The sequence below is a fragment of the Pseudomonas sp. Irchel 3H7 genome, from assembly GCF_900187605.1.
In the GTDB taxonomy this organism is placed as follows: Bacteria; Pseudomonadota; Gammaproteobacteria; order Pseudomonadales; family Pseudomonadaceae; genus Aquipseudomonas.
This window is the reverse complement of record NZ_FYEA01000004.1, coordinates 169,925-255,577: the sequence shown is the minus strand read 5'-3', so window position 1 is coordinate 255,577 and position 85,653 is coordinate 169,925. Positions and strand designations below refer to the sequence as shown.

The window sequence follows — 85,653 nt, the reverse complement described above, 5'->3', positions numbered from 1 at the left end:
AAATCCTGATCGACGAATGCCAGAACCTCACGCCGCACCAGATGAAAACCATCATCACCCGTGCCGGCGCCGGTTCCAAAGTGGTGTGCCTGGGCAACCTCGCACAGATCGACACCCCTTACCTGTCCGCGACCAGCTCCGGGCTGACCTACCTGACTGAACGCTTCAAGGATTTCCCCAACGGTGTGCACATCACCCTGCAAGGGGTGCCTCGCTCGATTCTGGCTGAATACGCCGAATCGCATCTGTAACCTTTCACCCAGAACCGGGCGGCCCAACAGCCGCCCGGTTTTTACCCGCTGCCTTTATCTAGTATTAAACTTGCTTGTACTCCTAACGGCCCTTTGGAAGTATATTATCTGTATATTTTAAAAATCTAAATTTACAATCCTCCACGTTTCCAAAACCAAGGCAATAGAGTTTAGGGGGGATTATTTTCGGAACTATTTATTCGTTGATGATGCGACTTGTCTCTGCGGAAAAAATGTCGCGGTATTTTATGTGTAAAAACGCACCTAGCAATATGGCACTAGCACCTGAAGAAACAAGAACACCTCCGATTGACAAGAACGTTGAAAGCCATGCCCCAAAAATTGGTCCTGTAATCATAAATATCAACATCAAACTGCGGCTGGAAGCTGAAACTGTTCCCAGATTAGATAGAGGGCAGTATTTCTGAAGGGTTACGCCAAACCCCAAAGATGTCAATCCATAGGCATATCCAGCAATGGAAAATACTAGTATTAGTATTGCTAGTGTTGTCAGGTTGCCAGGTTCCTTTAATGATCCCGCTATTACTACCATCACACCGAATGTAAATAGGGAGAACGTTGAACAGAAGAAAATTTTATGGGGGTAAACTAATTTAAAGCTCAAGCCTGCAATAATTCCACCTAGTGCGGTAGAGCTAACGACAACTCCAAATACGTATTCGTCGAGCCCCAAGTTTTTTATATGCAGGCTCAGTAGCGAGTCATAGCATCCCAGTACAGCAGATTGGATTAAGGCACAGGTAAAAAATAGTCGTGTGGATGGGCCGGAGCTTAGTAATACCTTTAAGGCCTTTAAACTCCCAAAGGACCGCTTATCAGATGTGTGTATGTTTTTTTGCCGGTTACTCATAGAAAGAAGAATCACGCAGAATATCCCTAGCAGTGAGAAAAGCGCGGAAATTAAAAAGCCATACGCTTTATCTGACATGCTTGCAATAACACCTGCAGCTAAAGGTGAGCAGACCTTGATAAATTGATCCATTACCGTGATTAGTGAAATGTTACTGATCAGGTCTTTGTTTGTGAGAAGCTTCCTCGTCAAGATAATTTCTGCCGCACCAGATCCAAGGTTCGATACACCCTTAAGGAAGACTAATGTTAAGAAAACAGATTCAGAGTTCGCTCCAAATAAAAGACAGGCTACGATAAATCTAAAGGTGAAACTTATTAGTAAAAATTTTATAGGACTAGTATGGTCTGCTAACGTACCTATTAATGGCCCCAGGAAAAGTGCTGGTAAGCCGTACAGCGCCGCTGCATATCCCAAAGTTTGTGGGGAAGCGTCATATACGAATGTAAGTACAGTAAAAATTAAAATGAAGTCTACCCAGAGTGTTACAGAGCTACTAAATCTCACTCCACATAAATAACCGTACCCTTTCACGTGAGGAACGCTCACTGCGCTATCTCCTTGGTGTGGTACATTACGTCATCTACAACAAATGTGGATATATTGTTGGTTGAGCAAAATAGCTCAAGATCTGAGAGTTTGTTTATAAAACCTTTCCCTTTGAAATTCAGCGAGGTATTGCAAAGGACGCTGACGCCCGACTGTTTTTTGAACTCCAGTAGCAGCTTGTACATTTTAATGTTGTCTTGAGGGCTGACGGTCTGAACTCTTGCTGTTCCATCGATATGAGTAATTGCTTTAAGTCGTTTGTCAATTACATGATGAAATGACAGCATGAATTTGCTTTGAGTGCAGTTTTCAAAGTAAAGCTTGGCATCTTCCTCTATGCAGATAGGTGCTACTGGGCGATAGTGTTCTCTTTTTTTTATGGAGTTAAGCTTTTCAGTTGTTTTCGCAGAAAATGGTGCCGCTATTATTGATCTATTGCCGAGGGCTCTGGGGCCTATTTCACAATTTCCCTGTACCCAACAAATAATCTCTCCAGCAATAAGCGCTTCGCATACATGTTCGAGTACCAATGGACTTGGTGAAAATGAGGAGTTTTTTGTGGGGTTGAAGATAAAAGCTTGTCCTGAATATACGGACCATTCAAGTTTTGCTTTACCAGTTAATAAATTTTGGGCAATGGCGGACGCCCCGATGCCGACACCAGTGTCATTTGTGCAAGGTGGAATAAAAATCCCGTCGAATAATTCGGAGGTTTCCCATTTTTTGTTCCAATCACAGTTCAAGCCACAGCCGCCCGCAATTAAAAGCGGAAGCTTTTCTGTAATGTGTGTACTGATGAAATCATAAAACTCGTTAAAAAGCTTGTCTGATAGCTTTCTTGCCAGGTTGCAAAATTTCGTTGTGTTGACACCTATGTTGTAATAGCCGCTATCTTTCAGGTCAAGTTTGTTGAGTGTGTCTATTGCCGATTCGCAGTTCATTATGTAGTCAATAACCGTTGACTCAAATGCATCTGGTTCACCATTTGTTCCAAATGCAGCTAATGCCATCATTTTTCCCGCGTCACCGAGTCTGCAATATCCTTTTTTCAAATTGAAAGTTGGATCGGCTAAGCCGAAGGTAAATGCATAACGAAGGCCTGGTCCTTGCAGAATATTGCCTATAGTTTGAATCGACATGTCAGGGTTGATTTTATAAAAATTGCCTATGAAGCCTTCCCAAAGTAATACGTAGCACGATGTTTTGTCCGCATATGGGGATAGGGAATAGGAGGCGAATATATGTGATATTTCATGGCTGCAGTTTATCCACGCTATATTTTTTCCACCAAAAGTGCAGATTGATTGTTCGATATCCAAGCCAAGATAACCGCCTTCAGTTGGGTGATTTCTGGGGTCCATACCTTCAGCCCATCCGCTTACAGCGATTGCGTCAAGATCTTCTATGTTTTGAACGGCGTGGGTTATTGCTGAACTCAGGGAAAGCGGAGCGTACCTATTGCCGCCATTCTTTTCCGACTCATAGCTGAAAACTAATTTTCCATTTTCAATGAGACAAATGTGACCATCATGACCCGTGTTTACGCCTAGTATTTTCATTGTTGTTTCCTTATAGGTTTTAACCAAAATAGGTACATTTCACTGAAAAAATTTGGGTTAAGGGTTTCGAATAACTCCCAAGCGCCAAAAAGAGAGTCCATGTTCGAATGCTCGTTGAATTTTCTAAACGCAGGGGATTTGTTTTGTTCTTCCTTTTCAAAGCCTGCAAACTCACAGTTTAAAGTTCTTATAAGTGAGTGAATGTCACGGGTTGTGAACGTTTTCTCTAGGGGGTTGAACAGTAAATCCATGCACCCACTTCTACTAAAGAAATCTTGTGAGTTAACTATTTCTCTTGTTCTCTTGTATTTGTAGTTTTGAATTGATAAATTCCGTATTTTTTTCTAAATTGCTGGGTGCGTAGAGTATTTCGTTTTTAGACGCGAGGTTGGCCAAGTCTGCAATAGGAATTCTAGCATATGTGCTATACAGTCCTATTTTAGCAATGCCACCATTTTCGAGTGCTGCGAGAATTGCTTGGCATCCTTTCAAAGGATCTTGTAAGTGATGCAGAACTCCAATGCACTCAATAAGGCTGAATTTCATATTTAGAGAGGGGATATTACTTATGTCGCCGCAGATGAATTTCAAGTTTTGAATGTTATATTCGTCTCTTTTTTGGGTGGCATATTGCAAACTTGCTTTGCTAACATCCAACCCTAAGATTTGTGTGTGTGGGTAAGTTAAGGCGAGTTGAATTGCGTGACGCCCAGTTCCACATCCTGCGACTAATATGTTGTTGCTTGGTGGTGCTTGCTTTAGGTTTAGCTTTTTGAAAAGCTCATCAAGTGTCGATCCAGAATGTTTTGGTTTGGATGTCCAAGTTGGATATGGATTTGATTCATAGAAACTCTGAATAAGAGTTTTGCTTTCCAGTAGGGCGGGGGTTGTAATTTCTTTGTTTTGTTTTTGAGTGATCCGGTAATCCAAATGGTTTTGGTTTTTTAATGGGTTTTTAGAGTGTTCGCCTGGGTAAGATTCCAGTATTAATTGTGCGGCAATTTTTATTGCTGGCGACTCTTTTAGGCATTTATCTTTTAGTTTTTCAACGTTTGACATCTCTTCTTTGTCAGTCAGGTAGATGAAATCATTTAGTTTGCATTGTTTTTTTAGGGCGCGGAGGAAGATTTGGTGTGTTGGTTTGTAGTTATTGCTGAGTATGGATTCTGTAAGTTTTTTTCTTATGCTTATAATAGTTTCCTCTATGATGTGGTTGGAAATTAGTCTGCTACTTAAAAATTCTAATGCAATTGGATCTGATTTAATTATGTCCAGAGCTATTATGGCGTAGTCTTCTTTTGTACGTGTTATTTTTTCAAGTTTGAGTGCAAGTTGTGAAAAATACACTCGGGCTAGTGCGTCAGTGTCTATTCCTTCTGTGTTAAAAAGTGTCACTAGGCTGGCGAATGTTGCCGCATCAAATGACGTCAGGTGGACCGACTGAAGTAATTCAAGATAGTTAAAAGCAACTCTGCTTTCTGTGAAGCCTTCTATTTTTGCGGCTGATTGGTATGTCCAAAGTGCAGCATTGTTTTTTCCATTTTTTTCTTGTATGGATGCTAAGTTTTGATGAAACTTAAGTTTGTCCGCTGCTGAAGCTCCTGGTAAATCGCAAGCCAGCTTGTAAAGGCGTTCTGATTTATTTTTTTCACCCAGTTCTTCGTATAAAGCCGCAAAATTGTTCAACGCCTTTACGTTTTTTGAATCGTTCTTAATACTCAATTCGTATAACCGCGCAGCTTCTTGAAGCTCGTTGTTTTTAAAATTAAAATCCGCCATTTCTCTGGTTTTTTCGGAGTATTCTTTTTTTCTCAACATATCATCGTGCATGCGAGCACCTAAGGCTAATTTGTTTTATTTTACCGCCTTCAAAAGTTTTGCGACTCCGGGGCTAAGAGGATCTTGCAGGCCATGTCCGCCGGCTAAAACAAATAACGAATGTTCATTGAATCCATCAATCTTTATAAGTTCATTTAGTAGGTTGTCTATAAAGTATCCGGTTAGCCAAGTTTTAAGTTTGTGAGCTGTGGCTACAAGATTGAATGTCTGAGATAAATGTCCAACATCCATTAAAGCTGATCGATAAGCACGTGAATGTGGGTATTTCCACCAAAGCTTATCAAATCGCGAACTCATTACTATTAGAAAGGCCGCTTCCACTGCGAAGTTTTGATGGCATAATATCTGTGTTAGATCGGCGTTTATGCCACTATCCAATTTTGTTAACACGTGCTGATGGGACCTATAGTGATAGATCCCTCTCTCTAGATTACTAACATTTAAAGCTATCAAGTATGCCTCGGTTGCTTGCAAGCACCCGGCACTTGGTGAGGATCTACGATAGCCAACAGTTGAAATACCGCGCTCAGCGAGATTTTTTTTATGTGAGTCGCCGTGAATCTTTCCGAATGTAGTGAATAAAATATTAGATACAATTTCCAGTGGGACAGACTCACCATTGAAATTTCGACTTGTTGTCCTCTCCCATAAGGCTTTCTTTAGGCTATAAGTGTCAATTGCGTTGATGTTCCAAGGCGGGAGTTTGATTAACTCTCCTTCTCGTTCAATGTCGAGGTTTGGGGCGCTTTCTGCGATGCTTTCGCAGAAGTTCACATAGCCTATCTCATTGTCTTCTTCAGTGTTTGTCAGGTCGCTCGGAAAGTTGTGCTTGCTTCCAAGATGAAATATTTTTGAAATAGGGTCCCAACCCCAAGGGCCATTAGCTTTTTGTGTATTTTGATACTGTTCAGCTTTTTCGCCTATTAGTAATATTTCTGCTTCAATCAGTATTCCATCCTCGGGTTTCGATGTATAAGGCATACCAACTAATTCGTTGAGCTCGAAAATTCTGTCAAGATAGCGTCGTTCGAATATTTCGTACTGCTCACCTGTTTCCAAGTTCCATAATCCGAAAACTCCTTCGTTTAAGGTGATTGTCAGGTTTTCATTAACTTTGAACTCACTCATCTTGACATGCTCCGTAAAAGTTATACCGAGGGAGGCTGGTGGCTCCCTCGGCATTGGTCGAAATTAACTAACCAGTTTTGACTCGGATTTTGCCGGTGTAATCAGGATGTTGTAAGCGTTATTGGAAAGAGCTGTTAATCGAGTTTGCAGATTTGCTTTGCGCATAATAAGAACCTCTTGAGTTTTAGTCTGTTTGGATTGAAGTCATATGACTTCATTTGCCAAGCTAGTCGCGTTGTATTTGCTAGTCAATAACTGGGTTTGTAGGATAGTTCGTGGCTGGGTAGTTGATAGGTCTTACACCGAACTCCTACTGGTAACTATTTTATTAAGTTAATCAGGTTATTGCAGATATGCACTTCAACTATATTTGCTTCGATGCGTTCTTAAATAGTCTTGATCGGTAGTATTTAGTTACGTAATGGCTGCTTCGGGGGGGGGGGCGTCAGCCAATACCAAAAAAATATAGGCTAACAGGAGGAAAGTCCTGATCGACGAATGCCAGAACCTCACGCCGCACCAGATGAAAACCATCATCACCCGTGCCGGCGCCGGTTCCAAAGTGGTGTGCCTGGGCAACCTCGCACAGATCGACACCCCTTACCTGTCCGCGACCAGCTCCGGGCTGACCTACCTGACTGAACGCTTCAAGGATTTCCCCAACGGTGTGCACATCACCCTGCAAGGGGTGCCTCGCTCGATTCTGGCTGAATACGCCGAATCGCATTTGTAACCCTTCACCCAAAACCGGGCGGCCCCAAAAGCCGTCCGGTTTTTTATGCCCCTGCACAAATCCCAATGTAGGAGCTGCCGAAGGCTGCGATCTTTTGATCTTGTTTTTAAAAATCAAAGTCAAAAGATCGCAGCCTTCGGCAGCTCCTACACGATGAACACCATATTCGTGCGTGCGGAAATTTGACCCGCAGGTTTACAATCGTCGCTCCTGATCAGGAGTAATCCCGTGCTGACTCATCTCGATTCCCAAGGTCGCGCCAACATGGTCGACGTCACCGAAAAAGCCGTGACGTTCCGTGAAGCGACGGCCCAAGCGCTGGTGCGCATGCTCCCCGCAACGCTGCAGATGATCGTCAGCGGCGGCCACCCAAAGGGTGACGTGTTCGCCGTGGCGCGCATTGCCGGCATTCAAGCGGCGAAGAAAACCAGTGATCTGATTCCCCTCTGCCACCCGCTGATGCTGACGGGTGTCAAAGTCGAACTCAGCGCTGATGGCGAAGACACCGTGCGCATCGTCGCCCGCTGCAAACTGTCCGGGCAGACCGGCGTCGAGATGGAAGCGCTGACCGCCGCCAGTGTCGCCGCCCTGACCATCTACGATATGTGCAAAGCCGTCGATCGTGGCATGACCATAGAAAGCGTGCGCTTGCTGGAGAAGGTCGGCGGCAAGAGCGGCCACTTTCAAGCGGAGCAGCCATGAACCTGACCGTGAAGTTTTTTGCCCGTTACCGTGAAGCGCTGGGTGTGGACTCGCTGAAGGTTGAGGGTGATTTCGCTACCGTCGATGACGTGCGAGCACATGTTCTTCAAATGCAGGCGCAACGTGACGGCGCTGAGGTACTGAGCGAACAAAACCTGATGTGTGCACGCAACGAAGACCTCTGCCAACTTGACGAGCCAGTGACCGATGGCGACGAAGTGGCGTTTTTCCCTACCGTGACCGGAGGCTGAACCATGGCGATTCGCGTGCAGGCCACGCCGTTCGATCCGGGCGCTGAAGTCAACGCGATGCACGCGGCCAATGTCGGCGTCGGCGCAGTGGTGAGTTTTGTCGGCTACGTGCGCGACTTCAACGATGGCCTGGATGTAGCGGGAATGTTCCTCGAGCACTATCCGGGCATGACCGAAAAAGCCCTCGGCAAGATCGCCAGCGAAGCCGAGCAGCGCTGGCCGCTGTTGAAGCTGGAAGTGCTGCATCGCATCGGTGCACTGGAACCGGGCGAACCGATCGTGTTTGTCGGCGCTGCCAGTGCCCATCGCCAGGCCGCCTTCGATGCTTGTGCCTTCGTCATGGACTACCTGAAAACCCGTGCACCGTTCTGGAAGAAAGAAAACACCAGCGACGGGCCGCGATGGGTTGAGGGGCGGGACAGCGATCATGCCGCTGCGGATCGCTGGAAGAAGTAAATCAAAAGATCGCAGCCTTCGGCAGCTCCTACATTGGGTCGGCATACCCCTGTAGGAGCTGCCGAAGGCTGCGATCTTTTTGCTTCTGCCCCGAATTGACGATTTGTACATATAAGTCCAAGATGGATTTACAAGTACAAAATGCTTCAATCTTGCCGCTCGTAGCTCCCCGCTACCAGCCGCTCTTCTTCATCTTGCCAAACCAACAACAACCCGCGAGAGAACGAACATGAAGAAACTCCCCCTCATCACCGGTCTGGCCTTCAGCCTGTTGGCCTCCGCCAGCGTGTTCGCCGCTGAGCAAACCCTGCGCATCGGTATCGAAGCCGCTTACCCGCCATTCGCCTCGAAAACCGATAAAGGTGAAATAGTCGGTTTCGACTACGACATCGGCAACGCCCTGTGCGCGCAGATGAAGGTCAAGTGTGTGTGGGTCGAAGGTGAGTTCGACGGTCTGATTCCTTCGCTGAAAGTGAAGAAAATCGACATGGCGCTGTCATCGATGACCATCAACGAAGACCGCAAGAAGTCGGTGGATTTCACTCACAAGTATTACTTCACTTCGTCACGCCTCGTGATGAAGGAAGGCGCCACCGTCGACGATCAATACGCCAGCCTCAAGGGCAAGAATGTCGGCGTGCAGCGTGCGACCACCACCGATCGTTATGCCACCGAGGTGTTCGAGCCGAAGGGCATCAACGTCAAGCGCTACAGCAACAACGAAGAGATTTACATGGATCTGGCGGCGGGGCGGCTGGATGCGATTTTTGCTGACACCATTCCACTCAATGACTTCCTGTCGATGCCGCGTGGCAAGGGTTATGCGTTTGTCGGGCCTGAGTTGAAGGATCCGAAGTACGTGGGCGAGGGTGCGGGGATTGCGGTGCGCAAGGGCAATGCTGAACTGGTTAGCCAGTTGAATGGTGCGATTGATGGCATTCGTGCGAGTGGCGAGTACCAGAAAATTTCCGAGAAGTACTTCAAGTCCGACATCTACGGCGACTGATAGTCCGCTATCGCTGGCAAGCCAGCTCCCACAAGGATTTGCGGCGTACACAAAACCTGTGAGAGCTGGCTTGCCAGCGATGGCGTCAGAGAACTCACCGCAAATCTCTAGCCTTTCAATTCCTTCAAATGCTTGTACACCGTCGCCCGCCCCATGTTCAGCACATTGGCCACATAGTTCGAGGCACTCTTGCCCTTGAACGCTCCCTCGGCGTGTAGCGCCAGCACCAGTTCACGTTTGTGATCGCGAGTCAGCACATTCAGGCTCAGTTGCCGCTCGCGCAGCCAGGCGTGAAGGAAGGTGTTGATGCGTTCCTGCCAGTCATCGCGAAACAGTGAATCCGGTTGCGGGATCAGTTTGCTCGGTGAGAGGAACAGGTCCAGCGCTGCCTTGGCATTCTCGAACAGCGAAATATTCAGATTGATGCACAGCACCGCCAGCGGCAGACCTTCGCTGTCGCGCAGGACGCTGCTCAGGCTACGGATCTTCTGACCATCCCAGTTAAGCTTTTCGTACGGGCCGATATTGCGGTCGCTGACATCCTCGCTGAGCATGTCTTCCAGTGACGAGTCGTCGCCGATCTCGCGTTTGGACAGGTTGTTGGCGATGTAGTCGACCTTCTGCGTGCGCAGGTCGTGCAGCACCACTTCGGCGTGCGGAAAGAACAGCGTGGCGATGGCATCGGCGATGGCGCGGAAGTTATCCAGCGCCGGGTCGAATTCAGGGGCGGTCATGACAGTGGAGCTCCAGGCAGCGTCAACGCCCCCGTGATCAGGAGGCGGTGCGAGTGTGCCGCAATCCGTTGGGCGCGTCATCCGGGTGGACGATCAGGCGAGGCGGGCAGGGGAGAGCATGGCGCTGCTCAGGCCGAACTGCAGCAAGTGCTCGGGCAGCGGCTGACCACGCACCAACGCCGCGCTGGCCTGGCCCATCGCCGGCGAAGTCTGGATGCCGTAGCCACCTTGCGCGGCGACCCAGAACAAACCTGGCACCTGCGGATCGAAACCGCTGAGCAGATCACCGTCGGCAACGAAACTGCGCAGCCCGGCCCAGGTGCGGGTCGGGCGGCGGATGGTCAGCGTCGTGGCTTCTTCGATCTGGTAGATGCCCATGGCGATGTCCAGTTCTTCCGGCTGCACATCGTGAGGTTCGACCGGGTCGGCGTTGGCCGGCGAGCCGAGGAACATGCCGGCGTCAGGCTTCATATAGAAGGATTCGTCGAGGCTGACCAGCATTGGCCAGTGATGAATATCGACGCCTTCGGGGCCGGCGAAAATAAATGCGGCGCGGCGTTTCGGTTGCAGGCCCAGCGGCTTGGCACCGGCCAAAACGCCGATTTTGTCGGCCCAGGCGCCAGCGGCGTTGATGATCATCGGTGCGCTGAAAGTCTGGCCGTTGGTTTGCACGTGCCAGAGGCCGTCGGCGTCGCGGCTCAGGCCGAGTACTTCGCAATCGGTATGCACTTCACCGTTATTGCGACGGATGCCGCGCAGGTAGCCCTGATGCAAGGCGTCGGTGTCGATGTCGCTGGCGCTCGGATCGTAGATCGCGCCGTGGACTTTTTCCCGACGCAGGATCGGTAGCCGCGCGCAGGCTTCGTCGGCGCTGAGCAGTTGCATCTCCGGCACGGTGGCTTTGGCGCTGAGGTATTGGTTGTTCAGTTCGGCAGCGTCACCGGTGAAATCCACGGTCATTTCGCCGCGCGGGGTCAGCAGCGGGTGTTCGCAGAAACCGGCCGGCGGATGATCGAAAAACTCACGACTGGCCTGGGTCAGCGCGCGTACTTGCGGTGTGCCGTAAGCGGCGGTGAACAGCGCGGCGGAGCGCCCGGTGGAGTGATAGGCCGGGTGGGATTCGCGTTCGAGCACGATCACTTTGCCGTGCGGCGACAGCCAGAAACCGGTGGAAGCGCCGGCAATCCCGCCGCCGATGATGATGAAATCTGCCTGGCTCATGAAAAACTCCAAAACTATCGGGGTTCTCTGGGGATCTGTCATTGGCAACTCCCCAATCGGAATGCGATCCCTGTAGGAACTGCCGAAGGCTGCGATCTTTTGATCTGGTTTTTTAAGATCAAGATCAAAAGATCGCAGCCTTCGGCAGCTCCTACAGTGGTCAGTTGTTCAGGTGGTAAATCGCATTGGCCAGAGCAATGTCTTCCAGGCCCAAGCCGATTGAGCGGAAAAACACGTGGCGGTCGTAATCCGGGCGCTGCACTTTTTCGCTGAGCAGATCGGCGAGGTCGCCGACAATCGAATCCTTGCTCCAGCCATGCTGTTCACTGGCAATCAACATCTCGCCCGCCGAACCCGGCGTGGTCAGACGATAGTCGCAGAATACCTGCATGTCGTTGAGGCTCTGCGGTGGAACTTCGTGGGCGCGTGGGGCGTTGGTGCTGATCGAAGTGATCAGTGCCGGCTTGCTCAATGCAGCAGGATCGATCACCGGTCCGGCAGACGAGGTGCAGAGCATGATCACATCGGCCTCGGCAAGGGCGGCTTCGCGGTTGTCGGCAATGTTCAGATCGGCAACGATGGCTTTCAACCGTGCCTGAGTATCAGCGTCTTCGAGCAGGGACGGTGAATGCACGCTGATGCTCTGCCAGTCACGCAGCGATTTCACATAGTGCAGATGCGCCTGCGCAACCTTGCCACTGCCGATGATTGCCAGTCGTGTGGCATTCAGCGGTGCGAGGGCGTCGACTGCCACTGCGGTAGTCGCTGCAGTGCGCGCGGTGGTCAGTTCACCGGCATCACACAACAGCAACGGCTGCCCGGTTTTCATCGACATCAACAATGTCCACGCGGTTACCAGCGCACCTTGCTCGCGAACGATGTACGGCGAGGTCTTCACGCCGTAAACCCCGTCCTCGGCCAACACGCCCAGATAGTTGATGAAGTCGCCGGCACCCTGCGGGAACTCCACCAGTTGCTGCGCTGGTTGCACGGCGTGTCCGGCAGCGAGATCGCGGAACAGCTTGCGCAGGATCTGCGGCACATCAATGCGCGCCAGCAGCTCGCGGGCCTGATGTTGGTCGATCACGTAGGGCGTACTGGACATATCAGGCTCCGGAGTCTGGATATAAACTAATTTGTCTATTATGGACTTTTAGTTATCTCTCGCAAGCGGCCTGATGAAATGCCGGACGAAAAAAAAGCGCAGTCCGTTGCCGGCTGCGCTTTTCTTTTAAACGTTGCTTACTGCGGACGCTTGCGCTCGACCGCGCGCAACAGATGCGTCGGTGGCGTTTCGCAACTGATCTTGCGACCGAGCTTCTCTTCGATGGACGGCAACTGATAGGAGTCGTCTTCACCGGCGAAGCTGATCGACACGCCATCGGCGCCAGCACGACCGGTCCGGCCAATGCGGTGCACGTAGTCGTCCGGGACTTCCGGCAGGGTGAAGTTGATCACGTGGCTGATGCCGTCGATGTGAATGCCGCGACCGGCCACATCGGTGGCGACGAGCACGCGAATCTTGCCTTCGCGGAAACCTTCGAGGGTCTTGATGCGTTTGTGTTGCGGCACATCGCCGGACAACTGCGCAGCATTCACACCGTCGCGCACCAGACGCTCTTCGATACGGCGCACTTCGTCCTTGCGGTTGGCGAAGACCATCACCCGCTCCCAGCCATTATCGTTGACCAGGTTGTAGAGCAATTTGTACTTGTCGGCACCGGCCACGGCGTAGATGTGTTGCTCGACGTTTTCGCTGGCGACGTTGGTGACTTCGATTTCGACGATGGACGGATCGGTCGTCCATTGCTTGGCCAGGTTCATCACGTCTTCGGTGAAGGTCGCGGAGAACAGCAGGGTCTGGCGCTCGGACTTCGGCGGGGTCTGGCGAATGATCTGGCGTACTTGCGGGATGAAACCCATGTCGAGCATGCGGTCGGCTTCGTCCAGCACCATCACTTCGACCATGTCCAGGTGCACGTCGCCGCGCTGGTTGAAGTCGAGCAGGCGGCCGGGGGTCGCCACGAGAATGTCGCAGTGACGCGCTTCGAGGTGCTTGAGCTGTTTGTCGAAGTCCATGCCGCCAACGAACGTCATGACGTTGAGACCGGTGTACTTGGTCAGGTCAGCGGCATCCTTGGCGATCTGCACCACCAGCTCACGGGTCGGCGCGATGATCAGCGCACGGGGTTCGCCCATGTAGCGTTCTTTCGGCGGCGGCGTTTGCAGCAGTTGGGTGATGATCGAGATCAGGAACGCGGCGGTCTTGCCGGTACCGGTCTGCGCGCGACCAATGGCATCTTTGCCGGCGAGGGTGAAACCCAGCACCTGCGCCTGGATCGGCGTGCAGTACGGGAAGCCCAGATCCTGAATGGCATGCATCAGTTCTGGTGAAAGATTGAAATCGTGGAAGCGGGTTTTGCCTTCCTGTGGCTCGACAACGAAATCTTCGAGTTTCCACGGAATGACCGGGGCCTTGGGCTTTGGTTCGCGACGCGCTCTGGCCGGTTTCGGCTCTTCACTGCGCGCAGGCTCGGCGGCGATTGGCGCGGCCGGAGCGGGTTTCGGGTCTTGCTTCGGTGCTGCTACGGCAGCGGGGCGGTCGGCCTGGGGCGCATCGTTGCGATGACCGGGGGCGTGCGACGGCGCACTGGGAACTGGCGCGAGCTGCTCAGCCTCGCTTTTACCGAACATTTTCTTGAGTGCTTCGAGCACGGTCATCTCATCAATTGGTTAAGGAATGTACGCCGGCCAGTGTAATGCAAGAAACGGGCGCGGCGTAGTAGGAGGGATCAAAGGGTGATTTTAATCTCGACGCTTAGCGCAGGCGCTCACTCAACCAGACACCAATGTCGCGAATTTCCTCGGGTAACACTTCGTGCTCCATTGGGTATTCCTGCCATGTCACGGTGACACCATGCTTCACCAAATGCTCGTAGGCGCTGCGTCCCATCGAGTTCTGTACCACGCCGTCGAACTGACCGTGCAGGCATATCGCGGGAATCCGCTGCTGACTGGCTGAAAGTTGCATGTCATCGCTGAACGTCGGCGCATAGGTCGACAGAGCAAGTACGCCACCGAGTGCGCCTTGCCATTTCACAAAAGCGGTGTGCAAAACGACAGCGCCGCCCTGGGAAAAACCGGCAAGGAAAATCCGCGAGGCGTCTATTCCGCTGGCGCGCTGGTTTTCGATCAATTCGATGATGCGATCCGCCGACGCTTCCAGCTCATCACGGTCGATCGCTCGCGCCGGGCTCATGGCTTTAATGTCGTACCAGCTGGGCATGGCATATCCGCCATTTATGGTCACTGGACGCGTCGGCGCCTGCGGCAGCACGAAGCGTGTGCTCAGCAGGCTTTCCTGCAACGCTTCCGCTACCGGCAAGAAGTCGTAGCGGTCGGCGCCGAGGCCGTGCAGCCAGATCACGCAGGCGTCTGCGGGCTTAACAGGCTGAAGAATCAAGGGCTCGGTCATGTCTGCTCCAAATATGTGCGGGCGCTCTCAATAAGTGCGTGATTCGAGTGCGCGCCCGGTTGATCCGTTAAGAAGATGTCGCAAGGTTACAAGTTTTGCTATTGACCTGTCGCCGAATCGATTCCGTGACAGGTGTGGTACGGGCTTTGCTATGGAAGGTTCTGTACGAAGCATCCTACGCGTGGCGGTAACACTATCAGTGTACGACCCGCGACGGGATGGCAAAGAATCCGGTGATGGATGTTCGCCAATGGCCGCTACGGGCGCAGCGAACGTGAAAGGGCTACAGCCCGTTCGGCCGATTGGTGAGAAGTGAGTTGTCCATGATGTGGATTTTCTCCTACTAGACTCATAGCGAAGGTCTTACGTCGGTTGACCCCAAAAAAAGCCAACACGGGTCAACAACGCCTCAAAAGGGTGCGACTGGACTCAAGCTCCGACACAACAAGAGCAAAACTGGAGGTTTGAATGAAGATGTTGAAATCCACCCTGGCCATCGTGACTGCAGCAACAGTACTCGGTGTCAGCGGGTTCGCTCAGGCGGGTGCAACCCTGGATGCAGTGCAGAAGAAAGGTTTCGTGCAGTGTGGCGTGAGCGACGGTCTGCCGGGCTTCTCGGTACCGGACGCGACCGGCAAGATCCTCGGGATCGACGCTGACGTCTGCCGCGCTGTGGCCGCTGCCGTATTCGGCGACGCGACCAAGGTCAAATTCAGTCAGTTGAACGCCAAGGAGCGCTTCACCGCGCTGCAATCGGGCGAGATCGACATCCTGTCGCGCAACACCACCATGACCAGTTCGCGTGACGCGGGCATGGGCCTGAAATTCCCGGGCTTCATTACCTACTACGACGGCATCGGCTTCCTGGTGAACAACAAGCTGGGCGTGAAAAGTGCCAAAGAGCTGGACGGTGCAACCATCTGCATCCAGGCCGGTACCACCACCGAGCTGAACGTTTCCGACTACTTCCGTGGCAACGGTCTGAAATACACCCCGATCACTTTCGACACCTCCGATGAAAGCGCCAAATCGCTGGAATCCGGTCGTTGCGACGTGCTGACCTCCGACAAGTCCCAACTGTTCGCCCAGCGCTCCAAGCTGGCATCGCCGAAGGACTACGTGGTTCTGCCGGAAACCATTTCCAAAGAACCACTGGGCCCGGTCGTACGTAATGGCGACGACGAGTGGCTGGCCATCGTCCGTTGGGTTGGCTACGCGCTGCTCAACACCGAAGAAGCCGGCATCACTTCGAAGAACGTCGAAGCTGAAGCCAAATCGACCAAGAACCCGGACGTCGCCCGTATGCTCGGCGCTGACGGCGAATACGGCAAAGACCTGAAACTGCCGAAAGACTGGGTTGTGCAGATCGTCAAACAAGTCGGCAACTACGGCGAGATCTTCGAGAAAAACCTCGGCAAGAGCACTCCGCTGGAAATCGACCGCGGCTTGAACGCCCTGTGGAACAACGGCGGCATTCAGTACGCACCACCAGTGCGCTAATGGTTCTATCACCCGGCGGGCCAACCGCCGGGTGATGTTCTTGTTCCATTTTTTCCGGGGCACTTCATGCAAAATTCAATCGGCGCACCAAAGCAGAGGCTCAGCCTCAGCGATCCACGAGTGCGTGCGTGGCTATTCCAGATCATCACCGTTGTGGCGGTGGTCTCGCTGGGCTGGTACTTGTTCGACAACACGCAAACCAACCTTCAGCACCGGGGCATTACCTCCGGTTTCGGCTTTCTGGAGCGCAGTGCCGGATTCGGCATCGCTCAACACCTGATCGACTACACCGAAGCGGACAGCTATGCCCGCGTCTTTGTCATCGGTCTTCTCAATACCCTGTTGGTGACTGTAATCGGCGTGGTTCTGGCGACGATCCTCGGGTTCATCATCGGTGTGGCGCGGCTGTCGCAGAACTGGATCATCAGCAAACTGGCGACCGTGTATGTGGAAGTGTTCCGCAACATTCCGCCGCTGCTGCAAATCCTGTTCTGGTACTTCGCGGTGTTCCTGACCATGCCGGGGCCGCGCAGCAGCCATAACTTCGGCGACACCTTCTTCGTCAGCAGCCGTGGCCTGAACATGCCGGCCGCACTGGCGGCTGATGGTTTCTGGGCGTTCGTGATCAGCATTGTGGTGGCCATTGTCGGCATCGTGCTGATGACCCGCTGGGCCAACAAACGCTTTGAAGAAACCGGCGTGCCGTTTCACAAGTTCTGGGTCGGTCTGGCGATTCTGCTGGTGATCCCGACCTTGTGCGCACTGATCTTCGGCGCTCCGCTGCATTGGGAAATGCCCGAGCTTAAAGGCTTCAACTTTGTTGGCGGCTGGGTGCTGATCCCGGAACTGCTCGCGTTGACCCTGGCCTTGACCGTGTACACCGCGGCGTTCATCGCCGAGATCGTGCGTTCCGGGATCAAGTCGGTCAGCCACGGCCAGACCGAAGCCGCGCGTTCCCTCGGCCTGCGCAACGGCCCGACCCTGCGCAAAGTGATCATTCCGCAAGCTCTGCGCGTGATCATTCCGCCGCTGACCAGCCAATACCTCAACCTGGCGAAGAACTCCTCGCTGGCAGCCGGTATCGGTTACCCGGAAATGGTGTCGCTGTTCGCCGGCACGGTGCTTAACCAGACCGGTCAGGCGATCGAGGTGATTGCCATCACCATGAGCGTGTACCTAGCGATCAGTATCAGCATTTCCCTGCTGATGAACTGGTACAACAAGCGCATTGCGCTGATCGAGCGGTAAGGAAAAGCGCATGAGTACTCATACTTTCAAACCCGACATGCCCCCACCGAACAGCAGCATCGGCGTGGTGGCGTGGATGCGCGCGAACATGTTCTCCAGCTGGCTCAACACCCTGCTGACGCTGTTTGCGTTCTACCTGATTTATCTCGTGGTGCCGCCGATCCTCAGTTGGGCGATTGTCGATGCCAACTGGGTTGGCACCACCCGCGCCGACTGCACCAAGGAGGGCGCCTGCTGGGTGTTCATTCAGCAGCGCTTCGGCCAGTTCATGTACGGCTACTACCCGACGGAACTGCGCTGGCGTGTCGACCTGACCGTGTGGCTGGCGGTGATCGGCGCGGCGCCATTGTTCATCTCGCGCGTACCGCGTAAAGCGATCTACGGGCTGAGCTTTCTGGTGCTTTACCCGATCATTGCCTTCACCCTGCTGCACGGCGGTTTCGGCCTGACCAACGTGGCAACCAGCCAGTGGGGCGGCCTGATGCTGACCCTGGTCATCGCCACTGTCGGTATCGCCGGTGCGTTGCCGCTGGGGATTGTGCTGGCGCTCGGGCGACGTTCGAACATGCCGGCGATTCGTGTGGTCTGCGTGACCTTTATCGAATTCTGGCGCGGCGTGCCGTTGATCACGGTGCTGTTCATGTCGTCGGTGATGCTGCCTCTGTTCCTGCCTGAAGGCATGAACTTCGACAAGCTGCTGCGGGCACTGATCGGCGTGATCCTGTTCCAGTCGGCGTACGTCGCCGAAGTGGTGCGCGGCGGTCTGCAAGCGATCCCCAAAGGCCAGTACGAAGCGGCTGCAGCGATGGGGCTCGGTTACTGGCGTTCGATGGGCCTGGTGATTCTGCCGCAAGCCCTGAAGCTGGTGATTCCCGGCATCGTCAACACCTTCATTGCGCTGTTCAAGGACACCAGTCTGGTGATCATCATCGGCCTCTTTGACCTGCTCAACAGCGTCAAACAAGCCGCTGCCGATCCGAAATGGCTGGGCATGGCCACCGAAGGCTACGTGTTCGCCGCCCTGGTGTTCTGGATTTTCTGTTTTGGTATGTCGCGCTATTCCATGCATCTGGAACGCAAGCTCGACACTGGCCACAAGCGTTAGGAGTTCTGTAAATGAGTGAAGCAATCAAAAAGCCTGCAGGTTCTGAAGGCATTATTCAGATGCAGGGCGTCAACAAGTGGTACGGCCAGTTCCACGTGCTGAAAGACATCAACCTCAACGTCAAACAGGGCGAGCGTATCGTCCTGTGCGGGCCGTCGGGTTCCGGAAAATCGACAACGATTCGCTGCCTCAATCGTCTGGAAGAACACCAGCAGGGCCGCATCGTCGTCGACGGCGTGGAACTGACCAACGACCTCAAGCAGATCGAAGCGATCCGCCGCGAAGTCGGCATGGTGTTCCAGCACTTCAACCTGTTCCCGCACCTGACCATTCTGCAGAACTGCACCCTGGCGCCAATGTGGGTACGCAAGATGCCCAAGCGCAAGGCCGAGGAAATCGCCATGCATTACCTGGAGCGCGTACGCATTCCGGAGCAGGCGCACAAGTTTCCGGGGCAACTGTCCGGTGGTCAGCAACAGCGTGTGGCGATCGCCCGCGCCCTGTGCATGAAACCGAAAATCATGCTGTTCGATGAACCGACTTCAGCGCTCGATCCGGAGATGGTGAAGGAAGTACTCGACACCATGATCGGTCTGGCTGAAGACGGCATGACCATGCTTTGCGTGACTCACGAAATGGGCTTTGCGCGGACTGTGGCCAATCGCGTGATCTTCATGGATAAAGGTGAAATCGTTGAGCAGGCGGCGCCGAATGACTTCTTCGATAACCCGCAGAACGAGCGGACGAAGCTGTTCTTGAGTCAGATTTTGCATTGATGGTTTGTGTGTAAAAACAACCCGGCCTTGTGCCGGGTTTGTTTTTTGGAGTCAGGAAGCGGTGAGGGTTTCGTGTTCCTTGTGCACGGTGTACTTGAACGCACCTCTCAAGTCAGCCCCTTCGGCCAAGACTTTCGCATCGGCAAGCAAGTGCGGGTAACGATCCAGCAGCCGCATCAAAAGCATCAACGCCTTCGGCGGCAGCAATTCGCCTCGTTCGTACCTGGAAAATGCGTTGTGGCCTCCACCTGACAGCAGTTGCACCGTCTCTTTTTGCGTCAGGTGCAATTTGCGCCGGATGCGCTTCATCTCGGAACCGATCATTTGTCTTGCAGCGATAACCAGCTCATCGCCTGCTTCCGTGTAACGATCAGCGCTATCGGTGCCGTCATCCCACTCGATTTCCCCGCACTGCCGGCATTCCCAGCCAGCGAGATCATCTACGCGGCGCTCCATGCCTTTGACACTCAGGGTCTCACCGCGACCCTCGAAATGCCTCATTCCCTCACGGGCACCACAGCTGAAACATTGCCGGGTTTTCATGGGTTTTTCTCCTTGAAGGAGATTACCGGTGCGCCGCCGGCAGGGCGGTATGTCACCTTGATGTAAATCTCCAGGCCTTTTGAGTTGATGTGATACACGTCCTGCCAGACTCGATGATCGTCATAGGTGGTCATCGATTTGTACAACATCCTGTTCTGCAACTCGAAAACGATCTCCTGCATTTCTGCGAAGCTAAAACCGAGATCGAGACCGGTTTTGTCCGCGGTCTTGGTGAAAGCTTGTCTGCCAAGTCGTCTGACTTCCGCCTTGATCACCGCCAAGTCGTAATGGGGTGTGTTCTTTTCCATAAGAAACCAAAACCCTGTCCCTGAAATTACCCTTAAAGGGTAATTTTGACCAATCGAAAATACCGCTTCATGTGTCTCCGATTGACCCTAGGTGGTTGCCGTCCTACACGGGTCTGACTAACATGTCAGAAAATTCATCCTATGATTGGATGAAAGGGCGAATCCTATGTCAGACATTTCTCCACTCATCAAACGATCCCTGGTCGATCAGGCCTTGGATCAACTTCGTCAGCGCATCAACGGCGGTGCCTGGCAGGTTGGCGAGCGTTTGCCGACCGAACCCGAGCTGTGCGCCGAACTGGGCATCAGCCGCAACACCGTGCGCGAAGCCATGCGCGTATTGGCGTTTTCCGGGCTGATCGAGATTCGCCAGGGCGATGGCAGTTACTTGCGCGCAGTGGTCGATCCGATGGATACCTTGAAAGCGCTGTCGCAATGCTCGCTGGAACAGGCGCGGGAAACCCGCCACATCCTCGAAGTCGAAGCGATCGGTTTGGCGGCATTGCGCCGCACCGACGAAGACCTCGTCGCATTGCGTGAAGCGCTCGGCACCAGCGGCAGCCACTACCACGGCGATCTCGACACCTATATCGCCTGCGATCTGGTGTTCCACCGCCGTCTGGTCGACGCCGCGCACAACCCGACCCTCAGCGAGCTGTATCGCTACTTTTCCAGCATCGTCGGCGCGCAATTGCGGCAGACCCTGAACATCGTCCCGCGCCGTCAGGAAGTGTTCGACCTGCACATCGCGTTGCTCGATGCGGTCGAGCAACGCGACCCGGAACGGGCCAAAGCTTTGTCGAGGCAGTTGATCAATGAACCTTGAAACCGAGAAATCCATGTCCCGCACCGAGATATCCACAGCCCCGAAGCGCACGGCAGAACTTGAAGAACTGCTGATCGACGCCGAGGCTGACGACGAGCAAGTCCAACAGAGCCATCCGCTGGTGCGCCGGCCGTGGTTGTTGCTGCTCGGCTTGATTCTGGTGGCGCTGAACTTGCGTCCGGCGCTGTCGAGCATGGCGCCGCTGCTCAGCGATGTGTCGAAAAGTCTTGGCTTGTCGGCGGCTCAGGCCGGTCTGCTGACTACGCTGCCGGTGTTGTGCCTCGGTTTGTTTGCGCCACTGGCACCGATTCTGGCGCGACGTTTTGGTGCTGAGCGGGTGGTGCTGGGGATTTTGCTGACACTGGCGGGCGGGATCATTTTGCGCAGCAACTTCGGTGAGATCGGCCTGTTCGCCGGCAGCGTATTGGGTGGTGCCAGTATTGGCATCATCGGCGTTCTGTTGCCGGGCATCGTCAAACGCGATTTCGCCAAACACGCCGGCACCATGACCGGTGTCTACACCATGGCGCTGTGCCTGGGCGCAGCGATGGCGGCAGGTTCCAGCGTGCCGCTGAGTGAGCATTTCGGTGGTAGCTGGGCGATGGGCCTGGGTTTCTGGGTGATTCCGGCGTTGGTTGCAGCGGTGTTCTGGTTGCCGCAAGTCGGGCAGAAACATGGCGCGCACAATGTTGCATACCGCGTACGCGGTCTGCTGCGTGATCCGCTGGCCTGGCAAGTGACCTTGTACATGGGCCTGCAATCATCGCTGGCCTACATCGTCTTCGGCTGGTTACCGTCGATCCTGATTGGTCGTGGACTGACGCCAACCCAGGCCGGTCTGGTGTTGTCCGGTTCGGTGATCATTCAACTGGCCAGTTCACTGGCTGCGCCGTGGCTGGCCACTCGCGGCAAGGATCAGCGTCTGGCGATTGTGGTGGTGATGGCGCTGACCCTCGGCGGTCTGTTCGGTTGTCTGTATGCGCCGATCGAAGGGCTGTGGGGCTGGGCGATTCTGTTGGGTCTGGGGCAGGGCGGTACGTTCAGTCTGGCGCTGACCTTGATCGTGTTGCGCTCGCGGGATTCACATGTCGCGGCGAACCTGTCGAGCATGTCTCAGGGTTTTGGTTACACGCTGGCGTCGATGGGGCCGTTCGCGGTCGGCGTGGTGCATGACTGGACCGGCGGCTGGAATGCCGTCGGCTGGATCTTTGGCATCATCGGTACAGGTGCGATCATCGCCGGGCTTGGCGCCGGGCGTGCGCTGTACGTGCAAGTGCAAAGCGAGAAGATCTGACGCGGTTCAAACTGTAGGAGTGAGCCTGCTCGCGATAGCTTTATACCAGTCAACGTTGCGCTGACTGACACTCCGCTATCGCGAGCAGGCTCACTCCTACATGGGTTTTGTGTACAGCGGGTATTCGGTTTGCGAATGCCGATAGTGTTTCTGCACATTGCAGACTATCGTGCTGGCAATCTGTACCTATCTTGGAGATTGCCCATGAGCGAAGCCCACGCCGCGTTGATCACCCGCTTCTACCAGGCCTTCCAGCGCCTCGACGCCGAAGCCATGGCCGCCTGCTACACCGACGATGTAGTGTTCAGCGACCCGGCCTTCGGCGAACTGCGTGGCCGCGATGCCGGCGACATGTGGCGCATGCTCACTACCCGCGCCAAAGACTTCTCGCTGACCTTCGACAACGTTCGTGCCGATGAACGCAGCGGCGGTGCACATTGGGTCGCAACCTACCTGTTCAGCCAGACCGGCAACGTCGTGGTCAACGATATCCAGGCCCGCTTCGTGTTCCGTGACGGCAAGATCTGCGAGCACCACGATCATTTTGATCTGTGGCGCTGGTCGCGTCAGGCGCTCGGTTTCAAAGGCCTGCTACTGGGCTGGACGCCGCTGGTGCGCAACGCCGTGCGCGCCCAGGCATTGAAGGGACTGAAGGCATTTCAGGCCGGTCGCTGATAAGATCGCCGCCTGTTTCCTACACGTCTAGATCCCGAAGTGACCAGCCTTAGCGAAAAATCTGTCGATGTCGCCGAACCCGTGAGCAAATCCTGGTTCGTCTACCTCGTTCGCGCCGCCAATGGTTCGTTGTACTGCGGGATCAGTGATGACCCGGTGCGTCGTTTCGCCAAGCATCAAAGCGGCAAAGGTGCACGGTTCTTCCTCTCCAGCCCGGCGATGGCGCTGGTCTACACCGAGCTGTGCCGCGACAAGAGCGATGCGTTGCGTCAGGAACGCTTGATCAAAAAGCTCAAGAAAAGCGCAAAGGAATGCCTAGTTGCGTCTTATCAATCTGACTGATTGGTTCCCATCAGGCAGATCTGTAGGCTGCTAAGCAAATGCGCGCTAAGCTGCTGGCTCACTATCTGAGCGGCGGAGCCGAGCATGTCCGAGTTGATTCTGCACCACTACCCGACCTCCCCATTTGCCGAGAAGGCCCGCCTGCTGCTGGGTTTCAAAGGCTTGTCGTGGCGCTCGGTGCATATTTCGCCGGTGATGCCGAAACCGGATCTGACCGCGCTGACTGGCGGCTACCGCAAGACACCGGTGTTGCAGATTGGCGCTGACATCTATTGCGACACATCGTTAATCGCGCGGCGCCTGGAGCAGGAAAAGGCTTTGCCGGCGTTCTTCCCTGAAGGTCAGGAGTTCACCTCCGCGAGTTTTGCCACTTGGGCTGATTCGGTGGTGTTCCAGCATGCCGTGAGTCTGGTGTTCCAGCCGGAATCGGTTGCCGTGCGTTTCGCCAAGCTGCCACCGGAAGCGATCAAAGCTTTTATCGCCGACCGTGCCGGTCTGTTCAGTGGTGGCAGCGCCACGCGTTTGTCTGCCGAACAAGCCAAGCATCAGTGGCCGACGATCATGGCGCGGCTGGAGCAGCAGTTGCAACGCGAGCAGGGTGACTTTCTGTTTGGCGAGCCGTCGATTGCCGACTTTGCACTGGCGCATCCCATGTGGTTCCTGAAAGCGACTCACGTCACGGCACCGCTGGTGGATGAGTATCCGGCGGTTGCAGCCTGGTTGGGGCGAGTGCTGGGCTTTGGTCATGGCGCAGCCAGTGCGATGACGTCGGAAGAGGCGCTTGAGGTTGCACGCAAGGCGACACCGGCAGCATTGCCGGATGAGCAGTTCGTTGATCCGAACGGTTTCAAGGCTGGTCAGCAGGTGGCGATTGCTGCGACGGATTACGGGGTTGATCCGGTGGTGGGTGAGTTGCTGTTTGCCGGCAGCGAAGAGTTGATCATTCGGCGCGAAGACGAGCGCGGCGGCGTGGTGCATGTGCACTTCCCGCGCTTTGGTTTTCGTATCGAAGCCCGCTGATCTCTCAAGTCTGTAGCAAAACTTTGTAGGAGTGAGCCTGCTCGCGATAGCGGTGTGTCAATCGGCGGATTTATCGACTGACACACCGCTATCGCGAGCAGGCTCACTCCTACAGGTTATTTCAGTGCGGCGAGGATTTCGTCCGGGTCAAACCCGCGAATCAATGTGCCGTTCACATCGATCAACGGAATCCCGCGTCCACCCAATGCCTCATACGCCTTGCGCGCCTCGGCATCCTTCTCGATATCGAACTCCTTGAACGCAATCCCCTTGCTGTCGAGAAAGCGTTTGGTCTGCTTGCAGTAGCCGCACCAGTCAGTGGCGTAGAGCACGACATTGGCCTGCGCCCGTGTCTGCTCCGAGACCATTTGTGACGGGTTGAACACCCGCTCGATCTTGCCCCAGTTCTGATAAACCACGACCACCAGCAGAACCAGTGCAACCTTCTTCAGCACATTGCCGAGCATCAGTTACGCCGCTTCAACTGATCGGTGAGCGACGTTGGCAGGCCTTTGATCACCAGGGTGCCAGCCTCTTCGTCGTATTCGATCTTCGAACCCAGCAGGTGCGCTTCAAAGCTGATCGACAGGCCTTCGGCGCGGCCGGTGAAGCGGCGGAATTGATTCAGGGTGCGTTTGTCCGCCGGAATTTCAGGCGACAGGCCGTAGTCCTTGTTGCGGATGTGATCGTAGAAGGCTTTCGGGCGTTCTTCGTCGATCAGCTCGGACAACTCTTCCAGACCCATCGGTTCGCCGAGTTTGGCCTGGCTGCTGGCGTAATCGACCAGGGTCTTGGTCTTCTCGCGAGCGGATTCTTCCGGCAGGTCTTCGCTCTCGACGAAGTCGCTGAAAGCCTTGAGCAGAGTCCGGGTCTCGCCCGGGCCGTCGACGCCTTCCTGGCAGCCGATAAAGTCGCGGAAGTATTCCGAAACCTTTTTGCCGTTCTTGCCCTTGATGAACGAGATGTATTGCTTGGACTGCTTGTTGTTCTGCCATTCAGAGACGTTGATCCGCGCCGCCAGGTGCAACTGACCTAGGTCAAGGTGGCGCGACGGGGTCACGTCCAGTTCATCGGTCACTGCCACGCCTTCGCTGTGGTGCAGCAGGGCGATGGCCAGGTAATCGGTCATGCCTTGCTGATAGTGGGCGAACAGCACGTGTCCGCCGACCGACAGATTCGACTCTTCCATCAGTTTTTGCAGGTGTTCGACCGCGACTTTGCTGAACGCAGTGAAGTCCTTGCCGCCCTCCATGTATTCCTTCAGCCAGCCGCTGAAGGGGAACGCGCCGGACTCCGGATGGAACAGGCCCCAGGCTTTGCCCTGTTTGGCGTTGTAGCTCTCGTTGAGGTCGGCGAGCATGTTTTCGATGGCTGCAGACTCGGCCAGTTCCGTGTCACGGGCGTGCAGAACTGCGGGTGTGCCGTCGGGTTTTTTGTCGATCAGGTGGACGATGCAATGACGGATCGGCATGGGCTTCTCGGCTGTTGGAAGGGAGGAGGGCAGGCTCCCCCGAAAAAGCGCCCAGTGTACCGCAACCACTGGTTTTGGCGCGGGTTGTAGGGCAAAACCGGGGCGCGCTCTGGCGCTTATGCAGTTTTTTACCGATTTAGCGCAATAAAGCTGACCAAATGGGTAGCTAGAGGCGGATATTTCCCCGGCTCTGTGCTAGTTTTGCCCGGTCTTACGCGAAGTCACTGCGTTAAGCGTGCAATCAGCATTTGTCAGGTCGAACCAAACCCTGATTTCGGTATCTATAACCCGACTCGTCGTGGTTATCGCCGAGGGTGCCAGATCCAGAAGATCGGGCTCGATGGCTGACACTGCACTCTGCAATCCATATGAATTTGATAGGGAAGGAACACTACATGGCTCTTACTAAAGACCAACTGATCGCCGACATCGCTGAAGCTATCGACGCGCCGAAAACCACCGCGCGTAACGCTCTGGACCAACTGGGCCAAATCGTTGCCGATCAGCTGGAAAACGGCGGCGAAATCACCTTGCCAGGTATCGGCAAGCTGAAAGTGACCGAGCGTCCTGCCCGCACTGGCCGTAACCCTTCGACTGGCGCTGCCATCGAAATCCCTGCTAAGAAAGTGATCAAGCTGGTTGTGGCCAAAGGCCTGACCGACGCTGTGAACAAGTAAGACGCAGCGATAAAAAAACCGTGCACCGGAGCGATCCGGGCACGGTTTTTTTGTGTCTGCGATTTGGCGAGGAATGAGACCGCCTTGTAGGAGCTGTCGAGTGAAACGAGGCTGCGATCTTTTGATCTTGTTCTTCAGGATCAAGATCAAAAGATCGCAGCGTGCCGCAGCTCCTACAGGGGCATCTGCGCAGCTATCAGCGAACCCAGCGCTCGCGGCGCCAGATCTGCTGCTCGGACTTGGTCTGGAACGTCCAGGCGACGAAACGGCTTTGCTTCTGGCCCTGAGACATCTCCACGACCTGGCTTTCCAGCACTCCGGCCTTCTTCAGCGCGGTTTCAATGGCCGGCAGGTTCGACGCTTTCGACACCAAGGTGCTGAACCACAGCACTTTATGCTGGAAATTCGCGCTCTCGGCGATCAATTGCGTCACGAAGCGCGCTTCACCGCCTTCACACCACAGCTCAGCCGACTGGCCGCCGAAGTTCAGCACCGGCAGTTTGCGTTTCGGGTCGGCCTTGCCCAGTGCGCGCCATTTGCGCTCGCTGCCCTTGGTCGCTTCATCCATCGAGGCGTGGAACGGCGGGTTGCACATGGTCAGGTCGAAGCGCTCGCCCGGTTCCAACAGACCAATCAGGATGTGCTTGCGGTTCTCCTGCTGGCGCAGCTTGATGACCTTGTTCAGATCGTTGGACTGGACGATGGCCGTTGCAGCGGCAACGGCCGTCGGGTCGATCTCCGAGCCGAGGAAGTGCCAGCGGTATTCACTGTTACCGATCAGCGGATACACGCAGTTGGCGCCCATGCCGATGTCCAGCACGTTGACGATCGCACCGCGCGGGACCTTGCCGTCGTTCATGCTGGCCAGCAAATCCGCAAGGAAGTGCACGTAATCGGCACGGCCCGGAACAGGCGGGCAGAGGTAATCTGCCGGGATGTCCCAATGCTGGATGCCATAGAACGACTTGAGCAGCGCCCGGTTGAACACGCGCACCGCATCGGGGCTGGCAAAGTCGATGCTTTCCTTGCCGTACGGGTTGGTGATCACGAACTTCGCCAGTTCCGGCGTGGTCTTGATTAGCGCCGGGAAGTCGTAACGACCCTGATGGCGATTGCGCGGGTGCAGGCTGGCCTTTTCACGCGGCTCGACGGTCTTGGCCGGGGTCGCGGTGTCAGGCTTCTTGCGCGCAGGTTTGGGTGTGCGGGGGGCGTTCATGGGCGTGGTCGATTCGGGTATGGCTGAAAGTGGCGGGTATTGTCCCACATTGATGAGCCATGCGCCGAACCTGTGACCCATGACCTTGGACTTGGGGATTTTGATTTATGTAGGAGCTGCCGAAGGCTGCGATCTTTTGATCTTGATCCTGAAAAACAAGATCAAAAGATCGCAGCCTTCGGCAGCTCCTACAGGGGAAGGTGGCGGGAACCATAAAAAAGGGAGGCCGCATGGGCCTCCCTTTTTTATTGCGATTTGCCGTTACAGGCTGGCAATCCGCGCATGCTGCTCGGCCAGTTTGCCCAGGGCTTGTTCAGCCTCGGCCAGTTTGGCGCGTTCTTTTTCGATGACTTCGGCCGGGGCCTTGTCGACGAAACCGGCGTTGGACAGTTTGCCGCCAACGCGCTGGACTTCGCCCTGCAGACGCAGGATTTCCTTGTCCAGACGCGCCAGTTCAGCGCCCTTGTCGATCAGGCCGGCCATTGGTACCAGCACTTCCATCTCGCCAACCAGTGCGGTGGCGGACAGCGGCGCTTCTTCGCCGGCCTTCAGGACAGTGATCGATTCCAGTCGCGCCAGTTTCTTCAGCAGCGCTTCGTTCTCGGTCAGACGGCGCTGGTCTTCAGCGCTGACGTTCTTCAGGTAGATTGGCAGCGGTTTGCCCGGGCCGATGTTCATTTCGCCACGGATGTTACGCGTGCCGAGCATCAGTTCCTTGAGCCATTCGATGTCGTCTTCGGCCGCGGGATCGATGCGCTCTTCGTTGGCCACTGGCCACGCTTGCAGCATGATCGTCTTGCCCTGAATACCAGCCAGCGGCGCGATGCGCTGCCAGATTTCTTCAGTGATGAACGGCATGAACGGATGCGCCAGACGCAGCGCCACTTCCAGTACGCGAACCAGCGTGCGGCGGGTGCCGCGCTGACGTTCAACCGGCGCATTCTCGTCCCACAGCACTGGCTTGGACAGTTCCAGGTACCAGTCGCAGTACTGGTTCCAGATGAACTCGTACAGCGCTTGTGCTGCCAGGTCGAAACGGAACTGATCGAGTTGACGGGTCACTTCGGCTTCGGTGCGTTGCAGCTGCGAGATGATCCAGCGATCCGCCAGGGACAGCTCGTAGGCTTCGCCGTTCTGGCCGCAGTCTTCGCCCTTGTCCAGAACATAGCGCGCGGCGTTCCAGATCTTGTTGCAGAAGTTGCGATAGCCTTCGACGCGGCCCATGTCGAACTTGATGTCGCGACCGGTCGAGGCCAGCGAGCAGAAAGTGAAGCGCAGGGCGTCGGTGCCGTAGCTGGCGATGCCGTCGGCGAACTCCTCGCGGGTCTGCTTCTCGATCTTCTTCGCCAGTTTCGGCTGCATCATGCCGGAGGTGCGCTTCTGCACCAGCTCTTCCAGCTCGATACCGTCGATGATGTCCAGCGGATCCAGGACGTTGCCCTTGGACTTGGACATCTTCTGGCCCTGGCCATCGCGCACCAGACCGTGCACATAAACGGTCTTGAACGGCACCTGCGGCGTGCCGTCTTCGTTCTTGATCAGGTGCATGGTCAGCATGATCATCCGGGCAACCCAGAAGAAAATGATGTCGAAACCGGTGACCAGTACGTCGGTGGAGTGGAATTTCTTCAGGAACTCGGTCTGCTCAGGCCAGCCCAGGGTGGAGAAGGTCCACAGGCCGGAACTGAACCAGGTGTCGAGTACGTCGTTGTCCTGTTGCAGCGCAACGTCCGGACCGAGGTTGTGCTTGGCACGTACTTCGGCTTCGTCGCGACCGACGTAGACCTTGCCCGACTCGTCGTACCAGGCCGGAATCCGGTGGCCCCACCACAGCTGACGGCTGATGCACCAGTCCTGGATGTCGCGCATCCACGAGAAGTACATGTTTTCGTACTGCTTCGGCACGAACTGGATGCGGCCGTCTTCAACGGCGGCAATCGCAGGCTCGGCCAAAGGCTTGGTCGACACGTACCACTGGTCGGTCAACCACGGCTCGATGATGGTGCCGGAGCGGTCGCCTTTCGGGACTTTCAGGCCGTGGTCGTTGACGCTGACCAGCAGGCCGGCGGCGTCGAACGCAGCAACGATTTGCTTACGCGCTTCAAAACGCTCAAGACCGGCGTATTCAGCCGGAATCGCGCCGTCGATGCTGTCGTTCAGCGTGCCATCAAGGTTGAACACCTGGGCTGCCGGCAGCACGTTGGCATTCTTGTCGAAGATATTCAGCAGCGGCAGGTTGTGGCGCTTGCCGACTTCGTAGTCGTTGAAGTCGTGGGCCGGGGTGATTTTCACGCAACCGGTGCCGAATTCAGGATCGCAGTAATCGTCGGCGATGATCGGGATGCGGCGGCCAACCAGTGGCAACTCGACAAACTTGCCGATCAGGGCTTGGTAGCGCTCGTCGTTCGGGTTCACCGCAACGGCGGAGTCGCCGAGCATGGTTTCCGGACGGGTGGTCGCGACGATCAGGAAATCGTTGCCATCAGCGGTTTTCGCGCCGTCGGCCAACGGGTACTTGAGGTTCCACAGGAAACCTTTCTCGTCGTGGTTTTCCACTTCGAGGTCGGAAATCGCCGTGTGCAGTTTGGTGTCCCAGTTGACCAGGCGCTTGCCGCGATAGATCAGGCCGTCTTCGTGCAGGCGTACGAACGCTTCTTTAACCGCTTCCGAGAGGCCGTCGTCCATGGTGAAGCGCTCGCGGCTCCAGTCAACGGACGAGCCGAGACGGCGGATCTGACGGCTGATGTTGCCGCCGGACTGATCCTTCCACTCCCAGACTTTCTCGAGGAATTTTTCGCGGCCCAGATCATGGCGATTCTGGCCCTGGGCTTCGAGTTGACGCTCCACCAGCATCTGCGTGGCGATACCGGCGTGGTCGGTACCCGGTTGCCACAGGGTGTTGCGACCCTGCATGCGGCGGAAACGGATCAGGGCGTCCATGATCGCGTTGTTGAAACCGTGACCCATGTGCAGGCTGCCGGTGACGTTCGGCGGCGGAATCATGATGGTGTAGGAGTCGCCCGCGCCTTGCGGGGCGAAGTAGTTCTCGGACTCCCAGGTGTTGTACCAGGAAGTTTCAATGGCGTGCGGCTGGTAGGTCTTATCCATGCGCGGCGGGACCCTATTGGCATTAATTCAGGAAAAGCCGACGAGTATAGCGGGGCATGGGGCCGAGGGCGAGCGGGGCGGGCCGGATGGAGATCTAAATGTAGGAGCTGCCGAAGGCTGCGATCTTTTGATCTTGTCTTTAAAAAACAAAGGCCAAAAGATCGCAGCCTGCGGCAGCTCCTACACGGGACGGGTTATTCGTACTGACTCAGCAGCCGTTCCATCCGCGCATCGAGCCGGCGTTTGATTTCGGTTTCGATGTGCGGCGCGAAGTCGTCGATCACGTCCTGCATGATCAATTGCGCGGCGGCGCGTAGTTCGCTGTCGAGGTGGAGCAGGGCGTCCGGGCCTTTATTCACAGGTGCCACAGGTTGCGCGGCGGTTGTCGGGGCTGGCGCGGGTGATGGTTCGACAGCAGCCGGCTCGGCGCCGACAGAGTCAAACAACATCGGAATCTGTTCCTGTTCGCCGTCGTCGACCGTGTCGGTCAACAGCGGTGGTTGCAGGTTGTCGTCGCCGAGCAACTGGCGAATCGATTCGAGATCGTCCAGCAGGTGTGTTGGCTTTTGCTGCGGTTTCGGAGTGTCCATTGGAATGCTCAGAGTCGCTGTAAACGGTGATCTTGCAGAGGATAGCCCTGTTCGCGGTAGAAACGGAAACTCTCCCGCGCGGCCGCCCGAATCGTCGGATCTTCGACCACCACTTCCGCCACCCGGGCGAATTTGCTGGCGAAGGCCGGGACTTTCAGATCGAGATTGACCAGTAAATCCTGATGCTGACCGCAGTCGTCACCCAACCCCAGCACAATCAAACCGTCCGGTTCACTGTCAGCCGGGCCGTGAGGCACGAACGTTTCGCCCTTGAATGCCCACAGGCGCGCATCGAGATCGTCACGCTGAGCCGCATCGCTGCAATGCAGATAGATGCGATGGCCCATGCGCCAGGCTTTCTCGGTGAGTTTGCAGGCAAAATCCAGGCGAGCCGACGGGTCGGCGCTGGGCAGGATGTAAAAATCGACTTTGGTCATTGCGGTTCCAGAGCGGCAAGCGGCGTCACCCGAGAGTGACGCCGCTCATCAGCGGGTTCAGGCTTTGGCGCGATCCAGCAGGTACTGGGTCAGCAGAGGTACTGGACGGCCAGTGGCGCCCTTGTCCTTGCCACCGCTGGTCCATGCGGTGCCGGCGATGTCCAGGTGCGCCCAGTTGAGGTTTTTGGTGAAGCGTGAGAGGAAGCACGCGGCGGTGATCGTGCCGGCCTTCGGCCCGCCAATGTTGGCGATGTCGGCAAACGGGCTGTCCAGTTGTTCCTGGTACTCGTCGAACAGCGGCAGTTGCCAGGCGCGGTCGTCAGCGGCTTTACCGGCGCTGAGCAGTTGGCCGATCAGTTCGTCGTTGTTGCCCAGCAGACCCGAGGTGTGCGCACCCAGTGCGACGACGCAAGCGCCGGTCAGGGTGGCAATGTCGATCACCGCTTGTGGCTTGAAGCGCTCGGAGTAGGTCAGCGCATCGCACAGCACCAGACGGCCTTCGGCGTCGGTGTTGAGGATTTCCACGGTCTGGCCGCTCATGGTGGTGACGATGTCGCCTGGACGTGTGGCGTTGCCGCTCGGCATGTTTTCCGCGCAGGCGAGGATGCACACCAGGTTGATCGGCAGTTTCAGCTCAAGCACGGCGCGCAGGGTGCCGAACACGGAGGCAGCGCCGCCCATGTCGTATTTCATTTCGTCCATGCCGGCGCCTGGCTTCAGGCTGATGCCGCCGGTGTCGAAGGTGATGCCTTTACCGACCAGTGCGTACGGCTTCTCGGATTTCTTGCCGCCGTTGTATTGCATGACGATCAGGCGCGGCGGCTGCTCGCTGCCTTGGCCGACGGCGTAGAACGAGCCCATGCCCAGGGATTTGATCTTCTTCTCGTCGAGGACTTCGACTTTCAGATCCTTGAACTCTTTGCCGAGGTTCTTCGCTTGTTCGCCGAGGAAGGTCGGGTGGCAGATGTTCGGCGGCAGGTTGCCCAGATCGCGGGTGAAGGCCATGCCATTGGCAATCGCGGTCGCGTGGTTCACGGCGCGTTGCACTTCGGCTTGCGCAGCCTTGATGGTCAGCAGGGTGATTTTTTTCAGGGCGCGCGGTTCGGCTTTCTGGCTCTTGAACTGGTCGAAGGTGTATTCGCCGTCCACCAGGGTTTCCGCCAGCAGACGGGTTTTACCGTAGCTGTCGCGGTTTTTGACAATAATTTCATCCAGCGCCAGCACGGCGTCGCTGCCGCCCAGGCCCTTCAAGGTGTTGAGGATGCCAGCAACGATTTTGCGGAACGGGCGGTCACCCAGTTCTTCATCCTTGCCCACGCCGACCAGCAGCACGCGCTCGGCTTTCAGATTCGGCAGGCTGTGCAGCAACAGGCTCTGGCCGACCTTGCCGGCCAGATCGCCACGCTTGAGAACGGCGCTGATCGCGCCACCGCTGAGTTCGTCGACCTGTTTGGCGGCGACACCGAGTTTGCGGCCTTCACCGACGGCAACCACCAGGGTGGCGGTTTTCAACGTTTCTGGGCCAACGCTTTTTACAACCAGTTCCATGTCCGGATCCCTGAATGAATGGTCAACACGCAGGCGTTCGACGGTGTCCGCAGTCGCCTGCTTATAGATAGAAGAGGCGCAGGCCAAAGCCTGCGACAAGGGCCGCAGTTTGAACCTCGCTCCCCGCGCCTGACAACCCTAGGGGGCGTTCTCAATTAGTTTTCACACCGCGTTGTCGCCTTAAAGCCAGCCAGGCAAGGCGCAGGCCGCTGGGAATGGTTGTTCCCTTTCCAAGGCCTGCAACGCAGACTGGCCGGCTTTAAGGCACAACCCGAAGGGCCGGGCCTGCTGTTGTGCAGGGCTGCGTTGCTCGAAGCTTATTTGGAATGACCAAACCACGCTTCTCGCGCCTTGCCCTGCACAACAGCAGACCCGGCGCGGTGTGAAAACTAATTGAGAACGCCCCCTAGGTTGTACGATCTGCAAAGGATTACAGACATGGATGAGTGTGCGCAGTGACAGGCGCCTCCAATCACAGGATAATGCCGCATCTTTTTTCGACGGCTCTGCGTTGCGGGCCGGTCGATGTGTTTGCTTGTTTGGCCGCCTTAGCCTGACAACCCTGGAGTGTCTGGTTTGATCGTCTTCCGTTATCTGTCCCGCGAAGTCCTGTTGACCCTCAGCGCCGTGAGTGCCGTGCTGTTGGTCATCATCATGAGCGGTCGCTTCATCAAATACCTCGCTCAGGCCGCTGCCGGTCAGCTCGATCCGGGCTCGCTGTTCCTGATCATGGGCTTTCGTCTGCCGGGGTTTCTGCAACTGATTCTGCCGCTGGGCCTGTTCCTCGGGATCCTGCTGGCCTACGGTCGTCTGTATCTCGAAAGCGAGATGACCGTGCTGTCGGCCACCGGCATGAGCCAGCAGAAGCTGTTTCGCATGACCTTGTTTCCAGCGACCCTGGTTGCGCTGGTGGTGGCATGGCTGAGCCTTGGGCTGGCCCCACAAGGCGCCAACCAGTTCCAGTTGCTGCTGAACAAGCAGGACGCGCTGACCGAATTCGATACCCTCGAGCCGGGACGCTTCCAGGCCCTGCGTGACGGCACCCGGGTGACCTACACCGAAACCCTGAGTGACGATCGCGTCAACCTGGGTAGCGTGTTCATTTCGCAGAAGAACCTCGGCGCCGATCAAAAGGATCGCGGGATTTCCGTGCTGGTGGCTGAAAGCGGTCGCCAGGAAGTGCGCCCCGACGGCAACCGCTATCTGATCCTCGATAACGGCTACCGCTACGACGGCAGTCCGGGTCAGGCCGATTACCGTGCCATTCATTACGAAACCTACGGCGTGCTGTTGCCCAAGCCGGACGTCAGCGAAGAAGTCACCGATCGCGACGCCATGCCGACCTCGTCTCTGCTGGGCAGCGATGACATTCGCTCGAAAACCGAACTGCAATGGCGTTTGTCCCTGCCGCTGCTGGTATTTATCGTGACCTTGATGGCGGTGCCACTGTCGCGAGTCAATCCGCGCCAAGGGCGTTTCCTCAAGCTGCTGCCGGCGATTCTTCTTTATATGGCTTACCTGACCATTCTGATTGCCGCCCGCGGCGCCCTTGAAAAAGGCAAGATCCCGCCGGCCCTTGGCCTATGGTGGGTGCACGCGATCTTCCTGTTCATCGGTCTCGGCCTGCTCTATTGGGAGCCGCTACGCCTGAAGATGGCCAGCCGTCGCTCCGCAGCGCTGGAGGTGGCCCGTGGTTAAACTCGATCGCTACATCGGCAGCAGCGTGTTCATGGCGATCATTGCCGTGCTCGCCATCATTCTCGGCCTGGCGACGCTGTTCGCCTTCATCGATGAGATGGGTGACGTCAGCGAAACCTACACCCTCGTTGATGTCCTGAGCTTCGTACTGCTGACCGCGCCGCGCCGTCTCTACGAAATGCTGCCAATGGCCGCATTGATCGGCTGCCTGATCGGCCTCGGCAGTCTGGCCAGCAGCAGTGAGCTGACGGTCATGCGCGCCGCTGGCGTGTCCATCGGCCGTATCGTCTGGGCCGTCATGAAGCCAATGCTGGTGCTGATGCTGGCCGGCGTACTGATCGGCGAATACGTTGCTCCGGCGACCGAAAGCATGGCCCAGGCCAATCGCTCGCTGGCGCAAGGCAGCGGCGACGCGCAGAGCGCCAAACACGGTATGTGGCACCGTCAGGGTGAAGAATTCATCCACATCAACGCCGTGCAACCGAACGGCCTGTTGTATGGCGTGACCCGCTATCACTTCGACAAGGAGCGCCATCTGCTGAGTTCGAGCTTCGCCAAGAAGGCCGAGTTCGACGGCAATAAGTGGCAACTCACCGACGTTGCCACCACGCTGTTCCATGAGCGCAGCACGGAAGTCGTCAATACCCCGAGTGAGCAATGGGACGTGGCGTTGAGCCCGCAATTGCTCAGCACCGTGGTCATGGCGCCGGAATCGCTGTCGATCAGTGGCTTGTGGGGTTACATCCACTACCTGTCCGAGCAAGGCCTGAGCAACGGCCGTTACTGGCTGGCATTTTGGGTCAAGGTGTTGCAGCCGTTGGTCACTGCCGCTCTGGTGTTGATGGCGATCTCCTTCATCTTCGGTCCGTTGCGTTCGGTGACTCTCGGTCAGCGCGTGTTCACCGGTGTTCTGGTGGGCTTCACCTTCCGTATCGTCCAGGATTTGCTCGGCCCGTCGAGCCTGGTGTTCGGTTTCTCGCCGCTGTTCGCGGTACTGGTGCCGGCCGGGGTTTGTGCGCTGGCGGGTGTCTGGCTGCTGCGAAGAGCCGGTTGATGACAGGCGATTGACCTGTGCTTTAAAACTCGAAAACGCCTCGGTCGACAGATCGGGGCGTTTTTGCATGCAATCCGGGTGACAGGCGAACGTGACGCTTGCGCCGTGTATCAGGTACAATTCCCGGCTATTTTTCGGCGGGCTATGCCTGCAGCCTTTTTGAGTGTTGATCCGTGAGTGATTTGAGTCATATCCGCAATTTCTCCATCATCGCCCACATTGACCATGGCAAGTCGACGCTGGCCGATCGCTTCATCCAGATGTGCGGCGGCCTGGCCGAGCGTGAAATGGAAGCCCAGGTACTGGATTCCATGGATCTGGAGCGTGAACGCGGGATCACCATCAAGGCCCACAGCGTTACCCTCTATTACACCGCCAAAGACGGCATCAAGTATCAGCTGAACTTCATTGACACCCCGGGCCACGTCGACTTCACCTACGAAGTCAGCCGTTCCCTGGCCGCGTGTGAAGGTGCCTTGCTGGTGGTCGATGCGGGTCAGGGTGTTGAAGCCCAGTCCGTGGCCAACTGCTACACCGCCATCGAGCAGGGCCTTGAGGTCATGCCGGTGCTGAACAAGATCGACCTGCCGCAGGCTGATCCTGAGCGCGTCAAGGACGAGATCGAGAAGATCATCGGCATCGACGCCACCGACGCCGTCACCTGCAGCGCCAAAACCGGCCTGGGTGTCGACGAAGTGCTCGAGCGCCTTGTGCAGACCATTCCTGCGCCGACCGGCAACATCGAAGATCCGCTGCAAGCGTTGATCATCGATTCCTGGTTCGACAACTACCTGGGCGTTGTCTCCCTGGTGCGCGTGCGTCATGGTCGCGTGAAGAAGGGCGACAAGATCCTCGTCAAGTCCACCGGCAAGATCCACCTGGTCGACAGCGTTGGCGTGTTCAACCCGAAACACACCGCCACCGCTGACCTCAAGGCCGGCGAAGTGGGCTTCATCATTGCCAGCATCAAGGACATTCACGGTGCACCGGTCGGTGACACCCTGACCCTGAGCTCGACCCCGGACGTTGAAGTGCTGCCCGGCTTCAAACGCATCCAGCCGCAGGTTTACGCCGGTCTGTTCCCGGTCAGCTCCGACGACTTCGAGGATTTCCGCGAAGCGCTGCAGAAGCTGACCCTCAACGACTCGTCGCTGCAATACACCCCGGAAAGCTCCGACGCACTGGGCTTCGGCTTCCGTTGCGGGTTCCTCGGCATGCTGCACATGGAAATCATCCAGGAGCGCCTTGAGCGCGAGTACAACCTGGACCTGATCACCACGGCGCCGACGGTAATCTTCGAGCTGGTGCTGAAAACCGGTGAAACGATTTACGTCGACAACCCGTCCAAGCTGCCGGATGTGTCGTCGATCGAAGACATGCGCGAGCCGATCGTGCGCGCCAACATTCTGGTGCCGCAGGAACACTTGGGCAACGTCATCACCTTGTGCATCGAGAAGCGTGGCGTTCAAGTCGACATGCTGTTCCTCGGCAATCAGGTGCAAGTCACTTACGACCTGCCGATGAACGAAGTGGTCCTGGACTTCTTCGACCGTCTCAAATCCACCAGCCGTGGCTATGCTTCGCTGGATTACCATTTCGATCGTTACCAATCGGCTAATCTTGTGAAACTGGACGTGCTGATCAACGGCGACAAGGTCGATGCCCTTGCATTGATCGTGCACCGTGACAACTCGCACTACAAAGGTCGCCAGTTGACCGAGAAGATGAAAGAACTGATTCCTCGTCAGATGTTCGACGTAGCCATTCAGGCCGCCATCGGTGGTCAGATCGTTGCCCGGACAACCGTCAAGGCGCTCAGAAAGAACGTATTGGCCAAATGCTACGGTGGTGACGTCAGCCGTAAGAAGAAACTGCTCGAGAAGCAAAAGGCCGGTAAGAAACGCATGAAGCAGGTCGGCAACGTGGAAATTCCACAAGAAGCCTTCCTTGCCGTGCTCAGGTTGGATAGTTAGGTCCTATGTCACTAAATTTCCCGCTGTTGCTGGTCATCGCCGTGTTCGTCTGCGGCCTGTTGGCGTTGCTTGATCTGTTGATCCTGGCACCGCGTCGGCGTGCTGCCATTGCCTCTTATCAAGGCAGCGTCAGCCAGCCTGACGGGGTGGTCGTTGAAAAACTGAATAAAGAGCCGCTGCTGGTCGAATACGGCAAGTCGTTCTTCCCGGTGTTGTTCATCGTGCTGGTACTGCGCTCGTTCCTCGTGGAGCCGTTCCAGATCCCTTCGGGCTCGATGAAACCGACCCTGGATGTCGGCGACTTCATTCTGGTGAACAAGTTTTCTTACGGGATCCGCCTGCCGGTGATCGACAAGAAAATCATCGAAGTCGGTGATCCGCAGCGCGGCGATGTGATGGTGTTCCGCTACCCGAGCGATCCGAACGTCAACTACATCAAGCGTGTAGTGGGTCTGCCGGGTGACACGGTGCGTTACACCGCCGACAAGCGTCTGTTTGTGAACGGCGAGTCGATTGCCGAGCAGATGGTCGGCTCCGAGCCGGGCACGCTGGGCAGCGCCGAACTGTACAAAGAGAAACTGGGCGCCGCCGAGCACCTGATCCGCAAGGAAATGAGCCGCTACCGCGCCACGCCGGACCGCTCGTGGACAGTGCCTGCCGGGCACTACTTCATGATGGGCGACAACCGCGACAACTCGAATGACAGTCGCTACTGGGATGATCCGAACATTCCCAAGGATCTGCTGGGCATGGTTCCCGACCAGAATATCGTCGGCAAGGCCTTCGCGGTCTGGATGAGCTGGCCAGAACCGAAACTCAGTCACCTGCCGAATTTCTCGCGGGTTGGCCTGATCAAGTAATCACACACGGCGCTGTTGACCACAGCGCCGAATGCATTTCTGGAGTCGGCACAATCGGCTTCGCAATCGCCAGGATTTAATTTTTGAACACAGCGTTAATTGTCCCAGGCCTGCGCCGCATCCCGGCGATGGCAGTGGAATCCAGCCACGAACTCAGCGTGGGTAAACCGTGAGCGTTTCTCTAAGCCGTCTCGAGCGTCAGCTCGGTTACACCTTCAAGGACCAGGAGCTGATGCTGCTGGCTCTGACGCACCGCAGTTTTGCCGGGCGCAACAACGAACGCCTGGAATTCCTTGGCGATGCCATCCTCAACTTCGTTGCCGGCGAGGCGCTGTTCGATCGCTTCCCGCTGGCCCGCGAAGGCCAGTTGTCGCGTTTGCGCGCACGTTTGGTAAAAGGTGAGACGCTGGCCGTACTGGCGCGCGGTTTCGACCTTGGCGATTACCTGCGACTGGGTTCCGGCGAGTTGAAAAGCGGCGGTTTCCGTCGCGAATCGATTCTGGCCGACGCCCTCGAAGCCTTGATCGGCGCGATCTATCTCGACGCCGGCATGGACATGGCGCGTGAGCGCGTGCTGGCCTGGCTGGCCGGTGAGTTCGAAGGCCTGACGCTGGTCGACACCAACAAGGATCCGAAAACCCGCCTGCAGGAACACCTGCAATCGCGCGGTTGCGATCTGCCACGCTACGAAGTGGTAGATATCCAGGGCGAGCCGCACTGCCGAACCTTCTTCGTCGAGTGCGAAGTTGTCTTACTGAATGAAAAAAGCCGAGGTCAGGGTGTGAGCCGTCGTATTGCCGAACAGGTAGCGGCCGCCGCAGCACTGATTGCCCTGGGCGTGGAGAATGGCAATGACTGATACAAACGCAACTCGCTGTGGCTATGTTGCCATCGTCGGCCGTCCCAACGTTGGCAAGTCCACGTTGCTGAACCACATCCTTGGCCAGAAGCTCGCGATCACTTCGCGCAAGCCGCAGACCACTCGCCACAATATGCTCGGGATCAAAACCGAAGGTGACGTGCAGGCGATCTACGTCGACACCCCCGGCATGCACAAGGGTGGCGAAAAGGCCCTGAACCGCTACATGAACAAAACCGCTTCGGCGGCGTTGAAAGACGTCGACGTGGTGATCTTCGTGGTCGATCGCACCAAGTGGACCGACGAAGACCAGATGGTTCTTGAACGCGTGCAGTACGTGACGGGTCCGCTGATCGTCGCGCTGAACAAGACCGACCGCATCGAAGACAAAGCCGAGCTGATGCCGCACCTGAGCTGGTTGCAGGAACAACTGCCGAACGCGCAGATCATTCCGATTTCGGCGCAACACGGGCACAACCTTGACGCGCTGGAAAAGGTCATTGCCGATCATCTGCCGGAGAACGATCACTTCTTTCCGGAAGACCAGATCACCGACCGCAGCAGCCGTTTCCTCGCCGCTGAACTGGTGCGCGAGAAAATCATGCGCCAGATGGGCGCTGAGCTGCCGTACCAGATCACCGTCGAGATCGAAGAGTTCAAGCAGCAGGGCAAAACCCTGCACATCCACGCCTTGATCCTCGTTGAACGTGACGGCCAGAAGAAGATCATCATTGGCGACAAGGGCGAGCGTATCAAGCGCATCGGCACCGAAGCGCGCAAGGACATGGAGCTGCTGTTCGACTCCAAGATCATGCTCAACCTGTGGGTCAAGGTGAAGGGCGGCTGGTCCGACGACGAGCGTGCGCTGCGTTCGCTGGGTTACGGCGACCTGTAAGCGATTCGAAGATCAAAAGATCGCAGCCTTCGGCAGCTCCTACAATGTCTTGTTTACACCTGTAGGAGCTGTCGAAGGCTGCGATCTTTTTTTGCAATCCCGACCGGGAAAAACGTCATGTCGCAAAACCCGCCTCCTGCCCAACCCGCCTACGTCCTGCATTCTCGCGCCTACCGCGAAACCAGTGCGTTGGTGGATTTCCTCACGCCGCAAGGTCGGCTGCGGGCGGTGTTGCGCAGTGCGCGGGGCAAGGCCGGGACATTGGCGCGGCCGTTCGTGTCGCTGGAAGTGGAGTTCCGCGGCAAGGGCGAGCTGAAGAATGTCGGGCGCATGGAGGGTTCTGGCACCTCTGCCTGGCTCAACGGCGAAGCGCTGTTCAGCGGTCTCTATCTCAATGAGTTGCTGATTCGTTTGCTGCCCGCTGAAGACCCGCATCCGGGCGTATTCGATCACTACGCCGCGACTTTGCTAGCGCTGGCTGAAGGTCGACCGCTGGAGCCATTGCTGCGCTCCTTCGAGTGGCGACTGTTGGACGATCTCGGTTACGGCTTTTCGTTGAATACCGACGTCCATGGCGAGCCCGTCGCGCCAGACGGTCTCTATCGTCTGCAAGTGGATGCGGGGCTTGAACGGGTTTTCCTGCTGCAGCCGGGCCTGTTCAACGGCGTCGAATTACTGGCCATGGCCGAAGCCGACTGGACCGCGCCCGGTGCGCTGTCCGCCGCCAAGCGCTTGATGCGGCAGGCCTTGGCCGTTCATTTGGGCGGTCGCCCTCTCGTCAGTCGTGAGCTGTTTCGCAAGCCCTAAGGGTCTGTTTACGTCTGGAAGCGGCGCAACGGGCGCTGGCTGTGCGCAGGGCCGCGTTGCTCGGAACTCATTTGGCGCAACCAAACTTCGTTCCTCGCGCCTTGCCCTGCACTCAGCCAGCATCCCGTTGCCGCCGCGCCCAGACGTAAACAGACCCTTCACCGTGTATGCTGTGCGCCGAATCTTTTTCTTCAGGAGCGCGCATCCGTGACCACCAGTAATCGCATTCTTCTTGGCGTGAACATCGACCACGTCGCCACCCTGCGTCAGGCCCGTGGCACGCGCTACCCGGATCCGGTCAAGGCTGCGCTGGACGCGGAAGAGGCGGGCGCTGATGGCATTACCGTGCACCTGCGTGAAGACCGCCGGCACATTCAGGAGCGCGACGTACTGCTGCTCAAGGATGTGCTGCAAACCCGCATGAACTTTGAAATGGGCGTTACCGAAGAAATGATGGCGTTCGCCGAACGCATCCGTCCGGCGCACATTTGCCTGGTCCCGGAAACCCGTCAGGAACTGACCACTGAAGGCGGTCTGGATGTAGCGGGGCAGGAAGAGCGCATCAAGGCAGCAGTTGAACGTCTGTCGAAGATCGGCAGCGAAGTGTCGCTGTTCATCGATGCCGACGAGCGTCAGATTGCGGCGTCGAAGCGTGTTGGCGCTCCAGCCATCGAGTTGCACACCGGTCGTTACGCCGATGCCGAAACCCCGACCGAAGTGGCTGAAGAATTGAAGCGTGTGGCGGACGGTGTGGCGTTTGGTCTGGCTCAGGGCCTGATCGTTAACGCGGGTCACGGCTTGCATTACCACAACGTTGAAGCCGTAGCGGCAATCAAGGGTATCAACGAACTGAACATCGGCCATGCGCTGGTGGCACATGCGTTGTTCGTCGGCTTCAAGTCTGCAGTATCGGAAATGAAGGCGCTGATTCTGGCGGCCGCTCTCAAGGGCTAAGATCAAAAGATCGCAGCCTTCGGCAGCTACAGGTGTACGCATAACCCTGTAGGAGCTGCCGAAGGTTGCGATCTTATGCTTTTAAAGCGGGGCAGGTTCTTGCGCGGGTTTTGACTTGTCGATGCCGGGCACATGCAAATTGCCTTCAGCCACTTGATCACCCTCAAGCTGCGGCTGCGTCACCCAGGTCAAAATGTCGTAGTAACGACGAATGTTCGCCACAAAATGCACGGGCTCGCCGCCTCGGGCGTAGCCATAACGCGTCTTGCTGTACCACTGCTTCTGGGAAAGGCGCGGTAGGATCTTCTTCACGTCCAGCCATTTGTCCGGGTTCAACCCTTCCTTGGCCGTCAGCTTGCGCGCGTCATCCAGATGACCGCTGCCGACGTTGTACGCCGCCAGGGCGAACCACGTGCGATCCGGTTCCTTGATCGAATCGTCGAGCTGGTCCTTCATATAAGCCAGGTACTTGGCGCCGCCCATGATGCTCTGCTTCGGATCGAGGCGGTTGGACACACCCATCGCCTGAGCGGTGTTCTGTGTGAGCATCATCAGCCCGCGCACGCCGGTTTTCGAGGTGACGGTCGGCTGCCACAGCGATTCCTGATAACCAATGGCTGCCAGCAGGCGCCAGTCGACTTTCTCTTTCTTCGCGTAATTCTTGAAGTGCTGTTCGTATTTCGGCAGGCGCTGCTGCAAGTGCTGGGCGAAGGTCGTGGCACCCATGTAGCCGAGGACATCGACGTGGCCGTAATAACGATCCTTCAAGCGTTGCAGGGTGCCGTTCTTCTGCACCTTGTCCAGATACGCGTTGATTTCGTTGAGCAGGCTATTGTCTTCTCCCGGGCCGACCGCCCAGCTCTGGCTGCGCGCATCGCCAAGGTCGAAGGCCACGCGAATATTGGTGAAATACACCTGGTTCATCGCCACTTCGTTGGAGTCGACCAGGGTCAGGTCAATCTGCCCTTCATCGACCATGCGCAGCAGGTCGACCACTTCAACCGCATCGGACTCTTCATATTCAATGCCGGGGAATTTCTTTTTCAGCTCCGCCAGTTGTTCGGCATGGGTACTGCCTTTGAGCACCATAATCTTCTTGCCGACCAGATCACCCGGGTCGGTCGGCCGCGACTGACCGTTGCGATAAATGATCTGCGGGGTGACTTCCAGATAGGAGTGCGAGAAGCGCACCTGTTTCTTGCGCTGTTCGCTGCTGACCAGACCGGCGGCAGCCAGCACCGGGCCATTCGGTTTGCCGATCTGGTCGAAGAGGTCGTCGAGGTTGTCGGCGGTCTCGATCTTCAGCTCGACACCCAAATCGTCGGCGAAGCGCTTCACCAGCTCGTATTCGAAGCCGGTTTCACCGCTGCGATCCTGAAAGTAGGTGGCGGGGCTGTTACGGGTAATCACCCGCAGCACACCATCCTCCTTTACGCGCTCGAGTGTGTTGGGTTTATCAACACAGCCACCGAGCATCAGGAAGAGTCCGGTTGCGATCAGCCATTTGGCGTACCGCGGACGCAAAGCCGTTGGGAAAAACATCTGCGCAGTATACGCAAACGGCCACGGGCGCCATATCTCGACAGTGCAGGGCGAGTCTGCTAGCGATCACAAAACCGGACGAAACCCCACAGAAACGGGCCTTTACGGCTTTTTGTTACAGTAAAAATAAGCGGCCTCTGAATGATTGATTTACCTGACTCTGAAGTCGGAAACACAGATTGATACCCGAGTGCAACCGTGCGTAGCGTTTCGGGTGATGTTGAGGGCGGTTTAGGCTAGAATGCACGGCCTCAAAGCACACCCCTTCCCGAGGCTGTCCCGAAGATGTTGATCCTGCGCGGCGCTCCTGCCCTTTCTGCCTTTCGCCACAGCAAACTCCTTGAGCAACTGAGCCAGAAGGTTCCAGCTGTCAGTGGCCTGTATGCTGAATTCGCTCACTTCGCCGAAGTCACCGGCGTCCTGACCGGCGACGAACAGCAGGTGCTAGCGCGCCTTCTGAAGTACGGCCCAAGCGTTCCGGTACAAGAGCCGACCGGTCGTCTGTTTCTGGTGTTGCCGCGTTTCGGCACCATCTCGCCATGGTCGAGCAAGGCCAGCGACATCGCCCGCAACTGCGGCCTGAGCAAGATCCAGCGTCTGGAGCGCGGTATCGCCTTCTACGTTGCCGGTCAGTTCAGCGAAGCCGAAGCCCAGCAGATTGCCGATGTACTGCATGACCGCATGACGCAAATCGTGCTGGCCAACCTCGAACAGGCCGCCGGTCTGTTCAGCCACGCCGAGCCGAAGCCGCTGACTGCAATCGACATCCTTGGTGGTGGTCGCGCCGCGCTGGAAAAAGCCAACACCGAGCTGGGCCTGGCCCTGGCCGAAGACGAGATCGACTATCTGGTCAACGCCTTCAACGGCCTCAAGCGCAACCCGCACGACATCGAACTGATGATGTTCGCCCAGGCCAACTCCGAGCACTGCCGCCACAAGATCTTCAACGCCAGTTGGGATATTGATGGCGAGAACCAGGAAAAAAGCCTGTTCGGCATGATCAAGAACACCTACGTGATGCACAGCGAAGGCGTTCTGTCGGCTTATAAGGACAACGCCTCGGTGATCGTCGGCAACGTTGCCGGCCGTTTCTTCCCGAATCCTGAAACCCGCCAGTACGGCGCGGTGCAGGAGCCGGTGCACATCCTGATGAAGGTTGAAACCCACAACCACCCGACCGCGATCGCTCCGTTCCCGGGCGCGTCGACCGGTTCCGGTGGCGAGATCCGTGATGAAGGTGCAACCGGTCGTGGCGCCAAGCCAAAAGCCGGCCTGACCGGTTTCACCGTGTCCAACCTGCAGATCCCGGGCTTCGAACAGCCGTGGGAAGTGCCGTACGGCAAGCCTGAGCGCATCGTTACCGCGCTGGATATCATGATCGAAGGCCCGCTCGGCGGCGCCGCGTTCAACAACGAATTCGGTCGTCCGGCCCTGACTGGCTACTTCCGTACCTTCGAACAGTCGATCACCACCCCGCACGGTGACGAAGTTCGTGGTTACCACAAGCCGATCATGCTCGCTGGCGGCATGGGCAACATCCGCGAAGAACACGTCAAGAAAGGCGAGATCGTCGTTGGCTCCAAGCTGATCGTGCTCGGCGGCCCGGCGATGCTCATCGGTCTGGGCGGCGGCGCGGCTTCCTCGATGGCCACCGGCACCAGCTCGGCGGATCTCGACTTCGCTTCCGTACAGCGTGAAAACCCTGAAATGGAGCGTCGCTGCCAGGAAGTCATCGACCGTTGCTGGCAACTGGGTGACAAAAACCCGATCAGCTTCATCCACGACGTCGGCGCGGGCGGTCTGTCCAACGCTTTCCCGGAACTGGTCAACGACGGCGATCGCGGTGGCCGTTTCGAACTGCGCAACATTCCAAACGACGAGCCGGGTATGGCCCCGCACGAAATCTGGTCCAACGAATCCCAGGAACGTTACGTTCTGGCGGTCGGCCCGGAAGACTTCGAGCGCTTCCAGGCGATCTGCGAACGCGAGCGCTGCCCGTTTGCCGTAGTGGGCGAGGCGACTGCCGAGCCGCAACTGACCGTGACCGACAGCCACTTCGGCAACAACCCGGTGGACATGCCACTGGAAGTGTTGCTGGGCAAAGCACCGCGCATGCACCGTTCGGTGGTTCGTGAAGCTGAGCTGGGCGATGACTTCGATCCGTCGAACCTCGACATCACCGAATCCATCGAGCGCGTTCTGCATCACCCGGCCGTGGCGAGCAAGAGCTTCCTGATCACCATCGGCGACCGCACCATCACCGGCCTGGTTGCCCGTGACCAAATGGTTGGCCCGTGGCAGGTTCCGGTGGCCGACGTTGCCGTCACCGCTACCAGTTTCGACGTTTACACCGGTGAAGCCATGGCGATGGGCGAGCGCACTCCGCTGGCATTGCTGGATGCTCCGGCGTCGGGCCGCATGGCCATCGGCGAAACCCTGACCAATATCGCTGCTTCGCGCATCAACAAGATCTCCGACATCAAACTGTCGGCGAACTGGATGTCCGCTGCCGGTCACCCGGGCGAAGACGCGCGTCTGTACGACACCGTGAAAGCGGTCGGTATGGAACTGTGCCCTGAGCTGGGCATCACCATTCCGGTGGGCAAGGACTCGATGTCCATGGCCACTCGCTGGAACGATAACGGCGAAGAAAAAACCGTGACCTCGCCGATGTCGCTGATCGTGACCGGTTTCGCGCCAGTGGCTGACATCCGTCAGACCCTGACCCCGGAACTGCGCATGGACAAGGGCACCACCGACCTGATCCTGATCGACCTCGGTCGCGGTCAGAACCGTATGGGCGCTTCGATCCTTGCACAGGTACACGGCAAGCTCGGCAAACACGCGCCGGACGTCGATGACGCCGAAGACCTGAAAGCCTTCTTCGCGGTGATCCAAGGCCTCAACGCCGACGGTCACCTGCTGGCTTACCACGACCGTTCCGACGGTGGTCTGCTGACTTCTGTAGTGGAAATGGCCTTCGCCGGCCACTGCGGTCTGAGCCTGAACCTCGACAGCGTTGCCGAGTCCTCGTCCGAAATCGCTGCGATCCTGTTCAACGAAGAACTGGGTGCGGTGATCCAGGTTCGTCAGGACGCCACGCCAGACATCCTCGCGCAATTCAGCGCGGCCGGTCTGGGCGACTGCGTGTCGGTGATCGGTCAGCCGATCAACAATGGCCAGATCAACATCACCTTCAACGGTGCCACCGTGTTCGAAGGCCAGCGTCGTCTGCTGCAACGTACCTGGGCTGAAACCAGCTACCAGATCCAGCGTCTGCGTGACAACGCCGACTGCGCCGAGCAAGAGTTCGACGTGCTGCTGGAAGAAGACAACCCGGGCCTGAGCGTCAAGCTCAGCTACGACGTCAACCAAGACATCGCCGCGCCTTACATCAAGAAAGGCATCCGTCCACAGGTTGCCGTGCTGCGTGAGCAGGGCGTCAACGGTCAGGTGGAGATGGCTGCCGCGTTCGACCGTGCCGGTTTCAACGCGATCGACGTGCACATGAGCGACATTCTCGCCGGCCGTGTCGACCTGAACGAGTTCAAAGGTCTGGTGGCCTGCGGTGGTTTCTCCTACGGCGACGTGCTCGGTGCCGGTGAGGGCTGGGCCAAATCGGCACTGTTCAACAGCCGCGCCCGCGATGCGTTCCAAGGCTTCTTCGAGCGTAACGACAGCTTCACCCTCGGCGTGTGCAACGGTTGCCAGATGATGTCCAACCTGCACGAGCTGATCCCGGGCAGCGAGTTCTGGCCGCACTTCGTGCGCAACCGTTCCGAGCAGTTCGAAGCCCGTGTGGCGATGGTTCAGGTTCAGGAATCGAACTCGATCTTCCTGCAGGGCATGGCCGGTTCGCGTATGCCGATCGCCATTGCTCACGGTGAAGGTCACGCCGAATTCTCCAGCGAAGAAGCACTGCTGGAAGCCGATCTGTCGGGTTGCGTGGCGATGCGTTTTGTCGACAACCACGGCAAGGTCACCGAGCGTTATCCGGCCAACCCGAACGGCTCGCCGCGCGGGATTACCGGTCTCACCAGCCGTGATGGCCGTGTGACGATCATGATGCCGCACCCGGAGCGTGTGTTCCGTGCCGTGCAGAACTCGTGGCGTTCGGAAGACTGGAACGAAGATGCACCGTGGATGCGCATGTTCCGTAACGCGCGCGTCTGGGTTAACTAAGGCCTGTGTACAAGCTCGCTTTTTTTGTTCCCGACAGTCATGTCGAGGTGGTCAAAGAGGCTGTGTTCGCTGCCGGTGGTGGGCGAATCGGTGACTATGACCACTGTGCGTGGCAGGTGCTTGGGTCTGGCCAGTTTCGACCTTTGGACGGCAGTCAGCCGTTCATTGGTGAAGCGGGGCAGATCGAGCGGGTTGAGGAATGGAAGGTTGAGCTGGTGGTGGCGGATGAGTTGATCGTTGCTGCTGTAGCGGCGTTGAAGCTCATTCATCCCTACGAGACACCGGCTTATGAGGTGTGGCGGCTGGAAGATTTCTGATCTTTCTTGCTGCTGAAACAGGAAACCCGCTGAGAGTGATTTCAGCGGGTTTTTTGTGGCCGGTAATTTAGCTTACGGCCGTCATGCCCTTGTCCTCTTTAAGCATATTGATCAGCGTCTGCAGATACTTGAAACGCAGGTCTTTCTTGCCCCATCGATCAATGTAAAGCAGGCCTTTGTCATCCACCTGGATGGGGGTGGTGACGATGTTGCCGGTGCCGGACTTGTGCACCAGTGTGGTTTCGCCCGGGCTGGGATGTTCGATCAGAAAGTCGCCCGGTTTGATCAGTTTGCCCCGGTCGACAGGCAAAACCGGTGCAGCCTTGTTCATTCCGGCAACAGCGACCTCCATCGTAAAATCGCCGCGTAACGCCCAAGTGCCACTGCCGGAGGGGGATTGCGAAACTTCCCACACCCCGCGATGGACACCACTGGCCACTTCAGGCGCAGCATCACGTATATGCAGGCCGGCGGCCCCAAGGGTATCGGCCAGGCCGGGCACGCCCAGGTTGTAATTGGTATGGGCGCTGCCGACAAAGGCCACCCATTTGTGCGGGCCGTGTGCCAGTTGGTCGGCCTCGATCACCTGGGTCGCGAAATAACTGAACATCTGGTTTCGTGACAGGCTCGGGTCATATAAACCTTCGAGATGGTAGCTGGCGGTGCAGTCGAGGGCCCTGATACGCAGGTTGTATTTCGCGGCTGCCTGAACCACCTCGGTGTAAGTATCGTTACCGGTGTAGAGAGGCATGTGGCCGCTATCCTGGTCACTCAGAAAAGTCTTGAGTCGCTCGGGCATGCGATGGGTGCGGTAAAAACGATCCAGGTCGGCCTGGTGCAGATCGGTCATCAGATGCTCCATATACAACGTTTCGTACCCGGCTTCCTTTAGTGTCTTCATGTAGATCTTGATTTGCGCCTTGCTCGATACATGGTGATGCGCTTCGCCGATCACCAGATTCAGACGACCGTCAGCCATTTGTCTTAAAAAAACCTTGAAATCGGTGCCATCGACAAGCTGCGGCAACTTGGCGCCAGGAGAGGGGACGAAGTCGGTGAAAGCGTCGCTCGCCGTTTTCTCCAGGCGTGCGCGGCTGGCGAGAAAGGCATCGTAGGCCTGCGCCTGCTTTTGTCCTGCCGGACGGTATCTGGGGTCCATTGAGTGGGGTTCTCTGCGCAATTGAGCAACGTCGTCACGCATCGACACTGGTATGTCGAATTCGCTGAAATGCTGAGCGCTGGGGGTGTCAGCTTCTGGTAGCTGAGGAAGTGGCCGCCGGGCCTTGTATGACGTGGCCAAGGCGACATGATAATCGCCTTTGGCCGTGGCTTCGCCGGCTGCGGCGCCGGGTAAGTCCACACCAATACGTGCAGGCTGCCCCGCTGCGATATCCTCGATACGGACCGCGACGGCGTCGTGCAGGTCGGCCAGACCTGGCGTGTTATCAAACGTGGTCATGCGTGAGTGGTCGGTCAGGGCAATCCAGCGTTCGTCAGGTACGTCGGCCATATCGGCGGCTATGGTTTTATACGAGTAGAAATTCCTGACACTGTTGTTGCGCTGGGTCAGTGGCGAAACATCGCTCATCAGCAAGGCTCCGTCCAGGTTGTAACTGGTCGAGGCGTCCAGTGCTTTGACCTTCAAACCCTTTTCTCGAGCCGTGCGCACCAGCGCCACGTAGGAAAATGGCGCTTCGGGTCCATGGCCCAGCGCGGCATCGACTGCGGTCAGATGCGTTTTGATGTGCTTCCAGGATTTTCCTCGGTTGAACCTTTCCAGTTTGACGTTGAAGACGTCGCCCGGCAGGTATTCCACATAGATGCACTTGAAACCCCTGTCGATCAGCGCGTCCATATCGTTGATCAGTACCTGTTTGCTGGCGATGGAGCCAGGCTCGGCTCCGATCACCAGATTTTTTTGGGTGAAGGCATTGCCGCCGATCAACTGGGCAAATGAAGTGTCGCTGGCGACAGTGGGGACTTCGGCGCGAACAGGCAGAGGCGCGAGTTGTTCAAAGTGACGCGTAGCATCCGTGGTCAGTTTTTCGACTTGTTGCTGGTAGGTCTTGCGTGTGGAGGCGAGTTCCTCGACTGCGCCGTAGAGATAGGGCTGGGGTGAAGAACCCATGTAGTCCTGACCCTTTTTGATTATGTCTTCTCTGGTTTGCGGGTTCATCACCATTTCGATCCGGCCCCAGTATTTGGGCGGCATGCCATAGTCTTTGTGCGGGCCGGGTGTCTGCGGCACAGGTTCGTATTTCGGTGCACCGCCCGACACGCCACTGCGCACCATCACGCCGTCAGAGTTGGGCATGGCCTGGATCCCGGTCGACAAAAATCTGCCGGTTTCAGGGTCCAGGCGATGGAGCAAGTAACGACCGACGGCATCAGTCTTGTGCGATGCCCACAGCGGCCGGCCTTTATAAACCACCGGTCGCATGTCCGATGACGGCGCAGTGGGTTCAAGTTGATCGATCAGGGCCATGACCCGCGCCTGCTCGTTGGCGGCGCTGCCCGCGGTCAGGCGTAGGGGGCGGTTGACGGGATTGAGTGAGCGCAGGGCGGGACGCAGATCGGTCAATACCGCACCGGCACTGTTGAACAGATAACCGAGGAAATGTTGGAACGCTTCGCTGTTTTTTCCCTGGCGATAAGCATGCAGAGCGAGCATGGCGTCTTTGAATGCCAGCAGCAGGCCGGTGCTCAGACTCAACAGCGGAAAGGGCGCAGTGGCAATGGCGGTGACCCATTCGACACACGTCCAGATCAGGCCGGAAATCATCTCGGTGCGGCCGGTGGTGGTGGCGTGAACGTTGTCGATCTTGCGCTGCAGTTTCATGTTGTATAAACCCTGGCGCAGGTCGCTGACTGGCGTCACCGCGCGGGTCGAGTCGTAACGTGCAAGGCTGGATGTGGTTTTGTTGATATCCTCGGGCAGGCTATTTTTCGCGGCTTCGAGGAATGTGCGAATCCTGACCTGGGATTCAACGCTCACCCGCCGGGTGAAATACTCGATCATGCCGTCCTGCTGTTTCAGCAGGTAATTGAACAGTCTGGCTTCGCGAAAGCTGACGCCATCGGGAGCACCAGGGGTGTAGAGCAGAACCGGGTTTTTGTCATGGCTGAACAGCCAGCTGTCGAGGACCCATTCACCGTCGATCATCAGTCGGTGAATCGGGTAGTTTTTTTGCCTCTGCCTGGATGTGTCACCCATGCTGTCGATACTCTGCTCCAGCCATACCAGATCATTGCTGGCGATATGGCCTTGCAGACGGCATTCCAGTGCCGCGTATTTCATCTGGCGCTGGGTAATGGCCAGTGTCGTATTGCGCCTGAAATCGTAACCCTCGCTTGCCGGGTCTTGCAGGTCTTTTTTGACCTTGGCGGTGTATCGTTCACCGATCCAGACGCCCCTGACCGAGCGCGCAACATTCTGCGCGGTCAGGTGGCTGATATCGATCCCCGGTGGCCCTTTGAAGCGCGCCGAGCGCGAAAATTTTTCATCGAGAAAACCGATGCCGTCGGCATACCCGTCGCGGTACAAGCGGGTGTAGTTCACCGGTTCCGGCGTCGCCGAACGCACGATAGAGAGCGGCGAGTAGGCCCAGACAGTATCCGGGTCAACATCGTTGGCCGGGCGCTTGAGCAATTGGTTCAGGCTTTTTTTCGCTTGTTCATGCACGAACGCCTCAAAGCCTGGAAAGCGGCTGTCCGATAGCTTGTGTCTGGCGAAAGCCTGCGACGTGCCCTCGGCCTCTTCAGATAATGTCGACAGCTTTCTGCGGTTGGCAATTGTGGTCGTGCGATACCACACGGGAGTGCCGAAATCATAGTCGTCGATCCGAGTCGCCAAGATGTGGTCGGCCATAGCCCGAAGGCAGACGAGATGATTGCCGGAGTTTTCGAAGGTGACCTTTTTGTGTTCCTGGTCCTCTGGCTTGAGGCTCAGACCGGAGAGCACTTTGTGCAGGCTTTGACGAAAACGCAGGGGGGCACGGCTGATCAGGTAGCCGGCCATGCTGTTGGCGTCATCGCTGTGCCCGGCCCAACCAAGGATATGGGTCTGGCATTCAAGTTCGCTGGCGAACGCCTGGAACTGCCGTTCTCGTGGCGCTTGTGGTGTACAGAGCAATACGCGTGTAACGGCACCGGCGCTGTCGCTTTGTCGGAGTACCCACAGATCCTGTAATTGCGCGCCGTGCAGGGCCAACGTCGCGGCACGCAGGCGTGAGTCGCTGGCGCTGCGCAGGTCGCGGATAAGCTGCAAGTCACTGTCGAACAAATGGCCCTGCAGCACTGCTGTGCGAGCGAGCGCGAGGATTCGTTGATCCAGCATGTGCTCGAGGGCTGGCCTTATGGTCGAGCGCGCCTGCATCTCCTTCTGCAAATGGTTGAAGTCGATGCGCGGCTGCAGCTTCAACGCCTGCTCGACAAGCCATGCTGGCGTAACGTCCGAGTACGATGCCGGCAGGGGCGCATCGTTGTAGGTGAGGGTGGTATGGCTGAGAAACTCCGAACCCGACAATTCATCGCCGGTATGCGGTCCGCGCAGGGACAGATCGATCAGGTTGCGCCGATGCTCAAAGACACCGTACCCGGCTACCCGACGATCAGTGCTGATATGCAGGTTTTGGGGATCCAGATCATCGATTTCCAGATCGTCGCTGAGGCACTCAAGCCATTGATGCCGGGCCAGTGCCATCAGGCTGGCCGCCGGTCCCATCAAATCGAGCAGTGTTTGCCGTGCCTGATGGTAGTTGCCTGCCTGCTGCGCCAGCTCGGTCTGTTTCATTGTGCTGGCGCTGCGATACCAACCCGGAGCGCTGTTGCGCAGGTGGCGTTCGAATAAGATTTGCGCTCGCAGTTCCAGGCGCTGCGTGAGGTCCGGCAGTGAGACCGCGATGGCCCGATCGAGGGCCGCCAGCAGCAGTGCAACGTCTTGTTGCGGGTTGTCGTCAAAGCTCAACGCGCGCTCGATGTCCTGCATGCGTTTATCGATCAAGGCATCGTAGGTATGTTCAAACAATGGTTTGCTGTCGATCGGCGTCAGTTGCAGCGGCCAGATCCCTGCGGCGCCGACGTTGTGATAACGCGTCGGCAACAAATGCAGGAATCCGTCGGGGCCCGTGGCTTTTTTGAGGTAATCAAGCAAATGGCTATCGAGGTCGGCCAGAGAGTCGAAGTACTCAATGCCTCTTGTCGGCGTAAACAGCACAACATAGCCGACGCTTTGATCAGTCAAAAGGTCGCTGACCCTGGGGCGGTCCTTTTCAGTGATCACAAAGGCGCCGGCCAGCTCGACGGTGATTCCCTGATAACCGAACTGCAGAGCGTACATGGCCGGACGCAGCATTGGCCCAAGTGTCGTTTTTTCCAGAAGTGCACCGGCTTGCGGATGCAGCAGACGATCCTTTACAGCCTGTCGCGCCTCGTGGCCGATGGCGGTGAAGCCAGCGTCGTACTTCAAAAATGTCTTGGCGGGTTTGCCATCGATCAGATCGCGAAGATCCATATTGATCAATTGCGTGTTGAGCCTGATCTTGAGTGTCGCGATCAGCTTCTTCCCGGCATCGCTGTGCAGGTCACTGGTTGCCAGTGCCTGATAAAGCGCACGGCTACGCTGCAGGAAGTGTTCACGGTAGGTGTTCAACTGCTCGTTCAGGCGCTTCAGGTACGCCTGCTCGGCCGTCGGTGGCTGTTCAGAGAGCAGCGGGGGCTCGATCTTGAAAAGGTGGTGGCCGATCTGATTGAGATCGTTTCTGACCTCTTCGGGCGTGGCTACAGCGGAAGTGCTCATCGGCACAGCCTCCATGCTGGTGGGAAGAGTCTTCAGCATGGCGAGGATGGCGGTGGCAGTGGTGGTACATATGTATTGAAGGACGCCCGCGCACCAGGTGTTGTCTGTCGCGCGCAAGGTTCGGCGAGCGGGGGCGTGCCGCCGAACTCGCTATAAGTCCGGCGCGCGCACCCTCATGTCAGGCCCTGGCACCGACCTCGATGCGATTGACCAAGTTCTCCAGCGCGCCACTCAGACTCGCTGCTTTATCGCCCACCAGCAGATGCCAGATCCCGCCTTCCAGCTGGCTGACACCCTGACAACCCAGTGCTTTCAACTTTGCCTCAGACAAGGCCGTGCCATCCGCCAATTGCAGGCGAATCCGCGTCATCGCAATGCAGTTCAGTTGCAGCACATTGTTGCCGCCGCCCAGGGCATTCAGCCATTGCTGCGCTTCAAAACCGGCGACCATCACTGCTGTTGGCTCATCAGCGGCAACAGCGGTTTCCATCAGGACTGCACGCCCCAACGCCGGCATCGCCAGGCGAATCTCATCCGCAATGCTATCGGCCATCGGTCCGACCACCACCTGCAAACTACCGCCCTTGCCCGGACGCACAACCGCCATCGCCCCCAGCGCTTTCAGCTCAGCATCCGACGCCTTGTTGCGATCGACCATCTCCAGGCGCAACCGCGTAGTGCAGGCGCCAACGGTGACCAAATTCTCCGCCCCACCCAATGCCTTGATGTAAGCACTGGCGCGTTCGTTCTCAGTCAGTACGGCTTTTTCACTGACAGCGACATCCTCCCGCCCCGGCGTCTTCAGATTGAAGCGACGAATACAGAAATCAAACACCGCGTAATACACCACGGCATAGGCCAGCCCGACCGGGATCACCAGCCAGCCGTTGGTCGAACGACCCCAGCCCAGGACCATGTCGATAAAGCCGCCGGAGAAGGTGAAGCCGAGGTGAATGTTCAGCGCATTGGTAATCGCCATCGACAACCCGGTCAGCAGCGCATGCAGCAAATACAACAGCGGCGCCAGAAACATGAAGGCGAATTCGATCGGCTCGGTCACCCCGGTCAAAAACGAAGTCAAAGCCATCGACAGGAAAATCCCGCCCATCACTTTGCGGCGTTCCGGCAGGGCGTTGCGATACATCGCCAGACACGCCGCCGGCAGGCCGAAGATCATCATCGGGAACATGCCGGTCATGAACTGGCCGCCCTTCGGATCACCGGCGAAGTAGCGCGACAGGTCGCCGGTCACCAATGCCCCGGTAGTTGGGTCGGTGAAGTTGCCGAACACAAACCACGCCATGTTGTTGAGGATGTGGTGCAGTCCGGTGACGATCAGCAGGCGGTTGAACACGCCAAACACGAACGCGCCAATGCTGCCGCTTTCCATCATCAGCGCGCCGAAGGCGTTGATGCCGTGCTGGATCGGCGGCCAGATATAACCGAACACCACGCCCAGACCGACCGCCGCGAACCCGGTGACAATCGGCACAAACCGTCGACCACCAAAGAATGCGAGGTACTCCGGCAGCTTGATGTCCTTGAAGCGGTTGTACAGCGCGCCGGCCATCAGGCCGCTGACGATCCCGGCGAGCATGCCCATGTTGATGCTCGCATCGAGCACCTTGAGCGTCGAGATCATCACCAGATAACCGATCACTCCGGCAAGACCGGCGGTGCCGTTGTTGTCCTTGGCGAAACCGACGGCGATACCGATAGCGAAGATCATTGCCAGGTTGGCGAAGATCACTTGACCGGCGTCGTGGATGATCGCGATGTTCAGCAGGTCGGTGTCACCCAGCCGCAGCAGCAGGCCGGCAATCGGCAGGATCGCGATCGGCAGCATCAGCGCGCGGCCGAGGCGTTGCAGGCCTTCGATAAAGAGTTGATACATGGCGTTTGTCCTTGTTGTTTTTGTTAGCGCAGAGGCCAATGTTGATGACAGGCGTGGCGCACGGCGGCGGCGCTGCTCAGCTTGAGCAGGTCGCGGCTGAGGCGCTGGCATTCGGCTTCGTGCACCTGGCGCACGCGATCCTTGATTTCACCGATTTGCACCGGGCTGACCGACAATTCGGTAACGCCCAGACCAATCAGTACCGGCGTCGCCAGCGGGTCGGAGGCGAGGGCGCCGCAGACGCCGACCCAACGCTTGTGGACTGCCGCGCCTTCGCAGGTCATGGCGATCAGGCGCAATAGCGCGGGGTGCAAGGCGTCGACCCGTGCGGCGAGACCGGCGTGATCGCGATCCATGGCCAAGGTGTATTGCGACAAGTCGTTGGTGCCGATCGAGAGGAAGTCGGCGTGTTCGGCGAGTTGTTCGGCTTGCAGAGCGGCGGCGGGGACTTCGATCATCACGCCGATTTCCGGGCGCTGACTGACACCGAGTTCCAGGCACAGCGCATCGACGCGTTGACGGATGTGCAGCAGCTCATCCACTTCGGTGACCATCGGCAACAGGATCCGGCAGCGGCGCAGCGGGCTGACTTGCAGCAGCGCGCGCAGTTGCTGATCGAGGATCTCCGGGCGGGCCTGAGCCAGACGAATGCCGCGCAGACCGAGCACTGGGTTGGCTTCAGCGGGCAGCGGCAGGTAGTCGAGTTGTTTATCGCCGCCGACGTCGATGGTGCGGATGATTACCGAGTGCTCGCCCATCGCGTCCAGTACGCCTTGATAGGCCGCGCGCTGTTCTTCGACATCCGGAGCGGTCTGACGATCAACGAAGAGGAACTCGGTGCGCAGCAAACCGACGCCATCGGCACCATTGGCAAAGGCGTCTGCGGCTTCAGCGCTGGAGGCGACGTTGGCGACGACTTCGATGGTCACGCCATTGCGGGTTTCTGCAGGCAGGTGAGCCTTGGCTTGCTGTGCGTCGCGGCGTTGCTGACGATCAATTTGCGCCTGCTTAACTTCAGCCAGACGTTCGGCATTCGGCGTCAGTTCGAGGCGTCCACCGTCGGCATCGAGCACCACCGCTTGGCCTTGCGGCTGATCAAGCAAGGCCGAACCCAACGCCACCATGCACGGCAGACCTTTGCCACGCGCGAGAATCGCCACATGCGAGGTCGCGCCACCCTCGGCCATGCATAACCCGGCAACGCCTTGCGCGCTGAGTTGCAGCAGATCCGAGGGTGTCAGTTCGTGAGCGGCAACAATGGCGCCGGCCGGCACGTCGTAATGCCATGCTTCGCCGAGCAATGCCCGCAACACGCGTTGCTTGAGGTCGCGCAGATCGTTGGCGCGCTCAGCCAGCAGCGCGCTGCCGGTGTGTTGCAGGACTTCGCACTGCACATCGATCGACTGGCTCCACGCGTGAGTCGCCGCAGTGCCTTGTTCGATGGCTTGCTGCGCGGCGTCGAGCAGCGCTGGATCTTCCAGCAGTGCGAGATGCGCGGCGAAGATCGCTTCTTCATCGGCGTTCTTGTGTGTTTTCGCTTGGGCGAGGGTGCCGTCGATTTCTCTCCTTACTTGAGTCAGCGCCGTCTCAAGAATCTGCAGTTGTTGCAGCGGATCATGATGACCGGCATCCGCCGGCAAACTGATCGCGTTCAAGCGAAAGAGCGGCCCGCCGACCAGTCCGGGCGCGGCGCACACACCGTGCAGCACACCTGCTTCGGCGGGGCGTTTAAGAGGCGCAATACTGACCGGCGCGGCAGCGTGATGTTCATCCGGCAGGGCTGTCGCCAACGCGGTGAGCAACGCTTGCAACGCCGCTTCAGCGTCCGGACCCTGACAGCTGACCTGCACTTCGTCCTGCTCGCCAACCGCCAGCCCCATCAAACCGATCAGGCTGTTGCACGGCGCCGATTTACCGGCGAAGTGCAGTTGCGACTGGCTTTTGAAAGCTTGCGCAGTTTGCCGAATCAACGCCGCCGGGCGGGCATGCAAACCACCGCGATGAGCCACCAGCACATGACCGTGAACCTCAGGTCCGCCGACATCCGCGACATTCGCCGCCACGCTGTTACGCGCAACAATGTGCAATAGCGGCTCGCCAACCTTCACCGCTTTCAGCGTAATCGGCCGCACTTGAAAATCCTGGCTGTTGGTCAGGATCAACAGGCTGACCAGGCTTTTGCATTGCTGGCCAACCTTGTCCAGGTCATAGCGCAACAACGGCTGACCCTTGCTGACGCGGGTGCCATCCTTGACCAGCATCGAGAAGCCTTCGCCGTTCAACTCAACGGTGTCGAGGCCCAGATGCAAAAGGATTTCCGCACCGTTGTCGGCGCGCACCGTCAACGCGTGGCCGGTGCGCGCGACGTGAATGATCACCCCGGCGCACGGCGAATACAGCGTGTCGTTGATCGGGTCGATGGCAATGCCGTCGCCCATCGCGCCGCTGGCGAACACCGCGTCCGGGACTTTGGCGAGCGTGAGCACCGGGCCGCTGAGCGGGGCGCTGAGGGTCAGCTCTTTATTGTTGTTGTGCATGGCTCGGTCTCATCGGTTAAATCTCGGTTCGATGTCCCTGTAGGAGCTGCCGAAGGCTGCGATCTTTTGATCTTGTTTTTTTGGATCAAAATCAAAAGATCGCAGCCTTCGGCAGCTCCTACAGGCTTGCTTCAATTAGTGCGTGCGGGTCACTTTGCTCAGGTGGCGCGGCTGATCCGGGTCCATGCCACGGGCCACGGCCAGACCTGCGGCCATCACGTAGAAACTCTGGATCGCCAGAATCGGATCAAGGGCCGGGTGTTCGGCGCGGGTCAGGGTCAGATCGCGTTCGCTCACATCGTCCGGCGCGGCCAGCAACACGCGGGCGCCGCGTTGGCGCATCTCCGCCGCGAGACTCAAAAGGCCAGCCTGTTCGGCGCCGCGTGGAGCGAAAACCAGCAATGGATAGTGTTCGTCGATCAGCGCCATCGGGCCGTGACGGACTTCGGCGCTGCTGAACGCTTCGGCTTGAATTGCCGAGGTTTCCTTGAATTTCAGCGCTGCCTCTTGAGCGATGGCGAAACCGGCACCACGGCCGATTACCATCAGACGTTCGCAATCACGTAGCGCTTCGATGGCCACGCTCCAGTCCTGTTTGGCGGCTTCGCGCAGGCCTTCGGGCAGGGCGTTGCCGGCTTCGAGCAATTCGCTGTCCTCTTTCCAGTGCGCGATCAAGCGGGCGCTGGCGCTGAGGGTGGCGATAAAACTCTTGGTCGCGGCGACGCTGCTTTCAGTCCCAGCGAGCAGCGGCAGGCTGAATTCACACGCCGCTTCCAGTGGCGAGTCGGCGGCGTTGACCATCGACACGCTCATCGCGCCACGCTTGCGCAACAGACGCAGGCTGTTGACCAGATCCGGGCTCTGCCCCGATTGTGAAAAGGCGAACGCGACCTGACCGCTGACCTTCAACGGCGCCTGCTGCATGGTCACCACCGACATCGGCAACGACGCCACCGGCACACCCAGTTGCTGCATGGTCAGGTAGGCGAAGTAGCTCGCCGCGTGGTCGGAGCTACCGCGCGCAACGGTCATCGCCACTTGTGGTGGCTGCCGGCGCAGGCGCCCGGCGATCTCGATCATTTGCGGGTCGAGTTGTTGCAGTTGGGCTTGCACGGCCTCGAACGAGGACAGCGCCTCCTCAAGCATTTTTGAAGTCAATGTCTTCTCCTTCGACCATGACGGCGGTCAGTGTGAGTGAGCGATCGAGCCGCACGCAGTCGGCCCAGGCACCTGGTGCAAGGCGCCCGCGTTCAGTAATGCCGAGGTAGTCGGCGGGGAATTGCGAAAGACGTTGTGAGGCTTCGGCGATCGGCAAACCGATCTTCACCAGATTGCGCAGGGCCTGATCCATGGTCAGGGTGCTGCCAGCCAAAGTGCCGTCCGGCAGGCGCACGCCGCCCAGGCATTTGGTCACGGTGTGGCTGCCGAGTTTGTATTCACCGTCGGGCATGCCGGCGGCAGCGGTCGAATCGGTGACGCAATACAGGCACGGGATCGAACGCAGGGCCACGCGAATGGCACCGGGATGCACGTGCAGCAGATCCGGAATCAACTCGGCGAATTTGGCATGGGCCAATGCGGCGCCGACGATCCCGGGCTCGCGGTGATGCAGCGGGCTCATGGCGTTATAGAGATGGGTGAAACTGGTCGCGCCGGCATCCAGAGCGGCGACGCCTTCCTCGTAACTGCCGAGGGTGTGGCCGATCTGCATGCGCACGCCACGGCTGCTCAGCTCACGGATCAAACCGTCATGACCGGCGATTTCCGGGGCGATGGTGATCACCCGGATCGGCGCCAGTGCCAGGTACTCTTCGACTTCGGCCATCAACGCGGTGTGGGCGAAGTTCGGTTGCGCACCGAGTTTTCCCGGATTGATGTACGGGCCTTCGAGGTGTACGCCGAGGACCCGCGCGGCACCTTTCGGACGCTGTTCGCAGAACTCTCCTACTTCCTTCAGGACGCTGGAGATCTCGGCACTCGGCGCGGTCATGGTGGTGGCCAGCAGCGAAGTGGTGCCAAACCGCACGTGGGTTCTGGTGATGGTTTCGAAAGCGCTGGCGCCTTCCATGATGTCTTTGCCGCCGCCGCCATGGACGTGCAGGTCAATGAAACCGGGCAGCAGATACGGCAGGTCATTAGTTGCCGGATCGCAAGGCACGCCTTCGATCGACACGACTTTGCCGTGTTCGTGGATCAGCCGGCCGCGAACCCAGCCGCTGGCGGTGAGGATGTTGTCTTCGGACATTTTGGTTCTCGCTTTGGGCCGCTCTCAGCGGCGCAGCTCTTTATCTACGAAGCTCTGCAACAAAGTCGTAGTAGTCGTTGCGGCAATAGGTGTCGGTGACTTCGATCGGCGTGTTGTCTTCCAGATAACCGACCCGGGTCATCAGCAGCATCGCGGTGCCGGGAGCGATGCCGACCAGCGCGGCGAATTCGTCCGAGGCGTTGATCGCCTGAATGTGCTGCAAGGCGCGGACGATCGGTTTGCCGATGCCGTCGAGGTATTCGTAGAGCGAATCGCCGACCAATTGCGGCTTGGGCATGATCGAGGCGGGCAGGGTGCTCATTTCGATCGCCATGACCGTGTCATCGGCTTTGCGCAGACGCTTCATGCGCGCAACCTTGTCGTTCGGCGACAGGCTGAGGCGGATCAATTCTTCATGAGTCGGCAGGGTGATTTCGCGTTCCAGCCATTGCGAGCTGGGCACGAAGCCCTTGAGGCGCAGCATCTCGCTGAAACCGGAGAGGCGCGATAGCGGTTGTTCGAGGCGTGGGGTGATGAACGTGCCGGAACCTTGCAGGCGACGGATCAGGCCTTGATCGAGGAGGACTTCCAATGCCTTGCGGGCAGTCACCCGGGAAATGCCCAGTTGCTCGCTGAGGTTGCGTTCCGAGGGCATCGCCTGCTCGGACTTCCACTGCCCGGCATGAATCGCTGCTTCCAGATTGCGTGCCAGTTGCAGGTACAGCGGCGTCGGCTGAGAGTCGTCCGGGCGTAAGGTATGGAGGTCGTTCATGTAGGGCATTTCCGTCGCGAGTATAGGATTGTTGTGGCTCGCTTGTGGGGCGGAAATTAATACCACTTGAATACCATGTCAACGCGATGAAACAGCGCCATATCTAATGAATTGGCGGTATTCAGGGGGTGTGGTTTCAAGTGGTATTAGTGGTGGGCTAGGAAAAGCAAAAGATCGCAGCCTGCGGCAGCTCCTACAGTTGAGAGTGGTATCACCCTTGTAGGAGCTGCCGCAGGCTGCGATCTTTTTGATGTATTTTTTAATGCCGACCAATGGTCGTGAGGAAGTTAAGGGCGGATTTCGACCATCGTGCCGTCCGGCACCAGATTCCACACTTCGCGCATGTCGACGTTACGCATGGCGACGCAGCCGTCAGTCCAGTCGAGGGTGTGGAACAGGTCTTCCGGGGTTTCTTCCGAATCCGGCGTGCCGTGGATCATGATCATGCCGCCGGGCTCGACGCCTTCACGTCGGGCGCGGGCCGAATCGCTGATGTTCGGGTAGGAAATGTGCATCGACAGGTTGAATTTGTCGCTGGTCTTGCGCCAGTCGATCCAATAGAAACCTTCTGGCGTGCGCTTGTCACCCTCTATCAGTTTCGGGCCTTTCTTCGCGCCTTTGCCCAGCGAAATGCGATAGGTCTTCAGCGGCTTGCCGTCAGCGATCAACTGCAGTTGATGAGCCGCTTTGAGCACCAGGACTTTCTCGATGAGCGGGGTATTCGAAGGCGTCACGGTGGTCACGAATGACGCTTGGGAGACGGTAACGAACGACAGGCAAAACAGGGCAAGCAACCAGCGCATTGAAACGATTCCCCAGGGAGTGACGCAGATAACCAACATTTTATAGGTATGTGTACATGTAGGAGCTGCCGAAGGCTGCGATCTTTTTGTCGGCCATCACGCCAATGTCTTGATTAAATAATGACCGGCTGCGCCAACGGAGGAATCGATTCCGACCGAACCGGATACGCCTCGATACGCCGATCAGCGAAGAAGCATTCTAAGGTACGCCCCACCGTGCGGAAAGCCAGCTCGTCCCAGGGAATGTCGGCTTCGTCGAATAGTTGCACTTCGAGGCTCTCGGGGCCGGCGGCGAAGTCCAGATCGACCAACTCGGCGCGGAAGAACACATGCACCTGACTGATGTGCGGCACATCGATCAATGTGTAGATGCTCAGGTTGCGCACGCGGGCGCAGGCTTCCTCGGCAGTTTCGCGTACGGCGGCCTGTTCGATGGTCTCGCCGTTCTCCATGAAACCGGCGGGCAAGGTCCAGTAACCGAGGCGCGGCTCGATGGCGCGGCGGCAGAGCAACACTTTTGTACCCCAGGTCGGTACGCAACCGGCGACGATATTGGGGTTCTGATAGTGAATGGTCTGACAGCTGTCACAGACAAATCGCAGCCGCGAATCGCCTTCGGGAATGCGTTGGGTGACCGGGTTACCGCAGTGGCTGCAAAATTTCATGCTGGGCTTCCTGAATGCTGCGCCTATCTTGGCGTGCAGCGGTGTCGGTCGGCAAGTTGTCGTTTCGCGACACGACGGGTTTCGGGGGCTTGGGCGCTCGCAACGATTGGTGCATGATGCAGAGTAAGGCACAGATCGAGAACACTCATGCTGGACGAGCTACTGCATAGGGTAAGCAACCACACACCGCGCACGCTGGAGACTGACACACGTTTCCCCGAGGCCGCCGTTCTGGTGCCGATCACCCGCAGTGACCAACCGGAACTGGTACTGACCCTGCGCGCCAGCGGGCTTTCGACCCACGGTGGCGAAGTCGCCTTCCCGGGTGGTCGCCGCGATCCGGAAGACCCGGATCTGATCTTCACCGCGCTGCGTGAAGCTGAAGAGGAGATCGGTCTGCCGCCCGGCCTGGTCGAAATCATCGGCCCGCTCAGTCCGCTGATCTCCCTGCACGGCATCAAGGTCACGCCTTATGTCGGCGTCATCCCCGATTTTGTCGAGTATCTGGCCAACGATGCCGAGATTGCCGCGGTGTTCACTGTGCCGCTGGAATTCTTCCGCGCAGACCCCCGTGAACACACGCACCGCATCGACTATCAGGGCCGCAGTTGGTACGTGCCGAGTTATCGATTTGGTGAATACAAGATCTGGGGGCTGACGGCGATCATGATCGTCGAGTTGATCAATCTGCTCTATGACGCCAAGATCAGTCTGCACCAACCCCCTAAAAGCTTTATTAACACCTGAGCCATCGTTCGAATGGCCATCACCGTGGGCGCTGAGGAAGACAAGATGAAATACCGTTTGGGCGACGCCCGTGTCGAGACCCACCCACAGAGCTGGGTCGCGCCCAATGCCGTGCTGGTGGGCAAGGTCAAACTGGAAGAGGGCGCCAACGTCTGGTTCAACGCCGTGCTACGCGGCGACAACGAACTGATCCTGATCGGCAAGAACAGCAATGTGCAGGACGGCACGGTGATGCATACCGACATGGGCTATCCGCTGACCATTGGCACCGGCGTGACCATCGGCCACAACGCCATGCTCCACGGCTGCACGGTGGGCGATTACAGCCTGATCGGCATCAACGCGGTGATTCTCAACGGCGCGAAGATCGGCAAGAACTGCATCATTGGCGCCAACTCGCTGATTGGCGAAGGCAAAGAGATTCCTGACGGCTCGCTGGTGATGGGCTCGCCGGGCAAGGTTGTGCGCGAGCTGACCGAGCCGCAGAAGAAAATGCTCGAAGCCAGTGCCGCCCACTATGTGAATAACTCGCAGCGTTATGCCCGCGATCTGGTTGAGCAGGAAGAATGAACACGCCAGAAAGACCAGTAGCCTCGCCATGCGTGAATATTTGTGCGCTGGATGAGGCTGACATCTGCACTGGCTGCCAGCGTACGGTCGAGGAGATCACCCGCTGGGGCCGCATGAGCAATGACGAACGCCGGGTGGTGCTGGGGTTGTGTCATGAGCGGGCGAAGGCGAGTGGGTTGGTGTGGATGATCCCTTCGAAATCTTGATCGACTTGAGGATGCCCTCACCCTAGCCCTCTCCCAGAGGGAGAGGGGACGGGCCGAGATGTCTTACGCTATACGCCGACTTGGCATACCGAGTCGAACTCAGGTTTGAAAAGCCCCCGATCTGCTCCCTTCCCCCTTGTCCGAAGGGGGAGGGAATGACCGGGTTGATTGTTCGGTCCATACCGGCCTGCGTTCTCGATTCGAACTCGGGATTCGATTCAACGAAGATCTGCTCCCTTTCCCCCTCGCCCCCTGGGGGAGAGGGCTGGGTTGAGGGGGTGGCTCTTGATTTGCCGGTCAAGTAACCTGTGCGCCAATCTGACAGGTCGCCTCCATGATTTTCCTCATCGCCTACATCAGCAGCGTTGTGCTGATCAACTTCGCCTTCTCCACCGCGCCGCACCTGGACATCATCTGGTCGGCCTGGGGCGGTCTGGTCTTCATACTGCGCGACATGGTGCAAACCCGCTTCGGCCACGGCGCAGTCGTGGCGATGCTGGCGGCGTTGGTGCTCTCCTACGTCACCTCCGATCCCTCCATCGCTTTGGCCAGCGCCACGGCGTTCGCGGTGTCGGAAATCATCGACTGGCTGGTGTTCAGCATCACCAAACGCCCATTGCGCGACCGCTTGTGGATCAGTTCGGCACTGAGCATTCCTCTCGATACCTTCATCTTCTTCGGCATGATCGACCTGCTGACGCCGCCGGTGATCATCACTGCTCTGCTGTCGAAATTCGCCGGCGTTACTGCCGTCTGGCTGATCATGGCCTGGCGTGAGCGCAAACAGGCTGTCGCCGGCTGAAGCCAAACCCTCAGGTTCATGTAAAATGCCGCGCTTTCTCCCCATGGAAAGCGCGTCTGGCGCTGCTTTCCTCGATGATCCGCTTCTTTGAGGACCTGAGATGACCCGTATCGGAACTCCGTTGTCGCCAACCGCGACCCGCGTATTGCTGTGTGGCTGTGGTGAGTTGGGCAAGGAAGTGGTGATCGAGCTGCAACGCCTGGGCGTTGAAGTAATCGCCGTTGACCGCTACGCCAACGCGCCGGCCATGCAAGTTGCGCATCGCAGCCACGTGATCAACATGCTCGACGGCGCCGCCCTGCGTGCCGTGATCGAAGCCGAGAAGCCGCACTTCATCGTGCCGGAAATCGAGGCCATCGCCACCGCCACCCTGGTCGAGCTGGAAGCCGAAGGCTTCACCGTGATCCCGACCGCGCGCGCTGCGCAATTGACCATGAACCGCGAAGGCATCCGTCGTCTGGCCGCTGAAGAGCTGGATCTGCCGACCTCGCCGTACCACTTTGCCGACACCTTCGAGGACTACAGCAAAGCTGTTGAGGACCTCGGTTTCCCATGCGTCGTCAAACCGGTGATGAGCTCGTCGGGCAAAGGCCAGAGCCTGTTGCGCAGCACTGATGACGTGCAGAAAGCCTGGGATTACGCGCAAGAAGGCGGTCGCGCTGGCAAAGGTCGGGTGATCATCGAAGGTTTCATCGATTTCGATTACGAAATCACCTTGCTGACTGTGCGCCACATTGGCGGCACCACGTTCTGCGCGCCGGTCGGTCACCGTCAGGAGAAGGGCGATTATCAGGAGTCCTGGCAGCCTCAGGCCATGAGCCCGATTGCTCTGGCTGAATCCGAGCGCGTTGCCAAAGCGGTGACTGAAGCGCTGGGCGGTCGTGGTCTGTTCGGCGTTGAGCTGTTCATCAAAGGTGATCAGGTGTGGTTCAGCGAAGTCTCGCCGCGTCCGCATGACACCGGTCTGGTGACATTGATTTCGCAGGATCTGTCGCAGTTCGCCCTGCACGCTCGCGCGATTCTGGGCTTGCCGGTACCGCTGATCCGTCAGTTCGGGCCATCGGCTTCGGCGGTGATTCTGGTGGAAGGGCAGTCGACGCAGACCGCATTCGCCAACCTCGGCGCGGCGTTGAGCGAGCCGGACACGGCATTGCGTCTGTTTGGCAAGCCAGAAGTGAATGGCCAGCGCCGCATGGGCGTGGCGCTGGCGCGGGATGAGTCGATCGAGGCTGCTCGTGCCAAGGCGACCCGTGCTGCTCAGGCTGTTGTTGTAGAGCTGTAAACCGGGTCGCGTCCATCGCGAGCAGGCTCACTCCTACAGTTGGAATGCGTTCCCCTGTAGGAGTGAGCCTGCTCGCGATAGCGATCTGTCAGGCAACCTGATTCAGATCGTTATTGCGCGTTTCTTTCAAACACAGCACCGCAATCAAACTCAGCACCGCCGCCGCTGACACATACCCGCCGACATAACTCAAACCACCCATCGCTACCAGCTTCTGTGCGAAGAACGGTGCCGCCGAGGCCCCGACAATGCCGCCCAGGTTATACGCCGCCGAAGCGCCGGTATAACGCACGTGGGTCGGAAACAGCTCAGGCAACAGTGCGCCCATCGGTGCAAATGTCACGCCCATCAAAAACAGCTCGATGCACAGAAACAGCGCCACACCCCAGGTCGAACCCTGAGTCAGTAACGGCTCCATCAGAAATCCAGACAGAATCGCCAGCACGCCACCAATGATCAGCACCGGTTTGCGCCCGTAACGGTCGCTGGCCCAAGCTGAAAGCGGTGTCGCAGCGGCCATGAACAAAACGGCAAAGCACAGCAATCCGAGGAAGGTTTCGCGGCTATAGCCAAGTGTGGAAACCCCGTAACTCAGGGAAAACACCGTCGAGATATAGAACAGCGCATAACAGACCACCATCGCCGCCGCGCCCAGCAGTGTCGGCGCCCAATACTGGCTGAACAGCTCGACCAGCGGCACCTTCACCCGTTCCTGACGGGCGATGGCGTTGGCGAACACCGGTGTTTCATGCAGTTTCAATCGCACATAAAGACCGACCATCACCAGCGCTGCGCTGAGCAGAAACGGAATCCGCCAGCCCCAACTGCGGAACTGCTCGTCATCGAGAGTCATGGCCAGGGTTAGAAATAAGCCGTTGGCCGCGAGAAAACCAATCGAAGGACCAAGCTGCGGAAACATACCGAACCACGCGCGTTTGCCTTTCGGCGCGTTTTCCGTGGCCAGCAGGGCGGCACCGCCCCATTCGCCACCCAATCCCAGCCCCTGCCCGAAGCGCAGCACGCACAGCAGAATCGGTGCCCACGCGCCAATCGTGGCGTAACCCGGCAGCACGCCGATCAGCGTCGTACACACGCCCATCAACAGCAAGGATGCGACCAGTGTCGACTTGCGCCCGATACGGTCGCCGAAGTGGCCGAACAGCGCGGAGCCCAGCGGTCGGGCCAGAAATGCGATGCCGAAAGTAAGAAACGCCGAGAGCATCTGCGCCGTGCCGGACGTCTGCGGAAAGAATACCGGCCCGATCACCAGCGCGGCGGCGGTGGCGTAAACGTAGAAATCGTAGAACTCGATCGCGGTGCCGATAAAACTCGCCGTCGCCACGCGGGTGGCGGAGTTGGTCGGTTGGGCAGGCGCGGTGTCGCTGAAAGCGGTACTGGTCGTCATGCGGTGATCCCTGACAGTCATGAGCTCCGTTGGAGCGAATTATTATGGTCGAGCACCCAGGGATGTGGGATGAGGCGCGGTCGCTGTTTCAGGTAGGAACAGTCGCCGGATTGCATATGAAATGGCCGAAACCTGTCGGGTGCGGGGTAAGCACGCGGTTTGGCGGGGCTTGGGTAAGCTGATTTGATTATAGGAAGGGGGCTAACGATCAAACAAGAGCAAAAGATCGCAGGGTAGGAGCTGCCGAAGGCTGCGATCTTTTGATCTTTTACCTGGCCGGCACCAAAGCAGGCACAGACGAGGTATGCCAGATCAGCACTTTGCTCACCCGGTTCTCCTCAGTCTCAAGAATCTCCAGTCGATAACGCCCGATCTTCAAACAAACCGCACTCGCCGGAATCGTTTCCAGCGCCTCAGTCACCAACCCGTTCAGCGTCTTCGGCCCATCACTCGGCAAATGCCAACCCAGACATTTGTTCAATTCGCGAATCGAAGCCGTGCCATCAATCACCATCCGCCCGTCAGTCTGCGGATGAATATGCGGGTTATCCAGGCTGTGCTCGCTCTCAAATTCGCCGACGATTTCTTCGAGAATGTCTTCCAGTGTCACGATGCCGAGCACTTCACCGTACTCATCCACCACCATGCCCAAGCGCCGTTGCTGCTTGTGGAAGTTCAGCAACTGCAGTTGCAACGGTGTGCTTTCCGGCACGAAGTACGGTTCGTAACTGGCGGCCAGCAGGGCTTCGCGGGTCAGATCAGCGTTGTTCAGCAGATGGCGGATCTGCCGGGTGTTGAGCACCGCTTCAACCTGATTGATGTCGCTGTGAAACACCGGCAGGCGGGTGCGCTTGTTGTGGCGCAGTTGTTCGATGATTTCTTCGATCGAATCGTCGAGGTTGATGCCGTCGACGTCACTGCGTGGCACCAGAATGTCGTTGACCGTGATGTTGTCCAACGCATGAATACCGGAAACCGGGTGAGCGTGAACGGGATGCTCGGGATCATCGTGACGATCAGAAGGCAGATCGTCTTCGCTCTGCTGCACCACTTGGGTTTTGCGCGCAAACGGGCGCATGAGCAATCCGCTGACGCGGCTGAACAGCCAGGCAACCGGATAAATAATCTTCAGCGGCACCGCCAACAAGGTATTGCCAAATGCCAGCACCGCATCCGGATACCGTTGGGCGACGCTGCGCGGGAAATAATCGGCGAACACCAGCAGTATTGCGCCAACACCCAGGCAGGCTGCCCATGGGCCGTTTTCTTCGCAGAGGAAAATTGCCAGCAACGTCGCAATCGCCACGGCAAGTGCGCGGCACAGGGTGTTGCAGAGAATCAGGCTGTCGAGCGGGAAGCTCAACTTCGCCAGCGGCTTATCGCTGGCGCGCGAGGCGGTGCGTTGCGCGAGCAGCTGCTGTTGCGCGATTTCGACGGCAGTAAACAGCCCTGACCATAAAATCAGCAGGACAAATACCGCGAGCATCGGCCCTATGGGCAAACCGTCCATTTATGCCGCCCGTCAGATGTGCAGGATGTATTCACGAACCAGTTTGCTGCCGAAATACGCCAACATCAGCAGGCAGAAACCGGCGAGGGTCCAGCGAATCGCCTTGTGACCGCGCCAGCCGAGACGGTTGCGGCCCCACAGCAGCACGCTGAACACGATCCAGGCCAGGCACGCCAGCAGGGTCTTGTGCACCAGATGCTGGGCGAACAGGTTCTCGACGAACAGCCAGCCGGAGATCAGCGACAGCGACAGCAGCGTCCAGCCGGCCCAGAGGAAGCCGAACAGCAGGCTTTCCATGGTTTGCAGCGGCGGGAAGTTCTTGATCAGCCCGGACGGGTGCTTGTGCTTGAGCTGGTGGTCTTGCACCAGTAGCAGCAAGGCCTGGAACACCGCGATGGTGAACATGCCGTACGCAAGGATCGACAACAGAATGTGCGCGAGGATGCCCGGCTCTTCATCGATGATCTGCACCGTACCGGTCGGCGCGAATTGCGCCAGCAGTACGGTGATGGCGCCGAGCGGGAACAGCAGCACCAGCAGGTTTTCCACGGGGATCCGCGAGCAGGCGATCAGCGTCAGCGCGATGACCGCCGCGGCAATCAGGCTGGAGGCGCTGAAAAAATCCAGGCCCAGACCGATCGGGGTCAGCAAATGCGTGAGCAGGCTGGCGGCGTGGGCCACCACGGCGAAGGCGCCGAGGCTAACCAACAGGCGCTTGTTCGCCTTGGCGCCAGTGGCCAAGCGGGTGCTCTGATAAAGGGTCGCAGCGGCATATAGAAGGGCGGCGGCGAGGGTGGTCAGCAAACTGGGTGACAAGGGGAGCATAAATCCTGTTAGGCAAGCCCGAAAGGGGCTGAGTTTGGCATAGAACCGCCATCGCACGAAAGACTCAGGAAGCTGACAGCGAGGTGTCCGCCAGCCGCAGTCTTCGCTATAATCCGCGACCTGCCCACGCCGCAGGCTCGCCGAGCACATGTTGATTCCGGTCTGGGCCGCCATTATCCCGGTCTACACAGGGCCTGAAAGGATCGCGCAATGTTTGAAAACTTAACCGACCGTCTCTCGCAGACGCTGCGCCATGTCACCGGCAAGGCGAAGCTGACCGAGGACAATATCAAAGACACCCTGCGTGAAGTGCGCATGGCGTTGCTCGAAGCCGACGTCGCCCTGCCGGTGGTCAAGGACTTCGTCAATTCGGTCAAGGAGCGCGCTGTCGGCACCGAGGTGTCGCGCAGCCTGACGCCGGGCCAGGCGTTCGTGAAGATCGTCCAGGCCGAACTCGAAAGCCTGATGGGCGCGGCCAACGAAGATTTGAACCTGAGCGCTGTGCCGCCAGCCGTCATTCTGATGGCCGGTCTGCAAGGTGCGGGTAAAACCACCACCGCTGGCAAACTGGCGCGCTTCCTTAAAGAGCGCAAGAAGAAGTCGGTCATGGTCGTGTCGGCGGACGTTTACCGTCCTGCGGCTATTAAACAGCTGGAAACCCTGGCCAACGACATCGGCGTGACGTTCTTCCCGTCCGACCTGAGCCAGAAGCCGGTCGACATCGCCACCGCCGCTATTAAAGAAGCGAAACTGAAATTCATCGACGTGGTCATCGTCGATACCGCCGGTCGTCTGCACATCGACGAAGAGATGATGGGCGAGATCAAGGCGCTGCACGCCGCGATCAACCCGGTCGAAACCCTGTTCGTGGTCGACGCCATGACCGGTCAGGACGCGGCCAACACGGCCAAGGCCTTCGGTGATGCCCTGCCGCTGACCGGTGTGATTCTGACCAAGGTCGACGGCGACGCCCGTGGCGGTGCCGCACTGTCGGTGCGCGCCATCACCGGCAAGCCGATCAAGTTCATCGGTATGGGCGAGAAGAGTGAAGCGCTCGATCCGTTCCATCCTGAGCGTATCGCTTCGCGGATTCTCGGCATGGGCGACGTGCTCAGCCTGATCGAACAGGCTGAAGCGACCCTCGATAAAGACAAGGCCGACAAACTGGCCAAGAAGCTGAAGAAGGGCAAGGGCTTCGACCTCGAAGACTTCCGCGATCAGCTGCAACAGATGAAGAACATGGGCGGCCTGGGCGGGCTCATGGACAAACTGCCGAGCATCGGCGGCGTCAACCTGTCACAAATGGGCAATGCCCAGAACGCCGCAGAGAAGCAATTCAAACAGATGGAAGCCATCATCAACTCCATGACCCCGGCCGAGCGCCGTGACCCTGAGCTGATCAGCGGTTCGCGCAAGCGCCGGATCGCCATGGGTTCCGGCACTCAGGTGCAGGACATCGGTCGCTTGATCAAGCAGCACAAGCAGATGCAGAAGATGATGAAGAAATTCTCCGCCAAGGGCGGAATGGCGAAAATGATGCGCGGCATGGGCGGAATGTTGCCCGGCGGCGGCATGCCGAAAATGTAAGGTGTCCCGTCTCACCCATTCTGCTCGCCAAAAATGAGCGAAACGGGTGAGACAGGACACCAAGACTTCGCCGGTCGTCGCACCGGCGCAGACCCTGCAAGGACGCAGGATCAACAGCAAACCCGCACTCGGCGGGAGCTGACTGGCCGTTTTCATCGACGGCTCTATATGCAGATCTGCACGGCATGCCATAGGCGCCGGAAAAAGTCATTTGCAAAAGTCCGGATATTCCTTAGAATATGCGGCCTTTCGGGCACCCATGCCCGCTGTGCATTTAGATTTGCAGCACCGACTACAGGAACGATGTTCACATGCTAACAATCCGTCTTGCCCTTGGCGGCTCCAAAAAGCGCCCGTTTTACCACCTGACCGTAACCGACTCGCGTAACCCGCGTGACGGCTCCCACAAAGAACAGGTTGGTTTCTTCAACCCTGTTGCCCGTGGTCAGGAAATCCGTCTGTCCGTGAACCAAGAGCGCGTAGCCTACTGGCTGAGCGTTGGTGCACAGCCTTCTGAGCGTGTTGCTCAGTTGCTGAAGGAATCTGCAAAGGCTGCGGCCTGAGCAATATGAACGCGACGCCTGCTGTTGCCGATGATTTGATCGTTATTGGCAAAATTTATTCTGTTCATGGCGTTCGCGGCGAAGTGAAGGTTTATTCCTTTACTGATCCGACTGAAAACCTGTTGCAGTACAAAACCTGGACGCTCAAGCGTGAAGGCAATGTCAAACAGGTCGAGCTGGTCAGTGGACGCGGGAGCGATAAGTTCCTGGTCGCAAAGCTCAAGGGTCTTGATGATCGTGAAGAAGCTCGTCTTCTGGCCGGTTATGAGATCTGCGTGCCGCGCAACCTGTTCCCTGAATTGACCGACGGCGAGTACTACTGGTACCAGCTGGAAGGTCTGAAGGTTATCGATCAACTGGGGCAAATGCTCGGGAAAGTCGATCATCTTCTGGAAACCGGCGCCAATGATGTAATGGTAGTCAAGCCTTGCGCTGGCAGCCTGGATGATCGCGAACGCTTGTTGCCCTACACGGCGCAATGTGTGTTGGCCGTTGACTTGGCCGCGGGCGAGATGAAGGTGGATTGGGACGCGGACTTCTAAGCGTGGCTAACTTGCGCGTAGAAGTGATCAGTTTGTTTCCCGAGATGTTTTCCGCCATCGGCGACTACGGCATCACCAGTCGAGCGGTCAAACAGGGGCTCTTGCAGCTGACCTGTTGGAACCCGCGGGATTACACGACGGATCGGCATCACACTGTGGACGATCGCCCGTTTGGCGGTGGTCCGGGCATGGTGATGAAGATCAAGCCCCTGGAAGATGCTCTGGTTCAGGCCAAGGCAGCAGCCGGGGAGGCGGCGAAGGTGATTTACCTGTCCCCCCAAGGCCGTCAACTGAATCAGTCGGCGGTACGCGAGCTGGCACAATCGGATGCATTGATCCTGATTGCCGGCCGTTATGAAGGCATTGACGAGCGCTTTATTGAGGCTCATGTCGATGAAGAGTGGTCGATTGGCGACTATGTACTGTCTGGCGGCGAGCTGCCGGCGATGGTCCTGATCGATGCGGTTACACGACTGCTGCCTGGAGCTTTAGGGCATGCGGATTCCGCTGAGGAAGATTCCTTTACGGATGGTCTGCTGGATTGCCCGCACTACACCCGACCTGAGGTGTATGCGGATCAGCGTGTTCCCGACGTGTTGCTGAGTGGCAATCACGCGCATATCCGGCGTTGGCGTTTACAGCAGTCCCTTGGTAGGACCTTTGAACGACGCGCCGATCTTCTGGAAAGCCGCTCGCTTTCTGGAGAAGAGAAGAAGCTGCTCGAGGAATACATCCGCGAGCGGGACGATAGTTAACAACGTATCGATGGTAGATCGAACGATTTACCTTAGGAGCACAGCATGACCAACAAAATCATCCTTGCACTCGAAGCAGAGCAGATGACCAAAGAAATCCCTACCTTCGCCCCAGGCGACACTATTGTCGTTCAGGTGAAAGTGAAGGAAGGTGATCGTTCCCGTCTGCAAGCGTTCGAAGGCGTTGTAATCGCCAAGCGTAACCGCGGCGTGAACAGTGCGTTCACCGTTCGTAAAATCTCCAACGGTGTTGGCGTAGAACGTACTTTCCAGACCTACTCCCCGCAGATCGACAGCATGGCTGTTAAACGTCGCGGTGACGTACGTAAAGCCAAGCTGTACTACCTGCGCGACCTGTCGGGTAAAGCAGCTCGCATCAAGGAAAAACTGGCTTAAGTCCAGCTTCCGATGCAGAAAAAAGCAGCCTACGGGCTGCTTTTTTGTTGCCCGCAATAAAACTGCCCCCATCCTGTAGGAGCTGCCGAAGGCTGCGATCTTTTGATCTTGCTTGTATTCGGAAGCCAGATATCGAGTCTATTTCATGACCACCCGCGACCAGGAAATCCAGCGCCGCACCGAACTCTCGGTGACTCGCGTAACCAAGGCTGTCTTCCCGCCGACCACCAACCACCACAACACCCTGTTCGGCGGCACTGCGCTGGCGTGGATGGATGAGGTGTCGTTCATTACCGCCACACGCTTCTGCCGCTTGCCACTGGTGACCGTGTCCACCGACCGTATCGACTTCAACCACGCGATCCCGGCCGGCTCCATCGTTGAACTGGTCGGGAAGGTGATCAAAGTCGGCAATACCAGCCTCAAGGTTGAGGTGGAAGTGTTTGTCGAGAGCATGAGCTGCGATGGCCGCGAGAAGGCGATTCATGGGCAGTTCAGCTTTGTTGCCATTGATGATGACAAGCGGCCGGTGCCGGTGCTGCCGGGTTTTGCGGCCTGATCTGATATCGAGTCGCGCCATCCGCGAGCAGGCTCGCTCCCACAGGTTCTTTGCCGGACACAAATGTTGTGTTCACCCCGATCACTGTGGGAGCGAGCCTGCTCGCGAAGGCGTCAGCTCAGGCGCCGCTGGCCTCAGGCTGAATCAACGCCAGAAGCGTCCATCCCGCCCCAGGCTTTACCGCCGTCTCCGGCGTCACCACATGCACCCAGCCGCTGTCATCACGCATGAACAACAACGTGGCGCGATTGCCATGCAGTGCGCGGTAATCCTCCCATCCGAAACCATCTGTCAGCGTCGTGCTGTACAGCTCAGCCCCCTGACCCATCTGACTGGCCAGCTTCGCGTAAGTAAACGCCTCGCTGCCCAACTGATTGCCTCGATGTTCCAGACTCGCCCGATGTTTATCGCTGCGCCGACTCTCATGACCGCTGGCCAGACCGAACAAACGCTGATGCCCAAAGTCATGACGGAACCGCATCGCCGCCAGAGTATTGAGTTCGCCTGACGGCGACAGCGCCAGCAGATGCCCCAGCCCGACCAGATCCAGATGCGCATCGGCATGTTGCGAGGCCGGATTGCCAAAGTACGTCGGCAACCCTTCCATGCGCGCCGCACGAATATTCTCCCAGCTCGAATCGGTCAGCAGCACGCGGCTGCCCAGTTGCTGCAGCGATTTGCCCAACTCCCGCGCCGGGCCGTTCGCGCCGACAATCAGGAAGCCGCTCGGCGCGGGTTCCGCGACTTTCAGCAAGCGTGCCAGCGGTCGTGCGGTCGCGCTCTGCAGCACAACGGTGCCGATAATCACCGCAAACGTCAGCGGCACCAGCAGTAACGCGCCCTCGTGACCGGCCTCATGCAGGCGAATCGCAAAAATCGCCGAAACCGCCGCCGCAACGATCCCGCGTGGCGCAATCCAGCACAATAGCGCTCGCTCTCGCCAGCTCAGGCTGGATCCGGCAGTGCTCAGCAGCACGTTCAGCGGCCGGGCGATTAACTGAATCACCAACAGCAGAATCAGCACCAGCGGCCCCAGTCCGATCAGGGCATACAGATCCAGGCGCGCCGCCAACAGAATGAACAACCCGGAAATCAGCAGCACGCTGAGGTTTTCCTTGAAGTGCAGGATGTGCCGTACATCCACGCCCTTCATGTTCGCCAGCCACATGCCCATCAATGTCACCGCCAACAGTCCCGACTCGTGCATCACGGTGTTCGAAGCAATGAAAATCCCCAGCACCGCTGCCAGCGAAGCGAGGTTATGCAGATACTCCGGCAGCCATTGCCGGCGAATCACCGTACCGAGCAGCCAGCCACCGACAACGCCGAACACCGCGCCGCAGAGAATCACGCCGCCAAAGGTGAACAGACTCTGCTTGAGGCCATGCCCTTCAGCGCTGGCAATGATGAAGCTGTAGACCACCACAGCGAGGAGGGCGCCGATCGGGTCGATGACGATGCCTTCCCAGCGCAGAATGTTGGCGATCGAGGCTTTCGGTCGCACCACGCGCAGCATCGGCACAATCACGGTCGGGCCGGTGACCAGCGTCAGGCTGCCGAACAGGATGGCCAGCATCCAGTCGAAGCCGAGCAGGAAGTGTGTGGCGACGGCGATGACGATCCAGGTCGAAATCGCACCGATGGTCACCAGGCGATGAACCACACTGCCGATCTCTTTCCACTCCGACAGGTGCAGGGTCAGGCTACCTTCGAACAGAATCAGCGCCACCGCCAGCGACACCAACGGCATCAGCAGCGGCCCGAACATTTCCTGCGGATCGAGCCAGCCGAGCACCGGGCCGACCAGAATGCCGGTCAGCAACAGAAACAGAATCGCCGGCAGCTTCAGGCGCCAAGCCAGCCATTGGCAACCCAGCGCCGCTGCGCCGATCCCGCCAAACGCCAAGAGAATTTGCTGCTCGTTCATTGATGCTCCCTGTTCCTTGAATTAGCCGGCTATGAAAGACTAGCGCCCATTCCTACAGTTCACTCTACATTTGCGCACAGTCCATGAGGCTGTGTGTCTTGAGCGCCCATGCCTGCCATCGACCATCCGCTGATTGACCAATTCCTCGACGCTCTATGGCTGGAGAAAGGCCTGTCCGATAATACCCGCGGCGCTTATCGCAGCGACCTGGCGCTGTTCAATGGCTGGTTGCAGGAGAAAAATCTGCAGCTGATCAACGCCGGTCGCGAGCTGATCCTCGATCATTTGGCCTGGCGATTGGAGCAGAACTACAAGCCGCGCTCCACAGCCAGATTCCTCTCCGGGGTGCGTGGCTTTTATCGCTATCTGCTGCGGGAAAAGCTGATCAGCGTCGACCCGACGTTGCGCGTCGACATGCCGCAACTCGGTAGGCCGTTGCCTAAGTCCCTGTCGGAAGCCGACGTCGAAGCCCTGCTCAAAGCACCGGATCTGAGCGAAGCGATCGGCCAGCGTGACCGCGCCATGCTTGAAGTGCTGTACGCATGCGGTTTGCGGGTGACGGAACTGGTCAGTCTGACGCTGGAGCAGGTCAATTTGCGCCAGGGCGTGTTGCGAGTGATGGGCAAGGGCAGCAAGGAGCGGCTGGTGCCGATGGGCGAGGAGGCGATTGTCTGGATCGAGCGTTATATGCGTGATGGCCGTGGCGAACTGCTTGGCGGCCGGCCAAGTGATGTGCTGTTCCCCAGTCAGCGCGGCGAGCAGATGACCCGCCAGACCTTCTGGCACCGGATCAAGCATCAGGCCAAGGTCGCGGGCATCGGCAAGTCGTTGTCGCCGCACACCTTGCGTCACGCGTTTGCCACGCACCTGCTCAACCACGGCGCGGATTTGCGCGTGGTGCAGATGCTGCTCGGCCACAGCGACCTGTCCACCACGCAGATCTACACTCACGTCGCCCGCGCTCGATTGCAGGATCTGCACGCCAAACACCATCCAAGAGGTTAACTCCATACCTTCCCCTGTAGGAGCTGCCGAAGGCTGCGATCTTTTGATCTTAAAAACAAAATCAAAAGATCGCAGCCTTCGGCAGCTCCTACATAAAGCGGTGTGATCTATGGCGACAGGTGCATTCGGCCACCGTGGCCTTATGTGTTAGGCTTTGCCGGTTTGCACGATGGACGGTTATGACCCGGTGTTCCGGCACGGGCGTTCTGATCGTTCCATTTGTCCGCCTTCAGGAGTTCTCATGCGTCTGACCCAGATTTTCGCCGCCGCAGCCATTGCGTTGGTCAGCACCTTTGCCGTCGCCGATGACGCGGCCGACAAAGCCATTCGTCAAAGCCTGGAAAAACTCGAACTCGAGGTTCCGGTAGAAAGCATCAGCGCCAGCCCGTTGCCGGGCATGTACGAAGTCAAGCTCAAGGGCAGCCGCGTGCTCTACGCCAGCGCCGACGGCCAGTACATCGTTCAGGGTTACCTGTTCCAGCTCAAGGACGGCAAACCGGTCAACCTGACCGAGAAGACCGAACGCCTGGGCATCTCCAAACTGATCAATGCCATCCCAGTGGCCGAAACCGTGGTTTATCCGGCCGTGGGCGAAACCAAATCGCACATCACCGTGTTCACCGACACCACCTGCCCGTACTGCCACAAACTGCACGCCGAAGTGCCTGAGCTGAACAAGCGCGGCATTGAAGTGCGCTACGTCGCGTTCCCGCGCCAGGGTCTGAACTCGCCGGGCGATGAGCAGCTGCAAGCCGTGTGGTGCTCGAAAGACAAGAAAGCCGCGATGGACAAAATGGTCGATGGCAAGGAAATCAAGGCCGCCAAGTGCGATAACCCGGTTTCCAAACAGTTCGCCCTCGGTCAGTCGATCGGCGTGAACGGCACACCGGCCATCGTTTTGGCTGACGGACAAGTGATTCCGGGCTACCAGCCTGCGCCACAAGTCGCCAAACTGGCGCTGGGCGCGAAGTAATTCGTATCGTCACGGTCAGCCGTGACGATCATGGTCCGGCAGCAGCATCGCCGGGCCATTAATAGAGAGCCGCGAGCACGCGGTTGTTTTCCGGCCGACCCCGCGTCGGCCGTTTTATGGGGAGTTCACAGTGAATCCGGTCAAAGTAGGCATCTGTGGGTTAGGGACCGTCGGTGGCGGTACCTTCAACGTACTTCAGCGCAACGCCGAGGAAATCGCTCGTCGTGCCGGGCGTGGAATCGAAGTGGCACAAATTGCCATGCGCACGCCAAAGCCTCAGTTCCAGACGACCGGTATTGCGATTACCAACGATGTCTTCGAAGTGGCCACGAACCCTGAGATCGACATCGTCATAGAGCTGATGGGCGGCTACACCGTTGCCCGCGAGCTGGTACTCAAGGCCATCGAGAATGGCAAGCATGTGGTCACCGCGAACAAGGCTCTGATTGCCGTTCACGGTAATGAAATTTTCGCCAAGGCACGCGAGAAAGGCGTGATCGTGGCGTTCGAAGCGGCCGTGGCCGGTGGCATTCCGGTGATCAAGGCGATCCGTGAAGGCCTGTCCGCCAACCGCATCAACTGGGTCGCCGGGATCATCAACGGCACCGGTAACTTCATCCTCACCGAAATGCGCGAGAAGGGCCGTACCTTCGAAGACGTGTTGGCCGAAGCTCAGGCACTGGGTTACGCCGAAGCCGATCCGACTTTCGACGTTGAGGGCATCGACGCCGCGCACAAGCTGACGATCCTGGCCTCCATCGCGTTCGGCATTCCGCTGCAGTTCGACAAGGCTTACACCGAAGGCATCACCAAGTTGACCACCGCTGACGTGAATTACGCCGAAGCGCTGGGCTATCGGATCAAGCACCTCGGTGTGGCGCGCAGCACCGCCGCCGGTATCGAGTTGCGCGTACACCCGACGCTGATCCCGGCCGATCGTCTGATCGCCAACGTCAACGGCGTGATGAACGCGGTGATGGTAAACGGTGACGCCGCCGGTTCGACGCTGTTCTACGGTGCTGGCGCCGGCATGGAGCCAACCGCTTCGTCGGTGATCGCCGACCTGGTCGATGTGGTTCGCGCCATGACCTCCGACCCGGAAAACCGTGTACCGCACCTGGCCTTCCAGCCGGATTCGCTGTCGGCCCATCCGATCCTGCCGATCGAAGCCTGCGAAAGCGCTTACTACCTGCGCATTCAGGCCAAGGACCATCCGGGCGTTCTCGCTCAGGTGGCGAGCATCCTCTCGGAGCGCGGCATCAACATCGAGTCGATCATGCAGAAGGAAGTCGAGGAACACGACGGTCTGGTACCGATGATCCTGCTGACCCACCGTGTGGTCGAGCAGCGCATCAACGACGCCATCGCCGCCCTCGAAGCGCTGGCCGGCGTCAACGGTCCGGTTGTGCGGATCCGCGTCGAGCACCTGAACTAAGTTGTTGTCCTGCACCGGCCCCGTGAACGGGGCCGTTGTTGTGAACACTCTCCATTGGAGTCAGTCATGCGTTACATCAGTACCCGCGGCCAGGCACCGGCCCTGAATTTCGAAGACGTCCTGCTGGCCGGTCTCGCCACCGATGGCGGTCTGTACGTTCCGGAAAACCTGCCACGTTTCACCCAGGAAGAGATCGCTTCCTGGACCGGCCTGCCGTATCACGAACTGGCCTTCCGGGTCATGCGCCCGTTCGTCACCGGCAGCATTCCGGACGCCGATTTCAAAAAGATTCTCGAAGAAACCTACGGCGTGTTCTCGCACAACGCCGTGGCGCCGCTGCGTCAGCTGAATGGCAATGAATGGGTGCTGGAGCTGTTCCATGGCCCAACCCTGGCGTTCAAGGACTTCGCTCTGCAACTGCTCGGTCGCTTGCTCGACTACGTGCTGGAAAAACGCGGCGAGCGCGTCGTCATCGTTGGCGCCACCTCCGGTGATACCGGTTCGGCCGCCATCGAAGGCTGCAAGCACTGCGAAAACGTCGACATCTTCATCCTGCACCCGCACAACCGCGTGTCCGAAGTGCAGCGTCGTCAGATGACCACGATCTTCGGCGAGAACATCCACAACATCGCCATCGAAGGCAACTTCGATGACTGCCAGGAAATGGTCAAGGCGAGCTTCGCCGACCAGAGCTTCCTCAAAGGCACGCGTCTGGTGGCGGTGAACTCGATCAACTGGGCGCGGATCATGGCCCAGATCGTCTACTACTTCCACGCCGCCCTGCAGTTGGGCGGTCCGGCGCGTTCGGTGTCGTTCTCGGTGCCGACCGGCAACTTCGGCGATATCTTCGCCGGTTACCTGGCACGCAACATGGGCCTGCCGATCAACCAGTTGATCGTCGCCACCAATCGCAACGACATTCTGCACCGCTTCATGAGCGGCAATCAGTACGTCAAGGACACCCTGCACGCCACGCTGTCGCCGTCGATGGACATCATGGTTTCGTCGAACTTCGAACGCCTGCTGTTCGACCTGCACGGTCGCAACGGCGCAGCAATCGCCGGTCTGATGGATTCGTTCAAGCAGGGCGGCGGTTTCAGCGTCGAGCAAGAGCGCTGGACTGAAGCGCGCAAACTGTTCGACTCGCTGGCCGTAGACGATGCGCAGACTTGCGAGACCATCGCCGAAGTCTACGAGCAGACCGGCGAAGTGCTGGATCCGCACACCGCCATCGGCGTCAAAGCTGCGCGCGAATGTCGTCGCAGCCTGGACATTCCAATGGTCATCCTCGGTACCGCGCACCCGGTAAAATTCCCGGATGCGGTGGAGAAAGCCGGTGTAGGAAAAGCGCTCGAGCTACCTGCACATCTTTCTGATTTGTTTGAGCGAAACGAGCGCTGCACCGTTTTGCCAAACGAGCTGAAAGCCGTGCAAGCCTTTGTCAGCCAGCATGGCAACCGCGGCAAGCCGCTTTGAGCCATTGAAAGCTGTCACATTTTGAAGCCCGTCTCCTGACGGGCTTTTTTGTTTCTGCTGCCACACTGCTCGGGTTTTCACCCATGAAGGACGGGTGAGTCGATCACGAAGGAAGTGGCAATGCTGTTTTATAGAGGTTTGAAACCGGCACTGGGTGTATTGTTTTTGTTCGGATTGTTGGCGTTGATGCGCTGCAGCATGGCGGCGCAATTGGCGCTGCACGCTGATGCCGTGACGTCCAGAGTCCAGCCCATCGAACTGGCTCCACACGAGCGTCAATGGATTCGCGACAACCCCAAGGTGACGGTGACGTCGGTGCAGTATCCGTTGTATCTGTTTCAGGATGAGCACGGGCAGTGGAGCGGCTTGAACAACGACGTGCTCAAGCGCATAACGGCGATGACCGGGCTGCAGTTTGAGCATCAGGAGTCGTTCTCAACGGATCACATGCTCGAGCGCCTGGAGAGCGCAGCGGCCGATATCAGTACAACCTTGGCCATGAGCGAGGAGCGCAAGGCATTCCTCGATTACAGCCACGCGTTCGGTGGCGCGGGCTGGGTGTTTGTCGGCCGCGCCGACGCACCTCGGCTGGATGCTTTCGAGCAGTTGAGTAAACGGGTGCTGGTGCTGCCGGCCCGGCATGCGCTGGAGGACATGATCAGGCGTGACTTTCCTTCGATCGAGATTCGCTCGGTCAAGACCTACGCCGAAGCACGGGCACTGGTCGAAAGTGGCGATGCCTACGCCACTATCGAAAACGAAATCGGCGCACAGCTTTACCCGCTGGGTTTGCTCAAGGTCGGTGGTCTGGTCGAAGGCAAATGGGAAGCGGATAACCTGGCCGTACGCAAAGGCATGCCAGTGCTTCTGAGTATTCTCAACAAGGCCCTTGAAGCGTTTCCCGCAGCCGAACTGCGGGCGATCCGCCTGAAATGGCTGGAAGGTATTGCACCGGCGCCCGTGCCTTCAGTCTGGCAGCAAATGCTTGAATGGGGTTGCTGGGGCATGGTCGGGCTTGGCGTGTTCGGCCTGCTGTCGCTGATATGGAATCGGCGTCTGGCCGCCGTGATCAAACTGCGGCGCGCGGCGGAAAAGGATCTCGGCGATCAACTGGCATTTCAGCATGCGTTGATCGACTCCATGCCGGATCCGGTGTTTGTCCGTGATCTTCAAGGGCGACTGATCATGTGCAATCGTAGCTATGAGGAGGCCCTGTCGGTTCGACTGGATCAGGTGCTGGGGCGCTTGCTGATCGAGGTCAACGCGCTGCCCGAAGCGACGGCGCTGATGTTGCACGATGAATTCATGGTGCAGTTGCGCACGCGCAAATCGCGTTTCAGCAAACGGCGATTGCAGTTCAAGAGTGGCCCCCGTGAGGTCTATCAGTGGACGGTGCCGTTTTACAGCGCCGACGGCAAACTGCGGGGGCTTTTGGGCGGTTGGACAGACATCACTCAGCGCCGTACAGAGAGCGGGTGTCGATGTCTGCAATGAAGATGGGAAATGTCCTATAAGACGCGACTACTTTTCCGATGGGAGGCTTAGGACGGCTGCCCTAGAGTGACAACAAGTGCGGTGAGAGTCCGCGATTGTCGCTCCAGAGGTCGCTTATGCGCTCGCTTAAAGTCCTGATACTTGAACCCAATCCGTTCCAGCTGATGGCATTGCATCAAATGCTCAATGCCATTGGCATCTACGACGTACTGACGGCGCCGTCGCTGGCTTCGGCGTTGTCTTCGCTGGACCATCGCGGTGCGGTCGACATCGCCATTTGCGATCCGCAACTCAAGGGCGGCGATGGCCTGGCACTGATCCATCATCTGGCGGTTCAGCATGAGGCGCGTGCGCTGATCCTGCTGGGAACGGTGGCCTCGAGCTTGCTGAACGATCTCGAACCCTTGCTGTGCGAACACCACTTGCGGCTGTTGGGGCGCCTGCAAACGCCGGTGTCGGCGGTGTTGATGCGCGGTTTGCTCGACAGTTACCTGATCGCTGCTTCGCCACCCGTGCGGGGTTGACCGGGACGGTTATTTTTCTGTCATCTTCGCCGTGCATGCTCTGACAGACCGGTGACACTCCAGAAACGGGGTAGTCGGTATGCAGAACTTTCTTCTCGGGCCGGTGGTCATTTATTGTGAACACGCCCCAGGCACACAGTTTTCGGACTATTGAGTGGAGATCGAGATGGAAAGTATCAGTCTATTGCTCGGTGAGGCTCTGAGCCCGTATCAGGTTTCGTTGTCTCCAAACGGTTCCCATGGCGAATGCCTGGTGACCTTGAAGAACAGCAGCGGCGCCATTGTGGTGGAACGCGAATTCAATCAGGCACAACTGAGCGACAAGCGCCAACTGACCGATGTCGTTGACGGTTTGCACCGCGACGTTCTGATTGCTGAAGGACGGCTGGAACCGTGTGTGATCGCGGCATTGCGCAACGCAGCACTGGACAAACGTGCGGCGTTGTAAAGATGAAATATTTTTTGTGGGAACCTTCCTGCATCCCTGTCAGTCAGACCCCATAACAGCAGGATCAAGCATTGTGCTCCGGTGCTTGTCGCTTGCTGCTACGGGTCTTTATGTAGGCCACGTTTAACCCCGAGTCGTCTCCCCACTTCTCGGGGTTTCTTTTGTCCGGCGTTTGCCTATTGCGCTGCCTGGTGCTCGAAAAATGTGCGGGCTTCTTCGAGATAATCCTCACGTCGGTCGGTGTCCAGCCAGGCGGCATAGAGCTGATTGAGATGGTCATGGGGCAGGGTGCGCAGCAGTTGGTTGATCTCGCTGATGGCCTGACGTCCCTGGGTGGTGTCGGAACACGCCACGTAGCCTGAGAGATATTTTCCCGTGCCGCGAATCGGATAAAACTCCAGCTCATCCTCGGCGATCTGCGCCTGCCTGGCCTGATAGCGGATTTCCGGCCAGTAACCCAGCACCACCTGCAACCGGCCCAGACGCTGCATCGACAGCAGATTGGTCAGCGCATCGTTACCGTAATGGGGCGTCAGTGCGCCGCTGGGGGCCTGATGCAGAATGTTGTCGATAAATTCGCCATAACTGCGCTCAGCGACCACGCCGACTTTTCTGTCGGTGGCGGCCAGCAACGCCGACAGGTCGACTTCGCCGTCCACCAGATAAGGTTCAAGGACCGAGCGATCTTGCTGGCGCACCACCAGGCCGTTGCTCACGGCGCGAATCGCCGGGATCGAATACGCCACCCACTGTGCGCGCTCTTTGTTCCACAGCAGCGCGGGGTCACAGGCAAACGGGTTTTCATGGAGCATCTGCAAACCACGGGCGCGATTGACCCGCATCAGCGTGTGTTCGTACTGCGGCATGCCGGCGATCAGCAACGGCATCAGTTGATCGATCACACCCTGGCCCTTTTTCGGGCCTTCGAAAATGGTCAGTGGCGGCAGGTCACGCAGCAACCAGATCAGCGTCGGTTTCGCCTGCGCGGCAGTCGACAGCATGAGCAAAAACAACAGGCCGAACAGCCGCCACGTCCACCAGTGATGGGCGCGGTTGGTGTGCGATGTATGCCGGTGTTTCAGCTTAAATGGCTCCGTCTTCGCGCAACTTGGCGATCTGTCTCTCGTCGTAGCCAAGGTCGTGAAGTACCTGCGCATTGTGTTCACCCAGTTGCGGTCCGACCCATTCTGAACTGCCCGGTGTCTCAGAGAGTTTCGGCACAATGCCAGGCATCTTGAAGTCTTTGCCGTCAGGCAGCTTGGCGTGCAGGAACATCTCTCGGGCCAGGTACTGCGGATCGTTGAACATG

At 57.9% G+C, this 85,653-nt stretch carries 77 protein-coding genes and 1 pseudogene (1 of these 78 running past the window's edge); 44 read left to right on the top strand and 34 right to left on the bottom strand.

The annotated features are described in order from the left end of the window. A partial coding sequence (locus tag CKW38_RS09685; RefSeq protein ID WP_176472311.1) for a PhoH family protein occupies positions 1 to 251 on the top strand: 251 nt, incomplete at its 5' end. 196 nt (positions 252 to 447) lie between these two features. On the opposite strand, the gene CKW38_RS09680 is transcribed toward CKW38_RS09685, so the two are convergent. Genes CKW38_RS09680 through CKW38_RS09660 form a run of 5 tightly spaced genes read right to left on the bottom strand, consistent with a single transcriptional unit; the run spans position 448 to position 6,197 of the window. Further along, positions 448 to 1,671: an MFS transporter gene (locus tag CKW38_RS09680; RefSeq protein ID WP_095112620.1), complete on the bottom strand. Its 1,224-nt coding sequence runs from the start codon at positions 1,669 to 1,671 to the stop codon at positions 448 to 450. Continuing rightward, entirely contained in the window at positions 1,668 to 3,230 is a 1,563-nt protein-coding gene (locus CKW38_RS09675) for a carbamoyltransferase C-terminal domain-containing protein (protein WP_095112618.1), read from the bottom strand. The genes CKW38_RS09680 and CKW38_RS09675 overlap by 4 nt, the downstream gene beginning before the upstream one ends. After that, on the bottom strand, positions 3,227 to 3,481 hold the full coding sequence (locus CKW38_RS09670; RefSeq protein WP_095112617.1) for a hypothetical protein: 255 nt from the start codon (positions 3,479 to 3,481) through the stop codon (positions 3,227 to 3,229). Before CKW38_RS09670 ends, CKW38_RS09675 begins: the two co-directional genes overlap by 4 nt. Positions 3,482 to 3,512: 31 nt before the next feature. Further along, positions 3,513 to 5,060, bottom strand: coding sequence for a class I SAM-dependent methyltransferase (locus tag CKW38_RS09665; RefSeq protein WP_095112615.1), 1,548 nt, complete (start codon positions 5,058 to 5,060; stop codon positions 3,513 to 3,515). 24 nt (positions 5,061 to 5,084) lie between these two features. Continuing rightward, positions 5,085 to 6,197 (bottom strand): SagB/ThcOx family dehydrogenase, encoded by a 1,113-nt coding sequence (locus CKW38_RS09660; RefSeq protein WP_176472310.1) that lies wholly within the window; start codon positions 6,195 to 6,197, stop codon positions 5,085 to 5,087. 484 nt (positions 6,198 to 6,681) lie between these two features. On the opposite strand from CKW38_RS09660, the pseudogene CKW38_RS09655 reads away from it, so the two are divergent. The 5 genes and pseudogenes from CKW38_RS09655 to CKW38_RS09635 all read left to right on the top strand — a co-directional run. Beyond that, a pseudogene (locus CKW38_RS09655) lies at positions 6,682 to 6,930 on the top strand (PhoH family protein); the annotation flags it as partial. Between the two features lie 228 nt (positions 6,931 to 7,158). Further along, positions 7,159 to 7,632, top strand: a complete 474-nt coding sequence (gene moaC, locus CKW38_RS09650; RefSeq protein ID WP_007914310.1) for a cyclic pyranopterin monophosphate synthase MoaC — start codon at positions 7,159 to 7,161, stop codon at positions 7,630 to 7,632. Continuing rightward, entirely contained in the window at positions 7,629 to 7,883 is a 255-nt protein-coding gene (locus CKW38_RS09645; protein WP_007914311.1) for a MoaD/ThiS family protein, read from the top strand. Before moaC ends, CKW38_RS09645 begins: the two co-directional genes overlap by 4 nt. A 3-nt stretch (positions 7,884 to 7,886) precedes the next feature. Then, positions 7,887 to 8,339 (top strand): molybdopterin synthase catalytic subunit MoaE, encoded by a 453-nt coding sequence (gene moaE / locus CKW38_RS09640; RefSeq protein WP_007914312.1) that lies wholly within the window; start codon positions 7,887 to 7,889, stop codon positions 8,337 to 8,339. 229 nt (positions 8,340 to 8,568) lie between these two features. After that, positions 8,569 to 9,345: an ABC transporter substrate-binding protein gene (locus tag CKW38_RS09635; protein ID WP_095112611.1), complete on the top strand. Its 777-nt coding sequence runs from the start codon at positions 8,569 to 8,571 to the stop codon at positions 9,343 to 9,345. Between the two features lie 107 nt (positions 9,346 to 9,452). Here CKW38_RS09635 and CKW38_RS09630 read toward each other — a convergent pair whose 3' ends face one another. The 5 genes from CKW38_RS09630 to CKW38_RS09610 form a co-directional block, all read right to left on the bottom strand. Beyond that, complete coding sequence (locus tag CKW38_RS09630; protein WP_007914317.1) at positions 9,453 to 10,079, bottom strand: transcriptional regulator; 627 nt, start codon at positions 10,077 to 10,079, stop codon at positions 9,453 to 9,455. Between the two features lie 93 nt (positions 10,080 to 10,172). Continuing rightward, positions 10,173 to 11,300, bottom strand: a complete 1,128-nt coding sequence (locus CKW38_RS09625; protein ID WP_095112609.1) for an FAD-binding oxidoreductase — start codon at positions 11,298 to 11,300, stop codon at positions 10,173 to 10,175. 160 nt (positions 11,301 to 11,460) lie between these two features. Further along, entirely contained in the window at positions 11,461 to 12,405 is a 945-nt protein-coding gene (locus CKW38_RS09620) for an ornithine cyclodeaminase family protein (protein WP_095112607.1), read from the bottom strand. A 137-nt stretch (positions 12,406 to 12,542) separates the two neighbouring features. Beyond that, positions 12,543 to 14,021: an ATP-dependent RNA helicase RhlB gene (gene rhlB, locus CKW38_RS09615; RefSeq protein WP_007914326.1), complete on the bottom strand. Its 1,479-nt coding sequence runs from the start codon at positions 14,019 to 14,021 to the stop codon at positions 12,543 to 12,545. Between the two features lie 97 nt (positions 14,022 to 14,118). Then, positions 14,119 to 14,775: an alpha/beta hydrolase gene (locus CKW38_RS09610; RefSeq protein WP_007914327.1), complete on the bottom strand. Its 657-nt coding sequence runs from the start codon at positions 14,773 to 14,775 to the stop codon at positions 14,119 to 14,121. A 468-nt stretch (positions 14,776 to 15,243) separates the two neighbouring features. On the opposite strand from CKW38_RS09610, the gene CKW38_RS09605 reads away from it, so the two are divergent. From CKW38_RS09605 to CKW38_RS09590, 4 genes are all read left to right on the top strand, one after another. Next, positions 15,244 to 16,275 (top strand): amino acid ABC transporter substrate-binding protein, encoded by a 1,032-nt coding sequence (locus CKW38_RS09605; protein WP_007914328.1) that lies wholly within the window; start codon positions 15,244 to 15,246, stop codon positions 16,273 to 16,275. A gap of 66 nt (positions 16,276 to 16,341) precedes the next feature. After that, positions 16,342 to 17,523 (top strand): amino acid ABC transporter permease, encoded by a 1,182-nt coding sequence (locus CKW38_RS09600; RefSeq protein WP_095112605.1) that lies wholly within the window; start codon positions 16,342 to 16,344, stop codon positions 17,521 to 17,523. 10 nt (positions 17,524 to 17,533) lie between these two features. Further along, positions 17,534 to 18,628 (top strand): amino acid ABC transporter permease, encoded by a 1,095-nt coding sequence (locus CKW38_RS09595; RefSeq protein ID WP_095112603.1) that lies wholly within the window; start codon positions 17,534 to 17,536, stop codon positions 18,626 to 18,628. Positions 18,629 to 18,639: 11 nt separating this feature from the next. Then, entirely contained in the window at positions 18,640 to 19,404 is a 765-nt protein-coding gene (locus CKW38_RS09590) for an amino acid ABC transporter ATP-binding protein (protein WP_007914351.1), read from the top strand. Positions 19,405 to 19,455: 51 nt separating this feature from the next. Here the strand turns inward: CKW38_RS09590 and CKW38_RS09585 are convergent, their stop codons facing one another. After that, positions 19,456 to 19,947: a type II TA system antitoxin MqsA family protein gene (locus CKW38_RS09585; protein ID WP_095112600.1), complete on the bottom strand. Its 492-nt coding sequence runs from the start codon at positions 19,945 to 19,947 to the stop codon at positions 19,456 to 19,458. Continuing rightward, entirely contained in the window at positions 19,944 to 20,255 is a 312-nt protein-coding gene (locus tag CKW38_RS09580; protein ID WP_007914355.1) for a type II toxin-antitoxin system MqsR family toxin, read from the bottom strand. Before CKW38_RS09580 ends, CKW38_RS09585 begins: the two co-directional genes overlap by 4 nt. Positions 20,256 to 20,421: 166 nt before the next feature. Between CKW38_RS09580 and CKW38_RS09575 the strand changes: the two genes are divergently transcribed. The 5 genes from CKW38_RS09575 to CKW38_RS09555 all read left to right on the top strand — a co-directional run bounded on the left by CKW38_RS09575 (position 20,422) and on the right by CKW38_RS09555 (position 24,412). Further along, positions 20,422 to 21,081 (top strand): FadR/GntR family transcriptional regulator, encoded by a 660-nt coding sequence (locus CKW38_RS09575; protein ID WP_007949914.1) that lies wholly within the window; start codon positions 20,422 to 20,424, stop codon positions 21,079 to 21,081. Further along, positions 21,071 to 22,375 carry a CynX/NimT family MFS transporter gene (locus CKW38_RS09570; protein ID WP_007909060.1) on the top strand — a complete coding sequence of 435 codons (1,305 nt, stop codon included), beginning with the start codon at positions 21,071 to 21,073 and terminating at the stop codon, positions 22,373 to 22,375. Before CKW38_RS09575 ends, CKW38_RS09570 begins: the two co-directional genes overlap by 11 nt. A 204-nt stretch (positions 22,376 to 22,579) precedes the next feature. Beyond that, positions 22,580 to 23,050: a nuclear transport factor 2 family protein gene (locus tag CKW38_RS09565; protein ID WP_007909058.1), complete on the top strand. Its 471-nt coding sequence runs from the start codon at positions 22,580 to 22,582 to the stop codon at positions 23,048 to 23,050. A gap of 39 nt (positions 23,051 to 23,089) precedes the next feature. Then, complete coding sequence (locus CKW38_RS09560; RefSeq protein WP_007909056.1) at positions 23,090 to 23,392, top strand: GIY-YIG nuclease family protein; 303 nt, start codon at positions 23,090 to 23,092, stop codon at positions 23,390 to 23,392. A gap of 84 nt (positions 23,393 to 23,476) precedes the next feature. Continuing rightward, on the top strand, positions 23,477 to 24,412 hold the full coding sequence (locus tag CKW38_RS09555; RefSeq protein ID WP_095112595.1) for a glutathione S-transferase family protein: 936 nt from the start codon (positions 23,477 to 23,479) through the stop codon (positions 24,410 to 24,412). Positions 24,413 to 24,528: 116 nt separating this feature from the next. Here the strand turns inward: CKW38_RS09555 and CKW38_RS09550 are convergent, their stop codons facing one another. Together CKW38_RS09550 and yejK are read right to left on the bottom strand one after the other, a co-directional pair. Next, positions 24,529 to 24,879 carry a glutaredoxin family protein gene (locus tag CKW38_RS09550; RefSeq protein ID WP_095112594.1) on the bottom strand — a complete coding sequence of 117 codons (351 nt, stop codon included), beginning with the start codon at positions 24,877 to 24,879 and terminating at the stop codon, positions 24,529 to 24,531. Continuing rightward, entirely contained in the window at positions 24,879 to 25,883 is a 1,005-nt protein-coding gene (gene yejK / locus CKW38_RS09545; RefSeq protein ID WP_007909053.1) for a nucleoid-associated protein YejK, read from the bottom strand. The genes CKW38_RS09550 and yejK overlap by 1 nt, the downstream gene beginning before the upstream one ends. A 395-nt stretch (positions 25,884 to 26,278) precedes the next feature. Between yejK and CKW38_RS09540 the strand changes: the two genes are divergently transcribed. After that, positions 26,279 to 26,560, top strand: coding sequence for an HU family DNA-binding protein (locus tag CKW38_RS09540; RefSeq protein WP_003221909.1), 282 nt, complete (start codon positions 26,279 to 26,281; stop codon positions 26,558 to 26,560). A 196-nt stretch (positions 26,561 to 26,756) separates the two neighbouring features. Here CKW38_RS09540 and rlmF read toward each other — a convergent pair whose 3' ends face one another. The 5 genes from rlmF to CKW38_RS09510 all read right to left on the bottom strand — a co-directional run bounded on the left by rlmF (position 26,757) and on the right by CKW38_RS09510 (position 33,459). Beyond that, the gene (gene rlmF / locus CKW38_RS09535) at positions 26,757 to 27,776 is read right to left on the bottom strand and encodes a 23S rRNA (adenine(1618)-N(6))-methyltransferase RlmF (protein WP_095112592.1); all 1,020 of its coding nucleotides are present in this window, start codon (positions 27,774 to 27,776) and stop codon (positions 26,757 to 26,759) included. A gap of 261 nt (positions 27,777 to 28,037) precedes the next feature. Then, entirely contained in the window at positions 28,038 to 30,884 is a 2,847-nt protein-coding gene (locus tag CKW38_RS09525) for a valine--tRNA ligase (RefSeq protein WP_095112589.1), read from the bottom strand. Between the two features lie 194 nt (positions 30,885 to 31,078). Continuing rightward, the gene (locus tag CKW38_RS09520) at positions 31,079 to 31,474 is read right to left on the bottom strand and encodes a DNA polymerase III subunit chi (RefSeq protein ID WP_095112588.1); all 396 of its coding nucleotides are present in this window, start codon (positions 31,472 to 31,474) and stop codon (positions 31,079 to 31,081) included. An 8-nt stretch (positions 31,475 to 31,482) separates the two neighbouring features. After that, entirely contained in the window at positions 31,483 to 31,911 is a 429-nt protein-coding gene (locus tag CKW38_RS09515; RefSeq protein WP_007909049.1) for a DNA polymerase III subunit chi, read from the bottom strand. Between the two features lie 57 nt (positions 31,912 to 31,968). Then, on the bottom strand, positions 31,969 to 33,459 hold the full coding sequence (locus CKW38_RS09510) for a leucyl aminopeptidase (RefSeq protein WP_007950052.1): 1,491 nt from the start codon (positions 33,457 to 33,459) through the stop codon (positions 31,969 to 31,971). Positions 33,460 to 34,035: 576 nt separating this feature from the next. On the opposite strand from CKW38_RS09510, the gene lptF reads away from it, so the two are divergent. The 8 genes from lptF (at position 34,036) to pdxJ (ending at position 42,559) form a co-directional block, all read left to right on the top strand. After that, the gene (gene lptF, locus CKW38_RS09505) at positions 34,036 to 35,157 is read left to right on the top strand and encodes an LPS export ABC transporter permease LptF (protein WP_007909044.1); all 1,122 of its coding nucleotides are present in this window, start codon (positions 34,036 to 34,038) and stop codon (positions 35,155 to 35,157) included. Continuing rightward, entirely contained in the window at positions 35,150 to 36,211 is a 1,062-nt protein-coding gene (lptG, locus tag CKW38_RS09500; RefSeq protein ID WP_007909032.1) for an LPS export ABC transporter permease LptG, read from the top strand. Before lptF ends, lptG begins: the two co-directional genes overlap by 8 nt. A gap of 173 nt (positions 36,212 to 36,384) precedes the next feature. Beyond that, entirely contained in the window at positions 36,385 to 38,184 is a 1,800-nt protein-coding gene (gene lepA, locus CKW38_RS09495; protein ID WP_007909029.1) for a translation elongation factor 4, read from the top strand. Between the two features lie 5 nt (positions 38,185 to 38,189). After that, the gene (gene lepB, locus CKW38_RS09490) at positions 38,190 to 39,044 is read left to right on the top strand and encodes a signal peptidase I (protein ID WP_095112586.1); all 855 of its coding nucleotides are present in this window, start codon (positions 38,190 to 38,192) and stop codon (positions 39,042 to 39,044) included. A gap of 169 nt (positions 39,045 to 39,213) precedes the next feature. After that, complete coding sequence (gene rnc, locus CKW38_RS09485) at positions 39,214 to 39,903, top strand: ribonuclease III (protein WP_016986099.1); 690 nt, start codon at positions 39,214 to 39,216, stop codon at positions 39,901 to 39,903. Next, the gene (gene era, locus CKW38_RS09480) at positions 39,896 to 40,798 is read left to right on the top strand and encodes a GTPase Era (protein WP_007909024.1); all 903 of its coding nucleotides are present in this window, start codon (positions 39,896 to 39,898) and stop codon (positions 40,796 to 40,798) included. Before rnc ends, era begins: the two co-directional genes overlap by 8 nt. 117 nt (positions 40,799 to 40,915) lie before the next feature. Next, positions 40,916 to 41,605 carry a DNA repair protein RecO gene (gene recO / locus CKW38_RS09475; protein ID WP_095112584.1) on the top strand — a complete coding sequence of 230 codons (690 nt, stop codon included), beginning with the start codon at positions 40,916 to 40,918 and terminating at the stop codon, positions 41,603 to 41,605. 207 nt (positions 41,606 to 41,812) lie between these two features. Further along, on the top strand, positions 41,813 to 42,559 hold the full coding sequence (gene pdxJ / locus CKW38_RS09470; RefSeq protein WP_047292711.1) for a pyridoxine 5'-phosphate synthase: 747 nt from the start codon (positions 41,813 to 41,815) through the stop codon (positions 42,557 to 42,559). A gap of 81 nt (positions 42,560 to 42,640) precedes the next feature. Here pdxJ and mltF read toward each other — a convergent pair whose 3' ends face one another. Next, positions 42,641 to 44,101 carry a membrane-bound lytic murein transglycosylase MltF gene (gene mltF / locus CKW38_RS09465; protein WP_081498726.1) on the bottom strand — a complete coding sequence of 487 codons (1,461 nt, stop codon included), beginning with the start codon at positions 44,099 to 44,101 and terminating at the stop codon, positions 42,641 to 42,643. A 285-nt stretch (positions 44,102 to 44,386) separates the two neighbouring features. On the opposite strand from mltF, the gene purL reads away from it, so the two are divergent. After that, on the top strand, positions 44,387 to 48,283 hold the full coding sequence (gene purL, locus CKW38_RS09460) for a phosphoribosylformylglycinamidine synthase (RefSeq protein ID WP_095112582.1): 3,897 nt from the start codon (positions 44,387 to 44,389) through the stop codon (positions 48,281 to 48,283). A 5-nt stretch (positions 48,284 to 48,288) separates the two neighbouring features. Continuing rightward, positions 48,289 to 48,600 (top strand): YqfO family protein, encoded by a 312-nt coding sequence (locus tag CKW38_RS09455; protein WP_095112580.1) that lies wholly within the window; start codon positions 48,289 to 48,291, stop codon positions 48,598 to 48,600. 67 nt (positions 48,601 to 48,667) lie between these two features. Here the strand turns inward: CKW38_RS09455 and CKW38_RS09450 are convergent, their stop codons facing one another. The 8 genes from CKW38_RS09450 to CKW38_RS09415 form a co-directional block, all read right to left on the bottom strand. Beyond that, on the bottom strand, positions 48,668 to 54,397 hold the full coding sequence (locus CKW38_RS09450; RefSeq protein ID WP_095112579.1) for a membrane-targeted effector domain-containing toxin: 5,730 nt from the start codon (positions 54,395 to 54,397) through the stop codon (positions 48,668 to 48,670). Between the two features lie 178 nt (positions 54,398 to 54,575). Then, the gene (gene nagE / locus CKW38_RS09445) at positions 54,576 to 56,291 is read right to left on the bottom strand and encodes an N-acetylglucosamine-specific PTS transporter subunit IIBC (RefSeq protein WP_095112577.1); all 1,716 of its coding nucleotides are present in this window, start codon (positions 56,289 to 56,291) and stop codon (positions 54,576 to 54,578) included. A 23-nt stretch (positions 56,292 to 56,314) separates the two neighbouring features. After that, positions 56,315 to 58,828, bottom strand: coding sequence for a phosphoenolpyruvate--protein phosphotransferase (gene ptsP / locus CKW38_RS09440; protein WP_095112575.1), 2,514 nt, complete (start codon positions 58,826 to 58,828; stop codon positions 56,315 to 56,317). Positions 58,829 to 58,963: 135 nt separating this feature from the next. Next, entirely contained in the window at positions 58,964 to 59,986 is a 1,023-nt protein-coding gene (locus tag CKW38_RS09435; protein ID WP_095112573.1) for an SIS domain-containing protein, read from the bottom strand. Next, on the bottom strand, positions 59,967 to 61,073 hold the full coding sequence (gene nagA, locus CKW38_RS09430) for an N-acetylglucosamine-6-phosphate deacetylase (protein WP_007909012.1): 1,107 nt from the start codon (positions 61,071 to 61,073) through the stop codon (positions 59,967 to 59,969). The genes CKW38_RS09435 and nagA overlap by 20 nt, the downstream gene beginning before the upstream one ends. 40 nt (positions 61,074 to 61,113) lie before the next feature. After that, a complete protein-coding gene (locus CKW38_RS09425; RefSeq protein ID WP_093436861.1) occupies positions 61,114 to 61,845 on the bottom strand; it encodes a GntR family transcriptional regulator in 732 nt (243 codons plus the stop codon). A 287-nt stretch (positions 61,846 to 62,132) separates the two neighbouring features. Continuing rightward, on the bottom strand, positions 62,133 to 62,648 hold the full coding sequence (locus tag CKW38_RS09420) for a murein L,D-transpeptidase family protein (protein ID WP_007909004.1): 516 nt from the start codon (positions 62,646 to 62,648) through the stop codon (positions 62,133 to 62,135). 113 nt (positions 62,649 to 62,761) lie between these two features. Then, the gene (locus tag CKW38_RS09415; RefSeq protein WP_007909002.1) at positions 62,762 to 63,313 is read right to left on the bottom strand and encodes an NUDIX hydrolase; all 552 of its coding nucleotides are present in this window, start codon (positions 63,311 to 63,313) and stop codon (positions 62,762 to 62,764) included. A 147-nt stretch (positions 63,314 to 63,460) separates the two neighbouring features. On the opposite strand from CKW38_RS09415, the gene CKW38_RS09410 reads away from it, so the two are divergent. The 5 genes from CKW38_RS09410 to purT all read left to right on the top strand — a co-directional run bounded on the left by CKW38_RS09410 (position 63,461) and on the right by purT (position 66,920). Continuing rightward, a complete protein-coding gene (locus tag CKW38_RS09410) occupies positions 63,461 to 64,060 on the top strand; it encodes a CoA pyrophosphatase (protein ID WP_095112572.1) in 600 nt (199 codons plus the stop codon). Between the two features lie 45 nt (positions 64,061 to 64,105). Continuing rightward, entirely contained in the window at positions 64,106 to 64,630 is a 525-nt protein-coding gene (locus CKW38_RS09405; protein WP_095112691.1) for a gamma carbonic anhydrase family protein, read from the top strand. Beyond that, positions 64,627 to 64,836, top strand: coding sequence for a DUF1289 domain-containing protein (locus CKW38_RS09400; protein WP_095112570.1), 210 nt, complete (start codon positions 64,627 to 64,629; stop codon positions 64,834 to 64,836). Before CKW38_RS09405 ends, CKW38_RS09400 begins: the two co-directional genes overlap by 4 nt. Before the next feature lie 334 nt (positions 64,837 to 65,170). Beyond that, on the top strand, positions 65,171 to 65,638 hold the full coding sequence (locus tag CKW38_RS09395) for a VUT family protein (protein ID WP_007908993.1): 468 nt from the start codon (positions 65,171 to 65,173) through the stop codon (positions 65,636 to 65,638). Positions 65,639 to 65,738: 100 nt separating this feature from the next. Next, the gene (gene purT / locus CKW38_RS09390; protein ID WP_007908992.1) at positions 65,739 to 66,920 is read left to right on the top strand and encodes a formate-dependent phosphoribosylglycinamide formyltransferase; all 1,182 of its coding nucleotides are present in this window, start codon (positions 65,739 to 65,741) and stop codon (positions 66,918 to 66,920) included. Between the two features lie 88 nt (positions 66,921 to 67,008). On the opposite strand, the gene CKW38_RS09385 is transcribed toward purT, so the two are convergent. The 3 genes from CKW38_RS09385 to CKW38_RS09375 form a co-directional block, all read right to left on the bottom strand. Then, on the bottom strand, positions 67,009 to 68,325 hold the full coding sequence (locus CKW38_RS09385) for an MFS transporter (RefSeq protein ID WP_007908991.1): 1,317 nt from the start codon (positions 68,323 to 68,325) through the stop codon (positions 67,009 to 67,011). 268 nt (positions 68,326 to 68,593) lie between these two features. Next, complete coding sequence (locus CKW38_RS09380; RefSeq protein WP_095112568.1) at positions 68,594 to 69,835, bottom strand: CNNM domain-containing protein; 1,242 nt, start codon at positions 69,833 to 69,835, stop codon at positions 68,594 to 68,596. A gap of 12 nt (positions 69,836 to 69,847) precedes the next feature. Beyond that, positions 69,848 to 70,660 (bottom strand): inner membrane protein YpjD, encoded by an 813-nt coding sequence (locus CKW38_RS09375; RefSeq protein WP_007908989.1) that lies wholly within the window; start codon positions 70,658 to 70,660, stop codon positions 69,848 to 69,850. 210 nt (positions 70,661 to 70,870) lie between these two features. Between CKW38_RS09375 and ffh the strand changes: the two genes are divergently transcribed. The 6 genes from ffh (at position 70,871) to CKW38_RS09345 (ending at position 75,062) form a co-directional block, all read left to right on the top strand. Further along, on the top strand, positions 70,871 to 72,247 hold the full coding sequence (ffh, locus tag CKW38_RS09370; protein ID WP_007908988.1) for a signal recognition particle protein: 1,377 nt from the start codon (positions 70,871 to 70,873) through the stop codon (positions 72,245 to 72,247). Positions 72,248 to 72,558: 311 nt separating this feature from the next. Then, positions 72,559 to 72,810, top strand: coding sequence for a 30S ribosomal protein S16 (gene rpsP, locus CKW38_RS09365; protein ID WP_003185073.1), 252 nt, complete (start codon positions 72,559 to 72,561; stop codon positions 72,808 to 72,810). Between the two features lie 5 nt (positions 72,811 to 72,815). Beyond that, positions 72,816 to 73,352 carry a ribosome maturation factor RimM gene (gene rimM / locus CKW38_RS09360; protein WP_007908985.1) on the top strand — a complete coding sequence of 179 codons (537 nt, stop codon included), beginning with the start codon at positions 72,816 to 72,818 and terminating at the stop codon, positions 73,350 to 73,352. Positions 73,353 to 73,354: 2 nt separating this feature from the next. Next, positions 73,355 to 74,107, top strand: a complete 753-nt coding sequence (gene trmD / locus CKW38_RS09355; RefSeq protein ID WP_007908983.1) for a tRNA (guanosine(37)-N1)-methyltransferase TrmD — start codon at positions 73,355 to 73,357, stop codon at positions 74,105 to 74,107. A 45-nt stretch (positions 74,108 to 74,152) separates the two neighbouring features. Then, positions 74,153 to 74,503 carry a 50S ribosomal protein L19 gene (gene rplS / locus CKW38_RS09350; protein WP_003175895.1) on the top strand — a complete coding sequence of 117 codons (351 nt, stop codon included), beginning with the start codon at positions 74,153 to 74,155 and terminating at the stop codon, positions 74,501 to 74,503. Positions 74,504 to 74,648: 145 nt separating this feature from the next. Beyond that, a complete protein-coding gene (locus tag CKW38_RS09345) occupies positions 74,649 to 75,062 on the top strand; it encodes an acyl-CoA thioesterase (RefSeq protein ID WP_007908981.1) in 414 nt (137 codons plus the stop codon). A 118-nt stretch (positions 75,063 to 75,180) separates the two neighbouring features. Here the strand turns inward: CKW38_RS09345 and CKW38_RS09340 are convergent, their stop codons facing one another. Next, positions 75,181 to 76,989 carry a sodium:proton antiporter gene (locus CKW38_RS09340; protein WP_095112567.1) on the bottom strand — a complete coding sequence of 603 codons (1,809 nt, stop codon included), beginning with the start codon at positions 76,987 to 76,989 and terminating at the stop codon, positions 75,181 to 75,183. A 108-nt stretch (positions 76,990 to 77,097) separates the two neighbouring features. On the opposite strand from CKW38_RS09340, the gene xerD reads away from it, so the two are divergent. The 7 genes from xerD to CKW38_RS09305 all read left to right on the top strand — a co-directional run bounded on the left by xerD (position 77,098) and on the right by CKW38_RS09305 (position 84,344). Then, positions 77,098 to 77,994 (top strand): site-specific tyrosine recombinase XerD, encoded by an 897-nt coding sequence (gene xerD / locus CKW38_RS09335; RefSeq protein WP_007908976.1) that lies wholly within the window; start codon positions 77,098 to 77,100, stop codon positions 77,992 to 77,994. A gap of 241 nt (positions 77,995 to 78,235) precedes the next feature. Next, positions 78,236 to 78,967 (top strand): bifunctional protein-disulfide isomerase/oxidoreductase DsbC, encoded by a 732-nt coding sequence (gene dsbC / locus CKW38_RS09330; RefSeq protein ID WP_007908974.1) that lies wholly within the window; start codon positions 78,236 to 78,238, stop codon positions 78,965 to 78,967. 130 nt (positions 78,968 to 79,097) lie between these two features. Beyond that, a complete protein-coding gene (locus CKW38_RS09325; protein ID WP_007908972.1) occupies positions 79,098 to 80,402 on the top strand; it encodes a homoserine dehydrogenase in 1,305 nt (434 codons plus the stop codon). A gap of 66 nt (positions 80,403 to 80,468) precedes the next feature. Then, on the top strand, positions 80,469 to 81,878 hold the full coding sequence (thrC, locus tag CKW38_RS09320; protein WP_095112565.1) for a threonine synthase: 1,410 nt from the start codon (positions 80,469 to 80,471) through the stop codon (positions 81,876 to 81,878). A gap of 120 nt (positions 81,879 to 81,998) precedes the next feature. Further along, entirely contained in the window at positions 81,999 to 83,372 is a 1,374-nt protein-coding gene (locus CKW38_RS09315) for a transporter substrate-binding domain-containing protein (protein WP_095112563.1), read from the top strand. Positions 83,373 to 83,488: 116 nt separating this feature from the next. Then, positions 83,489 to 83,896 (top strand): response regulator, encoded by a 408-nt coding sequence (locus CKW38_RS09310; RefSeq protein WP_007908966.1) that lies wholly within the window; start codon positions 83,489 to 83,491, stop codon positions 83,894 to 83,896. Between the two features lie 166 nt (positions 83,897 to 84,062). Further along, positions 84,063 to 84,344: a DUF3509 domain-containing protein gene (locus CKW38_RS09305; RefSeq protein ID WP_007908964.1), complete on the top strand. Its 282-nt coding sequence runs from the start codon at positions 84,063 to 84,065 to the stop codon at positions 84,342 to 84,344. A gap of 176 nt (positions 84,345 to 84,520) precedes the next feature. On the opposite strand, the gene CKW38_RS09300 is transcribed toward CKW38_RS09305, so the two are convergent. Both CKW38_RS09300 and CKW38_RS09295 read right to left on the bottom strand, forming a co-directional pair. Beyond that, a complete protein-coding gene (locus CKW38_RS09300) occupies positions 84,521 to 85,345 on the bottom strand; it encodes a TIGR02285 family protein (RefSeq protein WP_095112562.1) in 825 nt (274 codons plus the stop codon). Between the two features lie 82 nt (positions 85,346 to 85,427). Continuing rightward, positions 85,428 to 85,653, bottom strand: partial view of a CaiB/BaiF CoA-transferase family protein gene (locus CKW38_RS09295; protein WP_007908962.1) — the final stretch only. The gene runs 974 nt beyond the window's last position; the window shows 226 of its 1,200 coding nt (coding positions 975-1,200); its start codon lies beyond the right edge, outside the window; its stop codon occupies positions 85,428 to 85,430.

Excerpts from the sequence above, each read along its gene's own strand:
- CKW38_RS09510 (WP_007950052.1), bottom strand. The coding sequence starts at position 33,459 with ATGGAACTGGTTGTAAAAAGCGTTGGCCCAGAAACGTTGAAAACCGCC.
- recO (WP_095112584.1), top strand. The coding sequence starts at position 40,916 with ATGTCGCAAAACCCGCCTCCTGCCCAACCCGCCTACGTCCTGCATTCT.
- CKW38_RS09375 (WP_007908989.1), bottom strand. The coding sequence starts at position 70,660 with ATGCTCCCCTTGTCACCCAGTTTGCTGACCACCCTCGCCGCCGCCCTT.
- CKW38_RS09385 (WP_007908991.1), bottom strand. The coding sequence starts at position 68,325 with ATGACGACCAGTACCGCTTTCAGCGACACCGCGCCTGCCCAACCGACC.
- thrC (WP_095112565.1), top strand. The coding sequence starts at position 80,469 with ATGCGTTACATCAGTACCCGCGGCCAGGCACCGGCCCTGAATTTCGAA.
- mltF (WP_081498726.1), bottom strand. The coding sequence starts at position 44,101 with ATGTTTTTCCCAACGGCTTTGCGTCCGCGGTACGCCAAATGGCTGATC.
- rplS (WP_003175895.1), top strand. The coding sequence starts at position 74,153 with ATGACCAACAAAATCATCCTTGCACTCGAAGCAGAGCAGATGACCAAA.
- CKW38_RS09395 (WP_007908993.1), top strand. The coding sequence starts at position 65,171 with ATGATTTTCCTCATCGCCTACATCAGCAGCGTTGTGCTGATCAACTTC.
- moaE (WP_007914312.1), top strand. The coding sequence starts at position 7,887 with ATGGCGATTCGCGTGCAGGCCACGCCGTTCGATCCGGGCGCTGAAGTC.
- CKW38_RS09570 (WP_007909060.1), top strand. The coding sequence starts at position 21,071 with ATGAACCTTGAAACCGAGAAATCCATGTCCCGCACCGAGATATCCACA.
- yejK (WP_007909053.1), bottom strand. The coding sequence starts at position 25,883 with ATGCCGATCCGTCATTGCATCGTCCACCTGATCGACAAAAAACCCGAC.
- CKW38_RS09310 (WP_007908966.1), top strand. The coding sequence starts at position 83,489 with ATGCGCTCGCTTAAAGTCCTGATACTTGAACCCAATCCGTTCCAGCTG.
- CKW38_RS09575 (WP_007949914.1), top strand. The coding sequence starts at position 20,422 with ATGTCAGACATTTCTCCACTCATCAAACGATCCCTGGTCGATCAGGCC.
- dsbC (WP_007908974.1), top strand. The coding sequence starts at position 78,236 with ATGCGTCTGACCCAGATTTTCGCCGCCGCAGCCATTGCGTTGGTCAGC.
- CKW38_RS09675 (WP_095112618.1), bottom strand. The coding sequence starts at position 3,230 with ATGAAAATACTAGGCGTAAACACGGGTCATGATGGTCACATTTGTCTC.
- CKW38_RS09595 (WP_095112603.1), top strand. The coding sequence starts at position 17,534 with ATGAGTACTCATACTTTCAAACCCGACATGCCCCCACCGAACAGCAGC.
- CKW38_RS09300 (WP_095112562.1), bottom strand. The coding sequence starts at position 85,345 with ATGCTGTCGACTGCCGCGCAGGCGAAACCGACGCTGATCTGGTTGCTG.
- nagE (WP_095112577.1), bottom strand. The coding sequence starts at position 56,291 with ATGTATCAACTCTTTATCGAAGGCCTGCAACGCCTCGGCCGCGCGCTG.
- CKW38_RS09405 (WP_095112691.1), top strand. The coding sequence starts at position 64,106 with ATGAAATACCGTTTGGGCGACGCCCGTGTCGAGACCCACCCACAGAGC.
- rlmF (WP_095112592.1), bottom strand. The coding sequence starts at position 27,776 with ATGAACGCCCCCCGCACACCCAAACCTGCGCGCAAGAAGCCTGACACC.
- CKW38_RS09600 (WP_095112605.1), top strand. The coding sequence starts at position 16,342 with ATGCAAAATTCAATCGGCGCACCAAAGCAGAGGCTCAGCCTCAGCGAT.
- CKW38_RS09340 (WP_095112567.1), bottom strand. The coding sequence starts at position 76,989 with ATGAACGAGCAGCAAATTCTCTTGGCGTTTGGCGGGATCGGCGCAGCG.
- CKW38_RS09660 (WP_176472310.1), bottom strand. The coding sequence starts at position 6,197 with ATGAGTGAGTTCAAAGTTAATGAAAACCTGACAATCACCTTAAACGAA.
- era (WP_007909024.1), top strand. The coding sequence starts at position 39,896 with ATGACTGATACAAACGCAACTCGCTGTGGCTATGTTGCCATCGTCGGC.
- CKW38_RS09555 (WP_095112595.1), top strand. The coding sequence starts at position 23,477 with ATGTCCGAGTTGATTCTGCACCACTACCCGACCTCCCCATTTGCCGAG.
- CKW38_RS09345 (WP_007908981.1), top strand. The coding sequence starts at position 74,649 with ATGACCACCCGCGACCAGGAAATCCAGCGCCGCACCGAACTCTCGGTG.
- CKW38_RS09425 (WP_093436861.1), bottom strand. The coding sequence starts at position 61,845 with ATGAACGACCTCCATACCTTACGCCCGGACGACTCTCAGCCGACGCCG.
- CKW38_RS09420 (WP_007909004.1), bottom strand. The coding sequence starts at position 62,648 with ATGCGCTGGTTGCTTGCCCTGTTTTGCCTGTCGTTCGTTACCGTCTCC.
- CKW38_RS09380 (WP_095112568.1), bottom strand. The coding sequence starts at position 69,835 with ATGGACGGTTTGCCCATAGGGCCGATGCTCGCGGTATTTGTCCTGCTG.
- rpsP (WP_003185073.1), top strand. The coding sequence starts at position 72,559 with ATGCTAACAATCCGTCTTGCCCTTGGCGGCTCCAAAAAGCGCCCGTTT.
- CKW38_RS09315 (WP_095112563.1), top strand. The coding sequence starts at position 81,999 with ATGCTGTTTTATAGAGGTTTGAAACCGGCACTGGGTGTATTGTTTTTG.
- CKW38_RS09525 (WP_095112589.1), bottom strand. The coding sequence starts at position 30,884 with ATGGATAAGACCTACCAGCCGCACGCCATTGAAACTTCCTGGTACAAC.
- CKW38_RS09645 (WP_007914311.1), top strand. The coding sequence starts at position 7,629 with ATGAACCTGACCGTGAAGTTTTTTGCCCGTTACCGTGAAGCGCTGGGT.
- purL (WP_095112582.1), top strand. The coding sequence starts at position 44,387 with ATGTTGATCCTGCGCGGCGCTCCTGCCCTTTCTGCCTTTCGCCACAGC.
- CKW38_RS09625 (WP_095112609.1), bottom strand. The coding sequence starts at position 11,300 with ATGAGCCAGGCAGATTTCATCATCATCGGCGGCGGGATTGCCGGCGCT.
- CKW38_RS09520 (WP_095112588.1), bottom strand. The coding sequence starts at position 31,474 with ATGGACACTCCGAAACCGCAGCAAAAGCCAACACACCTGCTGGACGAT.
- CKW38_RS09620 (WP_095112607.1), bottom strand. The coding sequence starts at position 12,405 with ATGTCCAGTACGCCCTACGTGATCGACCAACATCAGGCCCGCGAGCTG.
- CKW38_RS09670 (WP_095112617.1), bottom strand. The coding sequence starts at position 3,481 with ATGGATTTACTGTTCAACCCCCTAGAGAAAACGTTCACAACCCGTGAC.
- rimM (WP_007908985.1), top strand. The coding sequence starts at position 72,816 with ATGAACGCGACGCCTGCTGTTGCCGATGATTTGATCGTTATTGGCAAA.
- CKW38_RS09305 (WP_007908964.1), top strand. The coding sequence starts at position 84,063 with ATGGAAAGTATCAGTCTATTGCTCGGTGAGGCTCTGAGCCCGTATCAG.
- CKW38_RS09630 (WP_007914317.1), bottom strand. The coding sequence starts at position 10,079 with ATGACCGCCCCTGAATTCGACCCGGCGCTGGATAACTTCCGCGCCATC.
- CKW38_RS09585 (WP_095112600.1), bottom strand. The coding sequence starts at position 19,947 with ATGAAAACCCGGCAATGTTTCAGCTGTGGTGCCCGTGAGGGAATGAGG.
- CKW38_RS09410 (WP_095112572.1), top strand. The coding sequence starts at position 63,461 with ATGCTGGACGAGCTACTGCATAGGGTAAGCAACCACACACCGCGCACG.
- nagA (WP_007909012.1), bottom strand. The coding sequence starts at position 61,073 with ATGTCCGAAGACAACATCCTCACCGCCAGCGGCTGGGTTCGCGGCCGG.
- CKW38_RS09610 (WP_007914327.1), bottom strand. The coding sequence starts at position 14,775 with ATGACCGAGCCCTTGATTCTTCAGCCTGTTAAGCCCGCAGACGCCTGC.
- CKW38_RS09590 (WP_007914351.1), top strand. The coding sequence starts at position 18,640 with ATGAGTGAAGCAATCAAAAAGCCTGCAGGTTCTGAAGGCATTATTCAG.
- xerD (WP_007908976.1), top strand. The coding sequence starts at position 77,098 with ATGCCTGCCATCGACCATCCGCTGATTGACCAATTCCTCGACGCTCTA.
- ptsP (WP_095112575.1), bottom strand. The coding sequence starts at position 58,828 with ATGCACAACAACAATAAAGAGCTGACCCTCAGCGCCCCGCTCAGCGGC.
- CKW38_RS09565 (WP_007909058.1), top strand. The coding sequence starts at position 22,580 with ATGAGCGAAGCCCACGCCGCGTTGATCACCCGCTTCTACCAGGCCTTC.
- rhlB (WP_007914326.1), bottom strand. The coding sequence starts at position 14,021 with ATGACCGTGCTCGAAGCACTCAAGAAAATGTTCGGTAAAAGCGAGGCT.
- CKW38_RS09580 (WP_007914355.1), bottom strand. The coding sequence starts at position 20,255 with ATGGAAAAGAACACACCCCATTACGACTTGGCGGTGATCAAGGCGGAA.
- CKW38_RS09550 (WP_095112594.1), bottom strand. The coding sequence starts at position 24,879 with ATGCTCGGCAATGTGCTGAAGAAGGTTGCACTGGTTCTGCTGGTGGTC.
- CKW38_RS09400 (WP_095112570.1), top strand. The coding sequence starts at position 64,627 with ATGAACACGCCAGAAAGACCAGTAGCCTCGCCATGCGTGAATATTTGT.
- CKW38_RS09635 (WP_095112611.1), top strand. The coding sequence starts at position 8,569 with ATGAAGAAACTCCCCCTCATCACCGGTCTGGCCTTCAGCCTGTTGGCC.
- CKW38_RS09450 (WP_095112579.1), bottom strand. The coding sequence starts at position 54,397 with ATGAGCACTTCCGCTGTAGCCACGCCCGAAGAGGTCAGAAACGATCTC.
- CKW38_RS09605 (WP_007914328.1), top strand. The coding sequence starts at position 15,244 with ATGAAGATGTTGAAATCCACCCTGGCCATCGTGACTGCAGCAACAGTA.
- CKW38_RS09540 (WP_003221909.1), top strand. The coding sequence starts at position 26,279 with ATGGCTCTTACTAAAGACCAACTGATCGCCGACATCGCTGAAGCTATC.
- purT (WP_007908992.1), top strand. The coding sequence starts at position 65,739 with ATGACCCGTATCGGAACTCCGTTGTCGCCAACCGCGACCCGCGTATTG.
- CKW38_RS09415 (WP_007909002.1), bottom strand. The coding sequence starts at position 63,313 with ATGAAATTTTGCAGCCACTGCGGTAACCCGGTCACCCAACGCATTCCC.
- CKW38_RS09665 (WP_095112615.1), bottom strand. The coding sequence starts at position 5,060 with ATGCACGATGATATGTTGAGAAAAAAAGAATACTCCGAAAAAACCAGA.
- ffh (WP_007908988.1), top strand. The coding sequence starts at position 70,871 with ATGTTTGAAAACTTAACCGACCGTCTCTCGCAGACGCTGCGCCATGTC.
- CKW38_RS09515 (WP_007909049.1), bottom strand. The coding sequence starts at position 31,911 with ATGACCAAAGTCGATTTTTACATCCTGCCCAGCGCCGACCCGTCGGCT.
- lepB (WP_095112586.1), top strand. The coding sequence starts at position 38,190 with ATGTCACTAAATTTCCCGCTGTTGCTGGTCATCGCCGTGTTCGTCTGC.